This window comes from Veillonella parvula (assembly GCF_002005185.1).
GTDB lineage: Bacteria > Bacillota > Negativicutes > Veillonellales > Veillonellaceae > Veillonella > Veillonella parvula_M.
The window spans coordinates 1056029-1169538 of record NZ_CP019721.1 but is presented as its reverse complement, the minus strand read 5'-3'; the positions used below and the strand labels follow the sequence as shown (position 1 = coordinate 1169538).

The window sequence follows — 113510 nt, the reverse complement described above, 5'->3', positions numbered from 1 at the left end:
ACTTCTTAGGTGCACATTTTGCAAGATATGCCTTGCGGCCAGCCTCTACAGCATAATAAAAAGCCTCTGCCATACCTACTGGATTTGAGCTCGTAGCAATAGCCGTGTTAACAAGAACAGCGCTAGCCCCCATTTCCATAGCTATTGTTGCATCGGAAGGTCTCCCTATTCCCGCATCAACAATAATTGGCACATCAATAGAGTTGATTAAAATTTCTATCAATCCTTTTGCTTCAAGTCCACGATTGCTACCAATAGGCGAAGCGAGGGGCATAATACAACTAGCACCAGCATCTACTAGTCGCTTTGCATCCATCAAATTAGGACTCATATAAGGAAAGACGATAAACCCTTCCTTTGCCAACACTTCAGCAGCCCTAATAGTCTCTAGATTATCGGGCATCAAATACATCTGATCTTGAATGACTTCAATCTTAATCAAATCACCACAGCCTAATTCTCTTGCCATGCGTGCAATACGTATTGCTTCGTCTGCATTTCGAGCGCCCGATGTATTCGGTAATAAATGCATTCTATCAGGGATATAATTTAATATATCCTCTTCACTTTGTGTTGTACCTGCTCGTCTAAGAGCAACCGTCACAATGTCTGATTTCGATGCTACCAGTGCATCTCGCATCAAATTATAGGATGCATATTTCCCTGTTCCTACTAATAAGCGACTAGAAAATGTTGTATTACCTACAGTAAATGAATCCAACATATCAACCACCTCCTACAAAGCTAACGATTTCTAATCTGTCAGCAGCCGTTAATTTAGTGGTTGTATATGCTTCCTTACTAAGAATCTCTCCATTAAGCTCAACTACAAAGTGTTTACCAGAATAGCCTAATTCATCAAGAATCAAATGAAGTTGCTCACCTACAACATACTTTGGCTCTCCATTAACAATCAAATCCATAATGACCTCCCATATGAAAAAGCTTATAAAATATCAATATATTCTTCTTGTAAAGCTTTATTCATACTGCGCACAGCACAGAACTTGCCGCACATCGAACAGGTTTCACCATGATCTTCCTCCGGTGCTCTACTTTCACGAATAGAACGAGCCCGTTCAGGATCAAGGGCACAAGCATATTGTGCCTCCCAATCGAGAACTTGACGTGCCTTAGCCATAGTGTCATCTATATCTCTTGCATTAGGAATACCACGAGCAATATCTGCAGCATGCGCCGCTATTTTGAAAGCCATAATTCCGTCTTTTACATCATCTGCATTTGGTAAGGCTAAATGTTCCGCTGGTGTAACGTAGCATAAGAAGGATGCACCATACATACCCGCTACAGCGCCACCAATAGCAGCCGTAATATGGTCATAGCCTGGAGCAATATCTGTGACGAGCGGTCCCAACACATAGAATGGCGCTCCATCACACAAGGACTCTTGTATCTCCATATTCATTTGTATTTGATGTAAAGGTACATGCCCAGGTCCTTCAATCATAGCTTGTACACCATATTGTTTCGCTCGTTTTGCCAATTCACCAAGCCTTACAAGCTCTTCAATTTGGCACACATCAGTGGCATCCGCCAAGCAACCTGGACGACAAGCATCACCTAAAGACAACGTAACATCATATTCTTTGCAAATCTTTAAGATTTCATCAAAGTATTCGTAGAATGGATTTTCATGGCCTGTCATGCTCATCCATGCAAATACCAAACTCCCTCCGCGGCTAACAATATTAAGCAACCGTTTATGATTCTTGATTTGATCTATTGTTTTTCTCGTAATACCACTGTGGATAGTAATAAAATCTACACCATCTTGAGCGTGTAATCGAATAGTGTCCAAGAAATCTTGAGCTGTTAATTCACCTAAATCTTTTTGATGATGAATGACACTATCATAAATAGGCACCGTACCAATCATTACTGGCGATGTCTCAATTAATTTACGTCTAAAAATACGAGTGTCACCATGAGTGGAAAGATCCATGATCGACTCTGCGCCAAGTCTAATAGCTCGATTAACTTTTTCAATTTCACTATCATAATCAGTGACGTCTTTCGATGTACCTAAATTAACATTGACTTTCGTTCTAAGGCGTTTGCCAATCCCCTCAGGCGAAATACTAGTATGTTGCTTGTTACAAGGAATAACAACCTTTCCTGCTGCCACTAGTGAACGTAATACCTCTTCATCCATACGTTCTTTTTCCGCAACTACTTTCATTTCCTTCGTAACTACACCAGCCACAGCAGATTCCAATTGAGTCATAAACATTTTACATCCTCCTATATAAAAGACATATATAGTTAGGTATGCAAAAATGGGTATCGAACAAAATGATCGATACCCATATTAAGTATTAGCGTGCTTCCTACGCGGGCATGATCCCGATCAGGTATAAAGGTCAGGTGCTCGCAGCCCTTTCTCAGCCTATATAATAGGCTCCCTTGCATACTCACTATATAATTATGCTATTAATATTACTACTTTATTCAGATTTGTCAAATGAATATTCCGACACTTTTACGTCTATTATTTATTTCTCAGCCTTATCTTGGTCTTTGCTATCATCGGAATCTGCTTTTTCAGAGATTACAATATGACCATCCTTAACATCGGCAAGCAAGTGTTTAGCATCGATGTGATCCAAATAGAAATCAGTTACATTATCGCGGATTTCAGATTCGATAACACGACGTAATGGACGAGCGCCCATAGTTTTGTCATACCCTTGTTCCATCAACAATTCTTTAGCTGCATCTGTTACATCAAGAGTGATATCTTTTTTAGCTAAAGTTTTATTCACTTGATCAAGCATCAAATCTACAATTTTTTTCAAATCTTCTTTGCTCAATTGATTGAACTCGATAACTGCGTTGAAACGGTTCAAGAACTCTGGACGGAAGAATGGCGCGATGCGTTCCATTACATCTACTTTATTTTCATCATCATTGTCATTACCATAACCGAAACCTGCATTGGATGTAGCGATGATAACAGTATTTTTAAAGTTTACTGTGTTACCTTGACCATCTGTTAAGCGACCATCGTCCAATACTTGCAAAAGTAATGTAATAACTTGAGGGTCTGCTTTTTCGATTTCATCGAATAATACAATAGAATAAGGATTGCGACGTACGCGTTCAGTCAATGTGTTAGAGTTATCTTCATAACCAACATAACCAGCTGTAGCGCCGATTAATTTAGATACGGCTGTGCGATCACTATATTCGGACATATCCAAGCGAATGATTGCATCTTTGTTACCAAACATATCTAGAGCTAATTGTTTAGCTAATTCTGTTTTACCAACACCTGTAGGACCTACGAATAAGAAGCTACCGATTGGACGGTTACCTTCGTCAAAGCCTGCACGGTTACGACGAATTGCTTTAGATACAGCTTCTACTGCTTTATCTTGACCAATTACATGAGCTTCTAAACGAGATTTCATGTCTTTCAAGCGCTCGATATCGGATGCACCCATTTGAGATACAGGGATACCTGTCATTCTTTCAACGGCTTCTGCTACATCGTTAACCTTAGCCACTACCTTTTGATTTTCTGTATGGTTATCAAGCTCTGCTTGTAACTTTTGAATACGCATTTTTTCATTAATCGCAGATTCATAGTCTTCTTTTTGAGCATATTCCTCTTGTTTTGCTTTAGCATCAGCAATATCTGCTTCCAATGTTTTAATATCTGTTACAGGATGTTGAGACGCCAAGTGAGCTGCTGTTACATCGATTAAATCAATAGCTTTATCAGGCAAGCTACGTTGTGGAATATACTGTACGGAATAATCTACAGCTGCTTTCAACACCGCGTCTGGCAATTCAATATTATGATGCGCTTCGTACAATGGACGAATGCCTTGTAAGATTTTGAAAGTATCCTCTGCAGATGGCGCATTTACCTTTACCTCATTAAAACGACGAGCGAGAGCCGCGTTTTTCATGATTGTATTACGGTATTCATCTTGTGTTGTAGCCCCAATAACAGTCATTTCACCACGAGACAAAGCTGGTTTCAAGATATCTGCCAAGCCTTTGGAGCCTTGACCATCACCGGTAGAACCAGCGCCCAAAATTTGGTGAATTTCATCGAAGAACAAAATAATATTGCCAGCGGCTTTTACCTCTTTAATAAGGTTTTGAATATTTTCTTCGAAAGAACCACGGTATTGAGTACCAGCTTCCAATCCGGAAATATCGATGGAAATGATTTCTTTATTTTTAATAGCTGCTGGAACATCACCATTTACAATAGCTTGTGCCAAGCCTTCTACTACTGCAGTTTTACCAACACCAGCATCACCTACAAGTACAGGATTATTTTTAGTACGACGTGCTAAGATTTCTGCTGTTTCTTGGATTTCTTTGTTACGGCCAATTACAGGATCAAGTTTACCATCACGAGCTTGTTGAGTTAAGTTTGTCCCCAAACGAGCAAGGATGCCATCTTGTTTAATTTTACCTTGTTGCGCAGCTTGAGCAGCTTGCATTTCTTCATTAGATGGTAAGCGACCAGTTTGACGATAAAACGCAAATTCTTCTGGAGTTACTTCGCGACCATTAATCTTATAACTACGTCGTTCCGTGGAATAACCACCCATATTACCCATCAATTGATTAAACAAATCATTCATACTAGAAAATTCATTACCAAAGTTGTTAAAGTTGTTGTTCATATAAATTACCTCACTTTTTTACTACAAGTATATCTATTTGACTTTTTAAGTCTGTTTAATTTCTTGCTTTATTTCTAGGTTTTTTTAACCTTATGTCATTATAATAAACATATTAAGTCAAAAAGTCAATAGGTCAAATTAATAATTTTTGACTTTTTTTGACTTTTTTTATTTGACCAATTCGATTTATAGGTCAAAAGACAGATAAACACTGGGTTTATTCACCTAAAAGTCTCCTTAGTTATTACAAATTATAGTAATAACTTACTAGATGCTTAATAAAAGTAGTTACACAAAAAAATCCATCAATAAATAGATAACTCTAAGTCATAAACGATCTATATAAAACTCCTTCTTTTCATTTTTAAAGTTATATGCAATAATAAACATGAGCATAATATGAATTTTTTTGCTTGTATGGGGGATATTATGAAGAAATTTTATGCAATTGCACTATTAACGCTATCACTTTTTGGGTTCAATGTACAATTAAATACAGTGGATGCACAAATGATTTTTATTTCACAGTATATGGATGGTAAATACTATGCTGATACTAGTAGTGCTACATTCGTAAAAGACGATAATTTTGCAACCGTATGGGCAATAAATGTAATCGGAAATCTTAATAGTGGCAAACAAACTATAACTACTTACTATTTTCAGTACAATAAGTATAAACAACGGTATTATTGGACTTCGGGTTCTCAATACGATACACCTAAGGCGATAGACTTTAATAACAAAACACATTCAAACGCAATGATTCTAGGTGCTTATTGGGCCTCTCATGATGTACTTTTTTAAAAAATATTAAGAAAAAATCCGTAAGGTGATATGAACTGCACCCCGAAAATTGGACACAATTTTTGGAGGTGCAGTTTTTTATGTCTTGAATTACAATACAAAACGCATTAAGCTCAAATCATAACCACCCGTAGAACGGGTGTTTATGATTTGACCCTATAAGGGTCTTTCTCTAGTGGTGGCCCTCTAAAGAGGGCATTGAATGATCTGACAACCACTCTATTACCACTGGCCGCCCCCTACTCGGAGGCTTTTATTTTGTCTATTTTACCAGCTCACCTGTAAACGAGTCGGTATATTCTTTAAAGTTTAGTGTATCTTGTGCTATATCTTCTTGTAGTTGATTGCGAATATACTCTTTTATCGCTCCTTCATATCATCCCACCGTATCCATATAATATCCTCTACACCAGAAATGTCTATTTCCATACTTATATTTTAAATTTGCGTGTTTATCGAATATCATGAGGCTACTTTTGCTTTTTAAATATCCAATAAAACTCGATATGCTTAAATGTAGTAAAATCGTTACTAGCATATGTATATGATCTGGACAGCATTCTGCCTCGATAATTTCTACATTTTTTCTCTTACATAAATCTCTTAGGATTTTACCTACATCAGCTTTTATCCGACCATAAATTATTTGCCTTCTATACTTTAGAGCAAAAACAATATGATATTTACATCTCCATTTACTATGTGATAAGCTTTTTACGTCATTCATTGACATTGAACCTCCTATGTTGAAATGTTGTGGTTGCCAGACCATCTCCATTTTAGCACTAGGAGGTTCTTTCCTTTTCTCTAAGAAATTTTACTGACCCCCAGTTTAACTGGGGGATTAGTCATACCTATTCGGCGTACAAATTAAAAGGAATGAGTCCGGTAGAATACCGAACTCATTCCCCAAGAGTAGCTTAATTATATCTATCCAAGAAAATGGGTGCAGATCAATATCTATTTCCACATTCTTATATTTTAAATTGGCATGTTTATGGAATATCTTGAGGCTATTCTTTAAACCTCCCATAAAACTCAATATACTTAAATTAAGTGGAATTTTTACTAGCTTGTGAATATGATCTGGACAACATTCTACCTCCTATGATGAAATATTGTGATTTCTAGTCCAGCTTCATTTTATCATTAGGCGGCTCTTTACCTTTCTTCGCGAATAATTACTATCTTCTATTTTAAACGAGAATAGTAATTCCTATTCGGCATCCAATAAAAGGGATGCTCCCCCTATAAAATACAAGGAAACATCCATGTATTTTGTCTAGTAAATAATATATCTAGAAAAATGAGTCCATATCAATATAATTTTGATATAATAAAAATATCTTTATAGAAAGGAGGAATATTATGGCTAAAAACTCTCAAAATCCTATCAACGAAGGATACGAACGCAGAGACGGAGCACAAAAAACTACTAGTGGCAAGCCTGTTCGTCCTGCTCCGCCACCCCCATCACCTACTCCGAAGAAGTAATTTTATCTGCTGAGAATCCCTCTTCAAAGAAACCATTTGGATAGTCATATTCTCTAACTTCGATATCATTTTTAATATCAAATATAGAATGTAGGTATCCAAAAGACTCACTATATCTTTCATCAGATAGCCAGCTAGCATACACTGGATGGCTATCTATTTTTATTTCAGTAGTATCTTCATTCGAAAATGTTGCTCCTAGAAATTTCCCTGTTGCTATCACATTCCCTGACTTAATTATTTGAATTAAATGATCTTTGCCATCTAACATACAATTATTGAGCATGCTATCTTCTTGAAAATACATATAACCATTATTCGCACTTGTATACTTATCGATTATACGCTTAACATTTTTTTTTACTATTGACTGCCAAGCATATCCGACACTAACCCCACTTAATATGGCCAAGAATACAAGTTGAAAATATTGCAGGCTATCAATACCAAGCAACTTATTGATAATTGTATATATAAGTAGCGTTGTAAAAAAACAAAAAATACTATATACAAAATAATTTAATATTTGGTCTATCGAACTACTTCTTGATTTCACATTTCCTAATGCTCTAGCAACTTCCTTAGCAATAAATCCAGGTGCTAGCATAACAATAATTTCAATGTAATGTTCCATTATTCTCACCTCTTTAAATTTACTATAACATGAATTCTCTCTTAATGCACTTAAGACTCTATACTATTAGATACTAGCACTGTAGCTGTAAATTTTTGTTTCATCAAATAACTCAATTTACTTATCGAAGAAAACTATATTCCAACATTCTCGGACAAATACGCTCCGATCGTAGAAAGGAGATTATATGTTTCCACTTCCTATAAGTAAAGGAAGTATTTCTAATATCCTACAAAAGAGTGGGATTCGCTATTACTGCCTCCGTAATCTACCTTTATATATAGATGAAAACGGAAAAATTATAATTCTAAAAGTTTTACCAGTAAAAAAGCTACGAAAACATCGACAAAAGATAATTATGAAGCGTGATGAAGTTGTTTATAAACTAAATTATATCAATGAATTAGCAGCAAGAAAGTTAAAACTAAAATCATCAAATACTGCAGCGGATAAAAACTATTACTCTTTTTGTCTCCATTGCTTTACAAAACGAGATAAAGCCACTGCTACAAAAAAGTTCTAACTTCATCTTATTGAATCACGATTTAAACCTTACTTTAGTAAAATTGCCATAAAAAAACTTAATAAAGGATTAATACAAAGGTTTATTGATCAGCATACAACGGCTATCAAAAAAACTTTGTTATATTACGGCAGACGTTGCGAAAACTATATAGTTTAGACTTAATCCCTCAGTACTTTTATGATGGGATAATCAAACCAAATACTACTGCCCCACTCCATCCTAAACAAGCGTTAACACATGAAGAGGTCAATTTATTCTTAGACTACTTTAAAGGGCACAATCTGGAATATACAATATTATTATTGTTTCAAACAGGTATTCGAATTGGAGGATTACAGGCGCTATACTGGAATAAAGTAGAGATATTAGACGATAAACATGGAGAACTTCATATCAACGCTTCATGGGGTAAAACAGAATTAGGACTAGCACGTAAAGCAACTAAGACAAAAAGCAGTAACCGAGTAGTTCCTTTCACTAGCTCTAAGTTAGTTAAATTACTACTAGAAGCAAAAGAGAACTCTAAGAGTAAATGGGTTTTAGCTAATCAAGTTGGAACAGGCCCTATTGAAAAAAAAGAACTTTACTAATCGCTATTTTAAAGCAGTTGGAACACAACTCAATATTAATAAACCTCTTATTTCTCATGCAGCCCGTCATACCTATATTAGTAATCTTATAAATGCAAACGCACCATATACCACTATTGCAAAATTAGTAGGCCATGATACAACAGAAATGATTATAAAGGTCTATGCTCATCCAATCAATGATAAAAAAGAAGAATTCCAATTAGTAGAAAATATCTATCTATAATTTGATTCTTAACTCAAAATCGATAGCATAGTTAATTGCGCAAACGATTGCGTAAATTTATATTATCGCACTGTTTCAGGATAATAAAAAAGTCACTGCAAAGGCTGTAAACCCTTGCAGTGACTGCATTCTTAGTGGTGATCCAGGAGGGATTCGAACCCCCGACCCACGGCTTAGAAGGCCGTTGCTCTATCCAACTGAGCTACTGAACCATGTGGATTCCCTATATAATTATCTATTATAGTATAAATTATGTACTATGTATCGTCAACTACACCCTATCTTAGTATACCCTAAAAAAGGCAAAAAAAAATGGAGCGGGTGAAGGGAATCGAACCCTCGCGACCAGCTTGGAAGGCTGGGGCTCTACCATTGAGCTACACCCGCAAATAAAAAATGGTCGGAGCAGCAGGATTCGAACCTGCGACCCCCTGGTCCCAAGCCAGGTGCGCTACCAAACTGCGCTATGCCCCGTCATTAATTACTTTGCTATTATAGCAAACCCGGTAGTTGATGTCAACCACTACTCTTGCTGAGTTCTTACTCTCTTGAGTATCGCTCTGCAACGAAAATTATTATATCATTGATAGAAACTAGTGACAAGTACTTTTTTACAACTTCATTAATTTTTTTACTGATACATTAATACATTCTTTAATATATATCTATCCTTACTTCTATTATCCTATACGCCTACGCCTCTATATCATTTTAATCTATAGATTATTCGCCCTAATAGTATAAAGCCAATCATATACTTAATCGATCATATAAAAACATGCACCCCTTTCGAGGTGCATGTTGTATTGTTCTATGGTTATATAAAATTATAAAATGCTAGTAAAGCAAATAAATTAACCTTCGTAGCTACCATCTTCTATTGCTTGAGGATTTTTAGCAATACCTTGTTTTACAGCAACTTCAGCAACTGCTTTAGCAACAGCTGGAGCTACGCGAGGATCGAATACGGATGGCATTACGTTTTCTTCGTTCAATTCACTATCAGGAATCAAGTGAGCCAAAGCGTCAGCAGCAGCTAATTTCATTTCATCAGTGATTTGAGACGCACGAACGTCGATAGCACCGCGGAATACGCCTGGGAATACTGCTACGTTGTTGATTTGGTTAGGAGCGTCGGAACGACCTGTACCAGCAACACGGATACCAGCAGCTTTCATATCAGCATATGTTGCTTCTGGGTTAGGGTTAGCCATTGCAAATACAATTGCATCGTCAGCTAAGCTTTCCAAAATTTCTTTTGTAAAAGCACCTGCTGCAGATACACCAAGAAGAATATCAGCACCTTTAGCATTTTCAGCCAAATCGCCATGTTTTTCTTCAAGTTTAAGTAAATCGATTAATTCAGCTTGTAAAGAGTCAAGACGTTTGTAGTCTTTATGCAATACGCCAGAGGATACCAACAATGTAATATCACGAGCACCTGCAAGGTATAATAAGCGAGCAATATTAGCACCCGCCGCACCAGCACCGTTTACAACGATTTTAGCAGTAGCTAAATCCTTTTTAACCAAACGAAGAGCGCCTTTTACACCAGCTAAACATGCGATAGCAGTACCATGTTGGTCATCGTGGAATACAGGAATTTCTAATTCTGCTTTCAAACGATTTTCAACTTCATAACATTTAGGAGAGGAAATATCTTCTAAATTAATACCAGCAAAGTTTTTTTGCAACAATTTTACTGTGTTGATCAATGTATCAGCATCTTTTGTATCTACAACCAATGGAATGCAGTCTACATCACCGAATTTTTTGAACAATAAGGATTTACCTTCCATTACTGGCAATGCTGCTGCAGCGCCAATATCACCAAGACCAAGTACACGAGTACCGTCAGATACAACGGCAACCATGTTGGAACGGCAAGTTAATTCGAAGGATTCTGCTTCATTATCTTTAATACGCAAACATGGTTCTGCTACACCTGGTGTGTAAGCTACAGATAAATCATGAGCGTCTTTTAATTCATATTTTGTTCCTACAGTAAGGAAACCTTTTAATTCACGTTTTTTTTGTACAGCTAATTCACGTACGTCCATAACAATTCTCCTTTGTGGATACACTCGGACTCTTTAGAGTCGGTAATTTATACCTTTAACTAATTGTATTATACAAAATGCTAAATCATAATTCAAGTTTTTTCGATATAGTTTTTCGAATTTTTTAAAAACAACTATCATTAAGCTCCCGTAGTAATAAAGATTAAGCTCCCGTAGTAATAAAGTAAATTATAAAAAAGTAGATAAACCATATAAAGCTTATCTACTTCAAATCTATCTTCGTATTATACGATAAAAGCTGTCACATCAATGTTATAAAAGCTGTCTTTAAGCTTTTACAGATGGCAAATTGCGTCCATAGAAGATTTCCATCATTTCTTGTTTTAATTGATGTTTAATTTGCTTGATTTCACGATCGCTCAACTCTGACTCAGTGATGCCAAAGAGATAATTATCTAAATCAAATTCTTTTAACATCATCTTTGTATGGAAAATATTTTCTTGATATACATTTACATCAATCATGTTGTACATGTTGCGAGTTTTTGCACTGATGTAATTTTGAATAGAATTGATGCGATGATCAATATAAATTTTCTTACCAGACACGTCCCGAGTAAAGCCACGTACATGATAATCCAAGGTAAGAATATCAGAGTCAAAACTTTGAATTAAATAATTAAGTGCATTTAGCGGAGAGATTTGTCCACATGTAGACACTTCAATGTCGGCACGGAATGTACTAATCCCTTTGTGCGGATGGCTTTCAGGATACGTATGTACAGTAAGATGCGATTTATCTAGATGCATAACTACATCTTCTTTTTCAATTTCCTCTTCAGAAATTAAAATCGTAACAGACGCACCTTGAGGATCATAATCTTGTTTCGCTACATTAAGGATGTTAGCGCCGATAATATGGCTAACTTCCGTCAAAATAGCCGTTAAACGATCCGCATTGTATACTTCATCAATGTACTGAATATATTGTTTTTTTTCTTCTTCCGTACGAGTATAACAAATATCATAAATATTAAAACTCAATGTCTTTGTGAGATTGTTAAAACCATATAACTTCATTTTAGGCTTTGCTTTAACTGGTGTATCCATGATATGTCATAACCCTTTCCATGCATAGACTTACTATTCCTTTGAAAGTTTCAAAACCGAAGCTTTCACCATATAACTAAACAATATCTTGTTTATACACAAACTCTACATCAAACTGTCCATTATCGTAGGTAACGATGGCAAAGGTACCACCGGAGCGATCACGAGCCAAAGAAATACTACCAGGATTTACAAATACCGCATCACGGGCACGAACCTCCCCATGATGATGGCTATGACCGGACACGATGAGTCGTGCACCCATGTCAGTTCCTAACTCAATCAATTTTTGTATTCGATTATAATATGATACCTCATGACCATGTGTCATGTAAATATAGGTATCTTCAAGAGGAATTAATTGCTCTCGTGGTTCAAGCGGTTGCACACGGTCGTTGTTCCCACGTACAGCATATACAGGAATATCCGTATGTTCCTGCATATAGCGTGCGTCATCTCCAAAATCACCAGCGTGAAGCCACATATCAATGTCTTGATCAGCGGTAGCAGCCAAGACGAGGTCGATATCCTCTAGATACCCATGAGTATCACTTAAAATTCCAATTCGTTTCATTGTATTTAATCTCTAATGCCACTATATTATATATTTATATGAACTATACCATATAGTTCAGAAATATCAAAGCTTACTAATTAATTCGCGTAATGCTCGACCACGATGGCTAATCGTTTCTTTTACGTCGATGCTAAGCTCTGCCATCGTCTTTTCAAATTCAGGTACATAGAAGTATGGATCATAGCCAAAACCATTCTCCCCTTTTGGCTCATCTTGAACAAGTCCATCACAATAGCCTTCCGCAGTAACTTCTCGACCATCAGGATATACAAGCGCTAAAGCGCATACATAATGGCCTGTACGGTCACGTTTACCCTGTAGTTCACGAATTAATTTCTCATTATTTGCATTATCATCACCATGATGACCTGCATAACGCGCAGAATATACACCTGGAGCCCCATCAAGAACATCTACAGTAAGACCAGAATCATCAGCTAAACAAGGTCGATTTGTAGCCTTAGCGTAGTATCGAGCTTTTAACAGAGCATTTTCCATGAAGGTGGTGCCAGTTTCCTCTGGTTCCTCAACGGAAATCACTTCTTTCACAGGTACGCAATCGATAGACAAATGAGAGAATGCCTCTGAAAACTCACGAATTTTTCCTTTATTGCCTGTAGCAAGTACAAATTGTTCCATCTTACACCTCTGGCGCTGTTGGATATACCTTACCAACTTTATCTGCTGTCGCACCAAGTACTTCACGTTGTTTAGCCATGAACTCATCAGTAGCAGTTTCTGCTAGATCAAGTAAAACATTGAGTTCATCACGGTTAAAGGTACCGTGTTCGCCTGTACCTTGTACTTCAACCATATTGCCAGAACCGGTACGAACTACATTCATATCTACGATGGCAGCACTATCCTCTTCATAGCAAAGGTCCGTAATAGGACCTTCTGGACCAATACCTACAGAGATGGCTGCACAAAAATCAGTAATTGGGAATTTTCCTGCTCCGCCAAAGGTGAAGTCTACTGCATCAACGAGGGCTACAAAAGCACCCGTAATAGATGCTGTACGCGTACCGCCATCCGCTTGGATAACGTCGCAATCAATAGTAATAGAGCGTTCGCCTAAGGCTTCAAGGTCTACGACAGCGCGCAAAGCACGGCCGATAAGACGTTGAATTTCTACGGTACGACCAGTTTGCTTCCCCTTTGCGGCCTCACGACTCACGCGAGTTTGCGTAGAACGTGGCAATAAGGAATATTCCGCAGTTACCCATCCTTGTCCAGAACCTTTTAGCCAGCGCGGCACAGAATCCTCAACAGTGGCCGTACAGATAACCTTGGTCTTACCGCACTCAATGAGTACAGAACCTTCTGCATACTCTGTAAAATTCCGTGTTATTTTAATAGGTCGCAATTGACCGGCTGTTCTATTATCGCTGCGCATAGGAACCTCACCATTCTAAAAGTAAATATTAGAACGCCCCTTACATAAAGGGGCGTTATTTCTTATATTATATCACAATTTTACTATTTTTCAGCATTACGAATTATATTGTAATTCGCGATTCTAACATGATAACTCGCGTTATCATTTACGGAGATTAACATTATAGTTCATATTGGCCGTTGCCGAGTGGATCCACCACAACATAACGGCTAGCTCCCCCTTCTGCTTTGGCTCGTTTTGCTTCTACAATAGCATCTTGACGCGTCCCTCCATCTGCTTGCCAAGGAATGAACATAGCATATACACTTTGCGGTCCATACGGTCCATATTGTCCTCGTGAAAGCACGCTATGCCAGCCTACTTTGTTTTCATACATGCGCACCTTTTCAAGTCGCTCCTCTTGTACACCCGTTTCATCGTAGTACACGTTATAATGATTAGACCAAACATCCCCTGCACGTACGCGCTCGTCTTCGGCCATCTTATGCCGGTTAGCCCATTGTATTTTCCACTTGGCGATTAAATCATCTATGTAACTAGTTACATTTTGACTCTGTTTGTATTTAACAGGATCAAAGGCAGGTTCTACGACTTTGCTATAATCAAGACCTGCCATGGATAAAATGATACCCGTATTTACATATGGCAACGCTTCTTGTACGGAATAGCCTCCTTCAAGTACAGCTATATCCGCTTGTAACAAATCGACTAATTCTGCATACCCCTTCGCAGTTACCTGCATATTAGCCAACGGATCACTAAAGTGATTATCTTGTCCTGCCGAGTTAATGACGATATCTGGATTAAACTCTTCAAGAATAGGCAATACAAGCTCACGCATGACCTTCATCAAACCTTCGTCACCGGTACCAGGAGGTAGTGGAATATCTATATTACTACCGATAGCCTGAGGTCCACCAAATTCATCCATAAAGCCTGTTCCTGGATAGAGGGTTCGTCCATCTTGGTGAAAGCTAATATACAATGTATCTGGATCGTGGTAAAACACATCTTGAGAGCCATCACCGTGATGTACATCAGTATCTACTACGGCAATGCGTTTGATTCCATAGGTTTGGCGCATGTGTTGAATCATAACGGCTTCAATATTAATCGTACAGAAGCCACGAATACCATGAACCATAGCCATTGCGTGGTGACCTGGTGGTCTTACTAACGCAAAAGCACGGTCTACTTCACCGCGCATGACTGCATCAGCTGCCGCAATAGCACCTCCAGCAGATACCCGATGAGCTTCAGTCACCCAAGACTCTAAATCTGGAGCACCAACGTGAACCCGCTCTATTGTATCCCAATCCGCTACTATTGGATTATATTCTCTAATATTGGGTATATCTAACAGACCTTCCTCTACGATTTGATCTCGCGTATAGAGTAAACGCTCTTGTCGTTCAGGATGTGTTTCAGAAATTTTCCAGTCAAACGCAGGGAAAAAGACAAGGCCTAAACTGTGATGATATTTAGCTTTATCAATAGTAGAGCTCGTAGCCTCATCCTGTTTAGTATCCATATTCAGAATACCATGACGCTCTCGATAGGATAGTCCTTTATTCCACATAGTGTTTCACCCCCGCCGCCAGTTGTACTTTCACAGTAATTAAACGCTCCATAGATTGCCATCCCTCTACTACAGGGAAATCCTCAATGCTAATGACCTCTATCTCTTGCACCGTATCTAAACCTAAACGTATCGCCTCTTCACTAAGAGTTTCTTTTGCTCGTTCCACAACTTGTTCCGCTCGTTTTAAAGTACAATTTTGCTGTTTAATACCTAATTCAGGAATAACAAGCAAACGACGTTTTGTATCTACATGAACAGTGAGTTCGATGGTAGATAAAGCTAGCGCAGCACCAATAGCATTCGCTACGGCTGCATTTTCTGGAATCGTAATAGGTAAATCCATATATTCTCCAATGCTCGCTCCGAGACTTGGCGCCGTGCCTCCTACTACAACAATATGTTCAGGCACAAATATATCAGGATTTACAATATCTGCCACCACATAAATAGGGCGTTTATTCTCAACCGTTATAACCTCATCTACGCCACGTTGAATCGTTTCCAACGCATTTTGTAGGATTAGTCTTGCTACATCAGAGGAGGTCTTAATAAGAGTTAGTTGATTATTTAAGGTATTTACATTATTAGATTGCAACGTAGCCTGGATAGCATCTGCTAAATCTTGTAAAGCTCGTGATGCTAGATTAAAGTCGCCATAGTTCGCGTGACCGAGCACGATAAGTGCATCCCCCAAGGTAGGTTCTATCCCACCTAGAGCCACTGATGGTCCCACTCGTTCAGGACCTACGGTAAGATTACCATTTTTAAGGCGAATTACAGATTCCCCACCAATACCGACGGAAGTAACGGCGAAGGATCGCACTGCACTTGGATACTCACGGATAGATACACCATTTTTTGTCATCAATGGTTTACCATGCTTCCAAAGGGATATATCCGTTGTAGTACCCCCAATATCTAGAGCCACTGTATGCTTATTACCTATAACGCCGAGAGCCGATAGTCCAAGAACTGTTGCAGCAGGGCCTGTAAAGGCAGTCTCTACTGGACGACTCACCATATGCTCCATAGGTAGAGAACCACCATCGGCCTTTAAAATGTGAAGTGGAGCCAATATATTCCGTGCACTGAGAGCATCTTCAACATTTTTCTTAAACACCGTAAATACGGGTGTCACAGCGCTATTAAAATAAGCACTAATAGTACGACGAGGGAAATTTAAAGAACCACTTAATAAACTGCCATTAGAAATTGTATGATACGTATTTTTCAATTCCTCTGTAATAGATAGTTCTTCTTGAGGATTCCGCACCCCAAATTTAGCGGACACAGCAGCCAAATCGGTACCACTACGTGCTTGAACCATGTTGGCTATACCACGTACAGCATCAGCAGGGGTACGCTCTACAACGATACCTCTATGATCTGTATAACCTTGAAGATATATAGGTTCCACGGGGAATATATCATCTACATTACGGCCTGGACCTGTAATCACATAGAGATCTACTACTTGCTCCTTCGCTTCTACGATGGTATTTGTCACCACGGTAGTAGATAAGGTTACTTGTTCAATATTTGATGTATCATAGCCCTCCAAAACCGCATCTAAGGCCTCACCTATACCATTCATTAGATTATCCTTTGTAGTCCGCCTCTTCGCAGTTGCCACTACACGATGGGCATCAATGATAACCGCATCGGTAAAAGTTCCACCTACGTCTAACCCTAGTAACATATAACCTCCTTTTAGTATTAATAAAGAATCCATACAAACTCAAAACGTAGTAAAGAAAACTCCATTTAAGCTACCATATACTCTCTATTTGATCTAATATGCAATCCCTATTCAAATCTGCGTATAGTCCATATTCAGGCTCATTATATAAAAAAGCTGTACCCATCTCTATGTGATGAGTACAGCCTTCTGTTATTTACCAGATACAGATGCGTAATTTTTGATGATAACAATCGGAGTCATTTGACTATCGTTACCAAATGGATTATCAATCAACAATTGTGCAATTTTTTTAGCGTCAATTCCACGACTTGTACCTAAAATAGCGGACCGTTTCAAATCATTAACATCAGCTACAACGGCACCGTAACAACCAGTGCGAGATACAATTTTCTCAGCCACTTTATCCGGATCCTTTGGACCAAATACAATGTGCTTATCAAATGGAGGCATAGTCCCCGTTACATCATCTGTTAAGGATGCAGCCCGAGCAATTGCATAGAATACCCCTGGTTTACGGAAAATTTTAGCAATAGCCCCTAAAATAAAAGCACCTAATACCTTCCATTTACCATCCAAATTCATAGCCGATTGCATACCATAAATAGATGCCATGGATCCATCTGGATGGATAAAACGATTAATTAAACGAGCTTGCCAGCACACATTTAGCTCTTCAGGACGTGTAAAACGACCTTGCGTAATAGCTACTACAGATTCAGCAACGCATACGATATCTTCAGGTCCAATATTATGTCCGCCAAATTCAACGATAGCATCAACGATGTCATCATTATCTGTAAGGATACGTGTTGGCACACATACTAACTCTAATTCTGCCATTGTTATGCCTCCTTATTGAACCATTGCTGCTTGAACTTCTTCAGCAGTCAAACGAATACGCTGTTTATCAATATGATAGTCTGTCCGGCCTACGATTTGGTAGTAAATATCGATGTCCATATAAGGGAATCCCTTAATATCTTCTCGAATATTGCCAGTTTTACCTGTTAATGTAACATATACACGAATTGTGCCACCTTTGCGTGGTTTGATAATTATAGCTTCAAAATATCCATCTTGACGCGGACGATTAATATCCATAGCCCAAGCATTTACTTTAACGGCATCAAAATGTTCTTCCGGTAATAATGGACGTGGAAATAAGTCCATTATTGTGCCCAATTGGCGCCCTTTATTTACAAATGGTATATCACAGAACAAAGTAATGGACTCAAAACTACGATCAGACACTTGGAAGTTCGTTGCCCGTTTCGCTAATAAGACAATATTTTCATTACCTTGTTTCAACACAAACAAACGGAATAATAAGTACAGAGCTGCAACAGCCACAATAATAGCTATTACTGCACTGAGGATGTTATAAAACCACATAGGGTATCTCCTTTATAATGTAATATGTTCAATGGTACGACGGCTTGTATCAAGGAAGGATGCACTCAACGTATCACCAAGTTCGACATCCTTTGTAAAATACAATGTCACGGTGCCTACAGTATCTTGATGATTGAAAAGATTTTTACTCTCTAGTCTGTGACGAACCAATTCACTTGTTTCAAAAGCAGGATCAATGAACTGAATGCGACACGATGTTAGTTCCTCTAGTAAAGGTTGTACAAATGGAAAATGAGTACACCCCAAAACAACAACCTCAATTTCTCGAGATAATAAAGGTTCTAAATAATCCTTGCATACTTCACGAACAAAGTAATCATCTAAATGACCTTGTTCAATAAGCCCCGCCAACTCTGGACAAGGTTGTTCCCAAACAAAAACCTCATGATCAACTTCTAAAGCCACATGCTTATGAATATGACTATTTACAGTGGCCACGGTCGCCATAATACCGATAGTCTTGCTTTTACTTTTATTAATAGCTGTTTTTACACCTTGTGATACACCAATAACTGGCACAGATACAAGTTCACGTACCGCATCAAGAGCCACAACGGTGAAGGTGTTACAAGCAATCACCATCAACTTAACAGGCTGCTTTTCTAGCGTCTCCGCAATACGGCACGCTAAATAAGTGATTTCATCATCACTGCGATTACCTACAGGATTATTCGCATTATCACCGATATAGATAAAATCTTCGTTAGGAAATTGTTCTTGTAATACCTTTAACACAGATAGTCCGCCTACACCAGAGTCAAATACACCGATAGGCAATTGTTGTACATTACTCATGCGGCATCTCCTCAACAGCTGCTAACATAGGCAGATAGAAAGTATCGTCTAATCGCACAATTTTTCCTGTTAATTTTGACATAAAGGCGTTCTTAGTTTCCCCCGTAGCAAGTATTGCACCATCACTAGCACGGCGCATGCGATAGCGAAACACCATTTGAGCCCTCGTCATCTTAACCAAATACGTTTCGATGTGAAGTTCATCATCGAAATTCGCAGGTTCTTTATAATTGCAAGATACATTCATGATGGGAAATACAATATCCTCATTCATCATATCCCACAAAGTGACACCGATCTTACGAAGGAATTCAATGCGCGCCATTTCAAACCATCTAAAATGATTACTATGGTGAGCAATCCCCATCATATCAGTTTCATAAAATCGTACATTTACTGAAGCAATATGCATAAATTCTGTCCTTTTTAAATAGTATACAATTTTTATTCTATATCTATTACTTTAGTGTGTCAAATAAATAAAGGCAGTTCAATCACTATGGATCAAACTGCCTAAAATGGTAAAAGTTAGCGACTGCTACCAAATGGAAAGAATTTTTTTGCCTCTTCTTGATGACTCGTTTTGATATAACGATTCGCAATCTTAAAGGCTAATCCGAGTACTGCCACATCATCTACCCAACCTAATACAGCAATCGTATCCGGTACAATATCAATAGGTAATACCAAATATCCTAAGGCACCTGCAATGACCGCTTTTACATATTTGGGAGTGTCCTTGTCGCGAAAACAAAGGAACAAGGTTACTGCTTGTTGTACAAAGGCAAGTTTCTTACCATATCGACCAAGAAACCCTAAAAATCTTGATTCGCTAAAATACTTACCATATTTAATAATCTTAAATGGATTCATAGTAATAATAATCCTTCAGCGTTTATTTACGCAAACCGCCAATTTTATCTTTCGCTGTGTTAACAGTGTTTGTAGCAACATCTTTTGCTGTCTCTACAGCATCAGAAGCTTTAGTTTTTGCAGTTTCTACTGCTACCTGTGCAGAAGCTTTTGCTACTTCTACACCACCTTTTGCGAATTCTTTAGCTACTTCAATACCTTCTTTAGCAGAATCAAGTTTTTCTTTCGCTGCATCAGAAACCTTTGCTACAACTTCTGCTGCGTTATCATGAATTTGATATTTTGTTTCATTATTCCATTTATTGATGGCAGGTGTTACTTTTTCTTCGTAAACTTGCTTTAAAGATTCTTTAGCAAGACCTGTTTCATTAGCAATCCCAGCCCATACGTCACGTTGACCTTGAGTGAATGGAATACTAGCACTTGCATCACGAACGATTTCAGAAGCAATAGCTTTACCATTTTCAAGGAATTCAGCAACCATCGGTTTGTAACGTTCGATATCAGAAGGCATACCATCTTGAATCCAAATATTTGCAATTTTACCAATAGCATAAGTTAAACCGATAGCTACAGGAACGCGAACAGCTTTAATTGGAATTAGAAGGGATACTGCAGCTGTACCTACAGCTGTGCTAAGACCACCTACTAAACCAACTACAGCACCAGCTTGCAATTCTACGTCATAAAGATGAGCAATACGAGTTACCATGTACGTAGCATTGGCGCACAAAGCGACACTGCTGAATTTAGAGGATAATGCCAATGCTGCCGCACGACCTGCCCCCCAGAAAATAAATTGTTCAACTTGATAGTCACGATCTTGAGATCCATCCATAAGTGGCTCAAGTGTTACGCCATTATATTCTGCCATAAGTATTCTCCTTTGTTGTGAACCAACTATAGGTCTTATTATTAGTATTATTATACCATTCTATTGATAGAAGTGAAATGAATTTTTCTAATTATCCATATATAACAGCTTCTAATATTTTCTATATTACCAACTTGTGAGTCCCCCATCGATTGTCCATGCTGCACCTGTCACAAAAGAAGCCTTATTACTCAACAAAAATACAATTACTTCGCCAATTTCATGGGGCTTAGCAATGCGACCTAGTGGGTAATGTTGGCCCATTTCAGCCTTTGCAGCTGCCGCATCTTGATTGGCATTAGCAATCTGTTTGTCCACTAATGATGTATCTACATCACCAGGACACACACAGTTTACACGAACACTGTGAGGTGCCATTTCAAGGGATAGAGATTTTGTAAAGCTCACTACAGCCCCCTTTGATGCACCATATACAGAACACGCTACATTACCTTGTAAACCTGCATCACTAGCGATTGTTACAATACTGCCCTTTGATGATCGTAAATAGGGAAGCGCCGCTTGACATAAGAATACAGTACCTTTTACATTAGTCCCAAACATTTCATCAAAAGCTGCCTCTGTAACATCAGCTAGCAACTCTTCTTCATAGTAGCCTGCAGCTGTTACAAGAGCAGACACTCCACCAAACAAATCTACTGTTTCTTTTACAATTCGCTGACAATCCTCAATTTTAGATACATCACCTTGAATATATTGTACCTTAGATGAATAACGACGTAGCTTAGTTTTAGCCTTTTGACCAACTTTTTCATTTCTACCATTGATGACTACACACCAACCTTCTTTGAGTAAAAGCTTTGCCGTAGCAAATCCAATACCCGATGTACCACCACTGATCAATGCCACTTGTACATCACTTTTATGAGGCATACCTTGCCCTCCTATAAAGTTGAAACATAGTCATAGACTAATTTCAACAACATAACTGTCGTTACCGACAAGAATACAACTCGCACCAAAGATGAGCCTTTTGCAATGGCGAGGTGCGATCCTACATAAGCGCCAATAATTTGACCCGCCCCAGTGGCAAGGCCATACTTAACATTGACGTGTCCTAAATATAAAAATACCAATAAAGACGCCAAATTACTAGTAAAATTCAATATTTTTGCATTAGCAGAAGCATGCAAGAAATCAAAACCTGTAAAGATAAAACCCATAATCAAAAACGTACCTGTACCAGGTCCTATAAAGCCATCATATATACCGATACCAAGAGCAAAAGCCATGCAAATATATAGCGCTTTTCCTGCTACCTGAGATGTACGATTGATTTCACCCCAGTCTTTTTTGAACACCACAAAAAGTGTTACACAAATAAGTAATATGATGATAATAGGCTTTACATACAACGGAGGTAAAGAAACAACCGCCAATGTACCAAGCATAGACCCCACAAAGGTAAAAGGCAATAATTTACGAACTAGAGAGAAATCAACCATGTGATTTCTCAAAAATGTAATGGATGCGCTACCAGCTCCAAAGATACTAGATAATTTATTACTGCCCAGAGCCACACTAGGTGGAAGATTTGTTAATAACATGGCAGGTACAGAAATGAGGCCTCCGCCGCCCACAATGGAGTCTACAAAGCCAGCAAACGCACCAGCTACGGCGAGTAAAACGAGTATAAGGATATCAAATGGTAAACCTGTTACCGCAATGAGCCACTCCATAATAAACCTCCTACAGATAGCACATCAACGGTCGCCAAAGGCCACCGTTGTCATGCTAGTTTATTTTATTTTGCACCTAGACGATCGAGAGCCAATGTATAACCATCAGCACCATATACTAAACAGCGCTTTACACGACTAATCGTAGCAGTACTCGCACCCGTTTCTTCTACGATTTTCTCATAGCTCTCCCCTGCGCGAAGCATTTTTGCTACTTGTAAGCGTTGAGATAATGCTTTTAATTCGTTAATCGTACAGATATCTTCGAAAAATGCATAGCATTCCTCTGTATTTTCAAGCGTTAAAATGGCGGTGAACAATTCGTCATTTTGTTGACTTCTCAATTTTTCATTGATACTCATAGGATCCTCCTACTTCTTATTCATCGCTTTAGACCAAGCATCACCAATCATTTGTACAACTTGTACCAATACAATCAAGATGATGATTGTAGCGATCATAATATCGGCTTGGAAACGTTGGTAACCATATCGGATAGCAATATCCCCGAGGCCACCGCCGCCGATAGCACCTGCCATCGCAGAGTAACCGATGAGGTTGACGATAAGCACCGTCACATTGTCAATAATTGTTGGCAATGCTTCTGGTAATAATACTTTCCAAATGATTTGTAATGGGCTTGCCCCCATGGATTGAGCCGCCTCGATAACGCCAAAATTGATGTCCTTAATAGACGTTTCTACTAGGCGTGCCAAAAACGGAATTGCAGCAATGGTCAACGGCACACATGCTGCAGTTGTACCGATGGATGTACCTACCACCATACGAGTAAACGGAATGATAGCAACCATCAAGATGATAAAAGGTACAGAACGGGTTGCATTGACAATGGCACCCAATACTTTATTGAGTGCTACATTTTCCAAGATATGACCTTTAGAAGTAACAACCAAAACAACACCAAGAGGAATACCTAATAACATTGCCATTACGGTAGAAATTATCGTCATTTGCAATGTATCAAGGGTACCAGTTATGAGTAGATTAATGATTTGCTCTGACATAACCGATCACCTCACTTTCAATTGGTAACGTTTTGATGTAGTCCAAACCTTCTTGCGCATTTTCTGGGTCACCATTCAAGATAACGATGAGGCGACCAACGCTCGTATTTTGGATGTAATCAATGCCGCCAAAAAGGATGCTTACATCTAAATTAAAGCGTCTTACAAGACCTGCTACTACAGGCTCATCTGTTGCTTGTCCTGTAAATTTGAGGCGAACTAATGGGGCGGTTCCTGCAATCCATTGATCATGCAACTCTAGATGTTCCAATGCTTCTGGAGGTAAGTTTTCACTCACTACAGAGCTAATAAACTCTTTTGTCGTATTTTCACGAGGATGTGTGAATACTTCAACCGTACTACCTTCTTCGAGTATTACACCGCCTTCAATAACTGCCACGCGATCACAGATTTCACGAATAACATGCATCTCATGTGTAATGAGCACAATAGTGAGCCCCATCTTTTCGTTAATATCTTTCAACAATTTCAAAATAGAATCTGTTGTTTGAGGATCAAGGGCAGATGTGGCTTCATCACAAAGGAGAACTTTTGGATTTGAGGCCAATGCACGAGCGATACCAACACGTTGTTTTTGACCACCAGATAATTGAGATGGATAGTTGTTCATACGCTCTGTAAGGCCTACGATATCAAGGATCGGCTCGATGCGCTCCTTGATTTCAGCCTTACTCATACCTTGTAATTCCAACGGAAATGCTACATTGTCATACACTGTGCGAGAGGACAAGAGGTTAAAATGTTGGAAAATCATACCGATATTTTTGCGTGCTTTACGCAAAGCTGATTTACTAAGTGTGGTTAAGTCTGTACCATTTACGATAACAGAGCCAGATGTAGGTGCTTCGAGCATATTGATGCAACGAATCAAGGTGGATTTACCGGCACCGGATTGGCCGATAATGCCAAAGATTTCGCCTTCTTTCACATTTAGGCTAATATCTTTCAACGCTTCCACACGAGTAGCACCTTCATAGACTTTACTAATGTGTTCTAATTGTATCAAAATAATTTCCTTTCTTAAGGTAAATGTGTATCATTTGATGAAAGCAACTTATCTATCAAGGTAGCCCCTCTTCCATCAATTTTTCTAGTGCTTCGCGTAGACGAAGTGTAATGGCACCTGGTTTACCACCAGATACTAAATTTCTGTCTAGCTTAGTAATTGGGATGACACCACCAATTGTATCGGTAAAGAATAATTCATCCGCATCATCTACAAAATTACGATCGAATTCTTTCTCAATAATGGTAATACCTAAAGATGGTGCTACACGCGTTAAGATCATTTGGCGCGTAATACCTTTTAAGATATGATTATCCGCTGGATGCGTGTACAAGATACCATCCTTAACAGCAAACACATTAGATGTGGCGCCTTCTGTACAAATGCCATCACGGAACAAGATTGCTGTATAAGCAAATTTCTTTTCTGCTTTTGTTTGTGCCAAGATATTCGGGATCAAATTTGTAGTCTTAATATCTACATGATCCCAACGTTCATCAGGTAAAGCTATCGCTTTTACACCTTCACCCAATTTATTGACTTCATCTAAATCCAAGGTACGGATAGACATAAGCATTTGTGGTTCTAATTTGGAGCGATCATAAGCATGGTGACGTGGTGCTACACCACGAGAGATTTGTAAATAAATATAGCCCTCTTTGATTTCACTTTGCTCGATCAAAATTTCGTGCAATTCTGTCAAATCATCAGGAGTCATTTTTACAGGGATATCCATTTCACGCATAGAGCGATACAAACGATCTTGGTGGTAAGACAAAGCGAAACAACGGCCTTTTACAACGCGAACAACTTCATATACAGAGTCGCCAAATAAATAGCCACGGTCATCAATGCTAATAACTTTAGCACCTGGTTCGACGAATTCACCGTTAAAATATGTTAATTCTTGCATAGGAGCACCTCTTTTTCTATTTCGTTACTCTATCAAGTGGTAATCATCATGGACTTATTATAACACAATTACTTTCAAATTTTCACACTTTACTTTGTGAAAGATATTAATTCGATATACAAAAATCCGCTAGGATACCATAGTTAAAAACTATATCCTAGCGGATGTATAACAAATATTATTTTAATACTAAATCAGCACCACAGAGCTAGTTAATACTATGGCCGATACGAAAGTACTAATACCAATTAGGACTCTCTATACAACAAAAGCTTTCTGATTATACTAGTGCCCCAGTACAAATTTACGAATAGACTTAGGTAAATAATTGAAACCTACCGTAGTCAAATAGGATAATGCCAACGCCATAGCATACATAACGAGAACATTGACCACCGTGTACAAGAGATTGTATTTAGCCATCACAGCAGATATGATTAACAGCCAGAACGGATGTGTTAAATAAATGCCATAGGACTTATCCCCTATTTCAGACCAAATGGATTCCATAGTCACATTCATAGGTAGTGTTTGGAATAGGAATAAACTAAACATCGTTCCCAAACCAGTGTAAAGAACACCCATCGGACTCATTTGATGTACCGTATAAATTGCTTCTAACACAGTGTAATGCCATACGTCCATGACATAGTAATAGGAGCCAAGCATCAATAATATGGAGCTTACCGCGCTGATGCCTAAAAGGTAACGATAACGCCACATATATTCGCAGACGATTTCATATCGTTCAGCACATACGGCACCTAAAAGGAAAATCCACACATAATGAATAACCCAATAGTTGAGTCGCATATCAAAAAGATATTTAAGAACTGGCTGATTACTTAGATTTTCTGTTACCCAACGGCCAAGCATGTAAGACGAAACATAATCGATACCAACTTGGATGACAAATAGTAAAACCATCCAAAATATAGGCCGTTTTAAGATGACTTTCACCATGGCCCGCCATAATGGCATCATTACGTAGAACCATAGCAAAATAACCATAAAATATAAATGATACATAGAAGTACCAAAGAGTAGATTTATCGCCAACGGCCCTGGGTGTAAATTGCCAAGATTATGAGCTGTCACCCCTGTATATAGCAAGTAAAAGATGGACCACGTAATATATGGAAATAGCACCACCTGAATGCGGCGGTGCATAAATTCCTTATATGAGAATGGTCCCTCTACCGAAGTATGATAAAACAAGCCAAATGCAGAGAGGAAGAAAAACGCAGGCACTCCAAAGCGAGAGAGAATTTCTAACACGCTGATGAGTTCTAAATTTACAAAAGGATTTTGCAATGCGTAAGATCCTACATGAATGCCGATAACACCGAGCATACAGAGGCCTCGCATATAAGTAATTTCCGGTAAAAACGCTTTTTTCATAGCCATTCCCTATTCACTATTGACCAGGTGCAGCGGCAGGTGTTGGTACAACACGTGGGCCTTGAGACTCTGTAGCTGGTTGTTTAACTACCGGAGGTGTAGATGTAGGTGTTTGAGGCGTTGCAGCTTTTTCAGGTTGTGCAGCTTGTGTTGGTACAGCCTGACCATTTGCTTTAGCAGCCGCTTCTGCCTTAGCCTTAGCTTCTGCTTCAGCCTTAGCTTTTGCTTCAGCTTCTCGTTTCAAGCGTAATTCTTTTTCAAGTGGTACCACTGGTTTGTCATAAACAGTGATATCCGTTTCAAATAGACGTCCCCATGGGAATGTAGCTTTTACTGTACGAGGATTAATTTTAAGGTATTTTTCAGCGAAATCTTGAATGCGTTCACCTAAGTAACTTTCAAGACGTTCATTTAATTCGCCAGAGTAACGAACATTGTCTGTTCTGATAGAATCTTGCATACGATAAATATCTTTTCGGATATTTGCTTGATATGCCCAGTTGTCCAAATATTGTTGCGTCAACATATCACGATGACCTTCTGGGCTCATAGATTTAAGCAATAATCCTTGAGCAATAGCGTAACCTACGGTGTTACTTGCTGTATTCCAACCATTATACGCACCAATTTTGTACAACAAATCTCGTTTGTACATAGCGGATACCAATGTATTATCTGCACCATTATTGAAAGCAATATCTGCAACGCTTACGTTCACACCAGAGTCAACAGCTTGTTGAATACGATCTACGAAAGCATTTGTAGAGTTAGAGATCATTGGGAAGTTTTCGAAGTTTTCAGACTCGCCTGTGCTCGTAGTAAGAGGTGTATTAACAGCCAATAATACAGTTGGTTTGCCTTGTGTCACCATCGTGCCACCTACGGCCTCAACGTGTTGAGCAATTGTTTTATCAATCGTTTGATCTTCGTAACCTGGCAATGTTTTACCGCCACCACCGAGTGGATAAATTACGGAGAATGTAGGTTTTTCTGTGCTCACATCGGTACGGGAACGCGCCATCAACAAGAGACCAAGTTGGTCAGCACCAGGGAAGCTACCGTATTTTTCAACAGAAATATCCTTGGAATATTTGTTGAGGTAACGACCTTCTAATGCGGATTGAGATAATTGAGATGTATCATCATGACCTAATGCAAAGTAGTCGAATACACCACTGCGAGTTTCATCAATCAACTCTTTGTTGATTTTCATATTTTTTTGACGGCGATCAAACCAGTCTTGCAAGTATTCCACAGGAACAGAGGCTTGTAGGCTCATCAATTTTTGAGTTTCTTCTTGCGTTAAAGAGCCAGAATCTAATTTATCTTGTAATGCAGCGATTTGGAAGATAGTTGGGCCATATTCCGCATAGTAGGCCGGTTCAGTACCGCCACCACTCGCACGTGGGGAACGCATTACGGTACCAAAGCCATAGATGCGTACATTTTTATTACGCGCTTTTAAACCTTCAATACGTTTCAAGCGATTTTGCAATGTGCTAAGAGGAATATTATGTTTACGAGAATCTACAAGACCTCCATAAATAAGAGTATCTGTACTTAATACCATAACATCAGCACGACCTGCATTTTGCTCTACCCAAGCCATAATTTGATCAGCTTGACCTTGGTAGGTCTTACCAGAAATCAAGTGTTGAGGTGGTGTCAACACAGTCATACCCGCCTCACGAGCTGTATCAACTGTATATTGCAAACTTACAGGACGATCATCTTGAGGTACATATAATACGGTTTCTGCATCAATTTTGATGGATGTACCTGTAGCAATGGCTGTAACCATTAAAGCTACTTTCAACCATTTATTTGTCATAAAGCAAATCTCCTTCTGTGTACACGAGTACTCTCGACTCGAAAATTAACTCTTATATAATACTCTTTTTTTCTGACACTTTTATGAAATACTTAATAGTATAATTATATCATTTACCTGTTATTTCTCAAATGCAGTGCCTTTAGCTTTAGCGCACTTTGGGTAAGCTCCAATTATATTTAATAGCTAGTAAACGGATAACTAGTACAACGGTAAAAGCACCATATACAGCCTCTCCAACCCAGTTAGAAATAACCATTAAGTAATAAACGATGCCCCCAATAACACTAGGCAGAGCATACACATCTTCTTTTAAAACAGACGGAATCCGTTGAGCCAGCATATCTCGGATAATACCACCTCCAACGGCAGTAATAGTTCCTAATAAAACAATGAAAATTGGCAACTCTGGATATAGTTTAAACCCTGCAGATGCTCCGGTTACTGTAAAAGATGCCAACCCGACTGCATCGGCTAATAAATAGCTTGCTCGGCTACGAGGGCCCATAGCATGCTTGCGATAACGGCTGTTATAGATAATAAATACGATAATTGTTACGGAAATAACCACAGTTACATATACAATATTGCGTAACGAATTCGGCGGAAAATACCCCAAGAGAACATCACGTACAATTCCACCACCGATTGCCGTAGCCAGTGCCAATACAGCCATACCAAATATATCCATTCTCCGCGCCACCCCAACAAGTGCTCCGGAGATAGCAAAGGCAATAGTGCCAATCATATCAAATATATACCAAATAATATCCATAATACCCTCACACAATCTATTCGCATAACTTCGCACACTATGATAGACTTTATGTAAGATATTATACATTAAGAGGTATGAGAATGACAAAGAACATTACACCTATAGAGATTAAAAATATGGATGAGCGTAGCCGTGATGAATATTTTATGGGTTTTGCCCTAAAGGAGGCCCACAAAGCTTATGCTCTAGGAGAAATTCCTATCGGCGCCATTTTAGTTCAAAACAATACAATCATTTCACGCCACCATAATCGCCGCGAATTAGATCACGATGCAACGGCTCATGCAGAGGTGCTCGTCATCCGCGAAGCATGCGATGTACTCAAGCGTTGGCGGTTGACTGGTTGTACCCTGTATGTTACGATAGAGCCGTGTCCGATGTGCGCTGGAGCCATCATCAACAGTCGTATTGACCGTGTTGTATATGGTGCAAGTGATTACAAAGGAGGCGCTGTAGAGTCTCTTTTCAATGTACTCTCTCACCCTGGTTTAAATCATGAACCCGAATTAGCATCGGGGGTCCTTGGTGATGAATGTAGTCAAATCATGAAAGACTTTTTTAAAGAGCGCCGTAAAACACGGAGGAGTACCCAAGAGGCTGAAGGGTCCGCACTCGAAATGCGGTAGGTCGGGCAACCGGCGCGGGGGTTCAAATCCCTCCTCCTCTGCCATATAAAATATATAAAGCGCTAACCATGGTTAGCGCTTTTTTGCGAAGGGACCACTACTATGAAAAAATATTACCCTTATCTCATTACGGTGAGTCATATGATTAACGACTCCTGTCAAAGTGTATTACCTGCCCTCTTGCCATTATTTATCTACACTTATGGACTTAGTTTAGAGCAAGCAGGCTTTCTCATATTAGCCAATACAGCATTATCTTCATTGTTACAGCCATTATTAGGTTATGTCTCTGACAAGATCAATCAGCCACGGCTAATCGCCTTAGGTGTTCTGCTCTCAGCTTGTAGCACAGGTGCCATGGGTTTTGTAACCTCTTATGAAAGCTTGCTTGTTTGTGCTACCTTAGCTGGTGTAGGCTCCTCTATCTTCCACCCTGAAGGAGCGAAAATCATGAATCGCCTGGGAGGTGGTAAAAAAGGTAAAGCCATGGGTACCTTCGCCATCGGTGGTAGCTCTGGTTTTGCCATCGGTCCACTCTTTGCGGGCTCTATTGCCTATACAGTAGGACCTCATGGACTGGCAGCTTTTACCATAGTGGGTCTTATCATCTCAACAGTTTTATTCGTCCTCATGCCGCGCATAGTAACTCAAGCACGCACTATCGACCAAGCGGTAGCTATGGAAAACCCTACACTAGTGGCTAAGCCGCTAAAAAATTACTGGAAATACTTTGGTATCTTGTTTATTATCATCCTAAGCCAATCAGTAAACTTCCGCGTTATCAATGCATTTATTCCTATCTTCTGGACTCGTGAACTCGGCACTAGCCCAGAGCAAGGTAGCTTTGCATTAACCATATTCTTTAGTATCGGTATCTTCATGACATATATTGGCGGTCTATTAGGCGACAAATATGGTCCCATTAAAATCATTAGACTATCCCTATTGATTTGGTTGCCAGCCATGTTCCTATTAACAGAAGTGCCAACCTTCTCCCCTGTTATCATGATGCCTATAGCCTATATGTTACTACTCATGATTGGCGCTGCTAAAGCTCTTAGCTACAGCCCCGTTATCGTACTAGGCCAAACCTACCTTGCTAAAAGCATCGGCTTTGCGTCCGGTATTACCCTTGGGGTGAGCCAAACTATCGGCGGTATCATCGCACCTGTAGTAGGTAACCTTGCGGATACCTATTCTTTACCTGCCGCTATGATGACACTCGTACCATTCCTAGTAGTGGGTCTTGGGGCTTCATTGATACTTAAAGATCCTAAAAAACTACAATAAACAAAAAAGAACCCTTCACGTGAACTGTACCCCAAAAATTGGACACAATTTTTGAAGGTACAGACCAACGAAGGGTTCTTTTTATATTCAGCTAACCACGTCACTTGCAGTTTAGTGTTTTAGCATTTCATTCAATATAACTACATCCGTTTCTTTCATGCCTTGTGCCACAGCACCAATACTGCGGATAGTTTCATCAACGGAGTATGCTACAAGTCCATCGCCTTTTTGGTAGTTTTTGTTAAGGCGAGCTTGTTTATATCCCATAAAGGCGCCATCAAGGGAAATTGCAATTTTACCTGCACAGGATGGTTTCGCACCATCACATACGATACCAGATAAACTTGCAAGACCATTTACAAGAGTGTTCTCGATTATATCTTTACTATCACCCTTCAAGAAGGCAATACCTGCTACACTTACCACACCGGCAGATACAACGCCACAGTATGCAGACAATTTACCAATACCAGATTTAACGTAAAGCGTTAGCAAGTTAGCAAAGACGAGAGCGCGATACAATTCATCTTCACTTTTACCAAGTTCCTCGGCAGTCGTAATGATTGGTACAGACACGGTTAAACCTTGATTACCAGAGCCAGAGCAAATAACAACAGGCAATGGGCAGCCACTCATACGCGCATCAGAGCCAGCTGCGGCACGAGCCTTACATTTCGTTTCGAGAGATGGATTTTCTTCATCTAACAATAACAATTGTCCAATATTAGATCCATAATCATTGGACAGACCTTCCTTAGAAATTGCAGTATTATACTCAACTTGCTGTTTAATTTGAGGTAGGATACCAGAAATATCACCTGTTAAAGCAAATTCGTAAATGCTATCGAAGGTCATGGCATATTCTGTTTTGGCCGCTTTCTTAATTTCATTGACTGTTTCAGAGACAATCTCGCCATCTACTGATACATATGTTACATTCGTATGGTCATTTTCAATGCGAACAACCGCTGTATGTTCATCTGTTTCTGCAGTGATTTCTATATATAGATTATCTACGCCTTCAGCAAGTGAAACGTTACAGAAGTTAGCATCAAGCAATGTGCCAAGCCATTTGCGATCTTCGTCTGTAGCAGATTCTAATACCTCTAGTTCACGCTCTGGATGACCTACAATAGCACCCAGTGTAGCAGCCGCCGTTAGTCCTTTTCGTCCCCCAGAATTTGGAATGACTACAGATTTTACATTTTTAATAATATTCGCGCTGCATCTTGCGTGAATACGGTTAGGAAATTCATCTAAAACAGAGACTGCCTTCGCAGCCGCATAAGCCAATGCAATTGGCTCAGTACAACCGAAGGCAGGACGCATCTCTGACTGTAACAAAGAAACATAATCCATCTTATACTTCCGCAATAATTTCCACTTCTACAATAACGCCTAATGGAAGGTCTTTTACTGCTACACATGAACGAGCTGGTTTAGAAGTGAAATATTTAGCATACACTTCATTAAATGCTTTGAAATCACCAATATCAGCTAAGAAGCAAGTTGTTTTAACAACCTTGGAAAAGTCTGTACCAGCTTCAGTCAATACGGCTTCAATATTTTTGCATACTTGTTCAGTTTGCTCTACAATGCCCCCTTCAACAACTGTACCAGTTGCAGGATTGAGTGGAATTTGACCAGAAGCAAATAATAAACCGCCAATAACTTTAGCTTGAGAGTAAGGGCCTACTGCTGCTGGTGCTTTGTCTGTAGAAATTGTTTTCATGATAAATCTCCTTTTATAAATAAATATAAATTAATATGACTATATTTAAGGTGCGAAACTCATGTTGATGCCTCGATATATATGACTTACCTCAATATATCACATATTACACAAAAGTACGTATATAACCAATTATTTAATTGATTTAAATGCATTATCAAATATTGGTTTGAAATAATCACGTTGTACATCAGTTGTTATACCTACATACAACACTGGTTTTCCTGGCTTCAACACAAATGCAGCATTTGCATAGAGTGGAGTTTGTACATTTCCATCTGCATATAACAAGCGAGAGCTTGCTGCATATGTTTGATATTTTGTACCAGCCACCGGATGTACTTGTTCTGCATTTTCTACGGTTAGAGTTTTAAGTGTTTTAGGCATAATCGTTGCTTTTTGGGAATCACGACTAGACACATTAATAGGTCCATTCAAAGGAACTACTGTTGTGCTAGTGGGAATCTGTTTATTTATTGTTCCTAATAGAAGTTGCTCTGTTACAGGATCAATTTGACCTTTATCAAGAGCGGCCATTGCCGCTATAAACATAGGGTCATTAGCCTTTTCTTTAGCCACTTGTTGCGCTATTTGTTTAACATCTACAGCCACTACGAATGCATCTTTTTGACCAGTTTTATCTGCCCCTTGCAATTGGTATATATCAAAATTAGTACCAAAGTTTTGGAAAAATTCCTTTGCCATCATATTCGCCATCGTAGATTTTGAGGGATTCTGTTGCATTTGTTTCTCTACAAAATCACGTGTATTTGTTTTAGACGCAGAAACAATATTTACATTATTAGGCACTACCATGGATCCTGCAATTGTTTGTACATCCTTAGCAAAACCTACGCCAGATACAGTACCCATTAGGCAAGCTGCACAAGCCAATACTTTCAAAGATTTCATATTATTTACCTCCCTTGAGAGATTGTGTTTGATACATATGATTCAACTCATTAGCCCAATAATCATAGCTAGAGTCATCAGACATTAAAATCTGTAAAGATACACCTTTATCTGTAGGAACAGCATAACCAATTAAGGAATAAGTATTTCTAAAGCCATCATATTTTAGACTACCGCGTAAATCGCCTGTCACAGCTGTACCATAGCGTGTTTGAACAGGTTTATAGGCCACATGCGTTGCATCTAGGCTTACTTGTTTTGCCATAAAGTCTACATAAGAACGGATCTCTTCTATACTTTTAGGAGATGATTTCTTATCTGTGGCAAGCATTTTATCAAAGACACCTATAATTTGAGAAGGTAACTTATCATTTATCGTTTTTAGATCTTTAGCTAATTTAGCACCTTCAATAGTATTGCTCTTCAGGCCTTGTAATTGTTGTTGGGCCGTCTCTTTAGAGTAAGATTCTACATATTTAGAGATAGAATGCTTTAATGCGGCTTTTTCCGCATCTGCCCCCTTCTCTAAAATAGTCTTATTCATACCTATAACTTGATCAATTGCATTTTTAGAATAGTTAATAACAATTAAACCACCTATATGATGTCCTTGTTTATCAGTACCTTGCAATTGATAGAAGGAGTAACCATCAAGAAAGTCCCCCTTCACTGGTTCAACAGCTACACCAGTCTGTGCTTTCACAACATTATTAATAGTATCAACAGCAGATTTATTTGCTACTTTAAGAAATTTATCTTGTTCTTGATTACGCAATCTTGTATCAGTAGAAATATGCATAACTTCTACAGCTTTCACAGTTGGGGAAGTTGTGCCGTACATACCATAACCTAAATCTACCGTATCAGCACATGCCACTGCCCCCATACCCACAGTTAAACAGGTGGCACAAGCCAATGTCATCAACTTTTTATTGAGAGTTCTCATAAGACACCTCACCTTTTTAACAATACACTATGTATAGATTGTTAGATAATCTGTGCAGTATATATTAAGAGTTTAAAGGAGAATCTATACTGCATATATTAATTATTATACTATATCGACATATATAACTGTATAGTATAATTTACAAGCTTACCTTTCTGCTATACAATACATAAATAGACATGTAAAGATGATATATGTATGAGAAATGGAAAGGAGTGCACACTCGGTGTGCTTTTAACATGATACAAGAATTAATTCCCCTCACTAGGCCTCGCACATTAGCTGCTACATTGGGGCCTACCATTTTAGGTGCCGCCTTTAGTTATTATGCATTTGGTGCTGCTCAGGGTACAGGTCTTGCCATTTTCCATACAATGCTCATATTTTTAGCTGTTGTAACAGCCCAAATTGTAGCTAATTTATGGAATGAATATAAAGACTTTAAATCTGGACTCGATGCTGGTCAAAAGGTAGGTAATGCTGGTTCTATCACACGTGGCGTTATAACACCAGAGCTCATTATAACGATGATTAAAGTACTCATGTTTGTACCCATTATTATTGGTCTTTATTTATCTGCTACTATAACTTGGTACTACATCCCGGTAGGCTTCTTATGTATTCTAATTAGTTTCCTTTACTCTGGCGGTCCAAAACCAATTTCTCGAACACCATTTGGGGAAATTTCCTCTGGTATCGCCATGGGTTTTGCTATCGTACTCATTACAGGCTATGCCTGGATACGAGAATTATCCTTAGCCCTGTTAATTCCTGCAATTCCATCTACATTGCTAGTTGGTTCCATCATGTTGACGAATAATATCCGAGATATTCGTAATGATGAAAGCCATGGACGTCACACGTTGCCAATCGTGCTTGGTCGTGAAAGAGCACTCAGCTTAATGAGTATCTCATATATTTTCAATTTTATTTGGATCATTGCTTGGATTATAGTAGGCCATATGACATGGTTCGCCTTATTAGCGTTCCTTGCAGCACCACTAGCTTTCAAAACAATTCATACATTATCTACCAATACAGATGAGTTCCAATTAGATAAGGCTATGGGTACTACCGCTGGAGCCGCTATGATTTATCAACTAATGTGGGCGATTGGACTTATCATGGGCAAATTAATTTAAAAAATGAACATACTTATATTATAGGTTCTCCATAGTTTTTAGTTATGGAGAACCTATAATAATTCCTTCTTGATAGATAGGAAATTATTTAGTACTATAGATTTAATATTTTATATGTAATTATTGTATAAGGAGTGTGTCTAATGAGAAAATTTTTAGCATTAGCAGCTACTGTCATCCTTGGCGGCGCTTTATTAATCGCAGGCTGTGGTAACGACAACAAACAAGCTGCTAGCGATGGCAAACAAGTATTAAAAATTGGGGCAACAGCAGTACCTCACGCAGAAATTTTGGAACAAGTTAAACCAATCTTAGCAAAAGATGGTATCGAATTAAAAATCACAGAATTTACTGATTACAACACACCTAACTTGGCTTTAGGGGACAAAGAGATTGATGCCAACTTCTTCCAACACGTACCTTACATGGAGGAATTCGCAAAAGCTCACAAACTTGACTTAGTATCTGCCGGTGGTGTTCATCTTGAGCCAATGGGTTTATACTCCCGTAAAATCAAAGATTTGAAAGATCTTCCAAAAGGCGCTAAAATCGCTATTCCTAATGACCCTACAAACGGTGGCCGTGCATTATTGTTATTACAAAAACAAGGTCTAATTACATTAAAAGACTCTACAAACATCTTATCTACAGTGCAAGATATTACTGCGAACCCTAACGAATATCAATTCGTAGAATTAGAAGCAGCACAAGTACCTCGTTCCCTTGACGATGTAGCCTTAGCCGCTATCAACACTAACTTTGCATTAAACGCAGGTCTTAACCCTGGCAAAGATGCATTGGCAATTGAAAATAACGATTCCCCTTACGTAAATATCGTAACTGTACTTAAAGGCAATGAAAATGACCCTCGCATCAAAAAATTGATGGCTGCACTTCATAGTCCTGAAATTATCAAATTCATCCAAGAAAAATACCAAGGTGCTATTGTTCCTGCATTCTAAGCATCAAAAAGCTAGCCTCAGCGGCTAGCTTTCTTCATATACTAGTCAAAATTATGTTTAAAGGTGTCTCCATTGAGACGCCTTTTTTATTTAATATTTTATACTATTGTTTTATATAATTATCCCATTTATGGAAACGATACCCTACACCCCAAACAGTATCAATATACTCTTCATTTTGGAATTGTTTATCAATTTTAGCTCTTAATCTATTTATATGAACCATAATTGTTGAAGTTTCTCCTAAAGAGTCTATCCCCCAGATACTTTCAAATACTTCTTCTTTTGTAAATACACGATTAGGGCTAGATGCAAGAAGAACTAAAATGTCATATTCACGTGGAGTCAAATTCACCTCAGTACCACCTAAAAAAACTTGATGAGAATCAAGCAATATCTCTAAGCTACCTGCAGTAATTTTTGCGTCCAACACAACTGTAGGGCTTAGACTATTACGGATGCGATTATAACGCTGAATGTGTGATTTAACACGTGCTACAAGCTCTGCCGGACTAAAAGGTTTAATCATATAATCATCAGCACCAAGTCCTAGCCCCCGAATTTTATCAATATCTTCACGTTTAGCACTGACCATAATAATAGGTATTTCTTTTTCCTTACGAATATCTCGACACACAGAGAATCCATCCTTTTTAGGAATCATAATGTCAAGAATAATTAAGTCATATTCATAATCAAGGGCTGCCTTTAACCCATCAACGCCATTAGTTTGAATGTCTACTTCATAGCCTTCGATTTCTAAATAATCTCGCTCTAACTCATAGATACCCATATCATCTTCAATAATTAAAACTTTTCCCATACTTTTACTCCTTATCCAAAGGAAACTCCATCACAATGGATAGTCCAGGTCCACTATCATTATGTTCAGCATGAATAGAACCATTCATATCTTCAACGATTTGTTTTACAATAGCCAGCCCAATGCCATTACCATTAGCTACCTCTGTACGTGCTTCATCAGTACGGAAAAAAATATCAAACAAACGATTTAACATTTCTGTAGGAACACCTTTCCCATCATCTGAAAAAGTCAGTTTACAGCCATTATCTATCTTAGCTGTAGATATATCAATAGATACAGATTCGCCACGTCTATACTTTATACTATTGGATACAAGATTATCCAAAACACGATAAAACTGTATCCGATCAATTACTATTAAACTATCTTCGGCACTATACGATTCATGTAAAACGATAAGTTCATGATTATTTAAATGTCGCTCTCTAATATACTCTCGAATTAAATCATCTAATGCATATGTATCTCGATTGTAGTGAATTTGTTTTAACTCTAGTTGCGAAAAGTCCGATAGCATATTAACTAAATGTTCAATACGCCCCGCCATATCATAAATCCGCTGCACATAGCGTGCTTGCTTCTCTTCTGTATTTGCAATACCTTCAATAATACCACTAGCATACCCCTTTACCGATGTAAGTGGTGTTGAAATATCATGACAAACCCCTGCTATCATTTCGCGCCTACGCTCTTCATAAAGGTCTTGCTCTTGACGGGCTTTAAGCAATGATTCCTGCATATTATTAAATGCCTCACAAGTAACCCCTAATTCATCGTGATTTCTTACAGCAATTCTTTTTGGCACTATCCCATTTTTGAGATCATCAGCAGCTTGCTTCAAATCTATGACAGGTCTCAAAATATACTCACCTAATCGATTGGATATATATAGGCCTATACCAATGATAATAGCTATTATCATTAAAATACCTATACCAAAAGCGCCTTCCACCATTTTCTTATCCGTTGATTCTGGCCCCATACTTTTAGTCATAAATGGGATTCTACCAGCACCATACACTGTAAGTCCCATATCATAGGAATTCACATAGGTAAATTGGTTGCCTTCCCAGTTCAAATAATGATTAGACTCTAAGCCATTTATCATATTTTTAACGTTCGATAACATTATATTAGGCTCTATATCTGGCGTAGCATAAACTATTTTATTATCTTTGAGAATGACTATATCTAAGCCTTGTGCTTCTAAAACAGCACTACTATCCAAAATATCACTTATTGATGTAGACTCTTTTGAAAGTTTCTTATTTATTTGTTCTAACCCCAATTGAAATACTTGAGACTGAATTGTACTAGGCGCTAGCATCATCCACTGACGATGATTTACAGGATTAGTATAACGAATAACCCCCCATACTATAGATAAGGCGGTAAGTAAAACAATAAAAGGTATGATAATAATTAATAAATTACTAATTATCATCTTTCGCCGTACGCCTAAGCTATTAAACCAGTTAAAAAGCATAGATACCTCCTTTTTAACTATTATACAAACCTATATCTTATCTGTCATGATATAGAAATCAATCTTTTAGAAGATGTAATTTCATCGTTATATTTTCGTAATATTTCTCCTTTATGATGTATTCATACAAGAAAGTCATCAAATAAAAAGGAGATATATATGAATTACGAAATCTTTCAACTTATCAACAGCCTAGCAGGTACATATACGTGGCTAGATACAAGTATGATATACATTGTAAAATACCTTTCAATAGTCTTTGCTTTATTACTGATACTCTTATCTGGATTAGGCCTCTATTTTAAAGATAAAAGACTTATAAAAACCTGCATACATACTATCGCATTTCTTGGTATTACCATGATAGCTCATAGTATCATTGGTTTCATAGTGCAAGAACCAAGACCATTCGTCACACACACAGTAAATCTACTTATTCCTCATGTAGCTGATTCTAGTTTTCCTAGCACCCATGCTATGGCAATGACTGCTATTTCATTACCAATTTTAGCAGTTTATAAGAGACTAGGTTCTATTCTACTAAGTGGAACCATTTTAACAGGTTTTGCGAAAGTCTTTGTTGGTCATCATTATCCTCTAGACGTTATCATGGGTATCCTCATCACATATTTGTTATTTAAAGTCTATCAAAACTATTTATCTTCTAAGATTGATACGCTATTAAATCACCCTAAATATAATATTTTCCGATTACTCATAAATACAAAACTAAGCCTATATCTTATAAAAAAAGCAAACCAACCATTGAGTAAACAATTTAGCATGAAAGGTTAAGGCTATGAAGTATGTCTTAAAAAATAAGAACTATCATATTTTGATAGTCCTTATCTTCTCTGCCATCATTTATTTTATTGGAAATGCATATCTTAGTATTACGGATCCTGCAGAGTCTAATTATGCGCTAACCGCAAAAGAAATGCTTCTAACCAAAAACTATTTATCTCCACAAATTTTTGGTCATTATTGGTATGATAAGCCTATATTTTATTATTGGGAACTCATTGTTGGTTTCAAACTATTTGGCATTACAAACTTTGGCGCTAGATTCTTTTCTAGCCTTTTAGCTCTCTGCAATATTTTTCTAATCTATCGCTTTGTAAAAGCACAAACAAACCACGTTATTGCTCTTGTGAGCGCCATTATCGTATCCGTGTCAGCAGAATATTGGATTATCGCAAAATCTCTTATAACAGATATGACCCTAGGACTATACTTTAATGCTACCTTAATGAGCTTTTACATAGGATACATACATCATAAAACAGGTCAACGAGGTTATAAACGTTACTATCTATTAGCCTATATAGCATCTGCTTTTGCCGTATTGACTAAAGGTCCAATTGGATTCCTATTGCCAGGTCTCATCATATTAGTTTACCTTGCAATCAGACGAGATATTCGAGAATTATTTAGTCTACAGATTATACCTGGACTGTTACTATTTCTAAGCCTCGGTGGTAGTTGGTATTATTATATGTATATCACCCATGGAAATGACTTTATCAATGTCTTTCTAGGTGTCCATAATTGGCTTCGTGCTACAGTGTCTGAGCATCCAAGATTCAATGTTTGGTACTATTACATTCCTATAACAATCATAGCATTATTACCTTGGTCCATTATATTACCGAAGTCAATTTATAGTAATCGCAAGAATTGGTTTACCAATATTCCATTCCATAGCTTTTTAGCTGTCTGGGCTGGTATAGTTATCCTATTTTTCACTTGTATGGCAACTAAGTACTCCACCTATAGTTTTCCTGCTTTAACACCGTTAACTATATTAATAGCTGTTATGTGCTACAAACGTATCAACTTAATTTATAAAACGGCATTCGTTATGGGTATTGCTTATATAGTGCTTACATTTGCAGTAGCAGTACCACAAATGAAGAAAGCCTCAACACCTAGTATTAGCCAATTTATTAGCCAGTCTATTAGTGATGACTCCATTCTTGTACAAGGTAGTGGTAGATATCGCGTTTCACCTACTTACTATAGCGGTCATGAAGTATATCAATTACTCGGCCCCAATGAAGTAGCCCCTGATCCAACTACTATTTCTTGGAACGCTAAAGATGTCATGCCGTTTATATCTATAAATGACTTACCAACAAATAAAAAAATATATCTACTCGTTTATGGTGACGATTATCTTCCAGATACAATAAATTCAGATAATTTGTCTTTGGAATATTCCAATGCTGAAGGTACTATCTATCAATTACATCGTTAGATGAAAAACTAAATGGTAATAACGCTTCAATAGATACTACTTTTATATTGCCCTTCATGTTTCTCATAATGATAATAGGAATGTTAAACTCTCCCATTACCTGACGACAAGCACCACATGGTGCACAAGGCCCTTCCGTATCAGCAACTACGGCAAGAGCCTTAAAATTTGTATGCCCTTCTGATACAGCTTTAAATATAGCGGTTCGTTCTGCACAGTTCGTTAAGCCATAAGAAGCATTTTCTATGTTACACCCTTCATAAATAGTCCCATCCTCACAGAGAATAGCTGCACCTACGCCAAAATGGGAATACGGACTATAAGTTTTCTCACGAGCAACGATGGCGCGATCTATAAGGTTTTGAATTTCCTGTTCTGTCATATGAGTTTCCTTTTCTATCATATGGATCTCCTCATTCCACTATATCAAGAATCGTATCCGCCATGATTGGTGCAGTTTCGCCAAAGGTAATCGCCTCTAAATATGTCTTTGCAGCATTAGAAAGCAAGCTCTCATCAGAAGCATACAAGGTAGCTATACATTCACCTACTGTAACTGAGTCGCCTGTTTTCTTGTGCATCAAGATGCCCGCACTATAATCGATAGGACCATCCTTAACAGTGCGACCGGCTCCAAGCATAACGGATGCAATCCCGCATTGTTCTGTATTCATATGGGTAATATAACCGTCTTGAGGCGCTGTAACATCATAGGTGAATTTGCCAATGGCTAATAGGCTTTCATCATCAATAACTCGGCTGTCGCCATCTTGAGCATCAATCATCATACGCAATCGTTCTAATGCGGCACCAGAGTCGAGTGCCTCTTGCACACGACTGAGAGCCGTTTCATAGTCGCATATATGACTCAATACGAGCATGTGGGCAGCCATGATAATACATTCATGCGTTAAATCTTCTGGACCATGACCTTTCAACGTATCAATAACCTCGCGAATCTCCAACGCATTTCCAATAGCATGGCCTAGCGGTCGATCCATATCCGTCAAAATAGCCTTAACTGAACGGCCATTTTCCTTTCCAATATCTACCATTGCTTTAGCCAATTCACGAGCATCCTCTATGTTTTTCATAAAGGCACCACTGCCAACCTTTACATCTAACAAAATTGCTTGAGCACCAGAAGCCAATTTTTTGCTCATAACAGAGGATGCAATAAGAGGGATACTATCAACAGTTCCCGTCACATCGCGCAAAGCATATAGCTTTTTATCAGCAGGTGCAAGCCCTTCCGACTGACCAATAACAGCAAGACCAATTTTATTAACTTGATTGATAAAAGCATCTTGCTCTAAAGATACCTTTAAATTTGGAATAGATTCCATCTTATCAATAGTGCCACCTGTATGACCAAGTCCACGTCCAGACATCTTAGCCACCTTGCCGCCAGAAGCGGCTACGAGAGGTGCAATAATAAGTGTTGTCTTATCTCCCACGCCGCCTGTACTATGTTTATCTACGGTAATCCCATCAATATTTGACAAGTCTACCATATTACCTGATTGAGCCATAGCCAAGGTCAAAGTTCCTAGTTCGCGAGCATTCATACCATTAAAAACTATGGTCATCAAGAGCGCACTCACTTGGTAATCAGGGATTTCCCCCTTTACATAACCATCTATGACAAAGCGGATTTCCTCATCTGTTAACGGCAAGTTCGCCCTTTTCTTCAGAATAATATCATACATACGCATAGTTACACCGCCATTCTAAGAAACCACCTAAGCATAGCCTAGGTGGTTTTCTATTATACTTCTTCGTTCAAGTGATTCTTTAGTAACTCTACAGCTGCACTGGCTCCAATTCGGCTACAACCTTCTGCAATATAGGCTTTCATATCCGTAATAGAGCGAATACCACCTGCAGCCTTAATCTGTACATTAGGACCAATATGCTTTTTAAAGAGTCTAATATCTTCAAGGCTTGCACCGCCGCTACCAAATCCAGTAGATGTTTTAATATAGTCTGCGCCACCATTTGTAATACATTTACAAAGCGCCACCTTTTCAGAATCTGTAAGATAACAAGTTTCGATAATAACTTTTAAAATTTTATCACCACAAGCCTTCTTAAGCGCCTCAATTTCGCTAGTTACCGCTTCAAAATCACCTTGCTTTACATCTCCAAGATTAATAACCATATCAATTTCAGAAGCGCCCTCTTCAATAGCCTGTTTCGTTTCTGCCACCTTTACCTCTGTTGTTTCATATCCTAAAGGGAAGCCGATAACGGTACATATGTTAAGTTCTGGATATGCTTCATGGGCAGATGCTACAAAATCTGGAGGAATACAAACAGATGCGGTTTTATACCTTATACCATCCTCACAAACTTCTTTAATATCATCCCATGTAGCTGTAGGACGCAATAATGTATGATCTACATAAGCTAATAATTCTTTACCCAACATAGTACCTCTCCTTACTAAAAGAACGACATTTGCTCTGGTTCTGGCTCTTTATGTAATGCATCTTGAGCAGAGCGATTTTTATCATCAATGAATGGTTCTAATGGTACACCTGTAGCCTTTAATAAATCTGGTAAACTATTAACGCCTTTCAACTTAGCAGCTTCTAATACAACCTTTGCACAAGTCTCTGCATCATCCAGTGCATAGTGATGTTTAAACTCAACTCCAATATATGCGGCCATTGTATTCAACTTATGATTAACCAAATCAGGCCATACCGCACGTGAAAGTTTAACTGTACATGCATAATCTAGTTCTGGCCAAGGGATTTTATAATAATCTAAAGTAGCACGCAATACGTTCATATCGAATTTCGCATTGTGAGCCACCATAATATTACCTTTTAAATGGTTTTCATAAATGGCATTCCACAACTGATCAAAGGTCTTTTCATGAAGAACATCCTTCGGTTGGATACCATGAATTTCAATACATTCATCATCAAAACTCATAAACGGAGGCTTGATGAGGCTATATGCTTTTTTGGTAATTTGTCCGTCCTTTACGGTAATAACCGCCAAGGAGCACGCACTATTTTTAAATTTATTTGCTGTTTCAAAGTCTAATGCAACAAAATCTAACATAGGACTCCTTTCAAAATCTATATATAAGAATTATATTCATTTACTCTACTTATTATAGCATGAAATAGACTATAATCTACTGTTCAAAGGTGAGCAATAATCACCTCATTCATACCAATTTTAATTGACAGATAGACCCTCAGTATGTGAAAATTATTTAGATATGTATGTAGTATGGAGGTTGCAACATGGCAGATGACAGATTAATCGTTGCTCTTGACGTATCCACGATGGATGCAGTGAAAGAAATCGTATTATCCCTCGGTGATTCGGTTAGCTTTTACAAGGTCGGCATGGAGCTATTCTACGCCGAAGGAGCAAAAACAATTCGTTTTTTACAGGAGCAAAACAAACAAGTATTTCTTGATTTGAAATTGCACGACATTCCAAATACCGTAGCCCATGGCGTAGCTTCCTTAACACGTCTCGGCGCTAGTTTAATTACTTTACATGGTCAAGGTGGTCCTGTCATGATGAAAGCTGCTGTTGAGGCAGCTCGTGAGAGTGGCAAAGAACTAGGCGTAGAACGCCCAAAATTATTAGCCATCACCGCATTAACTAGCTTTGACGATGAATCTTGGACTGCTATTGGTGGTCAGCTACCAATTTCCGACCAAGTCATTCGCCTTGCAAAACTCGCTAAAGACTGTGGTATGGATGGTGTTGTATGTTCCGCATTAGAAGCCAAAATGATTCGTGAAGCATGTGGCGATGACTTCCTCATCGTTACCCCTGGTATTCGCCCTTCCTTTGCAACAACAGACGACCAAAAACGGGTTGCTACACCAGCTAGTGCACTACAAGATGGAGCATCTCGCCTTGTTATCGGTCGACCTATTACACAAGCCGAAAACCCTCGTGAAGCGGTTCGTTTAATTATTGAAGAAATGGAGAAGGTATCCAAATGATGACAGAACAAGAAGTAAAACAATTACTTATCGACACTCAAGCTATTTTAGAAGGTCACTTCCTTTTGACATCTGGTCTCCACAGCCCAATGTACGTTGAAAAATTCAACGTATTGCAACATCCTAAATATACTGAAAAACTTTGTAAAGAATTAGCTGAACGCTTCCGCGATCAAAATGTGGAACTTGTTATTGGACCTATGACTGGCGGCATCTTACTTGCTCATGAAGTAGGTAAAGCGCTTGGCACTCGTGCTATCTTCACAGAACGCGAAAAAGGCGTTATGACATTGCGTCGTGGCTTTAAAATCGAGCCAGGCACAAGGGTACTTATCGTTGAAGACATCGTAACTACTGGTGGTTCTGTACAAGAAGTAGTAAATGTTGTAAACCAATCCGGTGGTGAAATCGTAGGTGTAGGCCTTCTTGTTAACCGTTCTGGTGGCAAAGCAGAATTCGGTGTTCCTCACGAAAAGGTACAAGCATTACTTAATCTTAAAGTTCCAACTTACAAACCTGAAGAATGCCCTCTTTGTAAAGATGGCATAGCTATGACAGAACGCGGTTCTAAACACATCAAATAAAATATACACAAAAAGAGCTCCTTCACTGAGGAGCTCTTTTTGTTTGTGTGTAGTTATTGTGTGTAAGAGAGAGATTCTGATACGAATGTATCACATAGAGTGTGTGACTCTATGGTGGCCATGAATGCACTTTCATGACCACGTTCTCTATATCTTATGAGAGAAATGGACTCATAAAGTATCGTTAGTTTTGTGTAGTTTGTGGTGCACCTTGATCAGTTTGTTGTTGTGGTGCATTGCCATTAGGTTGTTGAGGTGGTTGGCCTTGCATAGGCATTTGACCTTGCGGAGGCATTTGACCATTTGAGTGCATATGCTGACCATTATTTGGTCCCATGCCATCTTGAGGCATCATATGATTATTTCCATCCATCATATGTTTATCCATATACTGATTAGGACCATCATGTCTATGTGGTTTTCTAAACTGTTGTTCATTCGTTTTCATCCATTCACCGAAATTAGGTAAATCATTAACGGCAAAAGATGTACATGCCCCAACAGCACAAATTACGGTTAAAATCGCTGTTATTATAATTCGTCTCATAGGACCTCCTTAATCTACATTGCGGAAGTAACGTTCACGCACACCGCGAAGCTCTGTACCAACAAAGACGCATGTAAGTCCACCAAATAAACCTACACCACCAAGTGCCACTAAAGTTACAATGGACAATACTGGAAATGCAGTAACATTCTCAAATGGTTGCCATGAGCTACCTAGTAAGAACAAGATAGCCGGTGTAATAATGAATATAAGAGCACCTACAATATAGGATAAGGCACTTCCAATAGAGAGCAAAGTCTTAGATGCTTTTTTAGCCATCCCCGGTAATTGAGGTAAAAGACGCTCTTTATAATCATCAAATCGTGCATAAATTTCCTGCATATTAACGGATTTACTTTCACTACCATCTTGATTCATTGTGTCTGTAATGATACCTGCATCTACGTAGGATGCATATATTTCCTCTGGAGTCCCTAAGGATTTAATGATCTCACTATCGGTAAGCCCCTTTTCATAACCTACCGCAAAATGCTCTTCATAAACCTCTATAATACTCTCCACATCTGCAACACGCGCTTTTTTAAATATATTACGCAATGCATCCAAAAAGCTATTTTTGTTCATTATTATCGACTCCTTTCAACAGCATATTGATAACAACAGAAAAATCATCCCATTCTTGACGCATCTTGTTATATGCTGCACGGCCTTCGTTCGTGATATGATAGTATTTCCGTGATGGGCCTGTAGAAGACTCCTTTAAATACGTTTCAACATACTTTTCTTTTTTCAGTCTGTTAAACAATGGATATATCGTTCCTTCAGATATTTCAATATATTCTGAAATGGTGCTTACGATTTCGTATCCGTAGCGATCATTTTGTGTTAATAATGCTAGCACCAGCATGTCCATAACACCTTTTTTTAATTGAACTTGCATAGTTCCTCCCTTTTAGGCTGTGCTTGCCTGCCAATGTGAAAGTTCTCTTACGGTCACTATCATGTACTGACAAATATATAATAACATAAGGTACCTCGGAACGCAAGGTACCTTGTAAAAAAATATTGAAATTTAATATATTTTTTCTTATTTCTAATCTATAAACACAGTTAATTTCTGCGTTTATAGGGAAAAATTTTTTCAAAAAAATTTTCTTATTTATGGTATTTTTTATACAAAATCTATTAAAGTACCCTATTATAACTAAAAATCCTCATCTAAAAGATGAGGATTTTCTAACACTACAAAAGAAAGTAGTGCATTATTGGAATACTTAATTAAGTTTTATTTACTAGATTCTAATTTGAAGACGCTTCCCCTAATTTAAGCTGTGTACTCTTCATTTTGCCGTTATGAGTATAGGATACCAAAATTGTATCTCCCGGGCTCTTAGCATCAATTTGTTCTTTTAATTCAAGTAATGTAGTAATATCTTTACCATCAATTTGTGCAATCGTATCCCCTTCTACGAGACCAGCTTGTGCAGCAGGACCATTAGGATCAAGTTGAACAACAAGAAGTCCATCACCTTCATAGGTTACATTATTGCGCGCTGCAGTTTGACGGTCTACAGCCCACACCCCAATATAAGGGCGAATGACCTTACCATTTTTAATAATAGAATCAACAATTGTCATCGCAGAATTAATTGGAATAGCAAAGCCCATACCTTCAATTCCCTCTTTAGAGATTTTAGAGCTATTGATACCAATTAACTCACCATCTGCATTAATAAGCGCACCACCTGAGTTACCTGGATTAATGGCTGCATCAGTTTGAATCAATGGGAATCGTTGACCTTGATCATCAATTGTACGTGCTAAGGCACTAATAACACCAGAGGTAACTGAACCTTTAAACTCAAGACCTAAAGGATTGCCAATAGCAATAGCTGGCTCCCCTACTTGCAAGGAGTCAGAGTCACCAATTTTGATAGGTTTAATATCTTTTGGAGGTTTAATTTTTACAACTGCTAAGTCCGTCTGTGAATCTGAACCTATAACAGTCCCCGTCACCGTACTGCCATCAGACAATGATACTGTAACCTCCCCATTTCTAGCCCCCGCTACCACATGTTTATTTGTTATAATATGTCCGTCATTATCGATAAGCACACCAGATCCGACACCTTCTCCAGCATAGATAGTACGGTTAAAAATATCCTTTTGAAATACTTGTGTTGTAATCCCTACTACAGCTGGCCCAGATTCTTTAGCTGCTTGTACTACATAGGTATTACGCGTTTCAGTAATAGGCTTAGTCTGTTTAGTTTGTTCTCTCACGTTTGTTGGTTGCGTATTAACAGGGCTGCCAAAGAAATAGTATCCTCCGCCTACCCCAATACCCAAAGCAAGAATACACGCAATTACTGTTTTCTTATATTTTGAAAATGTCATGTAGATCTCCTTATATTCTTCTTAATATTCTTCTACATCACCCATAACGTCTTAATGATGATTATAAAAGGTAAAATAAGAACCAAATCATAAATCATATAATTATGATACTTTATAAATACGCCACGTCTCACAATAATTCAAATCATCTCAAAATCAATTTTATAAAATTGATTTTGATGAACCTATTATAGTACGCCTGCTTTTACAATGCAAGATATCAATTTATAACTTTTCTTATGAAAGTATAATTATTATAACCGTATATCCTCCACTAGATAAATACCTAGAATCCTGAAAGAAGCTGTATAGAATGTATTCAAATATCTAAAATCTAAAAAACATAAAGGGCATTTACTAGCCGTCGCTAGCAAATGCCCTTTATGCATATAGTTTGAGAGTGTAAGGACTGTTGAGAGAGAGTATATGTGATCTAGATAAGCTTTAGAGAGAACTTATTAAGAGAGAGAAGTTAAAATATTACTTATCTAGAGTCATAGTCAGCCTTACTTAAATAAGTATACATGGAATATCTAAACTATCAAAGTAACTATATAAACAATTCTTAAACCTTTGATTATATCTCTATAATAAAATCTCTATAAAGTCATATCTAATCAACAGCCACGAACAACGTGAGTATAATGTGAATGCATATTCTCGATACTAAACGAATTTATACCCTACACCCCACACTGTAATAATATGCTTACTATCGGATGGATTATCCTCAATTTCTTCACGTAAACGATTAATATGAACCGCTACAGTTGCATAATCACCATAGGAGTCAAGTCCCCATACACGAGAATACAATTCTTCTTTGCTAAATACAATATCACGGTTACGCATCAAGAACTCTAACAACTGGAATTCTTTCTTTTTGAGATGAACTTCTTTTTCATTCACCCATACTTTCATCATTTTAGGGTCGAGACGGATTTCACCGGATTGAATAGCGTTTGTTTCCATTGCATCGCGCTCTGTTAAACGTTTATATTGCGCCAACATAGCTTTGATCTTCGCAATCAATACAGATGGAGAGAATGGCTTTTCAATATAATCATCAGCGCCTACGCCTAAGCCACGGATTTTGTCGATATCATCAAGACGCGCAGTTACCATAACGATTGGCACACGAACTTTGTCACGAATTTGACGACAAACTTCAAAGCCATCCATTTCTGGCAACATAACATCAAGGATAATAAGGTCTACAGGAGTATTTAATGCTGCTTCAATGCCATCTGTACCATTAGTCATAATCGTTACATCATAGCCCGCCACCATTAAATAATCACGCTCAATATTGGCAATATCCAAATCGTCTTCAATAATTAAGATATGTTCACTCATGATTCTTCTCCTTGCTTAGGAAACTCTAATATAATACGTAGACCATGTGGCCTTACATTTTCAATCATAACTCGGCCTTCAAAGATTTCCATAATTCGACGGATAATCGACAATCCTAGGCCACTACCTTCTTGAGGATTCGTACGAGACGAATCTACACGATAGAATGGTCGCATCAGACGCTCTAGAGATTCTGGCGGTACACCTGGTCCATCATCACTGATGACACAGTATACAAAATCATCATCACTCGTTACATCTATGACGCAATGACCAATATCGGTCATTTTATACTTAGCACTATTGTTCAACACATTCTGCAAAACACGTTGTAACAATTGTGGGTTAGCATTGATAAAAGGTGTTTCCGTAGCTATACGGGCCTTAATCTCAAGCCCCTTCGATTGATACGGAGCTAAATGATCTTCTACAAAGTCACGTACAAACTGACCTAATTCAATTCGCTCAGATGGACGAGATTCTTTTTTATAATTCAATGTTGTTATGAGGAATAGTTCCTCTAACATAGAATCTAAATCATTGGCCCGTTTCAAAATAATCCCCATGTATCTTTTTTGTTGCTCTTCCGTTGGTGCAATACCGTCACGAACGCCTTCAGCATACGCTTTAATAGCCGTCAACGGAGTTCGTATATCATGGGATATACCAGCGAGTAACTCTTTTTGTTGCTCCTGTTCCATTTCAATCTGACGATTTGCCATTTCTAACGACTTTGTCATGTTCTTAACGTGAATCATGATAAATCGTGTAACAAATCGGTTAATAGCAAAAAATGTAACAATAAAGAGCAATATGGAAACTACGATAATATAGAAAGATACGGATTCCATTAAGCTATCACTACCATGAGTAGCACGCCTAATCGCAATATGGTATACATAGGAATGACGTCCATCGTACTTTCTCATTTCGTAAACGAAAGTATTATTGGATTGATATACGATGCCCTGTAATTCAGGGTTAACATCAATAAGACCAACAATGGCAGAAGCACTATAGATTTGTGGATTACCGTAGTTATACACCATACTTCCTTGATCAAGTACTTCAACATATACTTCCTTTGGATCAAGTAAGCTATAGCTAGGCTTAACCAAGCTATTAATTAGATCATTTTCTAACCCATAAAAGGTAATGGTTTCAGTTATTCGACTAACACTTTTAAACTGTTGTTCCTGCTCAATACGCAAATAGTAACCGGCATTGGCCAATATGCGCAAACCTGTAAAATATAGCAAAAATAAAATAATTGCTATTAAAATAGGTACAACAAACAGCACAACATTGGATATCCAAATTCGTATTTGTAAATTCACAGGATTACCTCAATATCATAAATAGTAGATACTCTCTATAGTTTACGCTATTTTTATAACTTAACGCAAGTAAAACACGCAAATATCCAACATATTTTTCACTATTCTTTCATACGTAGTTTATAATTGACCGATTATTAAAAGGTATCTCGACCCTTTTAATATCTAATACTTTTCGTAAAAATTATATTTTCACACGCACCCATGTATCTTATGGCGATATGAAAATTGGTAATATCTGATATTTCATAGTTCCTTAGTCTCCCCTTTTAATAGGAACTTGTCTATACTGTTTATAAAAAAGCTAAAATATAAAAAATGAAACAACTATTGAATCTCTTCATTTAATAAAACAAAATATATACTGAATTATACTATTTCTCTATGAGGATAGTTTAAATATGGTCAAAAAAAAGAGGATTCCTAAGAATCCTCTTTTAAAATTTGGATTAACGACGATTTGCATCGAAGAAGTTAATAGCAACTTCTGGGAACATAGCGTAAGTCAATACGTCTTCGTCAGTGATGCCATTGTAGCCTTTAGAAGCTAAATCTTGACGGTAACCTTCCAATTCAGGTTCGATAAGATCTGCTGGACGGCAAGTAATAGGTTGTTCATCACCAATGATAGTTTGACGAATTTCATCAGAAATTGTACCAGGTAATTGACCATATTTACCACGAACAAGATCTTTAACTTCGTTAGGAACCATTTTGTAACGGTCGCCCATCATAACGTTCATCATAGCCATTGTACCAACGATTTGGGATGTTGGAGTTACCAATGGAGGGTAACCCAAGTCTTCACGAACGCGTGGCATTTCATCCATAACGTCAAAGAAGCGATCACCCATACCCATTTCGTTCAATTGGTTTTGAGTATTGGACAACATACCGCCAGGAATTTGGTAACGACGAACAGCAGGGATTACATCACTAGCTGGTTTCAAGTTGAATTCTTCTGCGATTTGTTGTTTTACTTTACGGAAGTGGTCAACTAATGGAATGTATTTATCAAGGTCAAGACCAAGATCCCATTCAGTACCTTTGAACATTTCAATCATAGTTTCAGTAGCTGGTTGGCTAGTTGCATGAGCAAATGGAGAGATAGCAGTATCGATAATATCTACGCCAGCTTTAGCAGCTTCCCAGTATGTAGTACTAGCAAGACCGCAAGTGAAATGGCTATGCAAGTCGATTGGCAATTCGCCAAAACGTTTTTTGAAAGTAGAAACCAAATCATATGCATCAGCAGGTCCTAACAAACCAGACATATCTTTGATACAAAGAGAATCAGTACCCATTTCTACCAAAGTTTCAGCTACTTTCAAGAAGCTTTCAGTTGTGTGAACTGGAGAAATTGTGTATACCATAGCGGATTGAACGTGTGCACCAGCTTTTTTGGAATACTTAATAGCAGCTTCCATATTGCGTGGGTCATTCAATGCGTCAAAAATACGGATACGGTCGATACCATTTTTTACAGCCGCATTACAGAATGCTTCTACTACGTCGTCGGAGTAGTGTTTATAGCCCAACAAATTTTGACCGCGAAGCAACATTTGCAATGGGGTATTTTTCAAATTAGCTTTCAATTTGCGAAGGCGTTCCCATGGATCTTCATTCAAGAAACGAAGACAGCTGTCATAAGTAGCGCCGCCCCAACATTCAAGAGCTTCATAACCAATATCATCTAAAAGGCCGAGCACTGGTTCCATTTGTTCGTAGCGCATACGTGTTGCCAAAATAGATTGATGACCGTCACGAAGAACGGTTTCGCAAATTCTTAATTTTTTAGCCATGTTAATCCTCCAAATCGAAATAGTCTGTGTATGTAACTTTATACACTCATTAAACAACTATCTCATACCTATTTTTTTTACGATTTTTTCGATGTCTGCTCACACTAGCCAAACGCGCTAAAATCGTAATACATACTTATATTAGACTACTTATAAAATTCTTTGTCAACAACCACATTATGCTATTTACTCATAATCTCATGTATTCTAAGATGATTTTTTCGTGATGAATATCACAAAAAACTGCAGAGAAACTAGAGTTTAGCATGTATGTTTAATCAAATTAATTTTTTTGTAATTGCTCATTTTAATGAGAAACTAAAAATTATATCGTAATAATTTTTGGTTATTATTAAATACTTTTCAAAATATATCGGTATTTATAAATGTAGTAATTCGATAAACGTCGGTATATTTATAAGCTCATCAATTTTATTAATAACTAAGCCGATATTTTTAAATGCATAAACATGCAAAAGAACCTGCCCATTTACGGACAGGTTCTGACCTAATCTTTAAAATTTGATAGTCTCCATTATACGGCTTACTTCTCAGGCTTAACCTTTTTAGGCGCAGTTTCAAGGACAATATTTTTACCTTCCCGTTTCACCTGAATAGAGAAAGCCCCTTCCCCTTCTTTAAAATACTCCATCTTGATATCAAGGAGCATTTTACCAATCATAGTCTCTACTTTTTCAGTTAAGAACTCACGGTAAAAAGCATCTTCTTTTTGCTTTGGACTTTGATGAACTACTGGTTTCTTAGCATCTCGCTCCATATTGAGCATAGTATCTTCGAAATTTTCTGTATCCTTAAAATTTTTCATCATATCCGCATCGGATAAACCTTTTTGAATTTTAAACTTTGCCATGTGTATCTCCTATCAGTTCAAAAATTGCTTTCTTTACGCGTACTGGATCAATACCAGACATACAATATTGATCTGGCTTAGGACAACGTCGTTTTCGACACCCCAAGCAATCTAATTCGTCATTTACGAGCACCTTAAAGGTCCCCGTCAGAGGGCCCCATAATTTAGGGTCCGTAGGGCCAAAGAGTGCTACTACAGGCTTATTTAAAGCTAACGCAATATGCAGAGCTCCCGTATCTGCAGTAACTAATACATCACAACTTTCAATTAAAGCCCCTAATTCTTGAAGTGTCGTTTTCCCTAACATATTCAGAACAATTTTATCAATACCCTCATCTGTCAAAGAGTCCAGCAAGGGTTTGTATTGAGTAGCCTCTTTAGGACCACCTAAACAAACAAAATTTCCTCTATATTGAAGGGATTTAATGAGAGAATACCATTTTTCCTGAGGCCACTCTTTCGTTGCCCAAGAGGTACCTAATACCAGCCCAATGCGTAACGGAGTTTCTACCACGCCTCGATGTAAAGAAACGTCATTATCAATCGACTTCCATTGCTCTTCTGCCCAACTATGTAAATTTGTTGGCACCTGAAAATCCATGTGGTATAGCATATTAGCATTAGATTCATTTAGTGAACAACTGCTCTCAATACCGTATTTATCAATGTTAAGCGATGTATCTAAATTTGCATGTTCAGTAATAGCCTTTGTTAACAACTGAGCTACCTCTACATAGCGTTTAATCACGTGTTCTGTACTAGGCTTCGTTTTATAGTTAGTAAACAGCCAATTCAACTCTTTTGTGCCACCAAGGCCAAGTCTAATGGGGGCTCCTGAAGCTAATAGTACTAGCCCTGTTATGAGTCGCCCTTGCACATCAACGGCTACATCAAATTTATAAGGCTCTAATTTGGCCTTAAGATCCCACCACATGCGCCACATTGTAGGAATATGTAGTTTTTTAGAATGTGCCTCATATATATCCCGTTCCCAGGGAATAATTTTATCTACATAGGGATTACCCTGTAAAAGCTCTGCCATACTAGGCGTTACAATCCAATGCAACTTAGCATCAGGATACTGTTCCTTAATCCACCGCGCAGCAGGTGTAGCATGCAAAACATCACCTATGTAACTAAGGCGTACAAATAATATATTCATAGATATCCTTAGGGTACATACTATTATAGGAATAAAGCCTTTATAATGAAAGAACATTATAAAGGCTTTTTCTTAAGATTTCTTTTTACTACCACTACTATTGGATGATTTAGAAGACGTATTATCTTCTGTTACCTTAGTAGTTTCTTCACTACCATTCTTAATGATGTTTTTTACATCAGATAATGTCAATTCATTAAATGTAGTAGGGTGGTTGTATTTATAAACTGGATTGAAGCCTACACCGAGTTTACCAGTGTAAACAGTCAATGCATTGTTGTCCTCATCAACACGAGCGATGTAGATGGTTTTGTCCATATCAACACCGATAAAGCGGAAACGCCCTTCAGGGTTGATAACACGCCATCCCCCTTCAATGCCGTTGAACATGAATACATCCCCAGTTCTCACATTATCGTAGAAGAAGTTATCTTCATCGTAGAATACACCGATATGACCGATATCAGTAGCTTGCATGTAAACGCGACGTGTATCGTAGTTAGCATCGGTACGATAAATGCGATATGTGTGTTCTTGAACTTTTACCTTCATATACACCACATTTGTCGCTTCAGAGTACGCAGCATCTACAATTTTACTGCCCCGAGGCAAGTCTTCAAGTTTCGTATCAACTTCGTGTTCTGGATCATCCGCATTAAGACGAGCCATGACAACATCTCTGGAGTCATATAAACCCATGACAGCATAGTTACGGTCTGGCATCCAGTTGAAGTAACTAATCGAACGACCCTTCAAATCGATATTTGTAGGCTTACTTTCATTAGCCTTGTAAATTTTCAAAGAGTTTTCTGTAACAACGGCCATAAATTGACGGTCATAGGACACATATTTAGTGCCTTCCTTCACATCAGGGAAGTTTTTAGTATCATCTTTTGATGCGCCTGCTACGTTAAACTCTGTAGTCGGTGCAAACATATATTGATCAAGGTATAGGTATACCCCACCTTGCAGAAGAATACCTACCGCAAAGGCGCTCAGTACACGCGTAAAAGGTTTCATCTGTCCTCCTATTTCACGATAAACGCCGTTGGGATCATGCGTTCCCCTAACAAATCGGCAGGTTTATTTACGACTTTACCATTTAGGTACAAAGTTGAACTAGAACCGCCATCTAAATTTGCTGCAATGTAGCAACCTTTTTCAAATAGAATATCTTGTACGTCACGCAAGGTAGCCCCAATAGAATATCCTGGTTGGCGACCATCGATTACAAGGAATAGAACTGTGCCATCTTTCTTTTGACCGATAGCAGTACGAGGACCTACGCCCCAGCCTCCATCACCTTCGGTAATCATCTTCTTACCATCGACGATAAGAGGCGGACCAAAGGTAATACCTTCCATGGCCTTCATATCACTAAGCTGAGTTTTATCATAGTTACCAGCGATAAGATTACCAGATTTAGAGAAACCTACAAAGTCTACATCTTCATCAGGGCCTACATCCTTGCCGATAACGTACTCACCGTCATGCAAGATGAAACCATATGGCAAACGACCTGTACCAGTACCATTAGGATCGTGGAAACCACCACCATTAATTGCTGCTACAGCATTATTCATTTTCGCAATATTACTTGTAGTATCACCTTTTTCTTGAATATTAGCTGCTGTACCTACTTGAATACGACGAGGATCAGGAATTTCTAAAATATAGCCTACATAACGAGCAGACTGGATTTTTTCAAGATTTAAAGTCTTATCTTCACGAGCATTAAACTTGAACAAATCTTGGCTTTTAACAACCCCTACAGTCCCCAAAATAGATTGTAATTCGTCTTCATTAAACAACCATGTAATGTAATGAGGATGGCGGGATTGTAAGATAGCACCAATTACAGCGCGCTTTACATTATTAAATGGTCCAAAGAGCACCACGAAGGGTGATGTGACAACGGTAAATAAGAACACCATAATGATGAACTTTACCCAATTCTTTTTGAACAATGTATTTCTCCTTATAAATCAGTGAAATGTTCGGTGCTAATGCGTTCTTCAAAATGCTTGATATCCACCGCATTGCCTACCCAAACACGCAAAATATTATATGGATTATCACCAGTATGAGCCCAGCCAGATTTCATAGCCATCCCCATTTTAATGCCAGCTTTCTTAGATGCTGAGTCGGTGAATTCATTTTTATCTCCATATGGATAGCAGAACCAAGGATTATCCTTAATGCCTACTTCTTTAGCAAGTGCCTCTTGGGCCTTTGTAATATTTTCAATTTGTTTTGCTTCCGACAATTGGCCCATTTCTATGTGTTGGAAACCATGGTTTGAAATAGTAATACCATTTTTGTGCATTTCACGCACTTGATCCCAAGTTAGACGCGTCCCAACATCGCCAGGATTGATAAATACAGTAGCCGGGAATCCATATTCTTTCATAAGTGGATATACGATAGAATATGTATCTGCATAACCGTCATCAAAGGTTAAAACAACAGGTTTTTCAGGCACCGCAGCACCATTTACAACATAATCATACAATTGATCCATCGTCAATGGATTATAGCCATTATCCTTGAGGAACTTCATTTGTTCTCTAAACAAATCCTCCCGAATAACTGCATCATTATCTTTGTCGTCGCCGACTTTATGATACATAAGAACAGGAATACCCGTTGGATGTACCATCTTAACTTCTTTTACAGGCGGTACTGAACTAGTAGGTTCTGTTTTTTGTGAAAGCAATCCACAACCTGCCACAACCATTGCCAATACCAAAACTAACAGTGTTACCAACGGAATCCGTTTCATAGGTCCTCCTCTATTAGAACACAATTATATACAGAATATTATAACATTTCCATGAAGAATAGTAAAAATTAACGCTTTATTAGTACTTCATCAATCGATTTTCGAGGTCTAGGATACATGGACTCATCTGGAATACCTATAGCAATGATTGCCTGTACATCGTGAGGAATATTTAAAAAGGCTTTACTTTCACTTTGCATAAAATACACATCATTCATCCACAATGTACCTAACCCAATTGCTTTTGCCCCCAATAAAATATGTTCTATAAAAGCGCCAATAGCTTGTAAATCACTTTTTTCCCACACTTGAGCATAATCTGACAAATGATCGTAAGGATTATATACAAAGAGTAAATCACTAGCAGTTTGCATAGCCTTAAGACTAATCTCTAAACTACCAAAATGTTCTTTTCGTTCTTTATATTGCTCTAGCACTTGAAAGCCAAGATTCACGAAATGTTTTTTCTCCACGCCCGTCACATGAACAACCTGCCAGGGCTGACGATTTTTAGGGGATGGAGCTCGCATTCCGAGAGCTACCAAATTTTGAATTATGTCTTCTCCAACCGAAGAAGATTTTTTATACCGACGTACGCTAGTTCGCGCATTTATAACATCTATTATTTCCATATTTTCACCAAAAGATCTAACATTATCTAAAGTAATAACCTATATCTCCATAAATAGTATGCAAACTATTATTATCAAAAGATTGTAAAAAAATTAAACTAGCTTTATCGACTCTTATATTGTAATACACTCAATAATGCTTTAATATTCTAATTATAATACACATTACTAGAATTATATTCATCTAATAGATAAAGGATTCTCTATGAAAAAACGCTTAAGCCTTATACAAATGGACGTCCATGTAAACGAAGTGGAATACAATTATGCGCGCGTCCAAGAATTACTTTCACAAGCCCTATCAGAAAAGCCTGACATTATCGTCTTGCCCGAAACATGGAATACAGGATTTCATCCATCTAAGGATTTAATCAATATTTCTGACAGAAATGGAGAAAGAACAAAAGCTTTATTAAGTACATTCGCAAAAGAACACAATGTAAACATTGTGGGCGGTTCTGTAGCCGTAGCAAAAGAGGATTTAGTATTTAATACCTCCTATGCTTACAACCGTGAAGGCAAGCTCGTAGGAGAGTATTCCAAAATGCACGGATTTAGTCCTGCTAAAGAGGACCAATACTTCGCTAGCGGTACGCATACCACTCATTTCGAATTGGATGGTATTCCTTGTAGTACGGTTATCTGTTACGATATTCGCTTTCCTGAGCTCGTAAGAATGGCTGCATTATCAAATACAGAGTTATTATTTGTACCTGCTCAATGGCCTACTATGCGTTTACGCCACTGGCAAGTATTAAACGAAGTGCGCGCCATTGAAAACCAACTCTTCTTATGTGCTGTCAACGGCTGTGGTACAGTAGGTCGAGTTCAAAGCACTGGTCACTCCGCTGTATACGATCCATGGGGTACAAACCTCCTCGAAATGGACACTAGGGAGGGCATCTCATCTGTAGATATCGACCTCACCGTAGTAGAAGATATCCGTAACAAAATCAACATCTTTAGAGATCGCAAACCTGAACTCTACAAACTATAAAACAAAGGCACATTGTATTGAACACCCATCTAAAATTATTTCATTGTTAGATAGCCTGTTCATATGACAATGTGCCTTTTTATTTTATTTATGGGATTCATATACATTAAAACTCAATAAGCTTCCACATCTCCTCTGGAACCTGTTCTAGAGGTTTATTTTTTGCAATTGCTCCTTTTAGAATATCAATAGTATCTTGCACCTCTTGTTTATCCTTTGTATTAGGATCATGAAGGATGACACGATTTAAAGAATCTTCACCAAATTGTTTTACATATTCTTTTTCTACTTGATTAAGTTCACGGCGTAAGTATTTCATAGATTATAACCTCCCCATATATTTAATCTAATATATTAAGAAGTACTTGTCTATAATTCAAATGTTTTCTATACGTATCTTCAGCTAATAATAAACAATTTAATGTTGCAAATTAATATTTTTATCTCATAAATCATTTACATGAATTCTATAGAAATGGTAGTATTAACAATGCAATAGGATTTAGTTATTAAGAAAGAAAGGTAATAACTATGTTTTCATTTCTACAACCCAAAGAGGCAAAATCATCAGTGCCACAAAGCATGATTATGAATCTATATTATAAATATAGATTGCAATCATTAATTGGTATTTTTATAGGTTATGCTGCGTACTATATTGTTCGTAATAACTTTGCCTTATCAACACACTTTTTATCAGATATCCTCCATATGAGCAAAACAGAAATTGGTTTGCTATCTAGTGGTATGCTTATCGCTTATGGTCTAAGTAAAGGCTTTATGAGTAGTCTTGCGGACAAAGCAAGTCCTGCCAAGTTTATGGCTTTCGGTCTCATTTGCTGTGCAATTATCAATATCTTTATGAGCTTTGCCGATAGTCTCGCCTTCTTCTTAGTTTTAGTAGTACTAAATGGCTTTTTCCAAGGATTTGGTGTAGGACCATCCTTTATCACCTTAGCTAAATGGTACCCAAAACAGGAACGTGGCCGTTATGGAGCTATCTGGAATATTTCCCATAATCTCGGTGGTGGTATCGTAGCCCCAATCGTAGCTGCCGCATTATATTTTACTACTACAGATCACTGGCAATTAGGGAGTTATGGTGTACCAGCGCTTATTGCAATTATCATAGCAATTGCCATTTCTTTCTTAATCAAAGAAAGCCCTGAACGTGAAGGCTTACCACCAACAAGTGAAATCATCGCTGACACAGCTCATAAGGCGCACAGAAGTTCTGAAGCCCCCCATATGAGCACAAGAGAAATCTTTGTAAAATACGTATTGAAAAATAAAAACGCTTGGTATGTATCATTAGTTGACACCTTCGTTTACATGATTCGCTTTGGTATGCTTACGTGGCTTCCAATTTATTTATTGCAAGTAAAGGGGTTTTCCAAAGCAGAAATGTCTGTTGCCTTTTTATTCTTTGAATGGGCGGCTATCCCTTCTACTATTTTTGCTGGTTACATTTCCGATAAATTCTTTAAAGGTTATCGCATGCCACCTGCAATCATTGCTATAAGTATTATCTTCTTCTGTATATTTGGTTATTGGCAAAGCGAGTCTCTCTTATGGGTTACTTTCTTCGCTGCTATTGTAGGTTGTTTAATCTACATTCCTCAATTCTTAGCTTCAGTACAAACTATGGATATTGTACCACCATTTGCAGTAGGTTCTGCTGTTGGTCTTCGTGGATTCATGAGTTACATTGTTGGTGCAAACTTAGGTACAACACTATTTGGTGTTTTAGCAGATAAATTTGGTTGGAATGCAGGTTTCTATCTTTTATTAGTAGCATGTGTTCTTTGTATTACATTCTGTGTATTGGCTCATTTTGGCGCCAAAGAATTAGATGCTAAAGAAGCTGAACTTGAACAACTTCAACCAGCTGAAGCTAATAGCTAACCCCTAACAAATAAATCCTATAGTAAAAAGGTCGTAATATGTATTAATACATGTTACGACCTTTTATTTGCCCCACGAAAGGGACTCCTATATAACCAATGTGTTTTCATCAACGCATAGTTCTGGAAATAATGAAAGCACAAGCCACAATGATACCAAGGACTATACTCCCAGCTACTATATAAGGCCAGGTAAGTACATCCCGTACATCATTCAATATTTTTATATCAAAGATTGGCATATAAAGTAGTAAGTTCCCCAAAATCCAACCGATTGGTCCTATGAACTTTAGCTTCTTAATCGTATCCATTTTATCTAGAATAGACTCGGTTACCTCTGAATCCTTTTCGACAGATACGTATTCTTTATTAATGTAAAAGCCTTTTGAATATTCCGTTTCAAAAGCCCACTCTTGAACAGAAAACGTAGCAGTACCATCAGCATTTTCATACTCTTTATATTTAGCAGTATCAGTAGTACCTACGTCTACCTCACCCCAAGTGCCCGTTACCATCTCATAACCACTATCTATGAGTTTCATATCGGCTGGTAGTGCTTTTCCACACAACTTGGAAAACTGGTACGCATCTCGCTTCTTATCCCAACTGAGCCAAAACTCTGCATTATTCTTATGTCTAACTAACTTATACTCATACCCAATTTTTCCATGAGTATCAATATAGCGTATTTTGCCTAAAATCGTATATAAATCCCTTCGGATACGTAATGTCTCGCCATAATTAAAAATCATAATCTTCTCTCATACTGAAAACTATATATAAATGTATATTACTAATTACTATGATTGTACACAGAATCTAGAAGTATGCCAATACAGTTATAAAAAGAATCACTTTATAAGGAAGAACAAAATAATTGATGATTAGGATTATACCAGAATATATAAGATACTCCTTAACTTACATACCCTATAAATCTCTTCTTACCTTTTAATCTCAATGGAAACATCCTATCATATTTTTCCATATATATTAGTTTATTATATCCTTTTTAGTCTTTTTACACTTCACTGGCAGAAACAGAATTATTATTTTACCCAATTGTCTTTCCGCGTAAAGCAGTTTTCACTTGACACCATAATTGAGTTTCATTAACTACTAACCTAAATATAATTTCTGAATATAATATACATCCCTCTTTTCTGCCCAGGCAATATTGGTATAAAAGCAAGCGTTAAAATATTCCACATCATACTTATTCATTCAATTTCAGCTTTTATAGTTCTAATTTTATTTTTTCTACTTTTAATTGCCGCCTCTATCCTATTAGTGATTTTTTGCCTCTACCAGATATTTGTTAAGATTAATTGACACAATTTTAAGCACTATGAACCCAATATTATATAAGTACCACTTATATAATATTGGTTACTCTTTTACTATTTTCTATCTATTTTCTTCTTAAGATCCTCTTTTAACTTTCTTTTCATATTTATTTCATGTTTATTTCATGTTTATTAATAAGTTGTTGTTATAATTCAAGCAGTGATAGACAATGAGATATGCTAATATCACTTATTTCCTTTAACGAAAGGAGGTGAAACTATGAAAATAGATTATTCTTTGTGCAGAGATATATTATTAGCAGTTCAAGATTTCCCTCTTCCAACAGTTAATAATAATGACTCAATCAACTTCCCTGATATCAACAGGCTTACTATTGACTATCACATTTATATCCTTATACAGAATGGTCTATTGTCTGGCTTAAATGCTAGCTCTAAATCAAGAGATTATTTATATTTAGAACTAGCATTAACACATGATGGGCAACAGTTTGTTGATTTATTATCTAGCGATACGATATGGAACAAAGTAAAAGATTACGCTATCCAAAAGGCAATCCCTTTAACATTTGATACTTTAATCCACATTGCACAAAGTTTGCTTTGATAGTTTCTTCAACTCCTCCTTCTCTCCATACTTGGCTAAATAATAGATTACATCCATTCTTTCTGAATTCCAATGTGGGTATTTTTTAAGATTATCTACAGTCATTGTTTTAAGTTGAACGTAAAATGCTAATCTATTAACCTGAAAGTGTTTGCTATCTTTAATTTCTCTTTCTTGTTTAATCATTTTTTCTCCATTTCTTTTAAGTTTCTAAAAGGACGTGATTATAATGGCAGTATTCTTAGTAAGTTATGATTTAAATAAGCAAGGTCAAAATTACACAAATTTAATCAATGCAATCAAAACTTATGATGCCTATATTAAGTGTTTACATTCTCAATGGTTAATTTCTACCAACGATAATATCGACTCAGTCTACGTATATTTAAGTAATAAAATAGATAACAACGATCTTTTACTTATTACCCCAATTGTGCAACCGTTTTATGCTACGCTCCAATCAGATGTTATTTCATGGCTTAAACATGAACAAAATTTGGGCCATATCCCTACAATTTAAAGGTGGTGATTATAATGGGTACTTATCGAACTGCGCAAGTTTGTAAAAATGGTCATGTTATTACATCTAATATTCATAACTCTGCTCACCTATCTAATTTCTGTCCTGAATGTAGAGCTGAAACTATAACTTCTTGTCCAAACTGTAATACCCCTATTCGTGGTGAATATGATGTTCCTGGTGTTATTAGCTTTTCAACCTATACACCCCCTAAATACTGTCATCATTGTGGATATCCATTCCCATGGACAGAAGAAAAAATAAATTCGATTTCTAAACTTCTAGACATGCAGGACCAATTAACAGAAGAAGAAAAAAAACATTTTATGTCCTACTTACCAGTTATTTTTTCTGAAACTCCTCAATCAGAGGTATCCGCTTTACAATTAAAATTATTGTTTAATAAGCTTCCTTCTGAAATCAGTTCTTTAGCTAAAAGACTTATTTCTGATGCTATATCTGAAGGTATTAGAAATATTCTTTTCCCTTGATACATTCAATTAACAACTTATAACCTTTGCATTTATCAAAACCACAATTATATTTTTTCTTTACTACCCAACAATCACATATAGCTTATAATTTTGCCCCACAATGTTCACAGAAATTTCCACCTATCACTTCTATATTACATTTGGGGCATTTTACTTTTCCTGTTTCTTGTTTCATTTGTATCACTTCATTTTTTGTAACTTATTAAGTTGCATTCTTTGCACGAAAAATAGACAAAGGAGCTCCAATTGAAAGGTAGTCAATCATAACTTCAATCTCATCAGCCCAAACACTCCTTTTTTAATTTTAAAAAGAATGTTTTAGGTGTAATTCCGAGCGCCTTAGCTACTTCATTTTGTATTTTCCCAGCACTTACAATTGCTCCTTTTAACTTATTTACATCAATCAATATATCGCCTCCTTTTTCTATTTATAACTTTTTAAGTTGCTTATAGAACAATTTAGCAATAGTAACCTATCAAGTTATTTTTGTAAATATTTTTTACAAAAATGTTGCCCACAAAGTTAAGACAGTGTAATATTAACTCATAAGGAGACTATTAAGAGCGAGGTAAACCCATGACTACTAATAAAGGAGATAGAATTAAAAATCTCAGAATTAACAATAAGATGACTCTAGAAGAAGTCGGTGAAAAAATCGGTGTTTCAAAACAAACATTATATAAATATGAGAATAATATTATTACAAATATTCCCTCTGATAAAATCGAAGGATTAGCAAGGGTTTTTAATATATCGCCTGCAGTGATAATGGGCTGGGATAAAGACGATGAGCAATACTACCAAGATAAAGAAGCTGCAGAGTATGCTGAAATATTGCACACACGCCCAGAAATGCGTTTATTGTTTTCCGCATCAAGAGAGATCTCTAAAGAGGAAATGCAAGAAGTGGTAAACTACATAGAATTTATAAAATCTAGACATAAAAATAAGTAAGATATATAGATAACAGGAGGTTTATATGTTTTTCTTTTTCCCTGAAGAGAGTCCTAGCAATGCAGACAATACTTATCAGTCCCCTTTTGAATCAATTAAACAAATAGATGATGATGGCAATGAGTATTGGTATGCTCGAGATTTACAAGAAATACTCGAATACTCAGAATGGAGAAATTTTAGTAAAATTATTGAAAAGGCTAAAAGTGCTTGTGAAACCAGTGGTCATGCAGTTCAATCCGAATTTGTTGACGTCAACAAATTGGTAGATGTTGGGGCTAACTTACAACGTAGTATACAAGATATAGTACTCTCTAGATATGCTTGTTACTTAATTGCTATGAATGGCAATCCTCGTAAAGAGGTAATTGCATTAGCTCAAACCTATTTTGCTGTGAAAACTCACGAGCAAGAGCAATTAGAATTACAAAAAGAAGATAGCTTACGTTTACAAATCCGACAAGATATTAAAGAGCATAATATATCTTTAGCTGAAGCTGCTAACCAAGCAGGTATAAAAGAACCTAAAGATTATGCTATTTTTCAAAACGAAGGCTATAAGGGTTTATATGGAGGTTTGGGCGTAAAGCAAATTCACGCTAAAAAAGGTCTAAAAAAATCTCAGAAGATTTTAGATCATATGGGTAGTACCGAACTTGCTGCTAATCTATTCCGATCTACACAAACTGATGAAAAATTGCGCCGGGAAGGAATAAAAGGAAAAGAAAACGCTAATAAAATTCATCATGACGTTGGGGCAAAGGTACGTCAAACTATCAAAGAATTAGGCGGTACCATGCCTGAAGATTTAGAAACACCGACTAAAAGCATCCAACAAATAAGAAAAGAAAGCAAAAAAGCGCTTTCAAAATAATACACAAGGAAGAGTGTTACTATTGGTTGTAAATTTGATTTACTGCGATTTACCACATGCCAACGCTGTGTCGGAGGAATGTGATGATATAGATACCTATAATATCTACATAAATAAAAATAAGGGCTTACAGAATTACCTGTAAACCCTTATTTTATTAGCTTGGTGCGGTTGGCGGGACTTGAACCCGCACGAGCGTTAGCTCACCACCCCCTCAAGATGGCGTGGCATTTAAAGTTCACACACAAAACTTATAAATACAGCAAATATCTAGCTCGATTACTAGCGTATCTATTTATATTTCACTATATTTTTATATAATATGATGTCAAAATGATGTCATATATACATTTATATTTCTCGGATAGAATAGTGGAGTCCAAAGAATTTGATAAGCTTCAAAACATTAGATCTACAATATCTCCTTGGGGCAGGAATCAGTAACGATTTATCGCTATTAATGTATACCGCCTTTACATTTTCTTTCCAAACAAATTCAGGGAAATGCTCAGCTAATCCCAAAACTTCCCAAGCCTCTCTGTCAACAGCAAGTATCCCTTGACCTAATTCCCTTTGCATGGAACATATTACGTCCCACGCTTCAGCATAGTTCGACACGGGCACTGGGTCCCTCATAAAATGTGGATTACAATTAAGAATTTTCAGCATTACTCCCACCTCCTATTATTACCCTAATTACACCATATTTTTAGATTGTATGCAATAAATTAAATATAAAAAAAAGACCTTACCAAGTTATATCCTGGTAAGGTCTTTTATATAGTCAATCCATGAGTCCACCTGCTCATGCTCAGGAGATGTATGGATCACCTCTCAGTCATCGACGAATTGCACCTGCCAATCCAAATACACCGCTTACCACGGCCCATGTGTCACGTTGCCGTTTAAGGCGCTGTTCGGTTCGTTTGTTGCGTTTGATTTGTTCTGTCAATTCTTCTAATGAGGTCGAGGCTTCGTTCAATTTCGCTTCTTGCGTTGTCAAGAGATTGGAGGCTTTCGTTAATTCTTGCCCCTGTTTCTCGTTGATTGCTTTGAGCGCGTTCAATTCCTTCGTCCGTTCTTCGTTGATAATCTTCAATTCTGTTAATGCTGTTCCCTGCGTCGCGGTTAAGCTGTTGGCTTGCTGCAATGCTTTCTCGGAGTTGTTGATTGAGCTTTCTGCTTTCATCAAGCGCCCTTTGAGTTCGTTCCAACTGCTCACGGGTACGCTGATAGTCGGCTCTTGTGTCGAGGTACCCTCCGATGAGGCTGCATGCGAAATAGATGGAAATAATGCTAAGCACACCACAAATAACACGCTTAAGAGTAAACGCAGATATAACTTTGTTCTTGATAGTTTCATACATGGTAACTCCTTCCTAAATTGTACTACCCCACTGAGCACCCCACCATCGAGCGGTGCCACGTAACCAGTCACCACCACTCCATCGTTCGTCGCCCTCATGGCACACCAAGAGGTCCCATCGGTCAACGTTGGAGTCTGGGCCGTACGTATTATTTGGATAGCCCGTCGGATCTAAATAATAGAGGTCCAATCCGTCCCGATTATCTGCTGCTTCGGCGTGCGTCATCTGATGTTGTAGGTCAAGTGGCACACCTGCATTAATAGTAAGCACCGCCATAATTTGTGTCATAGTGGCCAACTGTTCTTTTGTTGGTGGTTCACTACCTAGGTTATTTTCACTGACTGCATCCCAACACGCTTCAATGGCAATGCCTACAGCGTTACTATTGCGCATATAGGTGTGTTCCTTATAATCGGTTAAGGCCTCTATATCGGTCCACATTGTACCTGCTCGGTCGATGTTGATATGGTAATCTGTGAAGTGCTTACCACCTTTTACCCCTGTCCAATGATAGTACGCCTTTTCAATTTGGCCATAGGCATCTAGCGCTAGGTCTTTTAACTCGTCCATTGTAATTTGTCTAAACATTTATTTCCCCCTCTCGTCATGGTTAATATCATCCTCTAATTGTTGTATGCCAGGTCTGTTCATAGGCAATGTATTTGGTTCCTCAAGCTTATCTGGAATCCCGTTATGGTTCTTATCGATGAACATGCCACACAATCCAACAATGGTCATAAGCACTGATGGTACGAATATATGGTCAATTATAAGAATACCCTTATCGATAAGCTGATTCTCTTCAGGGGATACATACCCCTTAATCGTCGATAGCACATACTGGGCAACGACTAATATCATCGGTACTAGCATGACGAGGACCAATGCCCTCGTTGCTAATACACCTGTTGGCCGTATGCCAGCTATTCGAATGGACTTATATGACCGCTTAATGCGGTTAATAATCGCTAGCTTATCCATTACCCCTCCATGCCTTTATGATTTCAATCGTATATTGAAATATTTTTCCTATATCAATTAGGTCATCTTCAACCATTTCACGTAGGTTTTCAATAATAGACCAACACTCAGCGAAGAATGGTATCAGCATAAATGCATAAGAGAATATATGGTCTAAGAATAGATTGGTGTTTGGTATTGGGATATCAGGTAATGAAATAAATACAATGGATAGTATCATCCATGCCGGATATTGTATGCATAGTTTCTTTAATAGATCACCTCTAAGGCGCTCACTCATTAAATATCTACGCCGTTCACCGGTAGTTTCATCGATATACCTACCTTTTCCCCATCCATACCAGGTCAATGTTGTTAGTAGTGTAATAGGATTATTAGGCCTGTGATTATCTTTGTTATACCGCAACACTTCTGCAGCAATCCGCTGTATTGTGTCCACAAATAACAATGTAGTGGTTAAAATAATCACTACCCCCATACTGACTATATGTTCATGCGATATACCACTGATGAGCATGATTAAAATATCATTAAGAATATCCATTCACTCCCCCATGCCCTTATGATTCTTCATCTAAAGCCATTAAATCATTGTGCACGCATCCTTCTGTTGGACATGTACCGTCATCGTTGAGTACTTCCCAGCAGTACTCACAGAATTCCATAACAGGAACTTTGCTATCACCGATATATTTAGGCATATTATTGCACCTCCTTAATTCGTGCGACCATTTCGTTATTCAACTTGATATATTGAGTGCTAATTGCATTAGTAGGTTTTCCCATAAGTAGCAATCTACGTTGCGCTTCTTCTAGCGTTTTGAAGCGGGGTTCATATTCAGCTTTTATAGCGTTAATCTTATCTTCCTTTGTAGGAACATACGGATCAGGCTCAATAAATTTTCCGTTTACATACAATTTACCGCTCATAAATTCATCTAGCATACTGTCACCATCTGCAGAATACACATATTGTGCATTTGGATAATCGTGTTCAGCTTGCGCCATAATATCATCACGGCTCAACGTGTTATCACACAGGGATGTAATACGCTCCCCTTTGTCATTTAAAATAAATACATATTGATTCATAGTAGCATCCTTTCGGAGGTGAAATTATGCGCCGTTACGCCGTTATACTAAAACGTAGACAACGCAATACCATTACATTAAGGCAACTATTTAACGAGTGGTTGCCTATTCACTCACAAGCTATTACTAAGAGTGTCGTTAAGTCTTACCATATTGCTTTTAAACACATATCCAACATAGCGGATATGCCTATCACGGATATTCATTTTCAGCACCTTCAAAATGTGATTAATTCCATGCACGTAAAAGGACTTTCTTACTCATCATGTAAGAAAGTCCGCACGTTACTTAATCAATTATTTAATTACGCAATCATCCAAGATTACCCTATCACTAATTACGCCTCACACTTAAATCTAGGGCCCAATATACCAATGATTAAAAGAAGAGTATTCACTCGCCAACAAATCAACAAATTATGGGCGATAGATAATTCTTATTCCCAAATGATTTTAATGTTGCTCTACACCGGGCTCCGTATCGGCGAGCTACTTAACTTACGTAGGCAAGATATCCATAGGCGATCGTCATACCTCATCGTAAGACACGCTAAAACGAAAGCCGGTGAAGGCCGTATCATTCCTATACATCACCGCATCATGCCACTAATAGAGCAAGTATACACCAGCACCGAAGCATATCTATTCACCATCAGTTACACAACATTCCATAAGAATTTCAAGGATATTATGAAACAGTTAAATTGTAAGCATACTATCCACGATACTCGTCATACATTTGCAAGTTTACTTGACTCGGTAGCACCGCCCAACACATTACGTTCTTTACTAGGCCACAAACAAGGCGATATTACCACCAGGGTATACACACATAAGACTATTCGTGAGCTACGAAAAGCCATAGAATTATTAAAATAACTCCCCAGTGGGGATTAACTTGGTTTGATTCCAATAAATACTATAAAGATATTTCGCTGCCGATTAGCAGCACTGTACTAATTGCCTTAGCCACTGATGACTCTGTTAGTGTTGCTACTTCTGGATCAGAATGTTTTATTACTTGGAACAGTGGGTTTTCTCAAGCTAATAGAAACACCATCCGATTCTTAACCAACAGAGTGGACACAGGTAGTTTTGTTTGGATGGTCGTAGGGAAGGCTTAATATCCAAAGGTGTCGGTGATCAGATTATGTTCATTATCCTAGGAAATTAGATTATTCCTAGTGCGAACCAGTAATAAGAAGCAGCATATCTATCACTTGCCGAAAATACGGCCTTAGTTGCGTTGCTCTCTGACACGGAGTTAGCGAAATACCTAGGCGTGTCAGAGCCTGACCAGTACGCATCTATAGCGTTCGCCATGAATAAAGTTGTAAATTTGATAGGAAATCGTACCTCTGTCTTAGTTACGTTATCTTGACCACCCACTCCCCACTGGATAGTGAAACCATTCGCAAATTTTACGAAACCAGCATTGGCATCGAGTTTAGATGCCACGATAGCACCTTGCCCGATAAGATTTTTTATATCCTTCAATGTAGCAACTGGATTTTCTTGCCAGTTAGTTGCACCGAGGATTTTGGCAATCATAGCTGTAATCGCTGGATGAGATGAAATATCTGTGTTATGTTGTTTAACTGCTTCTGTTAACTGCTCACGTGTTACCAACGCACCCATATTAACAGTTAGCGATACATTTCCTGTATTACTAAATACCATTCCGATTGTTAATTCTTGAGATACAACTACCGAGCCACTTTCTGCCGGCATTCTGTCCGGTTCAGGGTCCGTAAGGTATGCATACAATATTTCGCCTTTATCAGGATCTTGTGCAAATAACCCAATTTCAGACATTCGGAAAGCTTCATGTATACCAGTATTAGTTATAACTGTATCAACACTTACAATTTTACCTTCTAGCTTAACTACAAAATTAGTAGTTTCCCACTTAGAGGAGATTACATCAGTTAATGCCAATGGATTCGTTGAATTAACACCACTACCTACTTTGATTTTAGTGAATGTCAGCTTAGTTTTGCCTGCATTCACCTTCGCTTGCAAATTCGCGCCAACATCAGTCATGGTTGCATTTGACCATTCTGCCATATATTCCTCCTATCTAACGCTATTATCTAGCACTACATTAATCTTAGTTTTCTTCGATTCAACAGTATAAGACGTTACATGGGTATTCAAATTAATGCGCCATGCATTCGTGAAATCACACTTGATATTCACTTTCCTAGATACACCGCACCATCCGGCAAAATACTTATTGAAGTTAATTCGTCGAATGAATTCAATACCATCTAGCCAGGACCGTACATTTTTAGCCGCATTAATAGCACGTACAAGCTTAGCTATATCTGTTTCGCCTCTTAATGGGGCTGTGATTAGCGTAACCTTGAAATAATACGGTTTCCCGCCATATTCAAACCATTCTTCGGTTTTTGAATCAGAATATATAGTCTGTACGGCCTTTTCAACAGCATACGGCGTGCCCTTATGGCGGTGAATATCAATTGAGTTCTTCACCATTTCACGTTTAGTCTCTATCGGTAACCCACTATCATAGTCATCCACGTGTAATTGATACGCTAAATGATCAATTACACTCTCTGGTTCAGTATCAATAGACGACCATAATAGCAGAGTATTCGTATTCATAAATTCGGCCAGCATATCATCCCACGTTTTAGCAAGGGACTTAACTGGTTCCCTATCGATTGAGGACGGAAGATGCTCCGCACTAGTATACTTGCTATCAAGTATCATTCTTCCTCACTTCCTGCGAGCGCTACAGCGATTGTATTGGCTACTGCCACGCCGCTTTGTTCTGCAATCGGGGTAAATATAGGTGCCGTTACTTCAACGCGTTTAATTCCGGATACATCCATGAGCATTTGAACCAATCGACTGGGTACTATATCACGGCCCAATTTTGACTTTTGCCATATAACATAGTCATTAACTGCTTTATCTGCCTTAGCTTTTACCACCGTTGCATCGGCGCCTTTTTCAATGTAATACTTAGCGTCGATGTTATATTGCGTAGTAGTAGGTGCTAATACAGTTAGCTTATCAGTCAGAGGCCTACGTTTCTTATCAGATAAATAATCCGTAATAGTCGTGAGCAATTCTTGCCCAGGAAGTCCTCCTCCTGCTAATAAGGGATAAATATTAACCTCACCTGGACGTGGAGAAGATACGCCTACATCTGCCACAAGGTGCGACGCGGACTTTGTAAAATACTCATACGCCCCTTCAGGGCCTGCCACAGAGAACGATTCTGGAGCCTCATGAATACGTTCGCGATACGATTCGTCGTCCTCTGTATCAGAACCACCTTCAGATAGAGTTATATTACGCATCGTATCCACATAAGCTATAGGATCAATAATTGTACTTATCTCGCCCGGCTTAAACCCATTGCCTCGCGCCCCGGCAATTTGTGCTTCTGCTTTTACGGATCCATTAAGTTGACCTGGTAGAATAACCAAATCCTCAACAGTAGCAAAATATTCGCCACTTCCAGTTGATATTCTAGTCCACTTTGGAATAATGACAGAGTTCGTGCGCACTGCTGACAATGTTGCTTGAATTGTTGTAGTCGCTTTCGTTGCCTTTAATCGCTCAACAGCAGCAGGAACAGCTCCAACATGGTCCAAGTTATCGCCTTCTGCATAGGCTAATAGATTTTGTTTAGCTGCATAATTTGCATCGTTCAATAATCGGATAATAATTTCCGAAATTACATTTAAAAATAAAGTAACAGGATCGCCCTCTCCCAAGGTTCGCCCTGTTATTGTTGTGTAAATATCAAATACCTTCTGTTGAACGTGTTCTTTATCTGTGTTAAAAAACTCAACATTAGGTAAATCAGATAATCTCATACAGTCACCATCACTTTCGGAATCAACGCCCCATTTTGTGTGGCGGTAAATGATATATCACTAATTTTGGCACGTGGTTCATACCGTTTAATTTGTTGGAATATGTCGTTAGATAGATGAGCTTGCGCCTGATGGATAGGCATATCAATAATGCGACCATCAATACCAAACTCCCTATCTAGTGGCACGCTACCACGAACAGTAGAAATAATCGTTTGCACATTCTGCAAAATCTCAGCGACTTCACTTTCAGGTGCTAGCGATATCCTATTGTCAGTTACTGGTTTAATTTCATACGTTGCTGACATGGCTAGAACCTCCTCAATATCGTATTAACTTTATTGAACTTCTGACCATATTGATTTAGCATGGACTTTTCTTCTACTGTATTATTATCCGAATATTCCTCAAGAGTTAGAGAAACCTCAATAGATTGAGTCTTACCGTATGCATCCGTGAATAAGCTATCCTCGCTCATAGACATGATGACAAAGTAGTTTTGACTAACAGGTTTACCACCGATAATAAACGGTAATACAGCCCCCATATCGCGATAATTTCGCAATTTCTTAACAGTACTATCTGGAGATTGTCCAAGTGATGCAGAAATAAGAATCTTACATGTAATTTGTTCCACATCAGGTCCGCTAAATTGTTTGACAGGCTTTTCTAACATCAAATTGTGCTTTTCCCATCGAGCACTACCTGAACGCGTTACATCCGATACAGTAAGAACATTATCTAATGCGGTATAAAATACTATATCCGCCAAATAACCGATATACATCTATACCTCCTATTCTGGTCCTGATGTTGTAGAACCACCAGACACTACACCGCCATGCACATGATGAACTAAGGAAATACCATTGACCACTACATCCCCACCGCTTGAATTAATTGATAAAGTACCTCCAACATTAAGAGTCATATCTCCAGGAACAGTAAGCACACGTTTACCATTATCCGCACCGCCTGGAGTCGGATCCGCACTACTAAAGAATGTGCCAATAATGAATCCATCGGAAAACCCACGTCCGGACCGATTAGGCAACATAATGCACAATACCTGGTCATCAATAGCCGGCATCCAATAGTCCTTATCATGTGCTGCACCTCGATTAATGACAGATAATGGCGCCGTTACAACACCTTCTCTGTCTAGGCGTGTAACAACGGCTTTACCTTCTTCAGGAATTGTACTTGAAACATTTCCAATAAATATCATATCCACTAATGTGGATAATATGTCAGTAGCCATTTAAACACCTCCTTACATCAATCGACGTTGAATAATTGGCCCCTAATGTATGCGTTGCTTTAGTAATTAAATAATTACCATCGAACACCCCAAATCCTTCGAGATTAACCGTAACCGATGCCATAATAAGAGGATTGCCAGGAAAACTAAAAGACATTGTATCGGCTTCTTTATTGGCTTCTCTTAGCTTCTTTTTAGCCAATCTCTTTGCCTCAGCCTTATCTTTAACCTGTTCATTAACCTCTAATACAGCAAGGTACGTGTGACCCTTACGGTCAGGATCTTCGAATGTATCCTCGATAACGGATTTCTTATCCTTATCTGTATATTTCACATGGCATGCTCGATATACTTCACGAGTTTTACTTTTGTACGAATAAGATAAGGCTCTAGTAATAATCAAAGGCGGTTGCTCGCCTTCCTTCGTCTGTACAGGTTGATATTGGCCACCTGGTCTACGAATTATAACTTTAGGCTTCACGTTTTCGTATTTGTAATCATCGAATATAATCAACTGTTCAGTGGATACCTTAAGAGAAAACCCCGCATCATTGCATAGTTTCTGCAAGAATGCGAGGTCTGATTCAGCACTTTGTGATGCATCTTTTAACGGTGGGTCAAAATCCGCATCCCATACTAGCTTTAATTTATTATCTTTTGCTTTCTCGGTAGCAATCGCTTTAAGCGTTGTAGTTTTCCACGATTTGTCTTTCTTTTTCTCCCGCAAGTCAGTACTACCGATAATAGCGACACCTTTGATTTTAACTACATCAGGAAGACTACTGCCCTCGAATTCATCAATTTCAAATTTGCCGATTGGCAACGTAAATTGTTCATCCCCTAATTTCTCCCATGCTACGGTATTAATTGCCACTTCTAGTAATGACCCTTTCACAGGGTACCAATCGCCGACCCATAGACGGCCCCTATCTTCTAGTGAGATAGCCACGTCATCTACAGTTCCTGAAAGGTTATCTGTGAAAGTTACATCAAGAAGGTATTTACTAATATCGTCGGTGATGTCCTTTGACTCCTTACTCCCCCAATGTTGGTAACCAATCGTACACCATGCCCGCCGTGCTAACTTCGTTTGTGGCGTTAAATCTTTCTTCCATTTCTGGACCTTAGCTAGGCTCTTTTGTAAGCTCATATACTATCGCCTCCATGGTGGTAAGAATTCAGGCAAGGAATCAGCAGGAACATCTGGGCATGTTAACACAACACCAGCGGAAAATATCGCCGTATTACGATGTTTTTGGTTTGCTTCTAACAATAGATTAATGTATCGTTCGTTGCCATACACCTTATAAGCGATTAAATCCCACATATCCCCTTGTATTGTTGTATAACTAGTCATAACTTAACCTCCGTTGTCCGGCGGTATAGCTACGCATCATTTGTTCAAATTCTCGCATTTTAGCATCCAATGCCGACATAATATCATCAGTTGAACCATTACCAGCATTTATAACTGGTGCAAATGTAATCTGTACAGGTGCCCCACTACTACTAGATGAGGATGCAACAGGCACGCTAGGTGCTAATGATACAGTAGGCGCTACAGCTGACTGCGCACCACTCACACCTAACATTCGTCCGGCCGTTTGCCATAGGTTCATAGCATTAGCACTACCATCAATAGGTACAATTACTTCAGGATATCCAGCTTCACCAATCAATGCGACTTCCGGAGATGTAATCACACCACCATTAGCATACGCATTACCGCCTGCAGCTTGAACACCTACAGTAAAGCCACCACTAAATTGAGCCTTAATGCTATCCCATGCGCCTGAAATTGCATTAGATACAGCACTAGGAATTTGTTTAATCCAGTCTAATACCGCATTATAGGCATCACTTGCCCATTGGCCTGCGGCAGCTACGAAACCGGCTCCCGCATCAGCACATGCACTTGGTAAATTCATGATGAAATTAATAACATCATTAACCAAACTACTAATCCATGATGTGGCCGTAGCATATGCCTCAGAGGCAAACGAAATAACCTCCGCTACAAACTCAGCGCCCAAAGTGATCATGTACATAGGTAAGTTAATTAAGAAGTTGTAGATATCATCGACCATAGCACTAAATGTAGTAACTGCGAAGTTATAACATTCAGTAGCGAATGATACAACGGCAGATATAACAGCAGTACCAACTTGTACCGCTATCTCTGGTAATCGCAAAATAATGCCTATTATGAATCCTACGGCCATACCAATATATGTTGGTAGGTTTAACCATAGATTTACATAAGCAATTATTGCCGCTTTCAATGCATTAAATGCGCTAAGGCCTAATGATAAGAACCCATTAATTACAGCCATAATACCGGATATAATGGCGCTCCATGCGGAACTTAAAGCAGAACATACGCTATCCCATATTGAACTCAATCCAGAACATACACTATCCCAAACAGATGTTAACGTGGCACAGATAGTATCCCAATTAGTTACTAATAGGTATATCACCGCAATAATCGCCATGATAGCGATTACCCATGGACCACCTATTAATGCACCCGCTGCTTTAAATGCACCCGTTGCCGTTTCTACACCTTTAAATGCCGTGGTAATTGTAGTAATACCTGATGCTAGTTTTGTAGCCGTACCATACAGTAAGGCTAATTTCAATCCATTAGTGACTACGGCGGCAATAGCTTCCTTATTATCCTTCATGAAGGTTACAACAGCTTGCAATACCGGTATTAGTGCCGGTAATATTTGCTGAGCAATCGGTATAAAGGCTTGTGCCAACCCTAATGCAACTTGCGTAGCTTCCGCTTTCAAGATGTTCATTTGTAGCCATATTTCATGGAGTGATTTAGGATCTATTCCGACGCCTTTGATTTGTGATGCGGCCGCTTGTGCATCTGCATAGTTCTCAAATACTTTAGTAAGCTCCATGCCTTTTGCACCTAGCGTTTCAAGCATGAATTCTTGTCCCCGGCCTTGTGCTACCGCATTTTGGTAACCTTTAGCCATTGCATCCAACTGTTGATTCATAGGCAATAACTTGCCATTGGCATCGGTTAAGGATACACCAAATTGACTGAGATATCCTTGCAAAGCTTCAGCACTTTTACCGCCACCAGCCAAAGTCTTATCCATTTTAGCGAAAGACTTTGCGGCCGCTTCTACATCAACACCACTTAATGTCATAATCTTCTTAAATTGTGCCGTTTCAGCGGTTGTCATATGTAATTTATTAGACAATTGATAAAGTGCTTCGCCAGCATTTACTACATTATCTATAATGGCACCAATACCAAACCCACCGGCGGCAACCATAGCTAAACTTGCAAGCTTTCCTGTAATACCACTTACCGCAGCACTAGCACCTTGCGCAGCTGATGCAGCACCTGCTAAAGGACTTGCACCACCCATTTTACTGATTGCATTTTGATGCGCCGTCTGACTTGCGATATTAGACCGTAACCGGGCTTGCCGTTGTAACATAGAATTCAGCTTTTGCTCAGCTGCAATTGCTGCGTTCCTATCGCTAACATTACCAGTCTTTTGCGATATAGCTTGTAGTTTTCTATATTGCGCCTGTTGATCTTTGATTACATTAGATAATTTATTGAGTTCCTGAGATGCTTTTGATACGGAGGAAGATAACCCGCCATCGAGTTTACCTTTAATGGCAATCGCCATTTCTAAGACTTTATTGGCCATTATTTTCTCCCTTTCATTGTTTTATTCTCGCGCTCGATACTATCACTAATGAGCCGAACGTGGACTATGAACTCATCCACGTCTAGCTCTCTAATGAAGTAGTCCATCGGTGTGCTAGTGTATTTACTACACGTAATTGCACACTCAGTAAAATACCGTTCTAGGTCTGTTATTTTTCGGAATTGAGCAAAAAATTCTGTACCTCTAAGCACACTCTAGTGAAATCGGCAGCCGGGAGACTATAAATATCATCCACTTTACATCCGCATACAGCAGCTGCTACATGTGCTTGATACGTCATGGATAATGCCGGAACTGTAATAGTTTTATCTTCACCCTTAGCGGACTTTTCGCATTTAATTAATGTGTACCCGCTGATGCCTTCAAATTGTAAGGAATGACCAGCTTTTACTAATTCAATACCTGTTTGTTCATGTGTTTCGTTCATAGTGTTATGTTTACTCATTAGTGATCGTCCTTTCTACAGACTAAATACCGAGTGCAGCACGAACATCGCCAAGGAAGTCGGTGCCATCAGAAATAGAATCTTTATAGGCGTATTTATCGATTTCACGAACTACCTTGCCATCTTGTTCGAGTTTCAAGTATGTAGTTTCGATTGTGTTCGTTGCATCGATAGTATTGCCAGATTCATATGTGCCATTTTCTTTAGATTTAGCACGGCCACGAATAACAGCACGTGTAGGCACGATTACATATTTATCTTTGCCACTATCCCAACATTGGATAGCACCACGTACTTCTAAGCGTACGCCACGACCACCCGTAAGGCGGTGTGTAGTTTCTGTTGGAGTGTTCCAAGTAAGTTTTGTTTCCATAGAGGAGTAGTGTCCAATAACTGGCGCTTCTACTTCACCTGCAATGCCCACACCTTTTACAGTTTGAGTCATTACAGATTCACTAGGTAATTCCACTTTGGCAACACCTAAACAGTTGTCAGAGCCTTCTTCGTATACACGGAAGTCATTAAGTACTTCCGGCACTTGATTGATAGATGCCATGATTAATTACCCCTTTCTATACTGTTTGAAATAGCGTTTTGAAATAGGAAACATCGTATTCAGAAATGCTTTCAATTTCTTGCGCTGGAATTGGAGGTGTACGGTATTTATGGAAGCGAATAATACCATTCAACAAATCTGTTGTAGGGTTTTCTGCTTCTTTGAATTCAATACGACCGCCCAAGATAAAGCCACGAGAAGTAAGACCGTTAAGACGGATTGTTTCACTATCAAGAATTGTCTTTATATTACGAGGCAAGATAGGCATATCCACTTTTTGCCAATAGGTTAAGATGAATGTTTGGTCATCCCAATCATTGAACCGGCGTACACAAATGAATGTATCCTTAACATCAGTTGTGCCAGGATATGCACCTGTATAGTTACCCCAAGATACCCAACCATTGATATTAACGGCCGTCATAATACCTTGAGAGTTCAATAAGTTTGCTTGCGAATGCGTAAGCATTACTTCCTTACCATTAGCTAAGCACAAGCCTGTGATATTCATAGACTTATTGGAAGGGGATAACGTAGGAATATCGCTATTGGATGCATCACATTTGCCAATAATGCCCATGATGTGCGTAGACATATGGAACATATAATCGCCATTGCGAACCATCGGCCAACATACGACTTCAGATTCACCTGTATAGCTATTACCTTTCTTCCATTCGTAAGCATCTGTGTATTTAACAACTTGTGTAGTATCGATATCTACCAAAGTAGTCGCACCAAACAAGTTATTAATAACACGAGATTTTGCTTTCATCACGGAAGCGACTGTAGGATGTTGAGAGAATCCAGGTGCAGCAATAAGACCAGGTACAATACCGAAATGATGATAGATTGTATCAATCAATTCAAAGCCTGTTGCTTTTTCATTACTATCTACACCGCCGATTACGTTTTTATAATCGAAGTTTTCTACATCGAGTTCATCGTATGTGAGGTCCAATGTACTTGCGGAATCGAACTTACCACCTTTGATAACAGAGATGATTAATTGATTTTTGTCATCAAATGCCGCCGTGTAATCTGTGTTGGCCACACCTGTTTGACCGCCACTAGATACTTGCAATGTGTTAAGCAATACTGCAGCTTTTACAATGCATTTCTTTTCTGTCAATGTAGCAGTTGTTGTAGTGGATTTCTTATGTTTAGCAGGATCCAATACGTTAACAAATACGATTGGAGCTACGCCATACAATTTGAATTGTGCGTACATTGCTTCACACAATGTGAAATGTGTCCAATCTTCAGAATAGCCAAGTTGTTGAACAGCTTCTTCCCAGCTATAACAGATGATTGGCTTATTAATTACTGCGCTAGGGTCTTCTGTAAGGTGTACAGGTGCAGTACCGAACACAATTGGAAGGCCGGCAGTAGTTTGGACAGGAGCAATTACAGAGGTAGCTTGCTCACTTGTTTTGACGCCATGATAAAAGGCCATTTACTTCACTCCTTTATAATTCTTCAATGCGTTAACATAGAATACATTTAATTGTGTGCCTTGTGTTCTCACATCAATCATTGCTTGGTTGAGTTCGTCCAGAGGCACGAATAAATGCATAAAAATAGGGTCTTCCGCTTCCGGCAGTGGTGCACCGTCGCTAAATACCATGAATTGATTTAACCGGCTACTGCGGAACGAAGGCCCAACATATACAACAGGGTTCATCGTTGTCTCCTATTCAATTACTTTATTATCCGTAAATATCTTGTTAAGATTTCTACGAATAACTGGAATGTACACTTCAAATTCAAGATATCCAACCCATTGAGGGTATGGTTGATCATCAGGAATTGTTGTATTAACGGTATTCTCCTTAATTTCATATTTAAGCGCTACTGGATTATCAGATAGTAACCGCTCACGCACTACCTCTAAGAGGTGATATAGTCCGACATGACCTTTTGTTAAGGCCTCGTCATAAGTAGTTACCAATACAGTAATACCTACCGTCGAACTATCCGCATCACTAACAGAATACGGATGCACTACTACCGCTGGACATAACTTGCGCTTATCTTCATTCTTATCCACCCTTGGTAAGAACCCGCTCCATACTCGAATAGGGCTCGTGGTAACATCACTTGTTTCATTTAGCTTGCGCAACTCATCCATGAGATAGGCGGCAATGCCGTCTGATACATCTAATGGTGTCATTAGTTACCTCCTAACGCACGCTCTAATTCGTGATATAGGCGCTTTTCATACATTTCCATGCCTTCTTTTTGCATGGCATTCATAACAGTTTCATTACCAAACATTTGCGGTAAGGCTGGTCCATATATCCCTTTTAATGGGTATCGGTCCTTGCCTTGGCGTTTCATGAATATACCAGATGCACTAACAAAGCCATTTGGTACCTTTGTTTCTGTACCTTTTTTAATAGACACAAACACACCTTTTCGTTTAAGCGATTTAATCTTAAAGTACTTTTGAGCGCTAGTATAACCACCTTTGACACGCATTTCTGTGCCATCATTCAATTTATTAATAGATACACCAGACTTTACGACCGATACACCTTTAATGGCGTAGATATTACGTAGTGCTTGCGTACCTGCTTTTCTTGCGGTTGTTGCAGCACGCTTAGATGCGGCTTGGCAGACACGTCGAACTCTATCTTCTTTTAATGTTTCCAGTGCTTTTTCAATTGTTTTCACTGCACTTTTATCAAGTTCTAGCTCAACCATCCGTCAACACCGCCTCTAGCTTCTGCTCTAAGTTCGATAGACACGAGCCCATCTTCTTCCGTTGCACTTTGAACGATGTACACATCATCATCTAATCGGAATACGTTTCCCTGTGATGGAATTTCAGGGATGTCCTTTAATTTGCAATGCACAAATACAGACACCCCGTGTAATCCGTCATTTGATACGTGAGAGCCATTCGACAAGAATGACTCCCTCGCCGTTGGCGATTGGATAATCGCTTTAGCTACTGTGCCATTTAGATTATGCCCTTCGGCGAATTCGTCTTCATTAAGGAATACATCGTCAATATCGCTTTCTAGGTAATCTCTAAATCGCATTATTTTTTCACCGTAACTTCCGCATCAACTTCAGGTAATTCCATTTCTTCTTCTGGTTCATCTGGAACGACTTCCAATGGTTCCGTTACTTCGATAGGATCATCTTCAGCAGATTCAAACTTATCAGATTCAAGCAAGGACAACGCAACCGTTTCCTTTTTGATGTCGACTACTTCGCCTTTGCCATACATCTCGCCTTCATGTGCTAAATAACCCTTTAATACTCTGATTTTCATAAGTAGGTTACCCCCTATTTAGTCTTAATAGTAGCCCAATCGTCGATAGTTTCAGGAATCAATACGCAACGGGAGTATACAGACAATGTTAATTCTTGTGTAGCCTTATTAGCATAGTAGTAAGGTACATAAATGCCTGCATATGTTGTGAATTGATTGTCATCGTTGAGCAATGTTACTGCTGCATGTTGTTGACGGCCACGGCCAGGAACACCTAATACTGCTGCATCATCACCAATAAAGGATTTTACTTTACCTTCATCATCTTGATATGTTTCAAGGTATGCGTACACATCAATATTCAAAGACATGATACGGCCAACATATCGAACTTGTGGAGACAAGTATTCAGGAGCAAAACTGAACATAGACATGTTTTCGCGATTAGGAATTGCTAACATTTTGTTGATGGATGCATTATCAAGAATGTATTTTTCAACGTTTTTACCAACGACTAACACAGTTGGAACGATACCTGCGTTTTCTTGAATTTTTTCGGACGCCATTTTCAAGTCGCCATAAATGTCAGCACCCGCTTGGTCCCAAGTAGTAGTAGGTGTAATGTCTTGTTCAAATTCGAAATCAATTTCATCAACTTGAACTGTTTCACCATCGTCAGCATAGCCTTCGATTTTGCATTTACCAGTAGTAAGCAAATCGGCTGCCATTTTATTTTTACGATTAATAATTGTGCCTTGTAAGTAAGACAAATCTTCAGCTTGCATTTGTGCGGCACGTTGTGCAGGTGTCATTGTAGACACAATGTTTTCAGCAAATGCACGTTGATCAAGTTGTTCTGGGTCAATAACTGTACGAGGGCCCATCATAGGTGCTTCGTATAAAGCAATTTTAGATCCTGCACGTTTAACATTAACGCCAGATGCACCACGAGATACGAAAGGTGCTAATGTGCGACCACGTTTACGAGTTTCTACTGCGATTTTTTTAGAAGTTGCAACTGCTGGAACTTGTGGGAAGAAAGTATCAAGCAAGAAACTTGCCGGAGTTTTCATTCGTTCCACAGCTTGCATCAAGGAAAATGTATCTTTGAAATCAATTGCCATTATATAGTTCCCCCTATTTAATGCTAGTTAAGAATAAGTGAGCGTCCTTGAAGTCCGCTTCATGATCATTAATTTTGTAAGCTTGGTCAACTACCAATACTTCACGATTAAAGCGACCGGAAATGTATACAGTTAATACATTGTGTTCAGTAGTTGCAGTAGTATCAGATACTACGATACCCGCAGGCTTACCACTTGCGATTTTTTGGAATGTACCAGAGTTGTTTTCAAGAACTTGGCCACGTTTATAATCGCCGGCTGCTACTTTTACATTTTGAGTTAATACCGGTACACCGCCACCACCTAATAGATAATCAGCTGCGACACCATTTACTTGCTCGAAATATGCCATTATTTACCGCCTTTCTTAGCATTCGCAAATGCTACGACTTCATCAATTGCACTAGCTTTTGCTACCGCATCGTTGGTTTCTGTTGTAGATGCACCTTGAGGTGCCACTTTATCCGCACCAGATTCCATTTGATCAATAACTAATTGTCGAATTTGGTCAACTACTTTGTTATCACTTGCAGGAATATCAGATACGGCAGAGATGAAAGGTGTTACTTCATTTACTGTTTTACCTTCTTTAACAGCTACATCAACTAAACGATTGACGACTTCATTATCACCTTTTAACGTATTTAATGCTTCAACGCGTTCGCGTTCTGCTGTTACTGCTGCGTTTTCTGCAGGTTCATTTGTAGAAATACCGAGCAAACCTTTTAAGCTTGCCATGAATTGGTTTTCAGTCATAGGTTTCTCCTTACTTGTTAAAAATTGTTTGATTTTGGCTTCATTTTTGGCCGAGTATTTGCAAGATACTTTGTTTACGATAACCATTCCGTTATTCATAACAGCTTTGTCCGTAATCGCCGTATCTACTTCATCAATCAGGCCGTAGGACTTCGCCTCGTCCGCCGTGAGCCACGTTTCATCATCCATAAGTGTATTTACCTGTTCAGATGTCAAAACGTCGCTACGGCTCAAATAAATGTTTGCGATTGTCTGTTTAACACTCGCCAAATAGTTAGCCATTTTAGTTAATCCGTCCGCATCAAAGCTATCACCTAGAAATACAGATGGATTGTGAATCATGTACAGAGCATTACTTGGCATGATTACCTTATCCGCCGCACAGGCAATAATTGTAGCAGCACTTGCGCATAAGCCATCAATATGTGCTGTTACTTTGCCAGTATAGGCTTTGATCATATTGTGGATAGCTTGTGCTGCGAACACGTCACCACCACCAGAGTTGATGCGCATTGTTAAGTCATTACCATTACAACTAGCCAAATCACTTGCAAATTCACGTGGTGTAATTTCATCACCCCACCAAGAGGTATCAGAAATATCACCATACAAAAACAATTCAGATTGACCGGTACCATCTTGATTTACAAAATTCTTAACAGACCAAAATTTATTCATCCTCTTCACCTCCTTTCGCTTCAGATTTAGAGCCAACGGAAGGATTTACCGCATCAGCTAGCTCCATGCCATATTTCTCCATGAGTTGCTTTTCAAATGCAAGTTGTGCAATGTTTTCTTCAAGGTCTGTCCCTGTCATTTCAGCCGCTTCACGTTCGCGAGTGGAAACTCCATTCTCAATGCGAAGGGTACTACCATTCATATCCTTAACAGGGTCAAGGATGGACATCGTTGGTCCGAACCAATCGGCATTGCACCATGCTTTTCGAATTAATGGATCATCAAAGAAACCAGGCGCTTCAATTCGGCCGTTCGCTACTGCTTCCATTAACCATATCTCATAGATTGGTTGGCAGAAGTCACGAGCGAACCACTTTCGCCGTAGTTTATATTCTTCCCAAGCCTGTAACATTGCTGCACGGCTTGCAGAATACGAAGAGTTAAAGTTCTTCATCAATACTTCGTAAGGCTGGTTAAGTGCAGCACCTACTTGTTTGATGAGTTGGGTACTAAATACTTCAAAAGTAGATTGAGCATTGGAAGCATCAACACTTTTTACATCCACACCTTTAGGTAAGGCATTTAATGTGCCAGGTCCTAAATTGTATTCTGATACATCGACTACTGGTTCCGTTGGATCATCAACACCATTATCGGCCAACATATCATTTAATGAACCTGAATTAGTCACGGCTTCCGTAAAGAATAACGCAAAATACGATTTAATAATAGCCGATGTAAGCTCTGCATTTGTATATCGATACACTTGCTTTAGCGTTTCAATAACTGGAGCCAAATAAGGAACTCCTCTATACTGCTCTGGTCTAGTATCATTACTAATTTGCAGTACATTCGGAATGCTTGTACGCTTGCCGTATGCTTCAACCCTTGCCCATGTCGTTAACATGCTTGTAATTGGTTCGCCAGGTACTTGATTAGATACCCAGTAGGCTACAATAGCACCGTCAGTATCGATTTCTACACCATTCAATATGCGGTTCCCATTATCTGGGTTAAGCGCTTCAACGCCAGTTGGGTCGCCTGTAACATATGTGGAATCAGTAAGCGGATTACTTACACGATTACCTTCAATTAATTGAAGGCGCAACGTATACGGCATATCTGGTGTTGTCGGCTTACGTCTAAATACCGCAAAACTATCACCATCTGTGAGATATCCTTGATATGCTATGCTTTGCATGTCATATAAATTGTTTTTACGGTAGATATCACAGTCTTTTGATTCGGCCCATAAATCAAACTCAGCACGAACCTTACGAGCCCATGCTCTAGCCTCCTCTGCACTGATTCCCAAGATTTGAAACTTAGGTCTAGGGAACACGTTGAGGCCTGCGCCAACTGTATGAGTAGTGCTTGTGTTGATTGCAGCCGTGCCAACTGGTGTATTGATAGCTAAATCTGCGGATCTATCACGCAAAGTCGATAAATTCGCACCAATATCCGCCTTATAGCCCAATTTTCTAGGGTTATATCCCTTCAATGATTTGTTATTGTGAGAAGCTCCGCCCTCACTATATCCGCTATTTTTAGCCCTCGGAGTGCCTATTTTAGCGCTAAACTTATTGTTTTTTCTCGCCATTTTAGCCTCCTAATCTCTAAAAACTACCCGTTTCGACCTGTTTCCACGACCATTATCGGTATCCATACCGGGTAATTTGGCGCCTCTTGCCACTAAATCATCAATCATTTTTCTTACTTCAGCCAAATTTGCCCTTGTAAGAGTACGATTTCCGATTGTATAGCTTTGCCCGGTCAATATTGCCTCCTCAGCTTTGACGTACCATTCTAATCGCACGTCAATTAGCCTTGGCTTTCTTGAATAACTAGTTGCCATACATCCTCCTAAATATCTGCCGCTTTACTAGCTCTACGAACACGATTCCGCATTGGTTTCTTCCGTGGAGCAGTTACTGTTGTAGCGGAATAGCCTCCACCTTTAACTACTTCCGCCAATCTATCCCAATCGGGGTGGATTGAGTTCATACATGCTAGGTTATAGACTCGTAAGTCCAATGGTTCATTACGAACCCCTGCAGTAGGTTCCCATATTTCATGGATAACGCCCTTACGTTTTACTTTCTTCTTGTGTTCCGAAATGATCCCTTTGAAATACAACTCGTCATACCCTCTAGTTCCTAGGAATTCTTCATCCAAAGGGAAATGAAAGTACTTAGCGCCAGGTTCATCGATGGCCAATCGGCTCATTACCTGTTGTTTCCCATCGTCTACACCTAGCATGACAAGTGGAATCTTGCTTCCAGATGCTTTACCAATCTTATAATTTAACGGTATGCCAGGTGTTCCGGCCGTACCTTTGATGGCAAATCGTTGCTTGCTGAAGTTCTTTTCACAGTATTCATATACTTTTGACGTGTAGTGACCGCCGGAGTCAATGAAAGCACGTGCTACTTTAAGCCCTGTTCCGTTCTTAAATCGGTACACCTTATCAAGCACCGCATCAAGTGCATCCCATGTCGCTTTATTATCAGGTTCTCCTAAGATAACACCCTTACAGATTCCCCAACATTCTTCACCGTACCCCCAACCGGTGATTTCATACTCTAACCGGTTGTCTTGTGTATCGACGGCACCAGTTAGCAGTAACACACCGTCCGGAAGGTCTGCGCCGTACTTCTCACGGCGCCTAATGAATTGTTGGTAGTCTTCGAATGCACCTTGTTGCGCATATGATTCACCAAAACGAGTATTCATAACTACTTTTTCACGTGTAGGGTCGCCTTTTGCCTCTAGCCATTCCCTCATTATGTCATTCCATGTGAGCCACGGAGACGTGAATCCATTCACAAAAAAACTGCGTATGCCATTATGCAACGCAGCTGGGTTTTTCGATATGTACTTTTGAGGGACTTTCCGCATTTCGTCTTCAGAGAATGTAGATCCGCAATCTGGACACCGCCATTTCACATCACTAACTACTATAATCTTCCGGCCTTTAGCGTCCTTATGTTCCTTTGTCTCACATTCCATCTCAGTATGTCGTATCAAATGATACTCACCACAATTAGGACACTCATGTTGCCACTCTTCTTGCGTACCTGTTTGATACTCTACATCGATGCGGGAGCTCCCTTCATTAGTTGGCGTGGAGAATAACCCCATTACCCTATTCCAGAACGTTGTCATACGTTTGGCAGCAAGGTCTACAGGGTCACCTTCTGTGCCGGCGCTATCTGGGAAACGGTCTACTTCATCCGCAAGTAGTACGCGCACAGGACGTGATGCCAATCCGGCCGGACTGTTCGCACCACACATGATGAGACGACCACCAGGGAAGAGTTTAGATAAGATTGTGTTCTTGCCGTCTCGTGTCTTAGCTCCGTCTTCCGATTTTGTTTCGTAAAACACTTGTGATAATACTTTCGTATCACGAATCATCGGAGAAATACGAGACTTCGAATAATCTTGAGCCAATTCGATAGTAGGTTGAATCATCATGACTGCACATGGGTCAAGATGAGCGTATCGCCCTAGTACATTATTCATGATATCTGATTTTCCCACTTGACTGGCACTTTTAACCACTACCCGATTGATACCAGGTTGCGTAAATGCATCCATAATATCCTTTTGATATGGAGCTCTACTTGTTTTCCATCGCCCTGGTTCCGCAGAAATACCTTGTGATAGCATGCGATAATCATCAGCCCATTGGCTAACACTGGTTTTTGGTAGTGGTTTTAAGCCCATTTTAGAGGCATATTGCCACAATTCTTTTGCCGTTTTCATGCTATCACCTCCTTTTTTTGCATTAAAAAGCACCTAATTTGGCGCTTTATCATCGTCTAATTCATCGCTATCCATGAATAATGACGGCGTATATTCACTTAATTCAGATAATTTATCCTCAATTTCTTGAGTTAACAAGTTATATGCTTCCTCTTTTGTTACGTTCTGTAATTGTGGCGCCAATTTAGTTGGCAATCCTAACAATTGTGTACGCAAATTCACGAGCATTTCTGTCATTACCTGTTCTACAGTATCTGCTGAGTACACTTCGCCGTTCATTTTGGCTAGCTTCAACTCAGCAATCTTGCGTTTCGCACGTTCATTCTTGGCCTTTTCAACCTCGAATATCGCATCATCGGAACTGCTTTCCTCTTCAGCAGAAGATTGGCCCTTATATTTGACATAATTGATAACGGATTTGATAACCAGAATTTGGTTCTTTTCATCCGTTGCTAAAACTCCTTCTTGGAGCAGTTGCGAAACACGTTGACGCGAGAGCCCAAGTGCTTTTGCCAAGTTCGACTGAGAGGCCGTTGCTGTTTTCAAATCATCTGTAATTTTCACTTATCAATCAGCCTCCTTTCATTACCTGTATCACTAGCAAGGCCATAAAAAAATTAAAATCTAGGCAAATTTTGGGGTCTCGGCCACCGCACGGTTTCATTTTTCTCCAGAAGGACCCACAAAAGATTTACTCAAAAACTCAACAAATCGTGTAATAATTTAAATTTATTTTTTATTATTTAGTACGGACACTACACCCAAGCTATCTTAATACATCACGGCTGTTTCTCTTAAATCTGCCATGAGAACGAGTTCATAATCCACAATTACTTTTGTGTGCTTGGTCGTGTGTTATATAGGTTTGACATATTCCCTCATATTCAATTGTATCTGCAGTGCAGATGCCATATTTATTATTTAAGCATCTGCCCCTATTACAATTTATTCTTGTCATACATCATATCCCATTGCTCTACGATTAATTGCATATGCTTCATAATATGTAATACCTTCACGCTCTGCTACTTTATTTAAGCAATCGTCTTTTGTTGGATATTGCCCACTGTGTGTATTGATATGGCATTGCGTGCATAGTTGTATTAAGTTCTCCTTAATATCTCCGCCACCACTACCACGTGTATTAATATGATGCGGTTCAATATTTGTACGTTGTCCGCATATCTCACAATATTGCTTCCGTATTTCTTGAATTGTTTTCTTTGATGTAATTCTTTTGTGTTTCATCAAATTCTCCTTATAAACTAAAAAGGACCGCATCATACTGTGTTGTGTGACCTTTGTATGATGTAGTCCTTAATAGTATGTGGATATTCTAGTAGGCTTGTTGAAAGTGTTCTCTTCATCCATGCCCACATACAGTATCTCATATATTGAGTGTCAAATAATAGCAACCTTTTTGTAAATTTCCTCAAAATTTTTAATTGCTCTTTTATGTAAGTTATGAACATTCTGCCTTGAACAATCTATTAGTTCTGCAACCTTTTCCCATGTACATCCATTAATGTACCTATCTACTAATACAATCCTTTGCTTAGTACTACAAATTTGATTGATCATAAATCTTGCTCGCTCTCTCTCCTGTAAGAAATCACTCCATTCTTTCATAATCTCTTCTGTAACCGCATCAAGATTTGCAATTTTATCCGCAATAGTTATTGGTTTTCCTCCGCTTACAATATCCTTACTATAATCTATGGCTTGTAAACAAAGTATATCTTGCCGTAACCTAAATACTTCTCTTTCCTTACATTTAATATTCAAATCAGTATCTCTTATCTGATTTAAATATTCTCTTCCTGTCATCTATACTGGTTCCCCTGTTCTTTTAATTTATCGGTCCATTCTTCCCATGTATATACTGGCATTCCTTTAGCTATTGCAAAGGACCATTCTCCAATGCATCCTTTTGATGTTTCCCAGTCACCACATAATACCAATGCATCACATCTATTTAACATATCCAAACATATCTTCAAACCTTTTGCATACTCATCCTCAAAGTACACCATACTAAAATTATGAAGAGGCGATAAGTATGTATTGTTCTTATCTAGCATTACTAGATTTTTCATAATTGTATCTATGGAAAATTTATTTTCTTTATTGCCTCCAAATGGATGCGCTACATAAATTAATTGGTCTTTAATCATCCGCTTCTCCTTCTTGTACTAGATCATTAATATGAAATGTTTCTCCTTCAACCGCATCATCTTCTAATTCTTCTTCCCATAATTTCCCCTGCGCTCTTGTTCCACGTACAAACATTTCAATTTCTTCTACCAATGGAATTAACTTCTCTTGTGTTTCCTCTGCTATTGGTAGCCATGAAGTACTTATTGTGCATTTATCACCTTTTTTATTTGTAATTTCTAGTACATATCTTGCTGCTACAATTACTCTTGGCAGTTCTTTATGCCACCTAAAGTTAATTGATTTAATCTTTAACCATTCTTCTCTAATAAATTTGAAAGCCTTAAATGTATCAATTACTACAATCCTTGCCTTTACATATGCATCTAATATCTCTGGCCTAAATTCATCCTTTGTAATTAGTTGATATGTTTCAGTAACCCCAGTACTATTTGCTTTTTCATATTTAATTTTCTTTTTTTCTCCAAATGCAACACTTAGTATTTCCATTTTTACTTTCCTTTCTTATAAACTTCTTTGAATATTTCTAAGAATTGCTTCTCCTTATTATTTGAAAAACACTAACCATATTGTTTTCCCTCTTCGTTGCCCAATAATTGGCTCGCATGGTAATAGTTTTTTTACCTGTGGTAATGTTATTTGCTCTTCATTCCATTTGAATATCATTGTTCCATTCGTTTTAAGTACTCTCCAACATTCCGCTAGCCCTTTCTTTATATCTTCTTTCCAGGCTTCCCCTAATCGTCCATACTTCAATTTCAAATATGACTCATCACCAGCTCTTAATAAATGTGGTGGATCAAATATAACAAGGTGAAATGTTTCTTCTTTATATGGCATTTCTCTAAAATCTGCCATTATATCTGGCTTAACAATTAATTTCCTACCGTCACAAAGCATTGTTTCTTCCGTCCTATTATCCATATAAACAGTATTTTTATTTTTTTTGTTAAACCAGAACATTCTTGAACCGCAGCATGCATCTAAAATATTTTTATTATCCATTGTTTTCTAATAATGTTCTTCTTCTCATATTGTTTCTATACCATTCTTTAATTGCATAATATTCTTCTTCTGTATCATATGGTTGTACACACTCTTTGATAACATATTTCTTTATCTTGCTTGTGTTTACTTCTATGATTTGATTTGTTTCACCCCACCTATTACAAATAGCTAACCAATTCATTTTATCTATGTGATCATTAACAATTGGCTTTAATGTTTTAAATGGTTTATTGTACATAGCTAACCCATGTTTCCCATAAATCTGTGTCCAGCCACTTACCTTGCTATCATCAACCATTGTTATATTTAGCTTTACCCATAAATCTAATTTCATTTTAATCACTCACAGTGCAGCTATATCCTTTAAGCTTTCGCATTCTATGCCTAATTGCCCTTACGTTATCTCCAACATATTTATAGGCATCTCCTTGCATATTCTTTTCTTCATTAAGCTTATCTAATGATGCTCTATATTGTTTATAGCTTTCACATTTACTGTGACATCCTACTTCTCTAAATTTGCAGTCCCTACATGGTATTTTCATAATAACGCCTTTATCAAAATTAAATATCCCCTAATTACTATCTATTTACCCATTTCATGCATCCAATCCTTAAATAGTTAATAACTTCACTTTCATTTAATGCCTTTACATCTTTGCGTTTTTTTGCCCTTTTAATGTATCTAACATCTTCTTTTTTATTATTAGATATATTGGCCACTATTAATCCCGCATCACCTAATAAACTTTCTATTTCATCCTTATGGTCTTCATACAAGTCTTGTGGGACTGCATAATACAAATAGCCTACATGTAAATGATCATGGTATCTTTTCTTCTTAAAATCTGCTCTAAAATCTTGAATGCTTACCTTGATTTCTATTTCAGTAACCACTCTAGCTTTAAGATTGAAGTAGATTAAATCTGCTTCATATTCCCCTTTCCCATCTCCATGCATTGTTATATTAGGAATAGTTATATTCTTTAAAAATAAATGCTTTCCTAACTTCTTTTGTATTTCTTCTTCCGTCATATCTTATATCTCCGCTACAATTAGATCATGCTTTTTGCATACATTTCTGTATCTATCATTCATGCTCATATCCCTCTAATCTATTACCAACTACTCTTGCATTTCCATTATTCACTACAAATGCTAAGTCAAAATCTAGTACCGCATCATTTTGTTTGTTTTGCTGGTTAATTGCCTTACATCTCCATTGGTATTTATCAACGCTGTAATATACTTCCCCTACCATTGGTTTTTCTTGTATTGATTTGCAATCAAACTCTATATGGTCCTTTTCATATATCCTTTTCCCTAGCGTGTCTTTTGCTTCGCTTCCTCTGCATAGTGTTCCGTCCTCAATTTGTACCCATGCATATGTATCATTTTCTATTGCTAGTAGTCTGATTTGTGAATAGCTTTGCTTTATTTCATCACTGATTACCCATTCTGACCTGTTTAAGTTCTTTCTTAGGCCTTTATATATTAATGGCTTCATGCTACCTCCTCACACACTGCATTGATTCCTAACTTCTTTAATAACTCGTGTATCATCAATCTTCCTTTTTGTGTCCAACGTGTAGATGTTTTGCACTCCAATCTTCCATCTGTAGTCATGTATGTGTGTGTTTTAGTCTTTGTATATCCTTTTCGCATTAAATCGCTATACAAAATCCATTGTCCATTTACACTACGTTGAATGTGTGCATCATGTAATATCTTGTTTAATGCTTTCGCACTTAGTCCATAATCTGCAGCAATCTGTGTTACTGTCATCGCGTTTGTACTGCTTAAAATTTTATCCACATAATCAACCTTTGGCTCATATTCGGCTATTTGTTGCTTCTGTTGTTCAATGATTGCCTTTGATTGGTTGTGTGCTTCTACTTCATCTGCATACAATCTCAATGCTTCTGGTAGTGTCTTTGGAATATTTAACTCATAGCTACCTGTTTTTCTAATTTGTGGAAGTACTTCGCTAGTTACCCAGCGTTTAAATTTCTTAGCGCTTGGCATCTTTGATTTCAATATCAAGGAATATAGTCCAGACTCATTGATTAAATATGTTTCCCTCTTCTGGCCTGTGTCGGCAATTTGCCAACGCAGCTTATCCTCTTCATCAATATGTTTTCTTATTGCATCTGCAGTATCTTTATATCCAAGTGCAGTTGCTACGCTCTTGGCCACAAAGTATACTTCATTTTCAATAATGATGGTTCTAAGTTCCCCAAACTCATTACTATTGAATAGTGTTGTTACATGGTTCATAGTCTGCCCCCTAGCGCAACCGCATCAATGTTTGTTACTTTTTCTACCCCTTTTAGATGTTATTCCTAGTTCTTTACATTTATTTTTAAATGTTGATAAGCCTACCCCTAACTCTTCTGCTATTTCTCTGTAACTTATCCCTTTATTAACTAATGCTTTTACTTCTGCATACTTGATTAAATCATTTGTTTTATATTGCTCTTTTAATCCTAAGACTCTTAGTGCTTTTTTCTTTTCCATTGCACCGTACACTACTGCACCTAGTGCTAACCAGTTTATTCAATTAATCGGTACACCTGCCATGCTTGTGTTTTGCATATTCCCTCCTATTTTGCATAAATCTTTGTCGGACTATATGCAGGGCAATCTTCACATTCCTCTTTTTTTAGCCAATATAATGTGCCTGCTGTTTTGCCTCTAAAGACTTTAATTGATGTTTTCCCTTTAGGGCAAGATGTTTTTACCCATAATGCACCGCTCTTAGCTGGTCCAAATGAATGACTGCATATCTTTCTTGGTCTACCTCTTCTCATTTTTATTTCCTCCTAGAATGGGATATTTTCATCATTGTCTGCAAACCCATTATCAAAGTTACTTGCAGCGCTTTCATTTTGTTTAAGGCCGTATGTAAGATTTTTCACTATAATCTCTGTGATATATCGTTTGCTTCCGTCTTTGTCATATGATCTAGTTCTTAACTCGCCATTCACGGCTACAAAATCACCTTTACGTAACCCACTATAAAGTTCCGCATCAACCCAACATACAATGTTGTGATATTGTGTACTCTGTTGCTCATTCACATATTTATTGGTTGCCATTCTAAATGTGAGTACTGGCTTTCCTGTTTTTGTATAACGTAGTTCTGCATCTGCTACTACGTTGCCACTTAAAAATACCTCATTTACGTTTATCATTTACTTTTTCCTCCCATTCCTCACATTCTTTACTAATTACGCATAATGCTATTATTGATACTCCTAGTATTACCCCTACTACAATGCCTATTCCTAGTAGTGCCATGTTTGACCTCCTCAATTCTTATTAGTCTATAAAATCTGTAAGGATATCCCTCTTCTGATACAGACTCAACTACACTGTCCGTCTCTACGTAATAGCCTTTTGGCGGTTGGATATAATCTCTCCATTCGCTTGGCTTCAATATTTCTGTTTTTACTTTTGGTTTTTCTAAATTCTTGCTACTGTTCCACCTACGCTTAAATGCATCTTCTTTATCTGAATAACATGCACTCCGTTTTTCTTTCACAAAGTAGCTTGCTAATTTTACTGCATCTTCTGCTCTTCCTTGATACAACATCAACTTATGCATGCCATGTGGCCAAAGTTCATTCAACTCATCTGAATATAGTTCTGCATTATTGATGATCATGTGGAAATGTATTCTTGTTTTTCCCTCCGCTATGTAAATGTATTTCAATTCTTTACCCAGTTTTTTATATTTGCGTTTTAGCCTTCTTATAAAATTCTGAATGTCTTTCTTTGCATCTTCCCATGTGGCTGGCTGTTCCTTATATGTGAGTGTGATATAACAATCATTTGTAGTGAAGTTATTATCAATCAACATACGCAGCATTGCTTCCGCTTGTTTTTCATTTTGCTTTTTCTGTGCTTCTGGTGTGATGTTTTTCTTTTTTACACGCTTGCCATTCTTTCTATATGTTCTTGATGTGTGATAATCAAGTACTTCTATCATGTTTTTAGATATGACTTTTTTACGCTTCCTCATCTCGTAATTACCCCATGGTTGATTTTTTAATACTTATATCCAGTTAATAAGGAAAAGCCTTTAAATAAGCTTTTCCCTAGTCTTTTATGCCCATGTGTGATATAATTACGTTAGGTTTGGTACGTAATTACGTGCTTGATTAGGCTACTTTAATTAGTGGCCTTTTCTTTTTGCCTTGGATAGTTACAATGCATATCTCCTTTTTCTATTTCTAAATATTGACATGTATCGCAATGTTCCATGCAGATTATTCCTTTGGCCTGTCTACAATGAATGTAGGCATGGCCTTTTTTGTTGCACTCATCACATATGCTGCAGTGTTTACTCATTATTCATCACCGCATCAAGCAGTATTTCTCTTGCCCTTAATGCAAGATATACTTTGTTTTCTTTAATTGGGCCTTTACCTGTTATGCGTAATACATATTCCCCTGTCTTTCGCTTAACAAAAATAGCGCATCCATTAGCAAGAATAGTAAAGTCTAAACTTGCACTTTTATTGCTTACGCTGATTGATGTAATGTGTTCCCTTAAAACTTGCATTTCTTCATCATCAAACATTAAATATCTTTTTAGTAGATCTAGTGCCTTTTCTCTTTTATCTTTCATTTTTTATCCCCTCCTTAATCCTTTCTAACATCCGGAGAATTTATATCCCCAGTGATAACATCGTTTTACCATTTCACTAATATCTCCCCTGTAATCCACCAATAGAAAATACCTACTACTAGATATAAAAAACATGCTCCGACAATAAAACCCTCTATAACATCAGCTAATTGTGGCGCCATAGCAGCACGTCTAAACTCACGTTTTTCTTTGTATGTCATCGCACTCATCTTGTCTTTTACCTCCTTACTCTCCTATTCGTGCCTGGCATCGTTTCCCTAGCCATGCATTAAACGAATCTAAATGAATCAATCGTTTGCCACCTCGGGCTCCTATTTTCATCGACGGGAAATCAAAATCGGCCGCCCATTGGCGAATCACATCCTGAGGAACGCTTGCTAGTTCAGCAGCCTCAGCAACTGTAATGCATAATTTATTCCTGTCCACAATAATCCTCCTTTATATCTTTTTATATGTGTTCATAAAGTTTTCATGAATATTTTGTGTATTTTTAAATAATTATTTGTATAATCCCCTTAGAAGGTAGGTGAAATTATGGATTTTATTCCAATAATCATTTCATTGGCGGCTTTATTGCTTTCTTTACTATCATATTTGCGAGAAAGAAGATTAATAACTGTTGATTTTGATGCCAATTGCTTTGCACTAGATGTTACAAAAAATATAGAAGCCCATGATAATGTTTTTGAAAATTCAACTAATCAATATGCAATTTTTACAACCGCAATCATTGTGAATGCCAGCACTACCAATAGTTCTTATTTTGATTTACGAGCCTATAACCCTAAAACAAATGAAAACCATTTTCTTTGCACTTTATCTAGCGTTCCATGGCTAAGAGACAATCCCTCTTTATTAATTAGTCCATTTGGGCCAAAGGCCTTAGAAAATTTTATTATTGATCTTCCTAAATCACGCTGCGGTCCAATTACATCAGGCAGCTGTTTAGAGTTACCTATCTTGGTTATCCTTAATAAAAATATTTCTATTAAAGAGGGAATCTGCATTGAATTTAAAATTCCTCAATATGCTTGGCTACCATGGCATCGCTCTCCTTTATCAACATCTAATAGAAAAAAATTTAAGCTCTATAAAGTCCATTACAATTTATCTAATTTTCATAAAATTTTAAGCACCCAAAATGCTATGGATACGCCTAATGAAACAGAGGAAACCACTACAGCAATAAATGGAAAGTAGTCCCAAAAATCACCCCCTGTTGGCTCAACTCTTATAAATTTATTTTGATAATTAAATTGTTCTCCATTTTCTTTTGTATAAATCCCCCCTACAGGGTTCTTCATCTCTACACCCCCTTCATCTGTTTATTAGTATTACTTCCCTCACCTCCGCGTTTGCTATAATGGATATAGAAAGGAGGTGAGTGGAATGAAAAAACGTTATTTTATTACTTATGATTTGAATAAAGCGGGACAAGATTATGAAAATGTTATCCAAGCAATCAAATCGGCAAGTGATGGAGCTTGGTGTACATATTGGAAATCGTCCTATTTAATTAGATCTAATTATCAATCAGCCCAAGAAGTATCTGACAAAATAACCAAATATCTAGATAGCAATGATAGGTTACTGGTCATAGAAGTAATAAATAATACCCAAGGTTGGTTACCAAAGGAGGCTTGGAAATATATCAACGAAACTATTTTTTCAGGTTAGGACCACTTGTTGATTTTTCGTAATATTTCCGATTACTGTCTTCAGGAAACCATTGATTACTAGAGCTCTGTTCACAGCAGGGCTCTTTTTCCATTAATGCCCAAATTTCTTCAGCAGTACCTTCTATAATGATTTTCATCGCAATCTCCTTTCTGTGTTAATAAATGGTTCGCATATCGCTCCTTTGTTATTTTCACATTCGCTGCATTACGGTTTTCCGTAATTACCTTGTAAAATGTGATTTCACCTCTTTCAATTTTTATCACTCATGCTATACTCATCTCAAAAGGAGGTGAGTATATGGACTTATATCTTTTGGATAAAAAAAGTTTTTCTTATTTAGAACAGTTCTATCAGCGAAATTTGTCTCCACAACAATTAAGCGGTATTACTGGTCTATCAGCCTATAACATGGCGCTTGAATTATCTTACTTATTACAACTAAACTTCATTACCAATACCGATGGTTTTCATAGTGATTCAGAAGGTATTCTTTCTAATAACACTTATGAAATAACTCCAAGTGGAAGATCATATTATGAAGCAGTGTTAGAACAACGTAAGATAGATAAGCATGCCACATGTCGTTCTAATCTAGCTTTATTTCTTTCATTTATAGCAGTCATAATTTCTATATTTAAATAACTCTATGCTATTGTAGAATTAATTTAGCTATAGCTATTCCTAATGCCATTGCTGAAATAATTAATGCCAATTCTGTGGTATCCATTTCATAATTCCTTTCTTAATTAACTATTTAGAGTGTTCTTCTTGGTGTGGAACACTCTTTTCTTCTAAGCGTTAATATAATTCAATGTATGGAACAATATATGGATCTGTATAACTTGTTTCATTCATTGTCATGTCTAATCTTTTTAAAATTACTTGATGTAATTTTTCTTTAATTTCTTTCATTTGTTTCTCCTTCGTATCGCCTTCCCTAGTGCTATAATTACTCTGAAAGGAGGTCTTTTATGAAACCCACTAGCGACTTATTAAAAAATCTGAAGCTATTAGTAATGCCATCCAAAAAAATATAGGGATTATGAAGGCATTACCTATTTCTAATCTTCAGTTATCGCAAAATTCTATTGAACAAGAGTATTTAAACTATAAAGAAGAACTTGATTCCTTTGATTCACACGCTCATTCTCTAACCAATGAAAATTTAGAGAAATTAATATTATTCATTAATAGGAAGTCAAAAACTTACGCTGAATTAAAAGCAGAAGTATCAATATTGAACGATGCAACTCTCCAATTGTATTTATCCAATACTCCCAAAAAGAAAGTTGAACCACCCTTTTATTCTATTGAACGTATATCTGCAATCTCTAATACTACCTCTCTAATACATTCCTACTTTAAACTTGTAACTATACCAAAAGATTTTTTTGCCCCTTATTATTTTGATGATTCTGATGAATTTCAACTAACTGTATCTGGTTTAAATTTTTTGCATCAGTTGGAAAAAGAAAATCATACATTACAACTTGCAGAAGAAAGTCTTCGTATTTCAAAGGAATCTGCTAAATATGGTAAATTTGCTGCATGGTTAGCTGGCATTGGTATATTTACAACAATAATAATTGCAATATTAACCTTTATATTCTCGTAATATTTAGAATCGTTAGGATCACTGCAATCACAAACAGTCCCAAATTAACTCTTGTGCAATATCTTATGTCTTGTAATTTTTCCTCTAGTGATTGGTCTTTGTTATATTTCAAAGCATTAAAATATCTAAATATAATCCACTTTTTTTGAGCCTCATCATGTGGCTCTTTTTTTGTGATACTTGTTTCTCCTCCTTCTTCCGTCTTGTTCCCAAGGTTATCCATGTGTCTCTGTAATGGGCTTTTCATGTAATTTCACCTCTTCTAACTTATAACTTGTATATTATGCAAGTTATTGTGTAAAAAAATATCTACTCGACTAGAGCAGTCTAATCCAAGCCAATCACTAATCATTGTAGCCTCTACTACATCAAACTGTGTTTTCCCATTCATTTTACTGTTAATAGTTGTAATAGAAACGCCTAACAACTCTGCTAAATCTGCATATGTTTTCTTATGTTCTACCAACAATCCTTTCAGTTTTTCTAATTTCATCTTTTCACCTCACTTTTCTTGCACACTATGCAAGTTTCTGATTACATGATAAGCCTATTAGAAAAACATGTCAACCATCATATGCAAGATTTTATAAAAGTTTTATAATTTTTCTTGAATTTTATTCAAGTTTATTGTAATATATGTTTGTAAGGGCGATTCTTATTTGGAGGCATATTATGAGTACCGATGAAAGAAATGCAATAAACAAAGAAATAGGAGAAAGAATAAAAGCCATTAGAAAGCAAAAAGGCATAACATTAGCTGACTTAGGAGCAAGATTAGGTATTAGTGAAAGTAATATGCAAAGATATGAATCTGGTAAAATCGCTAGTGTTTCTATTGATTTTATTAATAGATTGGCTCCCATATTAGAAGTAAATCCAGAATGGTTAATCGGTTGGGATAAGGATGATACTCCACAAGGTTACTACCTTGATTCTGAAACAGCTGAATACGCTGAATACCTTCGCACCCGTCCTTCTGCACGTTTATTATTCTCCGCATCACGTGGAATTTCAAAGGAGGATATGCAAAAAGCTGTGGAATATATTGAATTTTTAAAATCTAAATATAAATAATTGTCCGCAATATCAGAATCAATATAAAAGAAAGGAGTTTGACAAAGAGTTCTTGCAATGGTATATTGTGTACATGGTATCTGGGGAGGCTTTGCAAAAAGCTGCAACCTGAAAAAGGTCATGTACACTTATGTGTGCATGGCCTTTTTATTATTATGAAATCATTTAAAACTTACGATGAACAAATAGATATATTATCCAATTCTGGTTTGTTACCTAAATATACTAATAAATCACCTTCCCCTGATATAAAAGGTCCAGCTGTAATTCATATTCACAATCCATTTAAACATCCAACCTCTGATCGTGATATTAGAATGACCATACTCAAAAATTCTAAATCGTATGTGAAAGATTTGCTACAAACATATGGATATTACAATATTATCAACCAATATAATAAGCCTTTTCTAACTAATGATGAATATATTGATGATATCGATTTCTTTAAACTATTCAGTATCCAACAAGTTGATGCTAGAATTAAAAACCTTATATTTTATCCTATTTTACAAATCGAGCAACGATTAAAAACTTGTATATCTTATGAGTTTGCAAAAGCTTACGGACCATTTGATGGTGATAGCATTGATTGTCACTACATAGAACCATATTTAAATGAATCAAATTACACACAAAATCTAAAGACAAAGAAAAATGAATTAAAGCATGAGTTATTAATAAAACGATTAAAAAAGATATACAAGGATACTACATTTAAGCCGTTTACTCACTATCGAACAAAACATGGACATATCCCTATATGGATTTTTATTAATAATCTTTCATTTGGTGAAATGCTACACTTCTATGAAGTTCTTAAAATTCAGGATAATATTTCATCATTTTTCCATATGACTCCAAGCCAACTTCGTACAAGTATATTATTTTTAAATCAAGTTCGTAATGACTGTGCCCACTTTTCAAGTTTTATCAACCATGATTACCCAAAGTTAAAAGAAAGCTTGCCATTACTTGTCGACTTTACCACTACTTTTCAATTTGAATATCAAGATAACATTACCAATATTTTTAAATTACTCATTGTTTTTAAATATTTATTACCGAACAATGCATTTATTAATTTCACACAAGCTATTGATAAGGATGTATTTAGTATGATTTATAAGGAATACATACCAGTAATTAGCGAGTTTATGCAAGACGTACTTATGGCCCCTTCGTCAAAAGCTTACAAAGAAAAACTAGATTTTTTGCGGGCTCAACAGATCTAAACATAAATAGTCGACACAAGGGAGGGTGTTGTAATTGGTAGTTAATATAATTTATTGCAATTTACCACATACTAATGCGGTATCGGAGGAATGTGAAGATGTGGATACCCATAATATCTACATAAATAAAAATCTCCCCCATGATCGCATGAGGGAGGAAATTAAACATGAGTTAAGTCATATTATTCGTGATGACTTTTATGTGGAACATCACGTTAACTTAGTCGAACGTATGGTAAGGATGTCTCAAATTGAAAATGGGGACTTTAACGGAATCGATTTCTATCACCACATAATTTAACACAGGGAGATGACAATATGAAAAAAGGGTTAGTATTAGTAACAATATTTGTACTATGCGTAACAATGATGGTTAGTGCTAAAGAATTCAATGACGCACGTTGGCAATGGTTTTATTCAAATTCTGATTACACAGGGAAAGTCGATTTAAACACACTCTCCTATGACCCAGCTACTGATACTGCTAAAGCGTGGGCTGTCTGGATACAAACTAGAGGTTTTCAAGAATTAAGAGAATACAATATTCACTTCGCAGATTCTTCTGTTACAATCATACAATATTATGTTTATAGGAATGGTTCTGATACAGTTGTTAAAGAGGCTGCAGTAAATGCCACTCGCACTCCAGCCCCTGGAAGTGGTGGTGAAGCACTTATTGCTTCTGTAAAAGGGTTAGTTGGTCGTGACGCTAAATTAACAGATTATAAAAATCAGCAAGAAAATGAAGCGCAGATTCAGGAACAAAAACGCATTGAAGAACAGCAAGCTGCCGAAAAGAAAGCTAAGCATGAACGTAATCGAGACATCTTAAGAGGGATATTTGGGATATAAAAAAATAACGCCGGCATGATACTGCGCTAGATTCTATATTCTAATGTAATTAATAAGGGAGGAAATTTACATGAATTTTAAAGATCCCAAAAATATCCTTGAATTTATTAAATTCCAAAAGCAGCTCCTTTATAGATATAAAAACTATGTAAAGGAGCTCATGCAAAAGGATTATAAAAAAGCGGCTATTCTTGCTTATTGGCTTAGGGATTATCTCGGCTATATAAAAAACGAAAAAACCTTTAAGCCAAAGCAATTAATTACATACAAACGGGGTCAAATCGTATTTGTAAATTTTGGATTTAGAGTAGGCCAAGAATTAGGCGGGTTGCACTATGCAATTGTATTAGATATAAAAAATAGTAAAAATACATCGACCCTCACAGTTATCCCCTTGCGAAGTAAGAAGGACAAAAATACATCATATCAAAATTTATACATGGTGCCATTAGGAGGTGTATTATCGGATTTAATCGATGATAAAGCTAAGGCCATGGTAAAGGCACTTAATCAAGAAGCAGATGATTTAGCCAAAAAGTATCCTATTGATGTTATAAGAACAGATAAATCTTTACAATCACGAGTAATAAAACTTAGAAAGCAACATAAAGATGCTATGGCCGTGTTAAGCTATCTTGATAATCTAAAATCAGAAAGCATGGCTGACATCGGACAAATAACAACAATAAGCAAACAGCGAATAAAAGCTCCGGTTCGAACCACAGATGTTCTTACAAATATAATTTTACCCGATGAATTGTTAAATAATTTAGAAACTAAATTAAAATTTCTTTATTTTAGTTGCGAAAAACCGTAGTCTATGATAGTATGTAAATACGAGGTAGCACCAAGCTATCAAACAAATGATGAGTAACCATTAAGGTTACAATAGGCTCTTAGGTTTTCCTAAGGGCCTTTTTTATTGTAAAAAAATAAGCCCTCACCGCAGTGAGGGCCATTAAAAACTACATACCTTAGAGGTACTTCATTTTTACTCCAATATAATTATATCATAAATCCTCTAAGGCTTATTTATTATGCTCAGGAGGTTATTTTTATGGCAAAAAAACGAACCGATGGACGCTACCAAGTATCAAAGATGATAAACGGTAAGCGTAAATACTTCTATGGCAGCACTAAGAAAGCTGCTACGGAAGCTATGGAGAAATATGTAAATGCTAACCAATCGTGCGCCAATTTCGATGCTACCATCTCATTAAATACATGGATTAATATATGGTTACAACTAAAAGCAAAGACTATAACCCCTGCCACATATCAAAGCTATACAGGAATTATCAATCGCTATATCAGAGATAAAATCGGCGGCGTAAAGTTAGCCGAAATTAAACCTAATACATTACGGTATGTATTTGAATCAATGGATGGATTGTCATCAAGGACTATATCCTACACCATGACAATTCTAGGATCCATATTAGAGCAGGCGGTAAAAGATGACATTATCCCTAAAAATTACATGAAAAACATAGATCGGCCAAAACAGGTTAAAGTCCGCCATATGGTAACGTTGTCTGCAGATGAAGTTAAGAGCTTCTTATCTAATATATCTAACTCTGAGCATCACACACTCTTTAAATTAGCATTTGCAACTGGTATGCGCCGTTCTGAATTGTTAGGCCTAAGATGGTCTGATATCGACTTTAAGAAATCGACCATATCCATTTCACAAACAGCACTCAAGATTGGATCCACTGCAGTTATATCAAATACAACTAAGACTACGTCATCAAAACGGATAATAGCCATTGATACAGACACACTCCAAGAACTTATAAAACATAAAACAGTCATAGATAAACGCAGAATCAAGACGATGAACTGGATTAATAATAATTTAGTATTTCCTGGTATTAAAGGTGCTCCTCGCTGCCCTGATGAAGTCAGTAAGTTATGTAAGAAATACGCCAATTTAATCGGTAAGCCAACTTTTACTATGCACGGTACAAGACATACCCACGCCACACTTCTCATTGAAAATGGGGCAAATATGAAAGCTATACAAGAACGCCTAGGCCATGCTTCGTTTCAAGAAACAATGGATACCTATTCACACGTCACGCCTAAAATGGAAGATGACATCGTGGAACGCATTTCTAAAATATTCTGATGTCAAAATGATGTCAATCCCCATAAGACTTTATGATGTCAAACAAAAATAAGGGTTTACAGAATTACCTGTAAACCCTTATTTTATTGGCTTGGTGCGGTTGGCGGGACTTGAACCCGCACGAGCGTTAGCTCACCACCCCCTCAAGATGGCGTGTCTGCCATTCCACCACAACCGCATGGAATACAAATGGTGCCTCAGGACAGAATCGAACTGTCGACACACGGATTTTCAGTCCGTTGCTCTACCAACTGAGCTACCGAGGCATGATTTTTTGTAAAAAAAAATGGCGACCCCGATCAGATTTGAACTGACGATCTTCGCCGTGACAGGGCGACATGTTAACCGCTACACCACGGGGCCGCGTATCAACTCGCGTTGACTACTTGTACATAATATCATGGATTTTAGAGCAATGCAACTATTTTTTTAAAAAATATTATTACAAATCTATGAAAATAATTGATTATATTTGATAATCGTTATTTTATAGCTTTTATAAAAGTATATCTATATTATATTACAGGAATCCACCCTTTATCGTCATAATTCGTCAGTTTTCGCAATAGTACAATTTTCTCTATAAGCTTCACTAGGTATACCCTTTACTAGAAATCATCCTATTCTTTACTCAATATGCTACAATATGTATATATTCAGTATGAAAATGCCTCTATAGAAATATGAAAGGATTCGCTATGAATAAGTTCAATTCAAAAGGTGTTATTATCGCTCTTATCATAGCTATTGTAGGAGCGATGGCCGCAGCATGGTACTTTTTATGGTATGTACCACATACACCAGCCTACACATTAAAAATCATTCACCAAGCAGTACAAGATAAAGATGCAGACGAAGCATTGCGCCACGTAGATATAAAATCCATTGTAAAAAACATTGTAGAACGAGAAGGCAATAAATATGTCGATACATCTACCCCACTTGGCAAAGCTACAATAGCAGCTACCAAAACATTTGGACCAGCTCTTCTCGAAGACGTAATACGAACATATATCGAAGATCCTGACAGCTTTAAATCTGAATCACCTACCAATAATACTACTACAGCAAATGATGATAATAAGTCTATGGTAGATCGTCTTGTAGAAGGTCGCCTATTTAAGGAACATGATGTAGAGGTTAAAAACCTAAAGTCAGAAGATAATGGTGATAAGGCTACTGTGACTGTAACGATACAAAATAATAAAAAGAATATGACAAAAGATATAAAAGTTTTGATGCGTCATTTAGGAGATGGAACATGGGTTATTTACGATATTCCTGATATCGAGGATCTATATACCATCACCAGAAAATAAATATCTTCGTCTTTTCTAACATTTTAAATTGCAGATCTTAGAAAATATAAAAAAGAGTTATGTCGTTTTTCTAGATGAGCTATTTACATTATAAAACCAACAAAGGACAGTATCTACCGAAAAGTATATACTGTCCTTTTATTATCCTATAATCTTAACAATCGTAAGTTCTCATGTAAGACGAAATTATACATAACTTAATTAGCAAATATAACTAAATCCTTTAAAAATGGGATTTTATCTATCAAAATCTACAATAGCCAAGGTTACAGTCACTTGTGAAATAAGGCGTTGTGCATCATCTATCATATCAAAGCGCCATACGTGGGATGTTTTGCCTTTCACTAGTAGTGTTCCTAATGCTGTTAAAGTTCCTTCGCATGTTACAGGACGTAGGTGATTAGCAGTTACAGACTGGCCTACGCCAAATTTATGAGAACCTACCAGCTCATTGCTCATCATGCCTCCAATAATTTCTGCAAAAGCTAAGGTAGCACCACCATTTAAATAGCCTTGCGGTTGTTTATGAAATTCATTTAAATTCATTTTTGCAATACATGTAGTGTCGCTCGTCATACGAGGTACATCGATTTGTAAGGATTCAATTAAATTCATAGTGTTCGTTTCTCCATACAATAGGCTTCTAGCCGGTCATCAAAGACTGTTACACCTAGTCCATCACCATCAGGGACCTGCATAATACCCTCTTTAAAGGTTAAATCTGGGAAAATAAGATCTTGTTCAAAATATCGATTTGAATCGGACAAATCCCCTGCCATATAGGAATCCCCTAAAGCGGATAGCTGGACATGAAGCATTTTAGAAACCCCTGACTCTACCATGCTACCAATCCAATAGGGAATATGACGTTCTCTACATAGATTAATAGCTGCTTTTGTTGGAATAAGCCCACCCATGCGCCCTACTTTTATATTAAGCACATCAATCAAACCATATTCGATAGCATAGGACAAATCATCATATCCTAAAATGGACTCATCTAAACAAATTGGCGTATAGATTTTCCAATCACCATGCTCAAGACGCTCCCACTTCCAATCTTTATAAGATTGAAGGTTTGCCATCGCAAAGGGCTCTTCAATACAAGCTAGACCTAAATCATCATACTGACGGACCTTATCTATTTCTTGATATGAATAGCTTCGATTTGCATCAGCCGCTAAAACTAAATCCGGATAATGTTTGCGAACTAAAGCTACGCGTTCATAACCATCTATAGGATTTACCTTTAATTTAATCCGCTTACAACCATTTATTACATGATGCGCTACAACATCAAGTAATTGGTCTATTGGCACATCACCGACGACGATACCACTTTCAATTGTCTCTTGTAAAGGTTGATCCATAATGTAGGAAACAGAATTTACACCTATCCGTTCACAATGAAGATGAATAAGCGCATTTTCTAGAGCCGCAATAGCCATAGGCATATTGTCTCGATTGCGCCAAAATTGTAATTGTCGTACATAGGTCATCAGTGGCTTAGGCCGCATCAAGCGCAGATTAAAGATATAATCATCTACTAAGGTTTTCCAACAGGTTTCTACGGTCTCAAATGTATAGAATGGCTCTGTGAAAGCTACGCATTCCCCATATCCTACATACCCTTGTTGGTCTTCAATGCGAACGACGATAGTCTCTCTTTCTTTCACCTCGCCCTTGGCAGTCTTAAAATTGAACTTCAGCGGCAATTTAAGGCGATATGTAGTTATACTTTTAAAGTTTAAAATATCATTCATAGGCGCCTCAATTTTCTAATTTCAATTCATTACGCAATATTTTGCCAGTTCCATTTCGAGGCAATGCGGTTAATACTTTTACATATTTCGGAATCTTATATTTTGCTAAAAAGTCTGTCATAAAGGCTAGAATATTCTCTGGTGGCAGACTTTTACCATCATGAAAGGCCACAAAGAGGGCTGGCACTTGTCCCCATTTAGTATCAGGTACAGGCACAACGGCGCATTCCTTTACCGATGGCAACGTATAGACCAAATCCTCTAGTTCCTTAGGGTATATATTTTCACCCCCAGAAATGATGAGATCCTTACGACGATTCAAAATATAAACGAAACCGTCCTCATCGATGTAACCAATATCATCTGTATTAAAGTCTCCATCAATAGGTTCCTTGTTGATGTAACCAGTCATAACCATAGGGCCCATCAAATGAATTTCGCCTACCCCATCTGTATCAGGATTATCGATACGAACCTGCATGCCAGGCAATGGCTTACCTACAGATTCTCGTTTATGAGGATAATCCAATATCGAGAAGGTCACGCTTTGACTAAAGGTTTCCGTCATACCGTAAGTCTTATAGATAGGCAGAGATTTCTTTTCACAAGCATCGATGAGCGCCATGGGAATGAATTCTCCACCGAGCAAGATAACGCGTAACGTATGATGTGTAATATGTGGCTCTAATTGAGTCAAAATGGTAGGCACTAAAGACATCATATTAATATTTTCAGATTCTATAAGTTTAAGAACTTGAGCTTCATCATATTTAGGCAAAATAGTGACAGCCGTCCCGTTGAAAAGAGACCTCATCAAAATAGATAAACCACTCACATGGAATAAAGGCAGTACCATTAGCCAATTATCCTGCTCTGTTTTTCCTAGTACCTCTTGGGAGGCTTGTACATGAGCTTTAATTTGTCCCCATCTAAGCGGCACAGACTTAAATTGCCCCGTAGTAGCGCTCGTATTCATGATAGCAGCAATGTCTGCATCCGTAAATATCCAATCAAAGAAGTCCTCGACCGATAAATCTGATAGAATACTTTCTAGAGTTTCAAACTCAATTGCAACAACTGAATTAGAGGCCTTCGAATCAACGAAATGAGATAATTGATTACGTCGTTCTTTACTATGTAATACGGTGGTAACACCTAGTTGATCCAATTGGTTTTCTATTTCCTTTGGCTTAAGATGTACATTAAGTAAAAGTACCTCTTTATGAACTAGCATAGCAGCCAACACATACATTGCCATGTTCACAGAGTTATCAGACAAGATGGCTACTCGAGAGGCTTCTAAAGACACTAAATTACGAGCTACATGGAGTACGCCACGGTATATATCGTTATAGGTGTATTCATTTATGCATATGCAATTAGGATAGTGCTGTGCACCATAACGTAACCACTCCATCATCTCACCTCGTATCTAAAGCTAATGACTAATAAGTAATCACTAAATACTAAATGCTAATTACCATTTACCAATAAGTAGTAAGTAATAAGTAATAAGTAATAAGTAATAAGTAATAAGTAATAAGTAATAAGTAATAAGTAATAAGTAATAAGTAATAGTAATAATTGAAATATGATAAATAAAGAGATATTACAAGAAAGGCGCCTCCTATAGAGGCGCACTTGTCGTTTTAACAGTTAATATAGTCCGTCATATAGGACTGTATCGACTCCCGATTAAGGGAATTTAGGGAATTGTTTGAAGTTAGGTTTCCGTTTTTCTTTGAACGCGTCACGACCTTCTTTCGCTTCATCAATTGTATAGTACATCAATGTAGCGTCCCCTGCGAATTGTTGTAAACCTGCAAGGCCATCTGTGTCGGCATTGAAGGAACCTTTCAACATGCGCAAAGCCATTGGAGATAATTCAAGGATTTCGCTACACCATTGAACTGTTTCTTCTTCCAATTTGTCAAATGGTACCACAGTATTAACCATGCCCATTTCATACGCTTGAGCTGCTGTGTATTGACGGCACAAGAACCATACTTCGCGAGCGCGTTTGTGACCGATCATACGAGCCAAGTAACCTGCGCCATAACCAGCGTCGAAGGAGCCTACACGAGGACCAGTTTGACCGAATTTAGCATTTTCAGAAGCGATTGTAAGGTCACATACGATGTGCAATACATGACCGCCACCGATAGCATAACCATTAACCATTGCAATAACAGGTTTAGGGATGACGCGAATTAAGCGTTGTAAATCGAGAACGTTCAAGCGAGGCACATTGTCTTCACCTACATAACCACCGTGACCACGTACGCTTTGGTCACCGCCGGAGCAGAATGCCTCTTTATCTTCGCCCTTACCGTGGTTAGCACCAGTCAATACGATTACGCCTACTTCGTTATCTTCACGAGCTACTGTGAAAGCATCAATTAACTCCATTACCGTTTTAGGCCGGAATGCGTTGCGCACTTCTGGACGGTTAATAGTAATCTTTGCAATGCCATTATATGTTTCGTAAATTACATCTTCATAATTACGATCCAATACTTTCCAATCAAATTTGCTCATGGACTTAACCTTTCTTCTGTAAAAAATCCAATACCGCTTGTTCAAAAATCTGCGGTTTCTCTATATGTACATTATGCCCCGCCCCGTCGACGATGACATGATTAAAACTTGGCAACTTGCCAAATACATCTCTTCCTATTGTAGTATATTTTGTATCTAATGCGCCACTCACATATAAACCTTTAACAGAGAACTTTTCTAATTTATCTCCTACATAAGGCATTACACCCTGCCCCGAGCCACGTAATGTACTGGCTAATGCATATGGGCTATTATTGGAACGGCGTAAGTATATTAATTCTTCTACCCCCTCTGAAAGCTGTTTTTGACTCTCAAAAATAGGTGCTTCCGCCCATCGTGCAGCAAACCAAGCACCATCATGCTCTTCGATATGAACTGCTAAGTCTTCATCCGCCTTGCAGCGTGCTGCTCGCTCAGCGTCAGAAGCGATGCCTACCGAGCCACTTTCAAGAATAAGACCTTTGATTTCACGTTCATACTCCAACGCATAGGAAAGTGCAATACGAGCCCCCATAGAATAGCCCATGAGGTAATAGCTTTCACCAACCATGTAATAGATAACTGTGTGTAAGTCCTTTATCATTTGAGGAATGGTGTAAGCCTGATTCTCATCAGGAATATCTGAATCGCCATGTCCGATTAAATCAATACGAACCACTCGATACCCCGGCAGATTAATAGCATCCCAAGTATAGCTTGATTCAGAGAAGCCGTGGAAACATACAATAGGTTCCCCTTCACCTACCACAGTCAAACCGTAGCGATACTCTCCCAAGTCAAAATACATACGCTGAGCTGGATTACACAAAGCATTATCTACAATACTGCAAAAATACTGACTCATAGTAATGCCTCCATATCAACTGAAACTTTTGTATATTTCCTATGTAACTGACGACTATATTCCCGGTCTGTTGGTATTTCAATAATATGAACACCAGATTCCTTACTAACTTTAGCTAATACAGAGACCAATTCATCAGGACTAGAGATTTTAGTGTACCCACAGCCATAGAGTTTAGCGGCCCCACTATAATCTAAACCTTGTGACGTAGAGAACAAGTAATCAAAATGCTTCGTTCCCTTTTGCGGTAAATATTCAAAAATACCGCCTCCATCGTTATTATGCAAAATAATCGTCAAATTTAGATTGTGCGTTTTAGCGACCGCTAAACCGTTTAGATCATGGAATAAAGACAAATCACCCGTTACGAGATATGTAGGCTGACCATTTGTGGCAAGACCTAGTGCAGTTGAAACGGTACCATCAATACCATTAACACCACGATTTCCGTAAAGAACGGCATCGGACTCACCAGAGAACCAGAAGTAATCAAAGTCGCGAATGGTCATACTATTTGCCACTAGCACTTGGCTATTATCAGGAATATGCTGTTGCAACTCGCGTATCGTGC

142 protein-coding genes, 7 tRNA genes, 1 pseudogene and 1 riboswitch (2 of these 151 running past the window's edge) are annotated in these 113510 nt (G+C 37.9%); of the genes and pseudogenes, 32 read left to right on the top strand and 118 right to left on the bottom strand.

Annotated features, from left to right (window positions below; genetic code table 11):
• The 4 genes from B1A77_RS05445 to B1A77_RS05430 all read right to left on the bottom strand — a co-directional run.
• A protein-coding gene (locus tag B1A77_RS05445; protein ID WP_021147834.1) for a thiazole synthase crosses the window boundary here: on the bottom strand, positions 1-724 show its 5' portion. Its footprint begins 47 nt before the window's first position; the window shows 724 of its 771 coding nt (coding positions 1-724); it begins with the start codon at positions 722-724; the stop codon falls past the left edge of the window.
• Between the two features lies 1 nt (position 725).
• On the bottom strand, positions 726-923 hold the full coding sequence (gene thiS, locus B1A77_RS05440; RefSeq protein ID WP_021147833.1) for a sulfur carrier protein ThiS: 198 nt from the start codon (positions 921-923) through the stop codon (positions 726-728).
• Positions 924-946: 23 nt separating this feature from the next.
• Complete coding sequence (gene thiC, locus B1A77_RS05435; RefSeq protein ID WP_021147832.1) at positions 947-2251, bottom strand: phosphomethylpyrimidine synthase ThiC; 1305 nt, start codon at positions 2249-2251, stop codon at positions 947-949.
• A 77-nt stretch (positions 2252-2328) separates the two neighbouring features.
• A riboswitch (TPP riboswitch) is annotated at positions 2329-2436 on the bottom strand.
• Positions 2437-2513: 77 nt separating this feature from the next.
• The gene (locus B1A77_RS05430; protein WP_008602705.1) at positions 2514-4667 is read right to left on the bottom strand and encodes an ATP-dependent Clp protease ATP-binding subunit; all 2154 of its coding nucleotides are present in this window, start codon (positions 4665-4667) and stop codon (positions 2514-2516) included.
• A gap of 429 nt (positions 4668-5096) precedes the next feature.
• On the opposite strand from B1A77_RS05430, the gene B1A77_RS05425 reads away from it, so the two are divergent.
• A complete protein-coding gene (locus B1A77_RS05425; RefSeq protein ID WP_101928978.1) occupies positions 5097-5474 on the top strand; it encodes a hypothetical protein in 378 nt (125 codons plus the stop codon).
• 262 nt (positions 5475-5736) lie between these two features.
• On the opposite strand, the pseudogene tnpA reads toward B1A77_RS05425, so the two are convergent.
• The 3 genes and pseudogenes from tnpA to B1A77_RS05410 all read right to left on the bottom strand — a co-directional run bounded on the left by tnpA (position 5737) and on the right by B1A77_RS05410 (position 7602).
• Positions 5737-6201, bottom strand: a pseudogene (tnpA, locus tag B1A77_RS05420) (IS200/IS605 family transposase).
• 117 nt (positions 6202-6318) lie between these two features.
• Complete coding sequence (locus B1A77_RS10285) at positions 6319-6519, bottom strand: hypothetical protein (RefSeq protein WP_418369007.1); 201 nt, start codon at positions 6517-6519, stop codon at positions 6319-6321.
• A gap of 432 nt (positions 6520-6951) precedes the next feature.
• On the bottom strand, positions 6952-7602 hold the full coding sequence (locus B1A77_RS05410; RefSeq protein WP_077708208.1) for a hypothetical protein: 651 nt from the start codon (positions 7600-7602) through the stop codon (positions 6952-6954).
• A gap of 187 nt (positions 7603-7789) precedes the next feature.
• Between B1A77_RS05410 and B1A77_RS05405 the strand changes: the two genes are divergently transcribed.
• The 3 genes from B1A77_RS05405 to B1A77_RS10255 all read left to right on the top strand — a co-directional run bounded on the left by B1A77_RS05405 (position 7790) and on the right by B1A77_RS10255 (position 8944).
• A complete protein-coding gene (locus tag B1A77_RS05405; RefSeq protein WP_077708207.1) occupies positions 7790-8125 on the top strand; it encodes a hypothetical protein in 336 nt (111 codons plus the stop codon).
• Positions 8126-8262: 137 nt separating this feature from the next.
• Positions 8263-8718, top strand: a complete 456-nt coding sequence (locus B1A77_RS05400) for a site-specific integrase (protein WP_187658817.1) — start codon at positions 8263-8265, stop codon at positions 8716-8718.
• Positions 8696-8944 carry a tyrosine-type recombinase/integrase gene (locus B1A77_RS10255; protein ID WP_180773335.1) on the top strand — a complete coding sequence of 83 codons (249 nt, stop codon included), beginning with the start codon at positions 8696-8698 and terminating at the stop codon, positions 8942-8944. The genes B1A77_RS05400 and B1A77_RS10255 overlap by 23 nt, the downstream gene beginning before the upstream one ends.
• Before the next feature lie 135 nt (positions 8945-9079).
• Here B1A77_RS10255 and B1A77_RS05390 read toward each other — a convergent pair.
• From B1A77_RS05390 to B1A77_RS05270, 25 genes are all read right to left on the bottom strand, one after another.
• A tRNA-Arg gene (locus B1A77_RS05390) sits at positions 9080-9156 on the bottom strand.
• Positions 9157-9257: 101 nt separating this feature from the next.
• Positions 9258-9331, bottom strand: a tRNA-Gly gene (locus tag B1A77_RS05385).
• Positions 9332-9341: 10 nt separating this feature from the next.
• Positions 9342-9418, bottom strand: a tRNA-Pro gene (locus tag B1A77_RS05380).
• Between the two features lie 380 nt (positions 9419-9798).
• Positions 9799-11004, bottom strand: coding sequence for an NAD(P)-dependent malic enzyme (locus B1A77_RS05375; RefSeq protein ID WP_004693580.1), 1206 nt, complete (start codon positions 11002-11004; stop codon positions 9799-9801).
• 288 nt (positions 11005-11292) lie between these two features.
• Entirely contained in the window at positions 11293-12075 is a 783-nt protein-coding gene (speD, locus tag B1A77_RS05370; RefSeq protein ID WP_008715652.1) for an adenosylmethionine decarboxylase, read from the bottom strand.
• A 76-nt stretch (positions 12076-12151) separates the two neighbouring features.
• Positions 12152-12649 carry a metallophosphoesterase family protein gene (locus tag B1A77_RS05365; protein ID WP_004693585.1) on the bottom strand — a complete coding sequence of 166 codons (498 nt, stop codon included), beginning with the start codon at positions 12647-12649 and terminating at the stop codon, positions 12152-12154.
• Between the two features lie 66 nt (positions 12650-12715).
• A complete protein-coding gene (locus B1A77_RS05360; RefSeq protein ID WP_077708203.1) occupies positions 12716-13291 on the bottom strand; it encodes an XTP/dITP diphosphatase in 576 nt (191 codons plus the stop codon).
• 1 nt (position 13292) lies between these two features.
• Positions 13293-14048, bottom strand: a complete 756-nt coding sequence (gene rph, locus B1A77_RS05355) for a ribonuclease PH (RefSeq protein ID WP_077708202.1) — start codon at positions 14046-14048, stop codon at positions 13293-13295.
• A gap of 163 nt (positions 14049-14211) precedes the next feature.
• On the bottom strand, positions 14212-15630 hold the full coding sequence (locus tag B1A77_RS05350; RefSeq protein WP_077708201.1) for a histone deacetylase family protein: 1419 nt from the start codon (positions 15628-15630) through the stop codon (positions 14212-14214).
• Positions 15620-17332 carry a hydantoinase/oxoprolinase family protein gene (locus B1A77_RS05345; RefSeq protein ID WP_077708200.1) on the bottom strand — a complete coding sequence of 571 codons (1713 nt, stop codon included), beginning with the start codon at positions 17330-17332 and terminating at the stop codon, positions 15620-15622. The genes B1A77_RS05350 and B1A77_RS05345 overlap by 11 nt, the downstream gene beginning before the upstream one ends.
• Before the next feature lie 192 nt (positions 17333-17524).
• Positions 17525-18175: a coenzyme F420-0:L-glutamate ligase gene (locus B1A77_RS05340; protein ID WP_004693597.1), complete on the bottom strand. Its 651-nt coding sequence runs from the start codon at positions 18173-18175 to the stop codon at positions 17525-17527.
• A gap of 12 nt (positions 18176-18187) precedes the next feature.
• The gene (locus tag B1A77_RS05335; protein WP_004693598.1) at positions 18188-18727 is read right to left on the bottom strand and encodes a hypothetical protein; all 540 of its coding nucleotides are present in this window, start codon (positions 18725-18727) and stop codon (positions 18188-18190) included.
• 12 nt (positions 18728-18739) lie between these two features.
• Entirely contained in the window at positions 18740-19543 is an 804-nt protein-coding gene (gene murI / locus B1A77_RS05330) for a glutamate racemase (protein WP_012863984.1), read from the bottom strand.
• The gene (locus tag B1A77_RS05325) at positions 19536-19955 is read right to left on the bottom strand and encodes an acyl-CoA thioesterase (RefSeq protein ID WP_012863983.1); all 420 of its coding nucleotides are present in this window, start codon (positions 19953-19955) and stop codon (positions 19536-19538) included. Before B1A77_RS05325 ends, murI begins: the two co-directional genes overlap by 8 nt.
• A gap of 116 nt (positions 19956-20071) precedes the next feature.
• Positions 20072-20416: a YkvA family protein gene (locus B1A77_RS05320; protein WP_012863982.1), complete on the bottom strand. Its 345-nt coding sequence runs from the start codon at positions 20414-20416 to the stop codon at positions 20072-20074.
• Positions 20417-20438: 22 nt separating this feature from the next.
• Positions 20439-21290 carry a hypothetical protein gene (locus B1A77_RS05315; RefSeq protein WP_077708199.1) on the bottom strand — a complete coding sequence of 284 codons (852 nt, stop codon included), beginning with the start codon at positions 21288-21290 and terminating at the stop codon, positions 20439-20441.
• Between the two features lie 126 nt (positions 21291-21416).
• Complete coding sequence (locus B1A77_RS05310; RefSeq protein WP_021147817.1) at positions 21417-22184, bottom strand: SDR family NAD(P)-dependent oxidoreductase; 768 nt, start codon at positions 22182-22184, stop codon at positions 21417-21419.
• Between the two features lie 11 nt (positions 22185-22195).
• Complete coding sequence (locus B1A77_RS05305) at positions 22196-22990, bottom strand: TSUP family transporter (RefSeq protein ID WP_077708198.1); 795 nt, start codon at positions 22988-22990, stop codon at positions 22196-22198.
• Positions 22991-23055: 65 nt separating this feature from the next.
• Positions 23056-23352, bottom strand: a complete 297-nt coding sequence (locus tag B1A77_RS05300; RefSeq protein ID WP_077708197.1) for a YerC/YecD family TrpR-related protein — start codon at positions 23350-23352, stop codon at positions 23056-23058.
• A gap of 9 nt (positions 23353-23361) precedes the next feature.
• Positions 23362-24015 (bottom strand): methionine ABC transporter permease, encoded by a 654-nt coding sequence (locus B1A77_RS05295; RefSeq protein WP_004693611.1) that lies wholly within the window; start codon positions 24013-24015, stop codon positions 23362-23364.
• Positions 23996-25042 carry a methionine ABC transporter ATP-binding protein gene (locus B1A77_RS05290; protein WP_077708196.1) on the bottom strand — a complete coding sequence of 349 codons (1047 nt, stop codon included), beginning with the start codon at positions 25040-25042 and terminating at the stop codon, positions 23996-23998. The genes B1A77_RS05295 and B1A77_RS05290 overlap by 20 nt, the downstream gene beginning before the upstream one ends.
• Positions 25043-25097: 55 nt before the next feature.
• Positions 25098-25955: an aminotransferase class IV gene (locus B1A77_RS05285; protein ID WP_012863977.1), complete on the bottom strand. Its 858-nt coding sequence runs from the start codon at positions 25953-25955 to the stop codon at positions 25098-25100.
• Positions 25956-26240: 285 nt separating this feature from the next.
• On the bottom strand, positions 26241-27362 hold the full coding sequence (locus B1A77_RS05280) for an acyltransferase (protein ID WP_077708195.1): 1122 nt from the start codon (positions 27360-27362) through the stop codon (positions 26241-26243).
• A 10-nt stretch (positions 27363-27372) separates the two neighbouring features.
• Positions 27373-29187, bottom strand: a complete 1815-nt coding sequence (locus B1A77_RS05275) for a DUF4127 family protein (RefSeq protein WP_077708194.1) — start codon at positions 29185-29187, stop codon at positions 27373-27375.
• A gap of 148 nt (positions 29188-29335) precedes the next feature.
• Complete coding sequence (locus B1A77_RS05270; protein ID WP_004693621.1) at positions 29336-29962, bottom strand: trimeric intracellular cation channel family protein; 627 nt, start codon at positions 29960-29962, stop codon at positions 29336-29338.
• A gap of 83 nt (positions 29963-30045) precedes the next feature.
• Between B1A77_RS05270 and tadA the strand changes: the two genes are divergently transcribed.
• The 3 genes from tadA (at position 30046) to B1A77_RS05255 (ending at position 31881) form a co-directional block, all read left to right on the top strand.
• Positions 30046-30591, top strand: a complete 546-nt coding sequence (tadA, locus tag B1A77_RS05265; protein WP_077708650.1) for a tRNA adenosine(34) deaminase TadA — start codon at positions 30046-30048, stop codon at positions 30589-30591.
• Positions 30545-30635, top strand: a tRNA-Ser gene (locus tag B1A77_RS05260). Before tadA ends, B1A77_RS05260 begins: the two co-directional genes overlap by 47 nt.
• Before the next feature lie 58 nt (positions 30636-30693).
• Positions 30694-31881 carry an MFS transporter gene (locus tag B1A77_RS05255; RefSeq protein WP_012863974.1) on the top strand — a complete coding sequence of 396 codons (1188 nt, stop codon included), beginning with the start codon at positions 30694-30696 and terminating at the stop codon, positions 31879-31881.
• A gap of 111 nt (positions 31882-31992) precedes the next feature.
• Here B1A77_RS05255 and B1A77_RS05250 read toward each other — a convergent pair whose 3' ends face one another.
• The 4 genes from B1A77_RS05250 to B1A77_RS05235 all read right to left on the bottom strand — a co-directional run bounded on the left by B1A77_RS05250 (position 31993) and on the right by B1A77_RS05235 (position 35471).
• Entirely contained in the window at positions 31993-33240 is a 1248-nt protein-coding gene (locus B1A77_RS05250) for an L-cysteine desulfidase family protein (RefSeq protein ID WP_077708192.1), read from the bottom strand.
• 1 nt (position 33241) lies between these two features.
• Entirely contained in the window at positions 33242-33613 is a 372-nt protein-coding gene (locus B1A77_RS05245; RefSeq protein ID WP_021147808.1) for a RidA family protein, read from the bottom strand.
• A gap of 132 nt (positions 33614-33745) precedes the next feature.
• Positions 33746-34525 (bottom strand): hypothetical protein, encoded by a 780-nt coding sequence (locus B1A77_RS05240; protein ID WP_021147807.1) that lies wholly within the window; start codon positions 34523-34525, stop codon positions 33746-33748.
• 1 nt (position 34526) lies between these two features.
• Complete coding sequence (locus tag B1A77_RS05235; protein ID WP_021147806.1) at positions 34527-35471, bottom strand: hypothetical protein; 945 nt, start codon at positions 35469-35471, stop codon at positions 34527-34529.
• A 242-nt stretch (positions 35472-35713) separates the two neighbouring features.
• Here B1A77_RS05235 and menA point away from each other — a divergent pair, with 242 nt between their 5' ends.
• Together menA and B1A77_RS05225 are read left to right on the top strand one after the other, a co-directional pair.
• Positions 35714-36616 (top strand): 1,4-dihydroxy-2-naphthoate octaprenyltransferase, encoded by a 903-nt coding sequence (gene menA, locus B1A77_RS05230; protein ID WP_021147805.1) that lies wholly within the window; start codon positions 35714-35716, stop codon positions 36614-36616.
• 143 nt (positions 36617-36759) lie between these two features.
• A complete protein-coding gene (locus B1A77_RS05225) occupies positions 36760-37578 on the top strand; it encodes a MetQ/NlpA family ABC transporter substrate-binding protein (protein ID WP_004698373.1) in 819 nt (272 codons plus the stop codon).
• 103 nt (positions 37579-37681) lie between these two features.
• On the opposite strand, the gene B1A77_RS05220 is transcribed toward B1A77_RS05225, so the two are convergent.
• Positions 37682-38401, bottom strand: coding sequence for a response regulator transcription factor (locus B1A77_RS05220; protein ID WP_021147804.1), 720 nt, complete (start codon positions 38399-38401; stop codon positions 37682-37684).
• 4 nt (positions 38402-38405) lie between these two features.
• On the bottom strand, positions 38406-39890 hold the full coding sequence (locus B1A77_RS05215; protein ID WP_021147803.1) for a HAMP domain-containing sensor histidine kinase: 1485 nt from the start codon (positions 39888-39890) through the stop codon (positions 38406-38408).
• Positions 39891-40049: 159 nt separating this feature from the next.
• On the opposite strand from B1A77_RS05215, the gene B1A77_RS05210 reads away from it, so the two are divergent.
• Both B1A77_RS05210 and B1A77_RS05205 read left to right on the top strand, forming a co-directional pair.
• Positions 40050-40685: a phosphatase PAP2 family protein gene (locus B1A77_RS05210; RefSeq protein ID WP_021147802.1), complete on the top strand. Its 636-nt coding sequence runs from the start codon at positions 40050-40052 to the stop codon at positions 40683-40685.
• A gap of 4 nt (positions 40686-40689) precedes the next feature.
• On the top strand, positions 40690-42147 hold the full coding sequence (locus B1A77_RS05205; RefSeq protein ID WP_077708190.1) for an ArnT family glycosyltransferase: 1458 nt from the start codon (positions 40690-40692) through the stop codon (positions 42145-42147).
• Here the strand turns inward: B1A77_RS05205 and B1A77_RS05200 are convergent.
• The 4 genes from B1A77_RS05200 to B1A77_RS05185 are packed head-to-tail and all read right to left on the bottom strand — an operon-like array spanning position 42125 to position 45222.
• On the bottom strand, positions 42125-42529 hold the full coding sequence (locus B1A77_RS05200) for a cytidine deaminase (protein WP_077708649.1): 405 nt from the start codon (positions 42527-42529) through the stop codon (positions 42125-42127). The genes B1A77_RS05205 and B1A77_RS05200 overlap by 23 nt on opposite strands.
• A 31-nt stretch (positions 42530-42560) precedes the next feature.
• Positions 42561-43862, bottom strand: a complete 1302-nt coding sequence (locus B1A77_RS05195) for a pyrimidine-nucleoside phosphorylase (RefSeq protein WP_021147799.1) — start codon at positions 43860-43862, stop codon at positions 42561-42563.
• A 53-nt stretch (positions 43863-43915) separates the two neighbouring features.
• On the bottom strand, positions 43916-44578 hold the full coding sequence (deoC, locus tag B1A77_RS05190) for a deoxyribose-phosphate aldolase (RefSeq protein ID WP_004698377.1): 663 nt from the start codon (positions 44576-44578) through the stop codon (positions 43916-43918).
• Positions 44579-44592: 14 nt separating this feature from the next.
• Entirely contained in the window at positions 44593-45222 is a 630-nt protein-coding gene (locus tag B1A77_RS05185; RefSeq protein ID WP_008602770.1) for a 3'-5' exonuclease, read from the bottom strand.
• 188 nt (positions 45223-45410) lie between these two features.
• Here B1A77_RS05185 and pyrF point away from each other — a divergent pair, with 188 nt between their 5' ends.
• Positions 45411-46130: an orotidine-5'-phosphate decarboxylase gene (gene pyrF, locus B1A77_RS05180; RefSeq protein WP_004698328.1), complete on the top strand. Its 720-nt coding sequence runs from the start codon at positions 45411-45413 to the stop codon at positions 46128-46130.
• Positions 46127-46714 (top strand): orotate phosphoribosyltransferase, encoded by a 588-nt coding sequence (gene pyrE / locus B1A77_RS05175; protein ID WP_077708189.1) that lies wholly within the window; start codon positions 46127-46129, stop codon positions 46712-46714. The genes pyrF and pyrE overlap by 4 nt, the downstream gene beginning before the upstream one ends.
• A gap of 184 nt (positions 46715-46898) precedes the next feature.
• Here the strand turns inward: pyrE and B1A77_RS05170 are convergent, their stop codons facing one another.
• From B1A77_RS05170 to B1A77_RS05110, 13 genes are all read right to left on the bottom strand, one after another.
• Positions 46899-47261 carry a transcriptional regulator gene (locus B1A77_RS05170; RefSeq protein WP_077708188.1) on the bottom strand — a complete coding sequence of 121 codons (363 nt, stop codon included), beginning with the start codon at positions 47259-47261 and terminating at the stop codon, positions 46899-46901.
• 9 nt (positions 47262-47270) lie between these two features.
• On the bottom strand, positions 47271-47846 hold the full coding sequence (locus B1A77_RS05165) for a DUF1700 domain-containing protein (RefSeq protein ID WP_008602778.1): 576 nt from the start codon (positions 47844-47846) through the stop codon (positions 47271-47273).
• A complete protein-coding gene (locus B1A77_RS05160) occupies positions 47833-48162 on the bottom strand; it encodes a PadR family transcriptional regulator (protein WP_077708187.1) in 330 nt (109 codons plus the stop codon). The genes B1A77_RS05165 and B1A77_RS05160 overlap by 14 nt, the downstream gene beginning before the upstream one ends.
• 359 nt (positions 48163-48521) lie before the next feature.
• Positions 48522-49619: a S1C family serine protease gene (locus B1A77_RS05155; RefSeq protein ID WP_004698370.1), complete on the bottom strand. Its 1098-nt coding sequence runs from the start codon at positions 49617-49619 to the stop codon at positions 48522-48524.
• A 666-nt stretch (positions 49620-50285) separates the two neighbouring features.
• Positions 50286-50975, bottom strand: coding sequence for a response regulator transcription factor (locus B1A77_RS05150; protein ID WP_004693664.1), 690 nt, complete (start codon positions 50973-50975; stop codon positions 50286-50288).
• Entirely contained in the window at positions 50972-52312 is a 1341-nt protein-coding gene (locus tag B1A77_RS05145; protein ID WP_077708186.1) for a sensor histidine kinase, read from the bottom strand. Before B1A77_RS05145 ends, B1A77_RS05150 begins: the two co-directional genes overlap by 4 nt.
• Positions 52313-52761: 449 nt before the next feature.
• The gene (locus tag B1A77_RS05140; RefSeq protein WP_008602782.1) at positions 52762-54114 is read right to left on the bottom strand and encodes a pyruvate carboxylase subunit B; all 1353 of its coding nucleotides are present in this window, start codon (positions 54112-54114) and stop codon (positions 52762-52764) included.
• 544 nt (positions 54115-54658) lie between these two features.
• Entirely contained in the window at positions 54659-54985 is a 327-nt protein-coding gene (locus B1A77_RS05135; RefSeq protein WP_004698343.1) for a hypothetical protein, read from the bottom strand.
• Positions 54972-56147, bottom strand: a complete 1176-nt coding sequence (locus B1A77_RS05130) for a glycosyltransferase family 9 protein (RefSeq protein ID WP_077708185.1) — start codon at positions 56145-56147, stop codon at positions 54972-54974. The genes B1A77_RS05135 and B1A77_RS05130 overlap by 14 nt, the downstream gene beginning before the upstream one ends.
• 72 nt (positions 56148-56219) lie before the next feature.
• Positions 56220-57167, bottom strand: coding sequence for a hypothetical protein (locus tag B1A77_RS05125; protein WP_077708184.1), 948 nt, complete (start codon positions 57165-57167; stop codon positions 56220-56222).
• 8 nt (positions 57168-57175) lie between these two features.
• Positions 57176-58114 carry a phosphodiester glycosidase family protein gene (locus B1A77_RS05120; RefSeq protein WP_004693677.1) on the bottom strand — a complete coding sequence of 313 codons (939 nt, stop codon included), beginning with the start codon at positions 58112-58114 and terminating at the stop codon, positions 57176-57178.
• A gap of 11 nt (positions 58115-58125) precedes the next feature.
• The gene (locus B1A77_RS05115; protein WP_077708183.1) at positions 58126-58929 is read right to left on the bottom strand and encodes a polysaccharide deacetylase family protein; all 804 of its coding nucleotides are present in this window, start codon (positions 58927-58929) and stop codon (positions 58126-58128) included.
• A gap of 68 nt (positions 58930-58997) precedes the next feature.
• Positions 58998-59561 (bottom strand): nitroreductase family protein, encoded by a 564-nt coding sequence (locus B1A77_RS05110; protein ID WP_077708182.1) that lies wholly within the window; start codon positions 59559-59561, stop codon positions 58998-59000.
• Positions 59562-59766: 205 nt separating this feature from the next.
• On the opposite strand from B1A77_RS05110, the gene B1A77_RS05105 reads away from it, so the two are divergent.
• Positions 59767-60558: a carbon-nitrogen family hydrolase gene (locus B1A77_RS05105; RefSeq protein WP_077708181.1), complete on the top strand. Its 792-nt coding sequence runs from the start codon at positions 59767-59769 to the stop codon at positions 60556-60558.
• 106 nt (positions 60559-60664) lie between these two features.
• Here the strand turns inward: B1A77_RS05105 and B1A77_RS05100 are convergent, their stop codons facing one another.
• Positions 60665-60877 carry a hypothetical protein gene (locus tag B1A77_RS05100; protein ID WP_077708180.1) on the bottom strand — a complete coding sequence of 71 codons (213 nt, stop codon included), beginning with the start codon at positions 60875-60877 and terminating at the stop codon, positions 60665-60667.
• 212 nt (positions 60878-61089) lie between these two features.
• Here B1A77_RS05100 and pgtP point away from each other — a divergent pair, with 212 nt between their 5' ends.
• Positions 61090-62463 carry a phosphoglycerate transporter PgtP gene (gene pgtP / locus B1A77_RS05095; protein ID WP_077708179.1) on the top strand — a complete coding sequence of 458 codons (1374 nt, stop codon included), beginning with the start codon at positions 61090-61092 and terminating at the stop codon, positions 62461-62463.
• Between the two features lie 109 nt (positions 62464-62572).
• Here pgtP and B1A77_RS05090 read toward each other — a convergent pair whose 3' ends face one another.
• Positions 62573-63214: a hypothetical protein gene (locus B1A77_RS05090; protein ID WP_077708178.1), complete on the bottom strand. Its 642-nt coding sequence runs from the start codon at positions 63212-63214 to the stop codon at positions 62573-62575.
• A gap of 814 nt (positions 63215-64028) precedes the next feature.
• On the opposite strand from B1A77_RS05090, the gene B1A77_RS05085 reads away from it, so the two are divergent.
• Positions 64029-64376 carry a DUF2513 domain-containing protein gene (locus B1A77_RS05085; RefSeq protein ID WP_077708177.1) on the top strand — a complete coding sequence of 116 codons (348 nt, stop codon included), beginning with the start codon at positions 64029-64031 and terminating at the stop codon, positions 64374-64376.
• On the opposite strand, the gene B1A77_RS05080 is transcribed toward B1A77_RS05085, so the two are convergent.
• Complete coding sequence (locus B1A77_RS05080) at positions 64347-64562, bottom strand: hypothetical protein (protein ID WP_077708176.1); 216 nt, start codon at positions 64560-64562, stop codon at positions 64347-64349. The genes B1A77_RS05085 and B1A77_RS05080 overlap by 30 nt on opposite strands.
• Before the next feature lie 43 nt (positions 64563-64605).
• Between B1A77_RS05080 and B1A77_RS05075 the strand changes: the two genes are divergently transcribed.
• On the top strand, positions 64606-64896 hold the full coding sequence (locus tag B1A77_RS05075; protein WP_077708175.1) for a hypothetical protein: 291 nt from the start codon (positions 64606-64608) through the stop codon (positions 64894-64896).
• A 14-nt stretch (positions 64897-64910) separates the two neighbouring features.
• Positions 64911-65387, top strand: a complete 477-nt coding sequence (locus B1A77_RS05070) for a DUF2321 domain-containing protein (protein ID WP_077708174.1) — start codon at positions 64911-64913, stop codon at positions 65385-65387.
• A gap of 281 nt (positions 65388-65668) precedes the next feature.
• Here the strand turns inward: B1A77_RS05070 and B1A77_RS10260 are convergent, their stop codons facing one another.
• On the bottom strand, positions 65669-65797 hold the full coding sequence (locus tag B1A77_RS10260) for a hypothetical protein (protein ID WP_255401620.1): 129 nt from the start codon (positions 65795-65797) through the stop codon (positions 65669-65671).
• Positions 65798-65967: 170 nt separating this feature from the next.
• On the opposite strand from B1A77_RS10260, the gene B1A77_RS05055 reads away from it, so the two are divergent.
• The gene (locus tag B1A77_RS05055; protein WP_077708173.1) at positions 65968-66345 is read left to right on the top strand and encodes a helix-turn-helix domain-containing protein; all 378 of its coding nucleotides are present in this window, start codon (positions 65968-65970) and stop codon (positions 66343-66345) included.
• A gap of 25 nt (positions 66346-66370) precedes the next feature.
• On the top strand, positions 66371-67219 hold the full coding sequence (gene dinD, locus B1A77_RS05050; RefSeq protein ID WP_077708172.1) for a DNA damage-inducible protein D: 849 nt from the start codon (positions 66371-66373) through the stop codon (positions 67217-67219).
• A gap of 351 nt (positions 67220-67570) precedes the next feature.
• Here dinD and B1A77_RS05040 read toward each other — a convergent pair whose 3' ends face one another.
• From B1A77_RS05040 to B1A77_RS05015, 7 genes are all read right to left on the bottom strand, one after another.
• The gene (locus B1A77_RS05040) at positions 67571-67888 is read right to left on the bottom strand and encodes a hypothetical protein (protein WP_077708171.1); all 318 of its coding nucleotides are present in this window, start codon (positions 67886-67888) and stop codon (positions 67571-67573) included.
• Between the two features lie 169 nt (positions 67889-68057).
• A complete protein-coding gene (locus tag B1A77_RS05035) occupies positions 68058-68582 on the bottom strand; it encodes a hypothetical protein (protein ID WP_229055800.1) in 525 nt (174 codons plus the stop codon).
• Between the two features lie 16 nt (positions 68583-68598).
• Complete coding sequence (locus B1A77_RS05030; RefSeq protein ID WP_077708170.1) at positions 68599-69174, bottom strand: N-acetylmuramoyl-L-alanine amidase; 576 nt, start codon at positions 69172-69174, stop codon at positions 68599-68601.
• Positions 69175-69567: a hypothetical protein gene (locus tag B1A77_RS05025; protein WP_077708169.1), complete on the bottom strand. Its 393-nt coding sequence runs from the start codon at positions 69565-69567 to the stop codon at positions 69175-69177. It lies immediately after the preceding gene.
• On the bottom strand, positions 69560-70111 hold the full coding sequence (locus tag B1A77_RS05020; RefSeq protein ID WP_077708168.1) for a hypothetical protein: 552 nt from the start codon (positions 70109-70111) through the stop codon (positions 69560-69562). The genes B1A77_RS05025 and B1A77_RS05020 overlap by 8 nt, the downstream gene beginning before the upstream one ends.
• 16 nt (positions 70112-70127) lie before the next feature.
• Positions 70128-70268 (bottom strand): hypothetical protein, encoded by a 141-nt coding sequence (locus tag B1A77_RS10160; protein WP_174892239.1) that lies wholly within the window; start codon positions 70266-70268, stop codon positions 70128-70130.
• 1 nt (position 70269) lies between these two features.
• Entirely contained in the window at positions 70270-70659 is a 390-nt protein-coding gene (locus B1A77_RS05015; protein WP_077708167.1) for a hypothetical protein, read from the bottom strand.
• 26 nt (positions 70660-70685) lie between these two features.
• On the opposite strand from B1A77_RS05015, the gene B1A77_RS05010 reads away from it, so the two are divergent.
• Entirely contained in the window at positions 70686-71537 is an 852-nt protein-coding gene (locus B1A77_RS05010; protein ID WP_077708166.1) for a tyrosine-type recombinase/integrase, read from the top strand.
• A 291-nt stretch (positions 71538-71828) separates the two neighbouring features.
• Here the strand turns inward: B1A77_RS05010 and B1A77_RS05005 are convergent, their stop codons facing one another.
• The 40 genes from B1A77_RS05005 to B1A77_RS04810 all read right to left on the bottom strand — a co-directional run bounded on the left by B1A77_RS05005 (position 71829) and on the right by B1A77_RS04810 (position 98293).
• Positions 71829-72725 (bottom strand): gp53-like domain-containing protein, encoded by an 897-nt coding sequence (locus tag B1A77_RS05005; RefSeq protein ID WP_077708165.1) that lies wholly within the window; start codon positions 72723-72725, stop codon positions 71829-71831.
• 9 nt (positions 72726-72734) lie between these two features.
• A complete protein-coding gene (locus B1A77_RS05000) occupies positions 72735-73394 on the bottom strand; it encodes a phage tail protein I (RefSeq protein WP_077708164.1) in 660 nt (219 codons plus the stop codon).
• Complete coding sequence (locus tag B1A77_RS04995; protein ID WP_077708163.1) at positions 73391-74512, bottom strand: baseplate assembly protein; 1122 nt, start codon at positions 74510-74512, stop codon at positions 73391-73393. Before B1A77_RS04995 ends, B1A77_RS05000 begins: the two co-directional genes overlap by 4 nt.
• Positions 74509-74820, bottom strand: a complete 312-nt coding sequence (locus tag B1A77_RS04990) for a GPW/gp25 family protein (RefSeq protein WP_077708162.1) — start codon at positions 74818-74820, stop codon at positions 74509-74511. The genes B1A77_RS04995 and B1A77_RS04990 overlap by 4 nt, the downstream gene beginning before the upstream one ends.
• Positions 74821-74822: 2 nt before the next feature.
• Positions 74823-75299 (bottom strand): phage tail protein, encoded by a 477-nt coding sequence (locus B1A77_RS04985; protein ID WP_077708161.1) that lies wholly within the window; start codon positions 75297-75299, stop codon positions 74823-74825.
• Positions 75300-75308: 9 nt separating this feature from the next.
• The gene (locus tag B1A77_RS04980) at positions 75309-75773 is read right to left on the bottom strand and encodes a baseplate assembly protein (RefSeq protein ID WP_077708160.1); all 465 of its coding nucleotides are present in this window, start codon (positions 75771-75773) and stop codon (positions 75309-75311) included.
• Positions 75763-76923: a phage late control D family protein gene (locus tag B1A77_RS04975; protein ID WP_077708159.1), complete on the bottom strand. Its 1161-nt coding sequence runs from the start codon at positions 76921-76923 to the stop codon at positions 75763-75765. Before B1A77_RS04975 ends, B1A77_RS04980 begins: the two co-directional genes overlap by 11 nt.
• A gap of 3 nt (positions 76924-76926) precedes the next feature.
• A complete protein-coding gene (locus B1A77_RS04970) occupies positions 76927-77130 on the bottom strand; it encodes a tail protein X (protein WP_060924349.1) in 204 nt (67 codons plus the stop codon).
• Positions 77123-79459 carry a phage tail tape measure protein gene (locus tag B1A77_RS04965; protein WP_077708158.1) on the bottom strand — a complete coding sequence of 779 codons (2337 nt, stop codon included), beginning with the start codon at positions 79457-79459 and terminating at the stop codon, positions 77123-77125. Before B1A77_RS04965 ends, B1A77_RS04970 begins: the two co-directional genes overlap by 8 nt.
• A 169-nt stretch (positions 79460-79628) precedes the next feature.
• Entirely contained in the window at positions 79629-79925 is a 297-nt protein-coding gene (locus B1A77_RS04960; protein ID WP_077708157.1) for a hypothetical protein, read from the bottom strand.
• 22 nt (positions 79926-79947) lie between these two features.
• Positions 79948-80481, bottom strand: coding sequence for a phage major tail tube protein (locus B1A77_RS04955; protein WP_038125816.1), 534 nt, complete (start codon positions 80479-80481; stop codon positions 79948-79950).
• A gap of 16 nt (positions 80482-80497) precedes the next feature.
• Positions 80498-81937, bottom strand: a complete 1440-nt coding sequence (locus B1A77_RS04950) for a phage tail sheath family protein (protein WP_077708156.1) — start codon at positions 81935-81937, stop codon at positions 80498-80500.
• Entirely contained in the window at positions 81938-82165 is a 228-nt protein-coding gene (locus B1A77_RS04945; protein WP_077708155.1) for a hypothetical protein, read from the bottom strand.
• Positions 82166-82174: 9 nt separating this feature from the next.
• Complete coding sequence (locus B1A77_RS04940; protein ID WP_077708154.1) at positions 82175-82654, bottom strand: hypothetical protein; 480 nt, start codon at positions 82652-82654, stop codon at positions 82175-82177.
• A complete protein-coding gene (locus tag B1A77_RS04935) occupies positions 82654-83187 on the bottom strand; it encodes a hypothetical protein (RefSeq protein WP_077708153.1) in 534 nt (177 codons plus the stop codon). Before B1A77_RS04935 ends, B1A77_RS04940 begins: the two co-directional genes overlap by 1 nt.
• Positions 83175-83528 (bottom strand): hypothetical protein, encoded by a 354-nt coding sequence (locus tag B1A77_RS04930; protein WP_077708647.1) that lies wholly within the window; start codon positions 83526-83528, stop codon positions 83175-83177. Before B1A77_RS04930 ends, B1A77_RS04935 begins: the two co-directional genes overlap by 13 nt.
• On the bottom strand, positions 83528-83764 hold the full coding sequence (locus B1A77_RS04925) for a hypothetical protein (protein ID WP_077708152.1): 237 nt from the start codon (positions 83762-83764) through the stop codon (positions 83528-83530). The genes B1A77_RS04930 and B1A77_RS04925 overlap by 1 nt, the downstream gene beginning before the upstream one ends.
• Before the next feature lie 14 nt (positions 83765-83778).
• Entirely contained in the window at positions 83779-84828 is a 1050-nt protein-coding gene (locus B1A77_RS04920; RefSeq protein WP_077708151.1) for a major capsid protein, read from the bottom strand.
• A gap of 13 nt (positions 84829-84841) precedes the next feature.
• Complete coding sequence (locus B1A77_RS04915; protein WP_077708150.1) at positions 84842-85180, bottom strand: head decoration protein; 339 nt, start codon at positions 85178-85180, stop codon at positions 84842-84844.
• Positions 85180-86262: a head maturation protease, ClpP-related gene (locus B1A77_RS04910; RefSeq protein WP_077708149.1), complete on the bottom strand. Its 1083-nt coding sequence runs from the start codon at positions 86260-86262 to the stop codon at positions 85180-85182. Before B1A77_RS04910 ends, B1A77_RS04915 begins: the two co-directional genes overlap by 1 nt.
• The gene (locus B1A77_RS04905) at positions 86255-87862 is read right to left on the bottom strand and encodes a phage portal protein (RefSeq protein WP_077708148.1); all 1608 of its coding nucleotides are present in this window, start codon (positions 87860-87862) and stop codon (positions 86255-86257) included. The genes B1A77_RS04910 and B1A77_RS04905 overlap by 8 nt, the downstream gene beginning before the upstream one ends.
• 9 nt (positions 87863-87871) lie before the next feature.
• A complete protein-coding gene (locus B1A77_RS04900; protein WP_060923706.1) occupies positions 87872-88117 on the bottom strand; it encodes a DUF6148 family protein in 246 nt (81 codons plus the stop codon).
• An 8-nt stretch (positions 88118-88125) separates the two neighbouring features.
• Complete coding sequence (locus B1A77_RS04895) at positions 88126-90030, bottom strand: phage terminase large subunit family protein (protein WP_077708147.1); 1905 nt, start codon at positions 90028-90030, stop codon at positions 88126-88128.
• 33 nt (positions 90031-90063) lie between these two features.
• Positions 90064-90594: a hypothetical protein gene (locus B1A77_RS04890; RefSeq protein WP_077708146.1), complete on the bottom strand. Its 531-nt coding sequence runs from the start codon at positions 90592-90594 to the stop codon at positions 90064-90066.
• A gap of 390 nt (positions 90595-90984) precedes the next feature.
• Positions 90985-91278 carry an HNH endonuclease signature motif containing protein gene (locus tag B1A77_RS04885; protein WP_187658834.1) on the bottom strand — a complete coding sequence of 98 codons (294 nt, stop codon included), beginning with the start codon at positions 91276-91278 and terminating at the stop codon, positions 90985-90987.
• A gap of 153 nt (positions 91279-91431) precedes the next feature.
• A complete protein-coding gene (locus tag B1A77_RS04880; protein ID WP_077708144.1) occupies positions 91432-91857 on the bottom strand; it encodes a DUF1492 domain-containing protein in 426 nt (141 codons plus the stop codon).
• On the bottom strand, positions 91854-92204 hold the full coding sequence (locus B1A77_RS04875; protein ID WP_237301826.1) for a DUF4406 domain-containing protein: 351 nt from the start codon (positions 92202-92204) through the stop codon (positions 91854-91856). Before B1A77_RS04875 ends, B1A77_RS04880 begins: the two co-directional genes overlap by 4 nt.
• Positions 92197-92694 carry a hypothetical protein gene (locus tag B1A77_RS04870; RefSeq protein ID WP_077708143.1) on the bottom strand — a complete coding sequence of 166 codons (498 nt, stop codon included), beginning with the start codon at positions 92692-92694 and terminating at the stop codon, positions 92197-92199. The genes B1A77_RS04875 and B1A77_RS04870 overlap by 8 nt, the downstream gene beginning before the upstream one ends.
• Before the next feature lie 57 nt (positions 92695-92751).
• Positions 92752-93210 carry a class I SAM-dependent methyltransferase gene (locus B1A77_RS04865; protein ID WP_077708142.1) on the bottom strand — a complete coding sequence of 153 codons (459 nt, stop codon included), beginning with the start codon at positions 93208-93210 and terminating at the stop codon, positions 92752-92754.
• On the bottom strand, positions 93203-93547 hold the full coding sequence (locus tag B1A77_RS04860) for a hypothetical protein (RefSeq protein ID WP_077708141.1): 345 nt from the start codon (positions 93545-93547) through the stop codon (positions 93203-93205). Before B1A77_RS04860 ends, B1A77_RS04865 begins: the two co-directional genes overlap by 8 nt.
• A 248-nt stretch (positions 93548-93795) precedes the next feature.
• On the bottom strand, positions 93796-94248 hold the full coding sequence (locus B1A77_RS04850; RefSeq protein ID WP_077708139.1) for an MmcB family DNA repair protein: 453 nt from the start codon (positions 94246-94248) through the stop codon (positions 93796-93798).
• 55 nt (positions 94249-94303) lie between these two features.
• Positions 94304-94720 carry a hypothetical protein gene (locus B1A77_RS04845; protein ID WP_077708138.1) on the bottom strand — a complete coding sequence of 139 codons (417 nt, stop codon included), beginning with the start codon at positions 94718-94720 and terminating at the stop codon, positions 94304-94306.
• Positions 94717-95490 carry a phage antirepressor KilAC domain-containing protein gene (locus B1A77_RS04840; protein WP_077708137.1) on the bottom strand — a complete coding sequence of 258 codons (774 nt, stop codon included), beginning with the start codon at positions 95488-95490 and terminating at the stop codon, positions 94717-94719. Before B1A77_RS04840 ends, B1A77_RS04845 begins: the two co-directional genes overlap by 4 nt.
• A 24-nt stretch (positions 95491-95514) precedes the next feature.
• Entirely contained in the window at positions 95515-95742 is a 228-nt protein-coding gene (locus B1A77_RS04835; protein ID WP_077708136.1) for a helix-turn-helix domain-containing protein, read from the bottom strand.
• Between the two features lie 74 nt (positions 95743-95816).
• Entirely contained in the window at positions 95817-96023 is a 207-nt protein-coding gene (locus B1A77_RS04830; protein WP_077708135.1) for a hypothetical protein, read from the bottom strand.
• 12 nt (positions 96024-96035) lie between these two features.
• Positions 96036-96407 carry a single-stranded DNA-binding protein gene (locus tag B1A77_RS04825; RefSeq protein ID WP_077708134.1) on the bottom strand — a complete coding sequence of 124 codons (372 nt, stop codon included), beginning with the start codon at positions 96405-96407 and terminating at the stop codon, positions 96036-96038.
• A gap of 32 nt (positions 96408-96439) precedes the next feature.
• Positions 96440-97237 (bottom strand): rolling circle replication-associated protein, encoded by a 798-nt coding sequence (locus B1A77_RS04820; RefSeq protein WP_077708133.1) that lies wholly within the window; start codon positions 97235-97237, stop codon positions 96440-96442.
• A 321-nt stretch (positions 97238-97558) separates the two neighbouring features.
• The gene (locus B1A77_RS04815; RefSeq protein ID WP_077708132.1) at positions 97559-97846 is read right to left on the bottom strand and encodes a coiled-coil domain-containing protein; all 288 of its coding nucleotides are present in this window, start codon (positions 97844-97846) and stop codon (positions 97559-97561) included.
• Positions 97847-97911: 65 nt separating this feature from the next.
• On the bottom strand, positions 97912-98076 hold the full coding sequence (locus B1A77_RS10155) for a hypothetical protein (protein ID WP_187658833.1): 165 nt from the start codon (positions 98074-98076) through the stop codon (positions 97912-97914).
• 16 nt (positions 98077-98092) lie between these two features.
• On the bottom strand, positions 98093-98293 hold the full coding sequence (locus B1A77_RS04810) for a helix-turn-helix domain-containing protein (protein WP_008715497.1): 201 nt from the start codon (positions 98291-98293) through the stop codon (positions 98093-98095).
• A gap of 108 nt (positions 98294-98401) precedes the next feature.
• Between B1A77_RS04810 and B1A77_RS04805 the strand changes: the two genes are divergently transcribed.
• Positions 98402-99067 carry a hypothetical protein gene (locus B1A77_RS04805; protein ID WP_077708131.1) on the top strand — a complete coding sequence of 222 codons (666 nt, stop codon included), beginning with the start codon at positions 98402-98404 and terminating at the stop codon, positions 99065-99067.
• A 189-nt stretch (positions 99068-99256) separates the two neighbouring features.
• Positions 99257-99544 (top strand): hypothetical protein, encoded by a 288-nt coding sequence (locus B1A77_RS04800; protein ID WP_077708130.1) that lies wholly within the window; start codon positions 99257-99259, stop codon positions 99542-99544.
• Here B1A77_RS04800 and B1A77_RS10150 read toward each other — a convergent pair.
• Positions 99528-99683 carry a hypothetical protein gene (locus B1A77_RS10150; protein WP_187658832.1) on the bottom strand — a complete coding sequence of 52 codons (156 nt, stop codon included), beginning with the start codon at positions 99681-99683 and terminating at the stop codon, positions 99528-99530. The genes B1A77_RS04800 and B1A77_RS10150 overlap by 17 nt on opposite strands.
• A gap of 161 nt (positions 99684-99844) precedes the next feature.
• Here B1A77_RS10150 and B1A77_RS04795 point away from each other — a divergent pair, with 161 nt between their 5' ends.
• Entirely contained in the window at positions 99845-100189 is a 345-nt protein-coding gene (locus tag B1A77_RS04795) for a hypothetical protein (protein WP_077708129.1), read from the top strand.
• A gap of 400 nt (positions 100190-100589) precedes the next feature.
• Positions 100590-101162, top strand: coding sequence for a hypothetical protein (locus B1A77_RS04790; RefSeq protein ID WP_077708128.1), 573 nt, complete (start codon positions 100590-100592; stop codon positions 101160-101162).
• On the opposite strand, the gene B1A77_RS04785 is transcribed toward B1A77_RS04790, so the two are convergent.
• Positions 101149-101409, bottom strand: a complete 261-nt coding sequence (locus B1A77_RS04785) for a hypothetical protein (protein WP_077708127.1) — start codon at positions 101407-101409, stop codon at positions 101149-101151. The two genes, B1A77_RS04790 and B1A77_RS04785, sit on opposite strands and share 14 nt — an antisense overlap.
• 15 nt (positions 101410-101424) lie before the next feature.
• On the bottom strand, positions 101425-101655 hold the full coding sequence (locus tag B1A77_RS04780) for a helix-turn-helix domain-containing protein (protein WP_077708126.1): 231 nt from the start codon (positions 101653-101655) through the stop codon (positions 101425-101427).
• Positions 101656-101834: 179 nt separating this feature from the next.
• On the opposite strand from B1A77_RS04780, the gene B1A77_RS04775 reads away from it, so the two are divergent.
• The 6 genes from B1A77_RS04775 to B1A77_RS04750 all read left to right on the top strand — a co-directional run bounded on the left by B1A77_RS04775 (position 101835) and on the right by B1A77_RS04750 (position 106454).
• A complete protein-coding gene (locus tag B1A77_RS04775; RefSeq protein ID WP_077708125.1) occupies positions 101835-102236 on the top strand; it encodes a helix-turn-helix domain-containing protein in 402 nt (133 codons plus the stop codon).
• Positions 102237-102274: 38 nt separating this feature from the next.
• Positions 102275-103471: an Abi family protein gene (locus tag B1A77_RS04770; RefSeq protein WP_187658831.1), complete on the top strand. Its 1197-nt coding sequence runs from the start codon at positions 102275-102277 to the stop codon at positions 103469-103471.
• 100 nt (positions 103472-103571) lie between these two features.
• Entirely contained in the window at positions 103572-103772 is a 201-nt protein-coding gene (locus B1A77_RS04765) for an ImmA/IrrE family metallo-endopeptidase (RefSeq protein ID WP_237301835.1), read from the top strand.
• Positions 103773-103789: 17 nt separating this feature from the next.
• Positions 103790-104323 carry a hypothetical protein gene (locus tag B1A77_RS04760; RefSeq protein ID WP_077708123.1) on the top strand — a complete coding sequence of 178 codons (534 nt, stop codon included), beginning with the start codon at positions 103790-103792 and terminating at the stop codon, positions 104321-104323.
• 70 nt (positions 104324-104393) lie between these two features.
• Positions 104394-105140, top strand: a complete 747-nt coding sequence (locus tag B1A77_RS04755; protein WP_077708122.1) for a type II toxin-antitoxin system PemK/MazF family toxin — start codon at positions 104394-104396, stop codon at positions 105138-105140.
• Between the two features lie 240 nt (positions 105141-105380).
• Positions 105381-106454: a tyrosine-type recombinase/integrase gene (locus tag B1A77_RS04750; protein ID WP_077708121.1), complete on the top strand. Its 1074-nt coding sequence runs from the start codon at positions 105381-105383 to the stop codon at positions 106452-106454.
• Positions 106455-106546: 92 nt separating this feature from the next.
• On the opposite strand, the gene B1A77_RS04745 is transcribed toward B1A77_RS04750, so the two are convergent.
• The 3 genes from B1A77_RS04745 to B1A77_RS04735 all read right to left on the bottom strand — a co-directional run bounded on the left by B1A77_RS04745 (position 106547) and on the right by B1A77_RS04735 (position 106817).
• Positions 106547-106632: transfer RNA gene (locus B1A77_RS04745), tRNA-Leu, on the bottom strand.
• 12 nt (positions 106633-106644) lie between these two features.
• Positions 106645-106720, bottom strand: a tRNA-Phe gene (locus B1A77_RS04740).
• Between the two features lie 21 nt (positions 106721-106741).
• Positions 106742-106817: transfer RNA gene (locus tag B1A77_RS04735), tRNA-Asp, on the bottom strand.
• Positions 106818-107152: 335 nt separating this feature from the next.
• Here B1A77_RS04735 and B1A77_RS04730 point away from each other — a divergent pair.
• On the top strand, positions 107153-107773 hold the full coding sequence (locus tag B1A77_RS04730; protein ID WP_004693701.1) for a hypothetical protein: 621 nt from the start codon (positions 107153-107155) through the stop codon (positions 107771-107773).
• A gap of 237 nt (positions 107774-108010) precedes the next feature.
• On the opposite strand, the gene B1A77_RS04725 is transcribed toward B1A77_RS04730, so the two are convergent.
• The 6 genes from B1A77_RS04725 to menD form a co-directional block, all read right to left on the bottom strand.
• Positions 108011-108388 (bottom strand): PaaI family thioesterase, encoded by a 378-nt coding sequence (locus tag B1A77_RS04725; protein ID WP_077708120.1) that lies wholly within the window; start codon positions 108386-108388, stop codon positions 108011-108013.
• Positions 108385-109536 carry an o-succinylbenzoate synthase gene (gene menC / locus B1A77_RS04720; protein ID WP_077708119.1) on the bottom strand — a complete coding sequence of 384 codons (1152 nt, stop codon included), beginning with the start codon at positions 109534-109536 and terminating at the stop codon, positions 108385-108387. Before menC ends, B1A77_RS04725 begins: the two co-directional genes overlap by 4 nt.
• Positions 109537-109543: 7 nt before the next feature.
• Positions 109544-110956: an o-succinylbenzoate--CoA ligase gene (menE, locus tag B1A77_RS04715; RefSeq protein WP_077708118.1), complete on the bottom strand. Its 1413-nt coding sequence runs from the start codon at positions 110954-110956 to the stop codon at positions 109544-109546.
• A 275-nt stretch (positions 110957-111231) separates the two neighbouring features.
• On the bottom strand, positions 111232-112074 hold the full coding sequence (gene menB / locus B1A77_RS04710; protein WP_077708117.1) for a 1,4-dihydroxy-2-naphthoyl-CoA synthase: 843 nt from the start codon (positions 112072-112074) through the stop codon (positions 111232-111234).
• A 4-nt stretch (positions 112075-112078) separates the two neighbouring features.
• Positions 112079-112939 carry a 2-succinyl-6-hydroxy-2,4-cyclohexadiene-1-carboxylate synthase gene (menH, locus tag B1A77_RS04705; protein ID WP_077708116.1) on the bottom strand — a complete coding sequence of 287 codons (861 nt, stop codon included), beginning with the start codon at positions 112937-112939 and terminating at the stop codon, positions 112079-112081.
• Positions 112936-113510 carry the 3' end of a 2-succinyl-5-enolpyruvyl-6-hydroxy-3-cyclohexene-1-carboxylic-acid synthase gene (gene menD, locus B1A77_RS04700; protein ID WP_077708115.1) on the bottom strand. 1279 nt of this gene lie beyond the right edge of the window, so 575 of the gene's 1854 nt are visible here — the last part of the coding sequence; the start codon falls outside the window, past its right edge — the gene reads right to left on this strand; it ends in the stop codon at positions 112936-112938. Before menD ends, menH begins: the two co-directional genes overlap by 4 nt.

Coding starts and splice junctions, on each gene's coding strand:
- thiS (WP_021147833.1), bottom strand. CDS start 923: ATGGATTTGATTGTTAATGGAGAGCCAAAGTATGTTGTAGGTGAGCAA.
- thiC (WP_021147832.1), bottom strand. CDS start 2,251: ATGTTTATGACTCAATTGGAATCTGCTGTGGCTGGTGTAGTTACGAAG.
- B1A77_RS05430 (WP_008602705.1), bottom strand. CDS start 4,667: ATGAACAACAACTTTAACAACTTTGGTAATGAATTTTCTAGTATGAAT.
- B1A77_RS05425 (WP_101928978.1), top strand. CDS start 5,097: ATGAAGAAATTTTATGCAATTGCACTATTAACGCTATCACTTTTTGGG.
- B1A77_RS05410 (WP_077708208.1), bottom strand. CDS start 7,602: ATGGAACATTACATTGAAATTATTGTTATGCTAGCACCTGGATTTATT.
- B1A77_RS05405 (WP_077708207.1), top strand. CDS start 7,790: ATGTTTCCACTTCCTATAAGTAAAGGAAGTATTTCTAATATCCTACAA.
- B1A77_RS05375 (WP_004693580.1), bottom strand. CDS start 11,004: ATGGACGTACGTGAATTAGCTGTACAAAAAAAACGTGAATTAAAAGGT.
- speD (WP_008715652.1), bottom strand. CDS start 12,075: ATGGATACACCAGTTAAAGCAAAGCCTAAAATGAAGTTATATGGTTTT.
- B1A77_RS05365 (WP_004693585.1), bottom strand. CDS start 12,649: ATGAAACGAATTGGAATTTTAAGTGATACTCATGGGTATCTAGAGGAT.
- B1A77_RS05360 (WP_077708203.1), bottom strand. CDS start 13,291: ATGGAACAATTTGTACTTGCTACAGGCAATAAAGGAAAAATTCGTGAG.
- rph (WP_077708202.1), bottom strand. CDS start 14,048: ATGCGCAGCGATAATAGAACAGCCGGTCAATTGCGACCTATTAAAATA.
- B1A77_RS05350 (WP_077708201.1), bottom strand. CDS start 15,630: ATGTGGAATAAAGGACTATCCTATCGAGAGCGTCATGGTATTCTGAAT.
- B1A77_RS05345 (WP_077708200.1), bottom strand. CDS start 17,332: ATGTTACTAGGGTTAGACGTAGGTGGAACTTTTACCGATGCGGTTATC.
- B1A77_RS05340 (WP_004693597.1), bottom strand. CDS start 18,175: ATGGCAGAATTAGAGTTAGTATGTGTGCCAACACGTATCCTTACAGAT.
- B1A77_RS05335 (WP_004693598.1), bottom strand. CDS start 18,727: ATGTGGTTTTATAACATCCTCAGTGCAGTAATAGCTATTATTGTGGCT.
- murI (WP_012863984.1), bottom strand. CDS start 19,543: ATGAGTAATGTACAACAATTGCCTATCGGTGTATTTGACTCTGGTGTA.
- B1A77_RS05325 (WP_012863983.1), bottom strand. CDS start 19,955: ATGCATATTGCTTCAGTAAATGTACGATTTTATGAAACTGATATGATG.
- B1A77_RS05320 (WP_012863982.1), bottom strand. CDS start 20,416: ATGAATCCATTTAAGATTATTAAATATGGTAAGTATTTTAGCGAATCA.
- B1A77_RS05315 (WP_077708199.1), bottom strand. CDS start 21,290: ATGGCAGAATATAATGGCGTAACACTTGAGCCACTTATGGATGGATCT.
- B1A77_RS05310 (WP_021147817.1), bottom strand. CDS start 22,184: ATGCCTCATAAAAGTGATGTACAAGTGGCATTGATCAGTGGTGGTACA.
- B1A77_RS05305 (WP_077708198.1), bottom strand. CDS start 22,990: ATGGAGTGGCTCATTGCGGTAACAGGTTTACCATTTGATATCCTTATA.
- B1A77_RS05300 (WP_077708197.1), bottom strand. CDS start 23,352: ATGAGTATCAATGAAAAATTGAGAAGTCAACAAAATGACGAATTGTTC.
- B1A77_RS05295 (WP_004693611.1), bottom strand. CDS start 24,015: ATGTCAGAGCAAATCATTAATCTACTCATAACTGGTACCCTTGATACA.
- B1A77_RS05285 (WP_012863977.1), bottom strand. CDS start 25,955: ATGCAAGAATTAACATATTTTAACGGTGAATTCGTCGAACCAGGTGCT.
- B1A77_RS05280 (WP_077708195.1), bottom strand. CDS start 27,362: ATGGCTATGAAAAAAGCGTTTTTACCGGAAATTACTTATATGCGAGGC.
- B1A77_RS05275 (WP_077708194.1), bottom strand. CDS start 29,187: ATGACAAATAAATGGTTGAAAGTAGCTTTAATGGTTACAGCCATTGCT.
- B1A77_RS05270 (WP_004693621.1), bottom strand. CDS start 29,962: ATGGATATTATTTGGTATATATTTGATATGATTGGCACTATTGCCTTT.
- tadA (WP_077708650.1), top strand. CDS start 30,046: ATGACAAAGAACATTACACCTATAGAGATTAAAAATATGGATGAGCGT.
- B1A77_RS05255 (WP_012863974.1), top strand. CDS start 30,694: ATGAAAAAATATTACCCTTATCTCATTACGGTGAGTCATATGATTAAC.
- B1A77_RS05250 (WP_077708192.1), bottom strand. CDS start 33,240: ATGGATTATGTTTCTTTGTTACAGTCAGAGATGCGTCCTGCCTTCGGT.
- B1A77_RS05245 (WP_021147808.1), bottom strand. CDS start 33,613: ATGAAAACAATTTCTACAGACAAAGCACCAGCAGCAGTAGGCCCTTAC.
- B1A77_RS05240 (WP_021147807.1), bottom strand. CDS start 34,525: ATGAAATCTTTGAAAGTATTGGCTTGTGCAGCTTGCCTAATGGGTACT.
- B1A77_RS05235 (WP_021147806.1), bottom strand. CDS start 35,471: ATGAGAACTCTCAATAAAAAGTTGATGACATTGGCTTGTGCCACCTGT.
- menA (WP_021147805.1), top strand. CDS start 35,714: ATGATACAAGAATTAATTCCCCTCACTAGGCCTCGCACATTAGCTGCT.
- B1A77_RS05225 (WP_004698373.1), top strand. CDS start 36,760: ATGAGAAAATTTTTAGCATTAGCAGCTACTGTCATCCTTGGCGGCGCT.
- B1A77_RS05220 (WP_021147804.1), bottom strand. CDS start 38,401: ATGGGAAAAGTTTTAATTATTGAAGATGATATGGGTATCTATGAGTTA.
- B1A77_RS05215 (WP_021147803.1), bottom strand. CDS start 39,890: ATGCTTTTTAACTGGTTTAATAGCTTAGGCGTACGGCGAAAGATGATA.
- B1A77_RS05210 (WP_021147802.1), top strand. CDS start 40,050: ATGAATTACGAAATCTTTCAACTTATCAACAGCCTAGCAGGTACATAT.
- B1A77_RS05205 (WP_077708190.1), top strand. CDS start 40,690: ATGAAGTATGTCTTAAAAAATAAGAACTATCATATTTTGATAGTCCTT.
- B1A77_RS05200 (WP_077708649.1), bottom strand. CDS start 42,529: ATGACAGAACAGGAAATTCAAAACCTTATAGATCGCGCCATCGTTGCT.
- B1A77_RS05195 (WP_021147799.1), bottom strand. CDS start 43,862: ATGCGTATGTATGATATTATTCTGAAGAAAAGGGCGAACTTGCCGTTA.
- deoC (WP_004698377.1), bottom strand. CDS start 44,578: ATGTTGGGTAAAGAATTATTAGCTTATGTAGATCATACATTATTGCGT.
- B1A77_RS05185 (WP_008602770.1), bottom strand. CDS start 45,222: ATGTTAGATTTTGTTGCATTAGACTTTGAAACAGCAAATAAATTTAAA.
- pyrF (WP_004698328.1), top strand. CDS start 45,411: ATGGCAGATGACAGATTAATCGTTGCTCTTGACGTATCCACGATGGAT.
- pyrE (WP_077708189.1), top strand. CDS start 46,127: ATGATGACAGAACAAGAAGTAAAACAATTACTTATCGACACTCAAGCT.
- B1A77_RS05170 (WP_077708188.1), bottom strand. CDS start 47,261: ATGAGACGAATTATAATAACAGCGATTTTAACCGTAATTTGTGCTGTT.
- B1A77_RS05165 (WP_008602778.1), bottom strand. CDS start 47,846: ATGAACAAAAATAGCTTTTTGGATGCATTGCGTAATATATTTAAAAAA.
- B1A77_RS05160 (WP_077708187.1), bottom strand. CDS start 48,162: ATGCAAGTTCAATTAAAAAAAGGTGTTATGGACATGCTGGTGCTAGCA.
- B1A77_RS05155 (WP_004698370.1), bottom strand. CDS start 49,619: ATGACATTTTCAAAATATAAGAAAACAGTAATTGCGTGTATTCTTGCT.
- B1A77_RS05150 (WP_004693664.1), bottom strand. CDS start 50,975: ATGAGTGAACATATCTTAATTATTGAAGACGATTTGGATATTGCCAAT.
- B1A77_RS05140 (WP_008602782.1), bottom strand. CDS start 54,114: ATGGCTAAAAAATTAAGAATTTGCGAAACCGTTCTTCGTGACGGTCAT.
- B1A77_RS05135 (WP_004698343.1), bottom strand. CDS start 54,985: ATGGCAAAGTTTAAAATTCAAAAAGGTTTATCCGATGCGGATATGATG.
- B1A77_RS05130 (WP_077708185.1), bottom strand. CDS start 56,147: ATGAATATATTATTTGTACGCCTTAGTTACATAGGTGATGTTTTGCAT.
- B1A77_RS05125 (WP_077708184.1), bottom strand. CDS start 57,167: ATGAAACCTTTTACGCGTGTACTGAGCGCCTTTGCGGTAGGTATTCTT.
- B1A77_RS05115 (WP_077708183.1), bottom strand. CDS start 58,929: ATGAAACGGATTCCGTTGGTAACACTGTTAGTTTTGGTATTGGCAATG.
- B1A77_RS05110 (WP_077708182.1), bottom strand. CDS start 59,561: ATGGAAATAATAGATGTTATAAATGCGCGAACTAGCGTACGTCGGTAT.
- B1A77_RS05105 (WP_077708181.1), top strand. CDS start 59,767: ATGAAAAAACGCTTAAGCCTTATACAAATGGACGTCCATGTAAACGAA.
- B1A77_RS05100 (WP_077708180.1), bottom strand. CDS start 60,877: ATGAAATACTTACGCCGTGAACTTAATCAAGTAGAAAAAGAATATGTA.
- pgtP (WP_077708179.1), top strand. CDS start 61,090: ATGTTTTCATTTCTACAACCCAAAGAGGCAAAATCATCAGTGCCACAA.
- B1A77_RS05090 (WP_077708178.1), bottom strand. CDS start 63,214: ATGATTTTTAATTATGGCGAGACATTACGTATCCGAAGGGATTTATAT.
- B1A77_RS05085 (WP_077708177.1), top strand. CDS start 64,029: ATGAAAATAGATTATTCTTTGTGCAGAGATATATTATTAGCAGTTCAA.
- B1A77_RS05080 (WP_077708176.1), bottom strand. CDS start 64,562: ATGATTAAACAAGAAAGAGAAATTAAAGATAGCAAACACTTTCAGGTT.
- B1A77_RS05075 (WP_077708175.1), top strand. CDS start 64,606: ATGGCAGTATTCTTAGTAAGTTATGATTTAAATAAGCAAGGTCAAAAT.
- B1A77_RS05070 (WP_077708174.1), top strand. CDS start 64,911: ATGGGTACTTATCGAACTGCGCAAGTTTGTAAAAATGGTCATGTTATT.
- B1A77_RS05055 (WP_077708173.1), top strand. CDS start 65,968: ATGACTACTAATAAAGGAGATAGAATTAAAAATCTCAGAATTAACAAT.
- dinD (WP_077708172.1), top strand. CDS start 66,371: ATGTTTTTCTTTTTCCCTGAAGAGAGTCCTAGCAATGCAGACAATACT.
- B1A77_RS05040 (WP_077708171.1), bottom strand. CDS start 67,888: ATGCTGAAAATTCTTAATTGTAATCCACATTTTATGAGGGACCCAGTG.
- B1A77_RS05035 (WP_229055800.1), bottom strand. CDS start 68,582: ATGAAACTATCAAGAACAAAGTTATATCTGCGTTTACTCTTAAGCGTG.
- B1A77_RS05030 (WP_077708170.1), bottom strand. CDS start 69,174: ATGTTTAGACAAATTACAATGGACGAGTTAAAAGACCTAGCGCTAGAT.
- B1A77_RS05025 (WP_077708169.1), bottom strand. CDS start 69,567: ATGGATAAGCTAGCGATTATTAACCGCATTAAGCGGTCATATAAGTCC.
- B1A77_RS05020 (WP_077708168.1), bottom strand. CDS start 70,111: ATGGATATTCTTAATGATATTTTAATCATGCTCATCAGTGGTATATCG.
- B1A77_RS10160 (WP_174892239.1), bottom strand. CDS start 70,268: ATGCCTAAATATATCGGTGATAGCAAAGTTCCTGTTATGGAATTCTGT.
- B1A77_RS05015 (WP_077708167.1), bottom strand. CDS start 70,659: ATGAATCAATATGTATTTATTTTAAATGACAAAGGGGAGCGTATTACA.
- B1A77_RS05010 (WP_077708166.1), top strand. CDS start 70,686: ATGCGCCGTTACGCCGTTATACTAAAACGTAGACAACGCAATACCATT.
- B1A77_RS05005 (WP_077708165.1), bottom strand. CDS start 72,725: ATGGCAGAATGGTCAAATGCAACCATGACTGATGTTGGCGCGAATTTG.
- B1A77_RS05000 (WP_077708164.1), bottom strand. CDS start 73,394: ATGATACTTGATAGCAAGTATACTAGTGCGGAGCATCTTCCGTCCTCA.
- B1A77_RS04995 (WP_077708163.1), bottom strand. CDS start 74,512: ATGAGATTATCTGATTTACCTAATGTTGAGTTTTTTAACACAGATAAA.
- B1A77_RS04990 (WP_077708162.1), bottom strand. CDS start 74,820: ATGTCAGCAACGTATGAAATTAAACCAGTAACTGACAATAGGATATCG.
- B1A77_RS04985 (WP_077708161.1), bottom strand. CDS start 75,299: ATGTATATCGGTTATTTGGCGGATATAGTATTTTATACCGCATTAGAT.
- B1A77_RS04980 (WP_077708160.1), bottom strand. CDS start 75,773: ATGGCTACTGACATATTATCCACATTAGTGGATATGATATTTATTGGA.
- B1A77_RS04975 (WP_077708159.1), bottom strand. CDS start 76,923: ATGAGCTTACAAAAGAGCCTAGCTAAGGTCCAGAAATGGAAGAAAGAT.
- B1A77_RS04970 (WP_060924349.1), bottom strand. CDS start 77,130: ATGACTAGTTATACAACAATACAAGGGGATATGTGGGATTTAATCGCT.
- B1A77_RS04965 (WP_077708158.1), bottom strand. CDS start 79,459: ATGGCCAATAAAGTCTTAGAAATGGCGATTGCCATTAAAGGTAAACTC.
- B1A77_RS04960 (WP_077708157.1), bottom strand. CDS start 79,925: ATGAGTAAACATAACACTATGAACGAAACACATGAACAAACAGGTATT.
- B1A77_RS04955 (WP_038125816.1), bottom strand. CDS start 80,481: ATGGCATCTATCAATCAAGTGCCGGAAGTACTTAATGACTTCCGTGTA.
- B1A77_RS04950 (WP_077708156.1), bottom strand. CDS start 81,937: ATGGCCTTTTATCATGGCGTCAAAACAAGTGAGCAAGCTACCTCTGTA.
- B1A77_RS04945 (WP_077708155.1), bottom strand. CDS start 82,165: ATGAACCCTGTTGTATATGTTGGGCCTTCGTTCCGCAGTAGCCGGTTA.
- B1A77_RS04940 (WP_077708154.1), bottom strand. CDS start 82,654: ATGACACCATTAGATGTATCAGACGGCATTGCCGCCTATCTCATGGAT.
- B1A77_RS04935 (WP_077708153.1), bottom strand. CDS start 83,187: ATGGTTGAGCTAGAACTTGATAAAAGTGCAGTGAAAACAATTGAAAAA.
- B1A77_RS04930 (WP_077708647.1), bottom strand. CDS start 83,528: ATGCGATTTAGAGATTACCTAGAAAGCGATATTGACGATGTATTCCTT.
- B1A77_RS04925 (WP_077708152.1), bottom strand. CDS start 83,764: ATGAAAATCAGAGTATTAAAGGGTTATTTAGCACATGAAGGCGAGATG.
- B1A77_RS04920 (WP_077708151.1), bottom strand. CDS start 84,828: ATGGCAATTGATTTCAAAGATACATTTTCCTTGATGCAAGCTGTGGAA.
- B1A77_RS04915 (WP_077708150.1), bottom strand. CDS start 85,180: ATGGCATATTTCGAGCAAGTAAATGGTGTCGCAGCTGATTATCTATTA.
- B1A77_RS04910 (WP_077708149.1), bottom strand. CDS start 86,262: ATGAATAAATTTTGGTCTGTTAAGAATTTTGTAAATCAAGATGGTACC.
- B1A77_RS04905 (WP_077708148.1), bottom strand. CDS start 87,862: ATGGCGAGAAAAAACAATAAGTTTAGCGCTAAAATAGGCACTCCGAGG.
- B1A77_RS04900 (WP_060923706.1), bottom strand. CDS start 88,117: ATGGCAACTAGTTATTCAAGAAAGCCAAGGCTAATTGACGTGCGATTA.
- B1A77_RS04895 (WP_077708147.1), bottom strand. CDS start 90,030: ATGAAAACGGCAAAAGAATTGTGGCAATATGCCTCTAAAATGGGCTTA.
- B1A77_RS04885 (WP_187658834.1), bottom strand. CDS start 91,278: ATGAAACACAAAAGAATTACATCAAAGAAAACAATTCAAGAAATACGG.
- B1A77_RS04880 (WP_077708144.1), bottom strand. CDS start 91,857: ATGACAGGAAGAGAATATTTAAATCAGATAAGAGATACTGATTTGAAT.
- B1A77_RS04875 (WP_237301826.1), bottom strand. CDS start 92,204: ATGATTAAAGACCAATTAATTTATGTAGCGCATCCATTTGGAGGCAAT.
- B1A77_RS04870 (WP_077708143.1), bottom strand. CDS start 92,694: ATGGAAATACTAAGTGTTGCATTTGGAGAAAAAAAGAAAATTAAATAT.
- B1A77_RS04865 (WP_077708142.1), bottom strand. CDS start 93,210: ATGGATAATAAAAATATTTTAGATGCATGCTGCGGTTCAAGAATGTTC.
- B1A77_RS04860 (WP_077708141.1), bottom strand. CDS start 93,547: ATGAAATTAGATTTATGGGTAAAGCTAAATATAACAATGGTTGATGAT.
- B1A77_RS04850 (WP_077708139.1), bottom strand. CDS start 94,248: ATGACGGAAGAAGAAATACAAAAGAAGTTAGGAAAGCATTTATTTTTA.
- B1A77_RS04845 (WP_077708138.1), bottom strand. CDS start 94,720: ATGAAGCCATTAATATATAAAGGCCTAAGAAAGAACTTAAACAGGTCA.
- B1A77_RS04840 (WP_077708137.1), bottom strand. CDS start 95,490: ATGAACCATGTAACAACACTATTCAATAGTAATGAGTTTGGGGAACTT.
- B1A77_RS04830 (WP_077708135.1), bottom strand. CDS start 96,023: ATGAGAAGAGGTAGACCAAGAAAGATATGCAGTCATTCATTTGGACCA.
- B1A77_RS04825 (WP_077708134.1), bottom strand. CDS start 96,407: ATGATAAACGTAAATGAGGTATTTTTAAGTGGCAACGTAGTAGCAGAT.
- B1A77_RS04820 (WP_077708133.1), bottom strand. CDS start 97,237: ATGAGGAAGCGTAAAAAAGTCATATCTAAAAACATGATAGAAGTACTT.
- B1A77_RS04815 (WP_077708132.1), bottom strand. CDS start 97,846: ATGAAAGATAAAAGAGAAAAGGCACTAGATCTACTAAAAAGATATTTA.
- B1A77_RS10155 (WP_187658833.1), bottom strand. CDS start 98,076: ATGAGTGCGATGACATACAAAGAAAAACGTGAGTTTAGACGTGCTGCT.
- B1A77_RS04805 (WP_077708131.1), top strand. CDS start 98,402: ATGGATTTTATTCCAATAATCATTTCATTGGCGGCTTTATTGCTTTCT.
- B1A77_RS04800 (WP_077708130.1), top strand. CDS start 99,257: ATGAAAAAACGTTATTTTATTACTTATGATTTGAATAAAGCGGGACAA.
- B1A77_RS10150 (WP_187658832.1), bottom strand. CDS start 99,683: ATGAAAATCATTATAGAAGGTACTGCTGAAGAAATTTGGGCATTAATG.
- B1A77_RS04795 (WP_077708129.1), top strand. CDS start 99,845: ATGGACTTATATCTTTTGGATAAAAAAAGTTTTTCTTATTTAGAACAG.
- B1A77_RS04790 (WP_077708128.1), top strand. CDS start 100,590: ATGAAGGCATTACCTATTTCTAATCTTCAGTTATCGCAAAATTCTATT.
- B1A77_RS04785 (WP_077708127.1), bottom strand. CDS start 101,409: ATGAAAAGCCCATTACAGAGACACATGGATAACCTTGGGAACAAGACG.
- B1A77_RS04780 (WP_077708126.1), bottom strand. CDS start 101,655: ATGAAATTAGAAAAACTGAAAGGATTGTTGGTAGAACATAAGAAAACA.
- B1A77_RS04775 (WP_077708125.1), top strand. CDS start 101,835: ATGAGTACCGATGAAAGAAATGCAATAAACAAAGAAATAGGAGAAAGA.
- B1A77_RS04760 (WP_077708123.1), top strand. CDS start 103,790: ATGAAAAAAGGGTTAGTATTAGTAACAATATTTGTACTATGCGTAACA.
- B1A77_RS04755 (WP_077708122.1), top strand. CDS start 104,394: ATGAATTTTAAAGATCCCAAAAATATCCTTGAATTTATTAAATTCCAA.
- B1A77_RS04750 (WP_077708121.1), top strand. CDS start 105,381: ATGGCAAAAAAACGAACCGATGGACGCTACCAAGTATCAAAGATGATA.
- B1A77_RS04730 (WP_004693701.1), top strand. CDS start 107,153: ATGAATAAGTTCAATTCAAAAGGTGTTATTATCGCTCTTATCATAGCT.
- B1A77_RS04725 (WP_077708120.1), bottom strand. CDS start 108,388: ATGAATTTAATTGAATCCTTACAAATCGATGTACCTCGTATGACGAGC.
- menC (WP_077708119.1), bottom strand. CDS start 109,536: ATGAATGATATTTTAAACTTTAAAAGTATAACTACATATCGCCTTAAA.
- menE (WP_077708118.1), bottom strand. CDS start 110,956: ATGATGGAGTGGTTACGTTATGGTGCACAGCACTATCCTAATTGCATA.
- menB (WP_077708117.1), bottom strand. CDS start 112,074: ATGAGCAAATTTGATTGGAAAGTATTGGATCGTAATTATGAAGATGTA.
- menH (WP_077708116.1), bottom strand. CDS start 112,939: ATGAGTCAGTATTTTTGCAGTATTGTAGATAATGCTTTGTGTAATCCA.